This is a genomic window from Bradyrhizobium manausense, from assembly GCF_018130615.1.
Taxonomy (GTDB): domain Bacteria; phylum Pseudomonadota; class Alphaproteobacteria; order Rhizobiales; family Xanthobacteraceae; genus Bradyrhizobium; species Bradyrhizobium manausense_A.
Genome location: NZ_JAFCKB010000025.1, coordinates 1 through 114220 on the forward strand (window position 1 = coordinate 1; position 114220 = coordinate 114220).

At 64.5% G+C, this 114220-nt stretch carries 101 protein-coding genes; 37 read left to right on the forward strand and 64 right to left on the reverse strand.

Annotation, left to right across the window (positions count from 1 at the left end):
* Nucleotides 1-1692: 1692 nt before the first annotated feature.
* Nucleotides 1693-3375, reverse strand: coding sequence for a cytochrome b5 domain-containing protein (locus JQ587_RS32190; protein WP_212428021.1), 1683 nt, complete (start codon nt 3373-3375; stop codon nt 1693-1695).
* 220 nt (nt 3376-3595) lie between these two features.
* Entirely contained in the window at nt 3596-4453 is an 858-nt protein-coding gene (locus tag JQ587_RS32195; protein ID WP_212428022.1) for a tetratricopeptide repeat protein, read from the reverse strand.
* A gap of 152 nt (nt 4454-4605) precedes the next feature.
* Here JQ587_RS32195 and JQ587_RS32200 point away from each other — a divergent pair, with 152 nt between their 5' ends.
* Both JQ587_RS32200 and JQ587_RS32205 read left to right on the forward strand, forming a co-directional pair.
* Nucleotides 4606-5292: a helix-turn-helix transcriptional regulator gene (locus tag JQ587_RS32200; protein ID WP_212298042.1), complete on the forward strand. Its 687-nt coding sequence runs from the start codon at nt 4606-4608 to the stop codon at nt 5290-5292.
* A 70-nt stretch (nt 5293-5362) separates the two neighbouring features.
* Complete coding sequence (locus tag JQ587_RS32205; RefSeq protein ID WP_212428023.1) at nt 5363-5731, forward strand: VOC family protein; 369 nt, start codon at nt 5363-5365, stop codon at nt 5729-5731.
* 92 nt (nt 5732-5823) lie between these two features.
* On the opposite strand, the gene JQ587_RS32210 is transcribed toward JQ587_RS32205, so the two are convergent.
* From JQ587_RS32210 to JQ587_RS32230, 5 genes are read right to left on the reverse strand one after another with little or no spacing between them, the layout of a single operon-like run.
* Nucleotides 5824-6594: a sulfite exporter TauE/SafE family protein gene (locus tag JQ587_RS32210; RefSeq protein ID WP_212428024.1), complete on the reverse strand. Its 771-nt coding sequence runs from the start codon at nt 6592-6594 to the stop codon at nt 5824-5826.
* Complete coding sequence (locus tag JQ587_RS32215; RefSeq protein ID WP_212428025.1) at nt 6591-7856, reverse strand: CCA tRNA nucleotidyltransferase; 1266 nt, start codon at nt 7854-7856, stop codon at nt 6591-6593. The genes JQ587_RS32210 and JQ587_RS32215 overlap by 4 nt, the downstream gene beginning before the upstream one ends.
* Before the next feature lie 22 nt (nt 7857-7878).
* Nucleotides 7879-8142 carry a DUF6111 family protein gene (locus tag JQ587_RS32220; RefSeq protein ID WP_212297533.1) on the reverse strand — a complete coding sequence of 88 codons (264 nt, stop codon included), beginning with the start codon at nt 8140-8142 and terminating at the stop codon, nt 7879-7881.
* On the reverse strand, nt 8139-8825 hold the full coding sequence (locus JQ587_RS32225; protein ID WP_212297532.1) for a CoA pyrophosphatase: 687 nt from the start codon (nt 8823-8825) through the stop codon (nt 8139-8141). The genes JQ587_RS32220 and JQ587_RS32225 overlap by 4 nt, the downstream gene beginning before the upstream one ends.
* Complete coding sequence (locus tag JQ587_RS32230; protein ID WP_212297531.1) at nt 8822-9433, reverse strand: DUF1285 domain-containing protein; 612 nt, start codon at nt 9431-9433, stop codon at nt 8822-8824. The genes JQ587_RS32225 and JQ587_RS32230 overlap by 4 nt, the downstream gene beginning before the upstream one ends.
* Before the next feature lie 273 nt (nt 9434-9706).
* Between JQ587_RS32230 and JQ587_RS32235 the strand changes: the two genes are divergently transcribed.
* From JQ587_RS32235 to JQ587_RS32260, 6 genes are all read left to right on the forward strand, one after another.
* Nucleotides 9707-10705, forward strand: a complete 999-nt coding sequence (locus JQ587_RS32235) for an AAA family ATPase (protein WP_212297530.1) — start codon at nt 9707-9709, stop codon at nt 10703-10705.
* Nucleotides 10705-11649 carry a DUF58 domain-containing protein gene (locus JQ587_RS32240; RefSeq protein WP_212428026.1) on the forward strand — a complete coding sequence of 315 codons (945 nt, stop codon included), beginning with the start codon at nt 10705-10707 and terminating at the stop codon, nt 11647-11649. The genes JQ587_RS32235 and JQ587_RS32240 overlap by 1 nt, the downstream gene beginning before the upstream one ends.
* On the forward strand, nt 11646-14459 hold the full coding sequence (locus JQ587_RS32245; RefSeq protein WP_212428027.1) for a DUF4159 domain-containing protein: 2814 nt from the start codon (nt 11646-11648) through the stop codon (nt 14457-14459). The genes JQ587_RS32240 and JQ587_RS32245 overlap by 4 nt, the downstream gene beginning before the upstream one ends.
* Before the next feature lie 141 nt (nt 14460-14600).
* Nucleotides 14601-16664, forward strand: a complete 2064-nt coding sequence (locus tag JQ587_RS32250) for a hypothetical protein (protein WP_212428028.1) — start codon at nt 14601-14603, stop codon at nt 16662-16664.
* Between the two features lie 222 nt (nt 16665-16886).
* Entirely contained in the window at nt 16887-17282 is a 396-nt protein-coding gene (locus tag JQ587_RS32255; protein ID WP_212297526.1) for a DUF2946 domain-containing protein, read from the forward strand.
* A gap of 150 nt (nt 17283-17432) precedes the next feature.
* The gene (locus JQ587_RS32260; protein ID WP_212428029.1) at nt 17433-19700 is read left to right on the forward strand and encodes a TonB-dependent receptor; all 2268 of its coding nucleotides are present in this window, start codon (nt 17433-17435) and stop codon (nt 19698-19700) included.
* Between the two features lie 165 nt (nt 19701-19865).
* Here the strand turns inward: JQ587_RS32260 and JQ587_RS32265 are convergent, their stop codons facing one another.
* The 4 genes from JQ587_RS32265 to JQ587_RS32280 all read right to left on the reverse strand — a co-directional run bounded on the left by JQ587_RS32265 (nt 19866) and on the right by JQ587_RS32280 (nt 24272).
* Nucleotides 19866-20249, reverse strand: a complete 384-nt coding sequence (locus JQ587_RS32265; RefSeq protein ID WP_212428030.1) for a RidA family protein — start codon at nt 20247-20249, stop codon at nt 19866-19868.
* Nucleotides 20250-20291: 42 nt separating this feature from the next.
* Nucleotides 20292-21929, reverse strand: a complete 1638-nt coding sequence (locus tag JQ587_RS32270; RefSeq protein ID WP_212428031.1) for an N-acyl-D-amino-acid deacylase family protein — start codon at nt 21927-21929, stop codon at nt 20292-20294.
* A gap of 10 nt (nt 21930-21939) precedes the next feature.
* Nucleotides 21940-23259 (reverse strand): MFS transporter, encoded by a 1320-nt coding sequence (locus JQ587_RS32275; RefSeq protein ID WP_212428032.1) that lies wholly within the window; start codon nt 23257-23259, stop codon nt 21940-21942.
* A gap of 245 nt (nt 23260-23504) precedes the next feature.
* A complete protein-coding gene (locus tag JQ587_RS32280) occupies nt 23505-24272 on the reverse strand; it encodes an IclR family transcriptional regulator (RefSeq protein WP_212297521.1) in 768 nt (255 codons plus the stop codon).
* 436 nt (nt 24273-24708) lie between these two features.
* Here JQ587_RS32280 and JQ587_RS32285 point away from each other — a divergent pair, with 436 nt between their 5' ends.
* Nucleotides 24709-27864, forward strand: coding sequence for a hypothetical protein (locus JQ587_RS32285; protein ID WP_212428033.1), 3156 nt, complete (start codon nt 24709-24711; stop codon nt 27862-27864).
* Nucleotides 27865-27931: 67 nt separating this feature from the next.
* Here JQ587_RS32285 and JQ587_RS32290 read toward each other — a convergent pair whose 3' ends face one another.
* The 6 genes from JQ587_RS32290 to JQ587_RS32315 all read right to left on the reverse strand — a co-directional run bounded on the left by JQ587_RS32290 (nt 27932) and on the right by JQ587_RS32315 (nt 32775).
* Nucleotides 27932-28684 carry a haloacid dehalogenase type II gene (locus JQ587_RS32290; RefSeq protein ID WP_212297519.1) on the reverse strand — a complete coding sequence of 251 codons (753 nt, stop codon included), beginning with the start codon at nt 28682-28684 and terminating at the stop codon, nt 27932-27934.
* A gap of 133 nt (nt 28685-28817) precedes the next feature.
* Complete coding sequence (locus tag JQ587_RS32295; RefSeq protein WP_212428034.1) at nt 28818-29285, reverse strand: hypothetical protein; 468 nt, start codon at nt 29283-29285, stop codon at nt 28818-28820.
* Between the two features lie 26 nt (nt 29286-29311).
* Entirely contained in the window at nt 29312-29827 is a 516-nt protein-coding gene (locus JQ587_RS32300) for a GNAT family N-acetyltransferase (protein WP_212297517.1), read from the reverse strand.
* A gap of 115 nt (nt 29828-29942) precedes the next feature.
* Nucleotides 29943-30878, reverse strand: coding sequence for a glycosyltransferase family 2 protein (locus JQ587_RS32305; protein WP_212297516.1), 936 nt, complete (start codon nt 30876-30878; stop codon nt 29943-29945).
* The gene (locus JQ587_RS32310) at nt 30875-32026 is read right to left on the reverse strand and encodes a hypothetical protein (protein ID WP_212428035.1); all 1152 of its coding nucleotides are present in this window, start codon (nt 32024-32026) and stop codon (nt 30875-30877) included. The genes JQ587_RS32305 and JQ587_RS32310 overlap by 4 nt, the downstream gene beginning before the upstream one ends.
* Before the next feature lie 257 nt (nt 32027-32283).
* Entirely contained in the window at nt 32284-32775 is a 492-nt protein-coding gene (locus tag JQ587_RS32315) for an NUDIX domain-containing protein (protein WP_212297514.1), read from the reverse strand.
* Between the two features lie 104 nt (nt 32776-32879).
* Here JQ587_RS32315 and JQ587_RS32320 point away from each other — a divergent pair, with 104 nt between their 5' ends.
* A complete protein-coding gene (locus JQ587_RS32320) occupies nt 32880-33761 on the forward strand; it encodes a metallophosphoesterase family protein (protein ID WP_212428036.1) in 882 nt (293 codons plus the stop codon).
* Between the two features lie 119 nt (nt 33762-33880).
* Here JQ587_RS32320 and JQ587_RS32325 read toward each other — a convergent pair whose 3' ends face one another.
* From JQ587_RS32325 to JQ587_RS32335, 3 genes are all read right to left on the reverse strand, one after another.
* A complete protein-coding gene (locus JQ587_RS32325; protein ID WP_212428037.1) occupies nt 33881-34438 on the reverse strand; it encodes a hypothetical protein in 558 nt (185 codons plus the stop codon).
* 190 nt (nt 34439-34628) lie between these two features.
* Nucleotides 34629-34838, reverse strand: a complete 210-nt coding sequence (locus JQ587_RS32330) for a DUF4170 domain-containing protein (RefSeq protein ID WP_008137787.1) — start codon at nt 34836-34838, stop codon at nt 34629-34631.
* A 30-nt stretch (nt 34839-34868) separates the two neighbouring features.
* The gene (locus JQ587_RS32335; protein ID WP_212428038.1) at nt 34869-36503 is read right to left on the reverse strand and encodes an isocitrate lyase; all 1635 of its coding nucleotides are present in this window, start codon (nt 36501-36503) and stop codon (nt 34869-34871) included.
* 229 nt (nt 36504-36732) lie between these two features.
* On the opposite strand from JQ587_RS32335, the gene JQ587_RS32340 reads away from it, so the two are divergent.
* A complete protein-coding gene (locus JQ587_RS32340) occupies nt 36733-38178 on the forward strand; it encodes a helix-turn-helix domain-containing protein (protein ID WP_212428039.1) in 1446 nt (481 codons plus the stop codon).
* 177 nt (nt 38179-38355) lie between these two features.
* Here JQ587_RS32340 and JQ587_RS32345 read toward each other — a convergent pair whose 3' ends face one another.
* The gene (locus tag JQ587_RS32345) at nt 38356-38649 is read right to left on the reverse strand and encodes an antibiotic biosynthesis monooxygenase (protein ID WP_027575542.1); all 294 of its coding nucleotides are present in this window, start codon (nt 38647-38649) and stop codon (nt 38356-38358) included.
* A 227-nt stretch (nt 38650-38876) separates the two neighbouring features.
* Here JQ587_RS32345 and JQ587_RS32350 point away from each other — a divergent pair, with 227 nt between their 5' ends.
* On the forward strand, nt 38877-39686 hold the full coding sequence (locus JQ587_RS32350; protein WP_212428040.1) for a hypothetical protein: 810 nt from the start codon (nt 38877-38879) through the stop codon (nt 39684-39686).
* A 176-nt stretch (nt 39687-39862) separates the two neighbouring features.
* Entirely contained in the window at nt 39863-40222 is a 360-nt protein-coding gene (locus JQ587_RS32355; protein WP_212428041.1) for a hypothetical protein, read from the forward strand.
* Between the two features lie 164 nt (nt 40223-40386).
* Here JQ587_RS32355 and JQ587_RS32360 read toward each other — a convergent pair whose 3' ends face one another.
* Both JQ587_RS32360 and htpX read right to left on the reverse strand, forming a co-directional pair.
* Entirely contained in the window at nt 40387-41028 is a 642-nt protein-coding gene (locus JQ587_RS32360) for a tetratricopeptide repeat protein (RefSeq protein ID WP_212428042.1), read from the reverse strand.
* A gap of 134 nt (nt 41029-41162) precedes the next feature.
* Entirely contained in the window at nt 41163-42116 is a 954-nt protein-coding gene (gene htpX, locus JQ587_RS32365) for a zinc metalloprotease HtpX (RefSeq protein WP_212428043.1), read from the reverse strand.
* A gap of 365 nt (nt 42117-42481) precedes the next feature.
* Between htpX and JQ587_RS32370 the strand changes: the two genes are divergently transcribed.
* From JQ587_RS32370 to JQ587_RS32390, 5 genes are all read left to right on the forward strand, one after another.
* Entirely contained in the window at nt 42482-43747 is a 1266-nt protein-coding gene (locus tag JQ587_RS32370) for an HlyD family secretion protein (RefSeq protein ID WP_249154631.1), read from the forward strand.
* A complete protein-coding gene (locus JQ587_RS32375) occupies nt 43744-45684 on the forward strand; it encodes a glycosyltransferase (protein WP_212428045.1) in 1941 nt (646 codons plus the stop codon). Before JQ587_RS32370 ends, JQ587_RS32375 begins: the two co-directional genes overlap by 4 nt.
* 100 nt (nt 45685-45784) lie before the next feature.
* Nucleotides 45785-47089 carry a lytic murein transglycosylase gene (locus JQ587_RS32380; protein ID WP_212428046.1) on the forward strand — a complete coding sequence of 435 codons (1305 nt, stop codon included), beginning with the start codon at nt 45785-45787 and terminating at the stop codon, nt 47087-47089.
* 124 nt (nt 47090-47213) lie between these two features.
* Complete coding sequence (locus JQ587_RS32385) at nt 47214-47717, forward strand: DUF1993 domain-containing protein (protein WP_212297502.1); 504 nt, start codon at nt 47214-47216, stop codon at nt 47715-47717.
* 180 nt (nt 47718-47897) lie between these two features.
* The gene (locus JQ587_RS32390; protein ID WP_212428047.1) at nt 47898-48998 is read left to right on the forward strand and encodes an alkene reductase; all 1101 of its coding nucleotides are present in this window, start codon (nt 47898-47900) and stop codon (nt 48996-48998) included.
* An 88-nt stretch (nt 48999-49086) separates the two neighbouring features.
* On the opposite strand, the gene JQ587_RS32395 is transcribed toward JQ587_RS32390, so the two are convergent.
* The 7 genes from JQ587_RS32395 to glpD all read right to left on the reverse strand — a co-directional run bounded on the left by JQ587_RS32395 (nt 49087) and on the right by glpD (nt 56786).
* A complete protein-coding gene (locus JQ587_RS32395) occupies nt 49087-50883 on the reverse strand; it encodes an ABC transporter substrate-binding protein (RefSeq protein WP_212297500.1) in 1797 nt (598 codons plus the stop codon).
* 76 nt (nt 50884-50959) lie between these two features.
* Nucleotides 50960-51289 (reverse strand): DUF2160 domain-containing protein, encoded by a 330-nt coding sequence (locus tag JQ587_RS32400; RefSeq protein ID WP_212297499.1) that lies wholly within the window; start codon nt 51287-51289, stop codon nt 50960-50962.
* A gap of 67 nt (nt 51290-51356) precedes the next feature.
* Nucleotides 51357-52163: a carbohydrate ABC transporter permease gene (locus JQ587_RS32405; protein WP_212297498.1), complete on the reverse strand. Its 807-nt coding sequence runs from the start codon at nt 52161-52163 to the stop codon at nt 51357-51359.
* Nucleotides 52163-53065, reverse strand: a complete 903-nt coding sequence (locus JQ587_RS32410) for a carbohydrate ABC transporter permease (RefSeq protein WP_212297497.1) — start codon at nt 53063-53065, stop codon at nt 52163-52165. Before JQ587_RS32410 ends, JQ587_RS32405 begins: the two co-directional genes overlap by 1 nt.
* Nucleotides 53065-54150 carry an ABC transporter ATP-binding protein gene (locus JQ587_RS32415; RefSeq protein WP_212428048.1) on the reverse strand — a complete coding sequence of 362 codons (1086 nt, stop codon included), beginning with the start codon at nt 54148-54150 and terminating at the stop codon, nt 53065-53067. Before JQ587_RS32415 ends, JQ587_RS32410 begins: the two co-directional genes overlap by 1 nt.
* Before the next feature lie 12 nt (nt 54151-54162).
* Entirely contained in the window at nt 54163-55239 is a 1077-nt protein-coding gene (locus JQ587_RS32420; protein ID WP_212297495.1) for an ABC transporter ATP-binding protein, read from the reverse strand.
* Complete coding sequence (gene glpD, locus JQ587_RS32425; RefSeq protein ID WP_212297494.1) at nt 55236-56786, reverse strand: glycerol-3-phosphate dehydrogenase; 1551 nt, start codon at nt 56784-56786, stop codon at nt 55236-55238. Before glpD ends, JQ587_RS32420 begins: the two co-directional genes overlap by 4 nt.
* A 231-nt stretch (nt 56787-57017) precedes the next feature.
* On the opposite strand from glpD, the gene JQ587_RS32430 reads away from it, so the two are divergent.
* Both JQ587_RS32430 and JQ587_RS32435 read left to right on the forward strand, forming a co-directional pair.
* Nucleotides 57018-57299 carry a type II toxin-antitoxin system Phd/YefM family antitoxin gene (locus JQ587_RS32430; RefSeq protein ID WP_212297493.1) on the forward strand — a complete coding sequence of 94 codons (282 nt, stop codon included), beginning with the start codon at nt 57018-57020 and terminating at the stop codon, nt 57297-57299.
* Nucleotides 57296-57721: a type II toxin-antitoxin system VapC family toxin gene (locus tag JQ587_RS32435; protein WP_212428049.1), complete on the forward strand. Its 426-nt coding sequence runs from the start codon at nt 57296-57298 to the stop codon at nt 57719-57721. The genes JQ587_RS32430 and JQ587_RS32435 overlap by 4 nt, the downstream gene beginning before the upstream one ends.
* Nucleotides 57722-57725: 4 nt before the next feature.
* On the opposite strand, the gene JQ587_RS32440 is transcribed toward JQ587_RS32435, so the two are convergent.
* Complete coding sequence (locus JQ587_RS32440) at nt 57726-58574, reverse strand: DeoR/GlpR family DNA-binding transcription regulator (RefSeq protein ID WP_212297491.1); 849 nt, start codon at nt 58572-58574, stop codon at nt 57726-57728.
* Between the two features lie 90 nt (nt 58575-58664).
* A complete protein-coding gene (locus JQ587_RS32445) occupies nt 58665-59339 on the reverse strand; it encodes an HAD family hydrolase (protein WP_212428050.1) in 675 nt (224 codons plus the stop codon).
* 154 nt (nt 59340-59493) lie between these two features.
* Between JQ587_RS32445 and JQ587_RS32450 the strand changes: the two genes are divergently transcribed.
* The gene (locus JQ587_RS32450) at nt 59494-59946 is read left to right on the forward strand and encodes a nuclear transport factor 2 family protein (protein WP_212428051.1); all 453 of its coding nucleotides are present in this window, start codon (nt 59494-59496) and stop codon (nt 59944-59946) included.
* Nucleotides 59947-60174: 228 nt separating this feature from the next.
* Here the strand turns inward: JQ587_RS32450 and JQ587_RS32455 are convergent, their stop codons facing one another.
* The 10 genes from JQ587_RS32455 to JQ587_RS32500 all read right to left on the reverse strand — a co-directional run bounded on the left by JQ587_RS32455 (nt 60175) and on the right by JQ587_RS32500 (nt 74467).
* On the reverse strand, nt 60175-60366 hold the full coding sequence (locus JQ587_RS32455; protein ID WP_212297489.1) for a hypothetical protein: 192 nt from the start codon (nt 60364-60366) through the stop codon (nt 60175-60177).
* 221 nt (nt 60367-60587) lie between these two features.
* Entirely contained in the window at nt 60588-60998 is a 411-nt protein-coding gene (locus JQ587_RS32460; RefSeq protein WP_212297488.1) for an acyl-CoA thioesterase, read from the reverse strand.
* A gap of 7 nt (nt 60999-61005) precedes the next feature.
* Nucleotides 61006-63102 carry a 3-hydroxyacyl-CoA dehydrogenase NAD-binding domain-containing protein gene (locus tag JQ587_RS32465; protein ID WP_212428052.1) on the reverse strand — a complete coding sequence of 699 codons (2097 nt, stop codon included), beginning with the start codon at nt 63100-63102 and terminating at the stop codon, nt 61006-61008.
* A gap of 2 nt (nt 63103-63104) precedes the next feature.
* Entirely contained in the window at nt 63105-64388 is a 1284-nt protein-coding gene (locus JQ587_RS32470; protein WP_212428053.1) for an acetyl-CoA C-acetyltransferase, read from the reverse strand.
* Nucleotides 64388-66655 carry an acyl-CoA dehydrogenase gene (locus tag JQ587_RS32475; RefSeq protein ID WP_212428054.1) on the reverse strand — a complete coding sequence of 756 codons (2268 nt, stop codon included), beginning with the start codon at nt 66653-66655 and terminating at the stop codon, nt 64388-64390. Before JQ587_RS32475 ends, JQ587_RS32470 begins: the two co-directional genes overlap by 1 nt.
* A 304-nt stretch (nt 66656-66959) precedes the next feature.
* Nucleotides 66960-67583 carry a flavin reductase family protein gene (locus JQ587_RS32480; protein ID WP_212297484.1) on the reverse strand — a complete coding sequence of 208 codons (624 nt, stop codon included), beginning with the start codon at nt 67581-67583 and terminating at the stop codon, nt 66960-66962.
* Nucleotides 67584-67760: 177 nt separating this feature from the next.
* Nucleotides 67761-68360 (reverse strand): TetR/AcrR family transcriptional regulator, encoded by a 600-nt coding sequence (locus JQ587_RS32485; protein ID WP_212428055.1) that lies wholly within the window; start codon nt 68358-68360, stop codon nt 67761-67763.
* Nucleotides 68361-68393: 33 nt separating this feature from the next.
* Nucleotides 68394-71531 carry an efflux RND transporter permease subunit gene (locus JQ587_RS32490; RefSeq protein WP_212428056.1) on the reverse strand — a complete coding sequence of 1046 codons (3138 nt, stop codon included), beginning with the start codon at nt 71529-71531 and terminating at the stop codon, nt 68394-68396.
* A gap of 225 nt (nt 71532-71756) precedes the next feature.
* On the reverse strand, nt 71757-72863 hold the full coding sequence (locus JQ587_RS32495) for an efflux RND transporter periplasmic adaptor subunit (RefSeq protein ID WP_212297481.1): 1107 nt from the start codon (nt 72861-72863) through the stop codon (nt 71757-71759).
* Between the two features lie 275 nt (nt 72864-73138).
* Entirely contained in the window at nt 73139-74467 is a 1329-nt protein-coding gene (locus JQ587_RS32500) for an MFS transporter (RefSeq protein ID WP_212428057.1), read from the reverse strand.
* A 76-nt stretch (nt 74468-74543) separates the two neighbouring features.
* On the opposite strand from JQ587_RS32500, the gene JQ587_RS32505 reads away from it, so the two are divergent.
* Entirely contained in the window at nt 74544-74975 is a 432-nt protein-coding gene (locus JQ587_RS32505) for a ribosomal maturation YjgA family protein (protein WP_212428090.1), read from the forward strand.
* 142 nt (nt 74976-75117) lie between these two features.
* Here JQ587_RS32505 and JQ587_RS32510 read toward each other — a convergent pair whose 3' ends face one another.
* Both JQ587_RS32510 and JQ587_RS32515 read right to left on the reverse strand, forming a co-directional pair.
* Nucleotides 75118-76278, reverse strand: coding sequence for a winged helix-turn-helix domain-containing protein (locus JQ587_RS32510; protein ID WP_212428058.1), 1161 nt, complete (start codon nt 76276-76278; stop codon nt 75118-75120).
* Nucleotides 76279-76388: 110 nt separating this feature from the next.
* Nucleotides 76389-76643 (reverse strand): hypothetical protein, encoded by a 255-nt coding sequence (locus JQ587_RS32515; RefSeq protein ID WP_212297478.1) that lies wholly within the window; start codon nt 76641-76643, stop codon nt 76389-76391.
* 245 nt (nt 76644-76888) lie between these two features.
* Here JQ587_RS32515 and JQ587_RS32520 point away from each other — a divergent pair, with 245 nt between their 5' ends.
* The 5 genes from JQ587_RS32520 to mdlC all read left to right on the forward strand — a co-directional run bounded on the left by JQ587_RS32520 (nt 76889) and on the right by mdlC (nt 83640).
* Nucleotides 76889-77356, forward strand: a complete 468-nt coding sequence (locus tag JQ587_RS32520) for a MarR family winged helix-turn-helix transcriptional regulator (protein WP_212428059.1) — start codon at nt 76889-76891, stop codon at nt 77354-77356.
* A gap of 46 nt (nt 77357-77402) precedes the next feature.
* Complete coding sequence (locus JQ587_RS32525) at nt 77403-79112, forward strand: FAD-dependent oxidoreductase (RefSeq protein WP_212297476.1); 1710 nt, start codon at nt 77403-77405, stop codon at nt 79110-79112.
* Between the two features lie 72 nt (nt 79113-79184).
* A complete protein-coding gene (locus tag JQ587_RS32530; RefSeq protein ID WP_212428060.1) occupies nt 79185-80507 on the forward strand; it encodes an MFS transporter in 1323 nt (440 codons plus the stop codon).
* Nucleotides 80508-80534: 27 nt separating this feature from the next.
* Nucleotides 80535-81983, forward strand: a complete 1449-nt coding sequence (locus JQ587_RS32535) for an aldehyde dehydrogenase (RefSeq protein ID WP_212428061.1) — start codon at nt 80535-80537, stop codon at nt 81981-81983.
* A gap of 34 nt (nt 81984-82017) precedes the next feature.
* Nucleotides 82018-83640, forward strand: a complete 1623-nt coding sequence (gene mdlC, locus JQ587_RS32540; protein ID WP_212428062.1) for a benzoylformate decarboxylase — start codon at nt 82018-82020, stop codon at nt 83638-83640.
* Nucleotides 83641-83682: 42 nt separating this feature from the next.
* Here mdlC and JQ587_RS32545 read toward each other — a convergent pair whose 3' ends face one another.
* Nucleotides 83683-83928, reverse strand: coding sequence for a hypothetical protein (locus JQ587_RS32545; RefSeq protein WP_212428091.1), 246 nt, complete (start codon nt 83926-83928; stop codon nt 83683-83685).
* A gap of 249 nt (nt 83929-84177) precedes the next feature.
* Nucleotides 84178-85590, reverse strand: a complete 1413-nt coding sequence (locus tag JQ587_RS32550; RefSeq protein ID WP_212428063.1) for a caspase family protein — start codon at nt 85588-85590, stop codon at nt 84178-84180.
* 513 nt (nt 85591-86103) lie between these two features.
* Here JQ587_RS32550 and JQ587_RS32555 point away from each other — a divergent pair.
* Entirely contained in the window at nt 86104-86745 is a 642-nt protein-coding gene (locus JQ587_RS32555) for an OmpA family protein (protein ID WP_212428064.1), read from the forward strand.
* A 53-nt stretch (nt 86746-86798) separates the two neighbouring features.
* On the opposite strand, the gene JQ587_RS32560 is transcribed toward JQ587_RS32555, so the two are convergent.
* Nucleotides 86799-88061 (reverse strand): phospholipid carrier-dependent glycosyltransferase, encoded by a 1263-nt coding sequence (locus tag JQ587_RS32560; protein WP_349629547.1) that lies wholly within the window; start codon nt 88059-88061, stop codon nt 86799-86801.
* A gap of 205 nt (nt 88062-88266) precedes the next feature.
* Here JQ587_RS32560 and JQ587_RS32565 point away from each other — a divergent pair, with 205 nt between their 5' ends.
* Complete coding sequence (locus JQ587_RS32565; RefSeq protein ID WP_212428065.1) at nt 88267-88968, forward strand: FecR family protein; 702 nt, start codon at nt 88267-88269, stop codon at nt 88966-88968.
* 2 nt (nt 88969-88970) lie between these two features.
* Nucleotides 88971-90098: a hypothetical protein gene (locus JQ587_RS32570; RefSeq protein WP_212428066.1), complete on the forward strand. Its 1128-nt coding sequence runs from the start codon at nt 88971-88973 to the stop codon at nt 90096-90098.
* Nucleotides 90099-90214: 116 nt separating this feature from the next.
* Here JQ587_RS32570 and JQ587_RS32575 read toward each other — a convergent pair whose 3' ends face one another.
* From JQ587_RS32575 to JQ587_RS32585, 3 genes are all read right to left on the reverse strand, one after another.
* Nucleotides 90215-90703 carry a VOC family protein gene (locus JQ587_RS32575; protein ID WP_212298038.1) on the reverse strand — a complete coding sequence of 163 codons (489 nt, stop codon included), beginning with the start codon at nt 90701-90703 and terminating at the stop codon, nt 90215-90217.
* A gap of 26 nt (nt 90704-90729) precedes the next feature.
* Nucleotides 90730-91158, reverse strand: coding sequence for a VOC family protein (locus tag JQ587_RS32580; RefSeq protein ID WP_212428067.1), 429 nt, complete (start codon nt 91156-91158; stop codon nt 90730-90732).
* Nucleotides 91159-91287: 129 nt separating this feature from the next.
* Nucleotides 91288-91800: a cupin domain-containing protein gene (locus JQ587_RS32585; RefSeq protein WP_080137629.1), complete on the reverse strand. Its 513-nt coding sequence runs from the start codon at nt 91798-91800 to the stop codon at nt 91288-91290.
* Between the two features lie 128 nt (nt 91801-91928).
* Between JQ587_RS32585 and JQ587_RS32590 the strand changes: the two genes are divergently transcribed.
* Complete coding sequence (locus JQ587_RS32590) at nt 91929-92147, forward strand: CsbD family protein (RefSeq protein ID WP_212297467.1); 219 nt, start codon at nt 91929-91931, stop codon at nt 92145-92147.
* A gap of 157 nt (nt 92148-92304) precedes the next feature.
* On the opposite strand, the gene JQ587_RS32595 is transcribed toward JQ587_RS32590, so the two are convergent.
* The 5 genes from JQ587_RS32595 to ggt form a co-directional block, all read right to left on the reverse strand.
* Nucleotides 92305-92769, reverse strand: a complete 465-nt coding sequence (locus tag JQ587_RS32595; protein WP_212297466.1) for an FKBP-type peptidyl-prolyl cis-trans isomerase — start codon at nt 92767-92769, stop codon at nt 92305-92307.
* A 60-nt stretch (nt 92770-92829) separates the two neighbouring features.
* Entirely contained in the window at nt 92830-95121 is a 2292-nt protein-coding gene (locus JQ587_RS32600) for a xanthine dehydrogenase family protein molybdopterin-binding subunit (RefSeq protein ID WP_212428068.1), read from the reverse strand.
* A 2-nt stretch (nt 95122-95123) separates the two neighbouring features.
* Nucleotides 95124-96140, reverse strand: coding sequence for an FAD binding domain-containing protein (locus tag JQ587_RS32605; protein WP_212428069.1), 1017 nt, complete (start codon nt 96138-96140; stop codon nt 95124-95126).
* Between the two features lie 4 nt (nt 96141-96144).
* Complete coding sequence (locus JQ587_RS32610) at nt 96145-96759, reverse strand: (2Fe-2S)-binding protein (protein ID WP_212428070.1); 615 nt, start codon at nt 96757-96759, stop codon at nt 96145-96147.
* Nucleotides 96760-96929: 170 nt separating this feature from the next.
* Nucleotides 96930-98516, reverse strand: a complete 1587-nt coding sequence (ggt, locus tag JQ587_RS32615) for a gamma-glutamyltransferase (protein WP_212297462.1) — start codon at nt 98514-98516, stop codon at nt 96930-96932.
* 184 nt (nt 98517-98700) lie between these two features.
* Between ggt and trhO the strand changes: the two genes are divergently transcribed.
* Together trhO and JQ587_RS32625 are read left to right on the forward strand one after the other, a co-directional pair.
* On the forward strand, nt 98701-99453 hold the full coding sequence (trhO, locus tag JQ587_RS32620; protein ID WP_212428071.1) for an oxygen-dependent tRNA uridine(34) hydroxylase TrhO: 753 nt from the start codon (nt 98701-98703) through the stop codon (nt 99451-99453).
* Nucleotides 99443-99661, forward strand: a complete 219-nt coding sequence (locus tag JQ587_RS32625; RefSeq protein ID WP_212428072.1) for a SlyX family protein — start codon at nt 99443-99445, stop codon at nt 99659-99661. The genes trhO and JQ587_RS32625 overlap by 11 nt, the downstream gene beginning before the upstream one ends.
* Before the next feature lie 6 nt (nt 99662-99667).
* Here the strand turns inward: JQ587_RS32625 and JQ587_RS32630 are convergent, their stop codons facing one another.
* Nucleotides 99668-101572: a diguanylate cyclase domain-containing protein gene (locus JQ587_RS32630; protein ID WP_212428073.1), complete on the reverse strand. Its 1905-nt coding sequence runs from the start codon at nt 101570-101572 to the stop codon at nt 99668-99670.
* A 171-nt stretch (nt 101573-101743) separates the two neighbouring features.
* Entirely contained in the window at nt 101744-101959 is a 216-nt protein-coding gene (locus tag JQ587_RS32635; RefSeq protein ID WP_212428074.1) for a hypothetical protein, read from the reverse strand.
* Nucleotides 101960-102070: 111 nt separating this feature from the next.
* On the opposite strand from JQ587_RS32635, the gene hemE reads away from it, so the two are divergent.
* The gene (gene hemE / locus JQ587_RS32640) at nt 102071-103105 is read left to right on the forward strand and encodes a uroporphyrinogen decarboxylase (protein ID WP_212428075.1); all 1035 of its coding nucleotides are present in this window, start codon (nt 102071-102073) and stop codon (nt 103103-103105) included.
* 180 nt (nt 103106-103285) lie between these two features.
* On the opposite strand, the gene hemC is transcribed toward hemE, so the two are convergent.
* Both hemC and JQ587_RS32650 read right to left on the reverse strand, forming a co-directional pair.
* A complete protein-coding gene (gene hemC, locus JQ587_RS32645; RefSeq protein WP_212428076.1) occupies nt 103286-104266 on the reverse strand; it encodes a hydroxymethylbilane synthase in 981 nt (326 codons plus the stop codon).
* Nucleotides 104267-104375: 109 nt separating this feature from the next.
* Nucleotides 104376-104966: a TetR/AcrR family transcriptional regulator gene (locus JQ587_RS32650; protein ID WP_212428077.1), complete on the reverse strand. Its 591-nt coding sequence runs from the start codon at nt 104964-104966 to the stop codon at nt 104376-104378.
* Between the two features lie 350 nt (nt 104967-105316).
* Here JQ587_RS32650 and JQ587_RS32655 point away from each other — a divergent pair, with 350 nt between their 5' ends.
* From JQ587_RS32655 to JQ587_RS32665, 3 genes are all read left to right on the forward strand, one after another.
* Nucleotides 105317-105682 carry a nuclear transport factor 2 family protein gene (locus JQ587_RS32655; protein WP_212428078.1) on the forward strand — a complete coding sequence of 122 codons (366 nt, stop codon included), beginning with the start codon at nt 105317-105319 and terminating at the stop codon, nt 105680-105682.
* Nucleotides 105683-106009: 327 nt separating this feature from the next.
* A complete protein-coding gene (locus JQ587_RS32660; RefSeq protein ID WP_212428079.1) occupies nt 106010-107971 on the forward strand; it encodes a putative bifunctional diguanylate cyclase/phosphodiesterase in 1962 nt (653 codons plus the stop codon).
* A 105-nt stretch (nt 107972-108076) separates the two neighbouring features.
* Entirely contained in the window at nt 108077-108322 is a 246-nt protein-coding gene (locus tag JQ587_RS32665) for a hypothetical protein (RefSeq protein ID WP_212428080.1), read from the forward strand.
* Nucleotides 108323-108711: 389 nt separating this feature from the next.
* Here JQ587_RS32665 and JQ587_RS32670 read toward each other — a convergent pair whose 3' ends face one another.
* The 5 genes from JQ587_RS32670 to pgm form a co-directional block, all read right to left on the reverse strand.
* Entirely contained in the window at nt 108712-109086 is a 375-nt protein-coding gene (locus tag JQ587_RS32670) for a hypothetical protein (protein ID WP_212428081.1), read from the reverse strand.
* Nucleotides 109087-109321: 235 nt separating this feature from the next.
* Nucleotides 109322-110302: a PDR/VanB family oxidoreductase gene (locus tag JQ587_RS32675; protein ID WP_212428082.1), complete on the reverse strand. Its 981-nt coding sequence runs from the start codon at nt 110300-110302 to the stop codon at nt 109322-109324.
* On the reverse strand, nt 110253-111074 hold the full coding sequence (locus JQ587_RS32680; RefSeq protein WP_212428083.1) for a GntR family transcriptional regulator: 822 nt from the start codon (nt 111072-111074) through the stop codon (nt 110253-110255). Before JQ587_RS32680 ends, JQ587_RS32675 begins: the two co-directional genes overlap by 50 nt.
* 5 nt (nt 111075-111079) lie before the next feature.
* Nucleotides 111080-112129, reverse strand: a complete 1050-nt coding sequence (locus JQ587_RS32685; protein WP_212428084.1) for an aromatic ring-hydroxylating dioxygenase subunit alpha — start codon at nt 112127-112129, stop codon at nt 111080-111082.
* Between the two features lie 311 nt (nt 112130-112440).
* The gene (gene pgm / locus JQ587_RS32690) at nt 112441-114087 is read right to left on the reverse strand and encodes a phosphoglucomutase (alpha-D-glucose-1,6-bisphosphate-dependent) (protein WP_212428085.1); all 1647 of its coding nucleotides are present in this window, start codon (nt 114085-114087) and stop codon (nt 112441-112443) included.
* Nucleotides 114088-114220: the final 133 nt, after the last annotated feature.

Sequence of the window (114220 nt, forward strand, 5' to 3'; positions counted from 1 at the left end):
CGCAGATGGTCCTGCGTTCACCGAATTGCCGGTATCGGAATATTGTGATACAACCACTGGCTGTCGGGACGGCTGTTCCGTCCCGGATTTGGGGAGGTACCTTATGCGATCGTCATTTGGCTTCGCCGTGCCGTCCGTCATCGTTGCCTTGTCTACCGTCTTGCTGTGCAGCACCACGGCAATGTCGCAACCCACACCAAGCTCTTTGCTTCCCGCCGTCTCAGTCGAAGCACCGAAGGCAAGACCAAACGTTGTGCCGAGGCAGGGGCCTACGACCGCGACGTCCCACCGGACATCAGGCTCATCATCGGCTCAAACGCCGTCATACGCGCCGAATACAGTCATGGGGAGGCTCGCCAAGCTGGAGAGAGAAGCCCGCAGCTGCAACGGTGGTTGCGAAACAAGTTTCAGGGTCGGCAACGCGCCGTGGGTCGGATGTAGCTTTAGTGCCGGAGGGTATGACAACAGTCTTTTCTCGCCGACGTGCACAGACACGCTCAGCTACAAGACTTACGCGCAGTGCGTAGAGACCAAGGCCTTCCTTGGTGCACAACCCAGGGAATCCCGGTGGATTTGCACCAGCCTGCTGGCCGGGGGCAAGCTGCCCGGCGAAAAGCAGGTCGCTGAAATCAAGCAATGGGGCCGCCGCTAGTTCAGGTCGCCAGGCGGCTGCTTCAGAGACACAAGATCGCATGGCTCAGGAATTCTGAGCCATGCGAAATGCCTGCTTCGGCAGCGTAGCCGCAAACTCCGTGCGCAGTCATCGCAACACAGCCGATGTCCGCTTCTCTGCCAATCACGAGGCACGAGCGGACATCACTGTCATAGAAGTGTCGCAATGACGACAGGGATCAGCGCTCTCTCGGTCATCATGTCGATGGCGTCTTATCGCAGATGGTCCTGCGTTCACCGAATTGCCGGTATCGGAATATTGTGATACAACCACTGGCTGTCGGGACGGCTGTTCCGTCCCGGATTTGGGGAGGTACCTTATGCGATCGTCATTAGGCTTCGCCGTGCCGTCCGTCATCGTTGCCTTGTCTACCGTCTTGCTGTGCAGCACCACGGCAATGTCGCAACCCACACCAAGCTCCTCGCTTCCCGCCGTCTCAGTCGAAGCACCGAAGGCAAGACCAAATGTCGTGCCGAGGCAGGGGCCAACGACCGCGACATCCCACCGGACATCAGGCTCATCAACCGCTCAAAATCCGGTATTCGCGCCGAATACGGTGTTGGGTAAGCTTGCCAGGCTGGAGCGATCCGCCAGCACCTGCAACGGAGGTTGCGAAACGAGTTACAGGGTCGGCAATGCTCCCTGGGTTGGATGTAGTCAGAGTACGGATTCCTGGGTCGGAAATTTCTCGTCGACGTGCCGGGACACGCTCAGCTACAACACCTACGCACAGTGCATAGACACCAAAACTTTCGTGGGCGCGACAAGCAGAGAGGCTCGGTGGATTTGCAGCAGCCTGATGGCCGCAGGCAAGTTGCCCGGCGAAAAGCAGGTCGCTGAAATCAAGCAATCGGGCCGCCGCTAGTCCACGCCATCTCCCGGCCAGGCCGGAGACACGGGATCGCATGGCTCGAGGATTTCGAGCCATGCGGAATGCTTGCTTTGGGTCGAGAAGCAGGCGTCGGACAGAGGGCCGTGACGTCGGACAAGCATCTCTTGCAGACTGCGCTTCTCCGGCATCACGGCGAGGTGGTTGCAGCCTCGACGAGATCGCCGATGCAGAAATGAGCCATGTGCGCGACGGCTTGTGCGCTGTGGTAGTCACCAAATTCGGCAGTGGCTTCCTTGCCCGCGTACATTCGCGCGATTCCAGCGCCACCGGGATGATGGGGTGCCCACTCGGTGATGTCGTAGACTTTTCCCCGGATGATGACCCAGCAATCGTCTCGCCTGTTGTGTTGGGCGACCTCCTCGCGGGTGACGGGGCGCGGATCCCTGGCGGGACCGGCCGGCTTCCAGAGCTCGCGGGTGATCGCGGCGTAATTGGCCTTGGCAGCGCGGCGGAAGTCCCACGGCCCCAATCTCTTCGGAGGCAATTCGGCGCCGATCTTGCGGGCATCGTAGGCATAGATCCAGGAATCGTCCTCGCCGCCGCGCTTGTCGTGAGCAAAGGCCGGGCTCACCCGCTCGTCGAGTGACTCGAGCAGCGCCTTCTGCTCGGCGGTGTCCCTGGCCCGCAAATGATCGAAGGCGAATTTTGAGCCGAGCTGGAAGCGGGTCGCGCGGTAATGCCGCACGCGTTCGTAATGCAACAATGCCGTAGCCACATCGCGCTTGTGCAGGGTGAAGGCGCTGCCGAGCGCGGCGGCGTCCTCGAACGACTGCGCCGCGCCCTGGCCAAACGTGGGAAGCATCGGATGCGCCGCGTCCCCGAGCAGGCAGACGCGGCCTTGCACCCAGGTTTCGAGCGCGTCGCGATCGTAGAGGCCCCATTTCGTCGGACGAACGATCGCGCCCGCCAGCGCCAGCAGGTCGTCCCGGCTTGGGCTGCCCTCGAACGCCTCGCCCACCTCGCGAAGGATTTCCTCACGACTGACGGGAAACCAGTCGCCCTCCTCCTGCTCGAACGCGGCGGAATCGGGCTCATAGCGGGCGATCCATACGTTCAATAGCTCGCCGCCGCGCACCCAGTACGTCGTCGCCCCGCTCTTGTCGTTGCGATGGCGATCCATGCTGAAGGAGTCGATGGGATTGTGATCCAGCGGGCTGCCGTCCGCCTTGCGGAGCGAGGCGACCACATTCCGGGGCATGAGTCCGCGAAAGCAGGTGACCTCGGTCCAGCGCTTGGGACGTGGGTTCGGCCATGCCAGCTGCAGCGTGGCTGAGTTGATCCCGTCGGCACCTACGAGCACCTCTCCGGTGGCGGTTCGGCCATTGGCAAAGGTTGCCGTCACCCCGCCTTCGGTCTGACGCAACTCGGTCAGCCTGCAGTCCATGTGCACGGTGATCGGGCATGGCTCGCCACTGCCCGGACCGAACTCGAACACCCGCTTGTACAGGCACATCAACAGGTCCAGCCTGTGCATGTGATGAAACCCGGCGCCGTCGCCCGCGGCGGTGACATGATCGAACGGCCGCTTCGTCACGCTCCCATCCGCGTTGAATTGCCGTGTCGATTCCAGAATGGCGGCCCGGCCGCCGTCGATCGCCGCATCGGGGCCTTTGGGATCCCCGCCATCGAGGTCGACACCCAGCCACCGACAAAGCCGCGCCCCGTTGGGCGGAATGTTCAACCCGGCGCCCGCAGTGCTGGGCACCTTCGTCTGCTCGTAGACATCGACCGATGCGAAGACGCCGGACTGCCGCAGCGCCAGCGCCGTCATCAACCCGCCCATTCCCGCACCGATGATCACTGCCCGCATCCTGCCGTCCTTCGGGATTAAGCGAACACACCGCGTCCCGCCGCGCGGCGGGAGTCAAGGTGGATGTCGTCTGAACAGATGTGCCGAGACTAGAGCCTTTCCCGTTCCGATGGAATCGGAAGCCGCAGCCGAACCGGCAACAAAGCGACTTCTCGCGGACGGTACGGTCTGCGGGCAGCGCAGCAGGGTCAGCTATGATCCAATTCCGCGCAGCAAGCCGTCAGCGCCGCCCCGTCATCGCGCTCAATTCTGCCTTGACGCGCGCCACGGACTTTGGACCGTCCGGGTCAGTCGGAACGAGTTGCGCGTAGGCTTCGAAGTCGGGCAATGCCTCGGCGAGATCGCGCTTCTTCTCCCGCGCCACGCCGCGGTTGTAATAGGATTTGGCAAATTTCGGATTGAGCCGGATTGCCTCGTTGTAGTCCGCGATGGCGCTGTCGAGGTCGCCCTTGGCAAGAAATGCGTCCCCGCGATTGTCGTAGGCCGGGACATATTTCGGATTGAGGCGGAGCGCAGAATCGTAGTCGGCGATGGCGCGATCGCGGTCGCCCTTGGTTATCCAGGCATTGCCGCGGTTGTTGTAGGCTTCGGCGTAGTTCGGATCGACCCTGATGGCCTCATTGTAATCGGCGATGGCGCGATCGGGCGCCCCTTTCTCCGACCAGGTGACGCCGCGGTTGTTGTAGGCCTTGGCGTAGCCGGGATCGAGCCGGATGGCCTCGCTGTAGTCAGCGGCGGCGCGATCGAAGTCGCTCTTGGCCTGCCAGGCATTGCCGCGGTTGAAGTAGGCCCCGACGCGCTTGGGATCGGCCCGGATCGCCTCACCGTAATCGGCGATGGCGCCGTCGAGGTCGCTCTTGTTCTTATGCTCAATGCCGCGGTTCAGGTAGAGCTTCGCAAGCTCCTCGCCCCTGAAGTCGCCCGACGCAATGGCGCGAGAGCACGCCACGATGGCAGGCTCGCCCGATTGCCTTGCGCAGGTGTCCGCGTCGTCAGCGCCAGCCACCGCGGGCGATGTGGCGAGGCCCGCCAGGGTCAGCCATGGAAACAACCAGTGTGCCGACGAGCGCATCCGCATCGCATGTGGTCTCCGCAATCGACGGGAGGAGCCGGGTTAGCGCTGATCCCGCCCCCTTGGTCGGAGACGCAACGCGATTGGTTCATCCGCAGCACGCGTTGCCGAAAGCCGATGCTGACAGAATCTGGCAGCAGGGCGTGATATCAGGCGTCATGTCGCGCGCTCAACGCCTTCTTGATGTGATCCAGCTCTTGCGCAGGCATCGTCGGCCCGTCGCGGCGTGCCGGCTGGCCGAGGAGCTCCGCGTCTCCCTCCGGACGATCTACCGGGACATCGAGACGCTGAAGGGCCAAGGGGCCCACATCGATGGCGAGCCCGGCATCGGCTATATCCTGCGGCCGGGATTCATGTTGCCACCCCTGATGTTCTCGGAAGAGGAGATCGAAGCGCTGGTGCTGGGCGGCCGATGGGTTACCGCACAGCCGGATGAGCCGCTCGGAAAGGCGGCCCGCAACGCGCTTGCAAAGATCGCGGCCGTGCTACCGGACGATCTCCAGCGGACCCTGGAAACGTCGAGCCTGATGGTCGCTCGCCGCCACCCGGCGGCAGGCGACGCCGAATTGCCGATGATTCGGACCGCCATCCGCACGGAGCGCAAATTGCGCATCACCTACAGCGACGAAAACGCCAATCGCACCAATCGCACGATCTGGCCGATCGCGCTCGGCTTCTTCGATCGGCTGCGCATGGTGGCGGCCTGGTGCGAGACCCGCGGTGACTACCGCCATTTCCGCACCGACCGGATCCTGTCGATCACGCTCACGGAGCGCGGCTACCCGCGACGCCGCACCGACTTGCTGCGGGAGTGGCGGCAACGGGAATGCATCACCGAACGCTGACCATGCTGACAGAAACTGGCAGCACCTTCCTGTAAGCCTCAGCCATCGCCAAGCTGAACAGGAGATGCAAATGGCTGACTTCAACCTCGTGGTGCTCTATGTCGACGATGCGCAGGCGAGCTCCGCTTTCTATCAGACCCTGCTGGAGCGCCCTGTCGCGCAATCGTCTCCCAAATTCGTCGTTCTTCCGCTCGGGAACGGCACCATGCTGGGCCTGTGGCAGCGGGACGCCGTCGTACCTCCGTCTGCTTCGGAGACCGGCAGCAGCGAGATCTCATGGGCGGCCGCGAACGCTGAGGCCGTGCACGCGACCTACGAAACATGGATGACCCGCGGCGTCCGGATTGCGCAGCCTCCGACCGCCATGCCGTTCGGACACACCTTTGTTGCGCTCGATCCCGACGGTCATCGCCTGCGCGTCCTGGCGCCCGCCGCGTAAAGCGTTGACGCGTCGGCATTGATCAGAGCGGAGCGTCATGCCGCTATAGCGCGGAATGTCGCTGCGCTCATCCAAGCCGCGGCCGCCGTCATCTACCCGATGAGCTGCCGCGCCGCGGCCGAGATCATCACCATCCCGCCGGTGATCACGGCGGCGTCGAGGATCCCGGTGTGGATATGCACCGGCATCCGCTCGACGAACGCTTTTGCCAGGAACGCACCGGGGATGGCGATGCCGCCGATCAGGAGCGCGAAGGCGAGCACCTGCGCGGTCACCGCGCCGGCGAGGCCGAACACCGAGATCTTGATCAGGCCGGTGCCGAGCGAGATCATCGCGTCGGTTGCGATCACGGCGGCCCCTTCGAGGCCCGCGGCCATCAGCAGCGAGAGCAGGATCACGCCCGAGCCCGAGGTGCCGCCGACCAGCACGCCGTAACCGACGGATCCCGCCGCAAGGCCGGTGTCGCCGATCTTGACCTGGCGGCGCCGCAGCACGCGGCGGAGCGGCACGCTCAGGATCAGCATGGCGCCGATGACGAGCGCCGCGCCTGCATTGGTGAGGCGCGTATAGCCGTAGGCACCGAGCGCGGTGGTCAACGCCGCGCAGGCCAGCACGATCAACGCGCGGCGCCGGTCGGCATAGCGGAGATAGGCAATTGCGCGGCTGGAATTGGTGAAGAGCGCGGAGATCGCGATGATCGGCACCACCGGCTCGGCGCCGACCAGCGGCACCAGCACCAGCGGCATCAGCGCGCCGGTGCCGTAGCCGGCGAGACCACCGATGATCGAGGCAAACAACGCCATCAACGCGACCAGCAGCAGCTGGAAAATCGAGATGTCGGCGAAGCCTGAGACGATGGTCAATGTTTCTCGCGAGTGGCGCGTGCTGTTGCTTGATCGGCGATGGAAGCGAGTGCGGCTTCCTCTAGTGGAAAATCCGCCGCGAGCCAAGCGTCCTCGGCAAGTGTCAACACATGTCCGAGCACAGGCCCTTCCGCCAGACCGCGCGCGATGAAGTCGGCGGCGCGAAGCGGAAATTTCGGCGCAGTCCAGCGCTGGGGCAGTTCGGCCAGCGCACGCCAGCGCGACGATGCGACGTCGTCGCCGCTGCGCGCCCAGGCCAGCAACACGCGATCGTGATAGCGCTCGGCGCCCAGCCGGTAGACGAGCCGCCGCGCATTGGCCTCGTCCCTGGTGGGAAGGCGCCACCAGCGATGCCCCATCGAATCCAGTGCCTTGGCTTCCGCATTGGAGAGCCTCAGGCGAGTGGCAACACGCTTGGCGTCTTCGGTCACGGCCACGGTCAGCGCGGCGAGACGGCGCGTGCTGCTGGCCGGCAGGCCGAGCGCTTGCTCGATCGCGATCATCGCCGTCAACGGCCCGGTATAGGCAACGCCGCCGATCAGCGCTTGCAGCAAGCCGGCATCGGCCATCGCAAGCACGGCCGCGGAGGCGCCTGATGCCACCAGCAATTTCAGCATCTCCATGCGCACGCGCTCGGCCGAGAGCGTCGCAAGGCCCGCGCGTCCGCGAATGCAGGCGAGAGTGCCGCCGCGGTCGGGCTCGCCGACGCCGAACGCGGCATGGATGCGGAAGAAGCGCAGGATGCGCAAATAATCCTCAGCGATGCGCTGGTCGGGCGCGCCGATGAAGCGCACACGCCGCGCCCTGGCATCCGCGATGCCGCCGACATAATCGTAGACCACGCCGGCCGCATCGACCGACAGGCCGTTCATGGTGAAGTCACGCCGCTCGGCGTCCTTCACCCAGTCGCGGCCGAAGGCGACCTTGGCCTTGCGGCCGAACGTTTCGGTGTCCTCGCGCAGCGTCGTGACTTCGTAAGGTGCGCCATCGATGACCAGCGTGATGGTGCCGTGGTCGATGCCGGTCGGCACGCTCTTGATGCCGGCAGCCTTGGCGCGCCGCACCACCTCCTCCGGCAGCGCCGTGGTGGCGATGTCCATGTCGCCCGGCGGCTGGCCGAGCAGCGCGTTGCGGACGGTGCCGCCGACCACGCGCGCTTCCTCGCCATCCGCGTTGAGCAGTTGCAGGACGCGCGCCGTCCCGCCTGCGGTCAGCCAGGGCGCGCCGGCAAGAATCGGGGCAAGTATCGGCTCCGCGCTCATCGTCCGGCCCTTATCTTTCCAATCAGCTGTCCCTGCCCGGCACGAGCTTGCCGTTCTCGATATGGGCGGGAATGTAGGTCGAGTTCGGCGCGGCGCCGGAGAAATGTGCCAAGCCAATCAGGCCGGCGATGACGAGCACGAGCGCCACCAGGATAAGGCGCGCGACGACGGTGATCGGCCAGGACGATTGCACGAACAGGCCGGATCTTGTCGCGGCCAGGAACAGCGCATAGACGGCAAAAGGAATGAGGAAAATTCCGATCTCGGTCAGAACCGGCCGGATCATGACGAATAGATCCGCTCATACAGCACACGCAGCATTCCGGCCGTTGCGCCCCAGATGTAACGTTCCGCAAACGGCATCGCATAGTAAAACCGCTCCATGCCGCGGAATTCCTTGCTGTGCATCTGGTGATTCACCGGATTCATCAGGAAGGATAGCGGCACTTCGAACGCGTCATCAACCTCGGAATGGTTGATGGTGAGCTGAAAGCCCGGCCGGACCCTTGCGACCGTCGGTAGGATGCGGAAGCCGAACGCGGTGCCATAGAGATCGAGATAGCCGATCGGCTCGACGAAATCTCTGGACAGCCCGACCTCCTCCTCGGCCTCGCGCAACGCAGCGTCGAGCGGCGAGGAATCGGTCGCGTCGATCTTGCCGCCGGGAAAGGCGATCTGGCCGGCGTGATCGTTCAGATGCGCCGAGCGCTGCGTCAGCAAAATGGTCGGCTCGGGGCGATCGACCACCGCGATCAGGACCGCTGCGGGACGCACCGGCTGCTCGCGCGCGACGATCTCGAGCATCTTGTCGGTGCCGGGATCACCTGAGGCCGGAATGATGTTCGGATCGAACAGCCCGGGCGGAATGTCGAAGCCGAGCTTCGTCCTGGAGCGGGCGAAGAAATCCGCTGCGCGGAACGCGACGGGCTCGTGCTCGCTCTTGTCGCTCCTGGGAATAGGCTTGTTCAAAGCGCGGCCCTCACCTGTTCCGCATCCGCCATGGCGAAGAATTCGCCGGCCGATTCGACGCCGAACATCGGCTGGCCATCGACCATCCGCTCCTCGCCCATGTCAACCAGATCGTAATAGAGCGCGCGGGTGACCTTGGCCCAGAGATCGGAACGGACGTGCAAATAGGGCGTCAGGCCGCCGTCCGCCGCCTGCTCGAAACGCAGCCGGTGCGCGGCGTCGCAGGTGACCCAATCGTCGACATTGGTACGGAAGCTCAGCACGCGCTGGCTGCCCTCGCCGTGCTTCAGCATCTCGACCGCCATGAACGGCGCGTCGTCGACGCGGATGCCGACCTTCTCGACGGGCGTGACCAGGAAATGCTTGTCGCCCTCGCGCTTGAGGATGGTCGAGAACAGGCGGACCAGCGCGTGGCGCCCGATTGGCGTGCCCATATAGAACCAAGTACCATCGGCCGCGATTCGGATATCGAGATCGCCGCAAAACGGCGGATTCCACAGATGCACCGGGGGCAGGCCCTTTTTGGCGCCCTCGGCACCGGCAGCACTTTTGGCGGCGGCAGTCAGCCCCTCTAGACCGCGATCGGCGCTCTGCCCTTGGTTCGCCATGGTTTGCCCTGACTTTGTCCGTTGGCACGATTGGTGCAGGTTTACGTTGTACGTAAGTCTACGGTTCCACCCCGGGTAAGTCCGGTGTGGAGGTCTCCACTTCGTGATGCCGTACATAACCCGAAGCCGATAAGGTGGGGATAGGTTAATTCAACGAATACATGGCCTTCCTGCAAGTTTAGCATAGGGCCCATGACGCAAGTTGATGACGCAATTTGATGCGATCATTTGACGACGCAGGAAAGCCGCGTGACAGGCTTAAGGAGCTGACGGATGGCGGAAAGTGTCGAGAAGCTCGAAGACGGCATCGTCCGTTCGGCCGAGCAGGTGTCGGGCCAGGTGCGTGCGGCAAAGGACGCGATCGCGTCGGTGATTTTCGGTCAGGATCGCGTGATCGAGAATACGCTGGTCACCATCCTCTCCGGCGGCCACGCGCTCCTGATCGGCGTGCCCGGCCTTGCCAAGACCAAGCTGGTCGAGACGCTCGGCGTCACGCTCGGTCTCGATGCCAAGCGCATCCAGTTCACGCCCGATCTGATGCCGTCGGACATTCTCGGCGCCGAAGTGCTGGACGAGAGCACGGCCGGAAAACGCTCGTTCCGCTTCATCGCCGGCCCGGTGTTCGCACAGCTGCTGATGGCCGACGAAATCAACCGCGCGAGCCCCCGCACACAATCGGCGCTGCTGCAGGCGATGCAGGAGCAGCACATTACCGTGGCCGGCGCGCGCCACGATCTGCCAAAACCGTTCCATGTGCTGGCGACGCAGAACCCGTTGGAGCAGGAAGGCACCTATCCGCTCCCCGAGGCGCAGCTCGACCGCTTCCTGATGGAGATCGACGTCGACTATCCCGATCGCGACGCCGAGCGCCGCATCCTGTTCGAGACCACCGGCGCCGAGGAGACGCTCGCCAAGGGCTCGATGACCGCGGATGCGCTGATCGCCGCGCAGCGATTGGTGCGCCGCCTGCCCGTCGGCGATTCCGTGGTTGAAGCCATCTTGTCGCTGGTACGCTCGGCGCGTCCGGGTGAGGAGAGCGGCGAGGCCGGCAAGTTCATCGCCTGGGGCCCGGGCCCGCGCGCCAGCCAATCCTTGATGCTGGCCGTGCGCGCACGCGCACTGATCGACGGACGTCTCGCCCCCTCGATCGACGACGTGCTCGACCTCGCCGAGCCCATTTTGAAGCACCGCATGGCGTTGACGTTCCAGGCACGCGCCGAGGGACGCACGATTCCGGACGTGATCAAGCAATTGAAGACGCGGATCGGTTGATGGCAGCAGAGAACGGGCACACAGGCAAGGAGATCATCGCGATCCGACGTGCCGATGGCGAAAGCCGTACGCTCGCCGCTTCGCTGCCGCGCCTGGTGCTCGAGGCCCGCCGCATCGCCGCCAACGTCATCCACGGCCTGCACGGAAGGCGCCGCGCCGGTTCCGGCGAGAATTTCTGGCAATACCGCCGCTTCGTCTCGGGCGAGCCGTCGCAGAATGTCGACTGGCGCCGCTCGGCGCGCGACGACCATCTCTATGTCCGCGAGCTCGAATGGGAAGCGTCCCACACGGTCTGGATCTGGCCCGACCGCTCGCCGTCGATGGCGTTCGCCTCGAAGACCGCGCGCGAGTCCAAGCTGGAGCGCACGCTGATCGTCGCCTTCGCGCTGGCCGAGTTGCTGGTCGCGGGCGGCGAGCGCGTCGGCATTCCCGGGCTGATGGCGCCGACCGCGAGCCGCAGCGTCATCGACAAGATGGCGCAGGCGATGCTGCACGATGATGCCGACCGGCTGAGCCTGCCGCCCTCCTTCGTGCCTGCGGCGCTGGCCGAAACGATCGTGCTGTCGGACTTCTGGTCGCCGATCGCGGAGATCCAGGCGACGCTCGCCGGTCTCTCCGGCTCCGGCGCGCATGGCACGCTGGTGCAGATCGTCGATCCCGCCGAGGAATCGTTTCCCTATTCGGGCCGCATCGAGTTCGTCGAGCCGGAAGGCTTTGGCGTGATCACCGCCGGCCGCGCCGAAAGCTGGGCGGAGGACTACACCACAAGGCTTGCGCTGCACCGCGACCAGATCCGCGCCGAGACGAACAAGCTCGACTGGCTGTTCACGACCCATGCGACCGACCGCTCGGCGGCCGAGCTCTTGCTGTTCCTCCATGCCGGCATGCAGGTGAGCAAGTCGGGTGCCCGTAGCTCCTCGATCAAGGTGGGGCCGGCCGCATGATGGGATTGCCGCTCGCCTTCACCGAACCGCTGCTGCTGATCGGCCTCGTCAGCCTTCCGGTGCTATGGTGGCTGCTCCGCGTGATGCCGCCACGGCCGCGCCGCATCGAGTTTCCGCCGACGCGGCTGCTGTTCGACATCGCGCCACGCGAGGAGACGCCGTCGCGGACACCATGGTGGCTGACCGCGCTGCGTCTGCTCGCCGCAGCGCTGGTGATCTTCGCCGCAGCCGGCCCGATCTGGAATCCGCAAACGGGCCTTGCCGCCAGCAAGGCGCCGCTGATGATCATGTTCGACGACGGCTGGAGCGCCGCTTCGAACTGGGATACGCGGATCAAGGCCGCCGACGAGCTGATCGCCAACGCCGACAACGATCGCCGCGCCATCGCGCTGGTGCCGCTGTCCGAGCCGAACCGCGACATCACGCTGATGCCGGCGGGCGCGGCGCGCGTTGCGCTGCGACAGATCGTGCCAAAGCCCTATTCGATCGAGCGCGTTGAAACCCTGACCGCGATCGATCGTTTCCTGAAGGCGACCGGCGACTGCGAGATCGCCTGGCTGTCGGACGGCGTCGACACCGGCCGCGGCGAGGAGTTCGTGGCCGGCCTCGGCAAGACCTTGGGGGATCGCAGCTTGACGGTGTTCGAAGGCGGCAGCTCCTCCCCGCTGGCACTGGTCGCGGCGGAAAACGCGGCGGCGAAGATGACGGTGAAGGTGCTGCGCACCGACAGCGGCATTGCCGCCGGCACCGTGCGGGCGCTGGACCAGAAGGCCTCGCCGATCGGCGAGGCGCGCTTCACCTTTGGACCGCAGGACAAGGAAGTCGAAGCGGCGTTCGACCTGCCGGTCGAGCTGCGCAACGACATCTCGCGGCTCGAAATCTCCGGCGAGCGTTCGGCCGGCGCGGTGCAGCTGCTCGACAAGCGCTGGCGGCGGCGCGCCATCGGCATCGTCTCGGGCGCAACCAGCGAGACCGCGCAGCCGCTGTTGGCGCCGACCTTCTATCTCACGCGCGCGCTGGCGCCGTTCGCGGACGTGCGGCTCGCCGACAAGGGCTCACCGCAGCAGGGCATCACGCAGTTCCTCGACCAGAAGCTGCCGATGATCATCCTGGCCGATATCGGTACGGTCGCGCCGGAATTGCGCGAGCGTCTCAACGCCTGGATCGCCCAGGGCGGCGTGCTGGTACGGTTTGCAGGACCCCGCCTCGCGCAGGCCGAGGACGATCTCGTCCCGGTCAAGCTGCGCAAGGGCGGCCGCACGCTGGGCGGCAGCCTGACCTGGGAGAAGCCACAGCACCTCGCCGCCTTCGCCGCCGACGGTCCGTTTGCCGGCGTCGCCGTTCCCAAGGACGTCACCGTGAGCCGACAGGTGCTGGCCGAGCCAGATGCGGTGCTCGCCACCAAGAGCTGGGCCTCGCTCGAAGACGGCACGCCGCTCGTGACCGGCGAGCATCGCGGCAAGGGCATCGTCAGCCTGTTCCATGTCAGCGCCGACATGCGCTGGTCGGATTTGCCGATGTCCGGCACCTTCGTCGAAATGCTCCGGCGCGTCGTCGACATGTCCGGCTACACCGCCAAGCCCGGCCCCGGCGTTGCCGCTGAGGCGAGCGCCGAGACACTGGCGCCGCTGCACATGCTCGACGGTTTCGGCGCCTTCGGGCCGCCGCCCGCCACCGCCAAGCCGCTGACCGCCGATTATCGCGACCGCGCCACGCCGGACCATCCGCCCGGCTTCTACGGTCCGGCAGAAGGACCGCTCGCCGTGAACACGCTCGCCAACGCCGACCGCATCGCAGCCCTCAACACCGCGAGCCTGCGCGCCCGGCACGCCACCTACACCAATGCCGAGCCGCGCGACCTGCGTGGCTGGCTGCTGTCGACCTCGCTCGCGCTGTTCTTGGTCGACGCCATCATCGTCGCGCTGCTCGGCGGCGGTCTCGCGGCGCTGCTGCGCCGCCGCGCCGCGCCCGCGGTAATCCTGCTCGGGCTGATGCTTGCAGGCATCGCGGTGCTGTCGCCGACACCGTCGCGCGCTGACAGTGCATCGGACGAGTTCGCGATGAAGTCGACGTCGCAGACCCGCCTCGCCTATGTCGTCACCGGCAATGCCGACGTCGATTCCATCGTCAAAGCCGGCATGTCCGGCCTGACGCTGTTCCTGGCGCAGCGCACCGCGCTCGAGGCCGGCGACCCCGTCGGTGTCGATCCCGCGCGCGACGAGCTCGCCTTCTTCCCCCTGATCTACTGGCCGATCGTGCCGGGCACACCGAAGCCGCCGCAGGACGCCATCAACAAGATCGACGCCTATATGAAGCAGGGCGGCACCGTGATCTTCGACACCCGCGATGCGGTCGAAGCGCCGCCCGGCGAGAACGGCGCTTCGCAGACCCCGGGCATGCAGGCGCTGCGCGAGATCCTGTCCTCGCTCGACGTACCCGAGCTCGAGCCGGTGCCGCGCGAGCACGTGCTGACCAAGACCTTCTATCTCCTGCGCGACTTCCCCGGCCGCTTCAACTCGGGCCAGACCTGGGTCGAGGCGCTGCCGCGCGAGGATGACGACGAGAGCGCACAGCGACCCGCACGCGGCGGCGACGGCGTCTCGCCGATCATCATCACCTCCAACGACCTCGCCGGCGCCTGGGCGCTCCGTCCCGACGGCCAGCCGATGCTGCCGCTCACGCCTGGCGAGCCGCGCCAGCGCGAATTCGCCTACCGCGCCGGCGTCAACATCGTGATGTACACGCTGACCGGCAACTACAAGGCCGACCAGGTGCACGCGCCCGCCCTGATCGAACGGCTGGGGCAATGATGCGGGTATTGAAGATCGGTGCTCGTCAAACTGAAGCCGTCATCCCGGCGTTGTGCCGGGCATCCACGTTCTTCGTGTCGCACGGCCAGACGTGGATGGCCGGGACGAGCCCGGCCATGACGATGCCGAGAGAGTGACCTGATGAATTACGGCATCGCGTTTACACCGCTGGTCCCCGCGATCGTCCTGTGGATCGCGCTCGCTGCGATCCTGGTCATGGCGGTCGTGCTGCTGCTTGCGCGGGCGCGCGGCGCGGCGGTGCGCGTGGCCGCGCTGGCGCTGTTCTTGCTGGCGCTGGCCAATCCCTCCTTCACCCGCGAGGACCGCGATCCCCTCACCTCGGTTGCCGCCGTCGTCGTCGACAAGAGCCCGAGCCAGAATTTCGGCAAGCGCAACCAGGAAGCCGCGAAGGCGCAGGAGGCGCTGGTCGACACCCTGAAGAAGATCAAGGGACTTGAGGTGCGCGTCGTCGAAGCCGGGCAGGCCGACGGCGAGACCGATGGCACGAAGTTGTTCGGCGCGCTGGCCTCGGCGCTATCGGACGTGCCGGTCGACCGCGTTGCAGGCGCATTCCTGATCACCGACGGCCGCGTTCACGACATCCCGGCCAACGCCGCTGCGCTCGGCTTCCAGGCCCCGGTGCAGGCCCTGATCACCGGACAAAAGGACGAGCGCGATCGCCGCATCGCGATCACGGCGGCGCCGCGCTTCGGCATCGTCGGCCAGAACCAGACCATCACCTACAAGCTCGACGACCAGGGCGTCACCGGCGAGCGCGCCAAGGTCACGGTGCGCCGCGACGGCGAGGTCATCAACGAGCGCCAGCTGTCGAGCGGCCAGAGCGCCAGCGTCGACGTCGAGATCAAGCATGCCGGCCCGAACATCGTCGAGATCGAGGCCTCGCCGCTCGAGCGCGAGCTGACGCCGGTGAACAACCGCGCCGTCGTCGCCATCGACGGCGTGCGCGACAAGCTGCGCGTGCTGCTGGTCTCCGGCGAACCGCATTCCGGCGAGCGCACCTGGCGCAACCTGTTGAAGTCAGACGCCAGCGTCGACCTCGTGCATTTCACCATCCTGCGTCCGCCGGAGAAGCAGGACGGCACGCCGATCAACGAATTGTCGCTGATCGCGTTTCCGACCCGCGAGCTGTTCCAGCAGCACATCAACGAATTCCAGCTGATCATCTTCGACCGCTACGCCCGCCAGGGCGTGCTGCCGATCCCCTATTTCGAGAACATGGCACGCTATGTGCGCGCGGGCGGCGCGGTGCTGGTCTCGGCCGGCCCCGACTACGCCTCGACCAGCAGCATCTGGCGCACGCCGCTCGACACGGTGCTGCCGGCCGAGCCGGTCGGCGTCACCGAGAAGCCGTTCTATGCGCATCTTTCGGACATCGGCAAACGCCATCCGGTCACGCGCGGGCTGGAAGGCTCGGCGTTCGAGCCGCCGCACTGGAGCCGCTTCTTCCGCACCGTCGAAACCCGCAATGCGGTCAACCCGCCGGTGATGACGGGCGCGGACGGCAAGCCGCTGCTGTTCCTGTCGCGCTTCGGCGAAGGCCGCGTCGCACTGCTGCTGTCCGACCACATCTGGCTGTGGGCGCGCGGCTATGAGGGCGGCGGTCCGCATCTCGATCTGCTCAGGCGGATGTCGCACTGGCTGATGAAGCAGCCGGACCTCGACGAGGAAGCGCTGCGCCTGCAGGTGCAGGGCAAGGATCTCGTCGTGGTGCGCCAGACCATGGCCGACAGCGTGCAGCCGGTGAGCGTGACCTCGCCCTCCGGTGTCTCGCGGGACCTGACGCTCTCCCCCGGTGAGCCCGGCGAGTGGCGCGCCAGCCTGCCGGCCAGCGAGCTCGGCCTGTGGCAGGCGACCGACGGCTCGCTGAAGGCGCTGATCAATGTCGGCCCGACCAATCCGAAGGAGTTCTCGGAAGTCACCTCCACCACCGAGACATTGAAGCCGCTGACGCAGGCGACCGGCGGCAGCGCCGTGCGGATCGCGGATGGCGGCAGCGTCGAGCTGCCGCGCATCGTCCCGGTGCGCTCGACCAGCGTCTTCGCCGGCGACGGCTGGATGGGCGTGCGTATGCGCGACGCCAGCGTCGTCAAGGGCGTCGGCGTGCTGCCGATCTTCGCCGGCCTGATCGGCCTCTTGCTGCTGCTCGGCGCATTTGCCGCGACCTGGGTGCGCGAGGGGCGCTGAATTGTTCGTGGTTCACCTCTCCCCAGCGGGGAGAGGTGTTTCGAGCTCTGGGCGCGCACCGATTCAACCAAAACCTACCTAGTTGCCCGAACGACACATCGGGCGCCCTGCCCGCGCGATGTGGCTCCCCTTCGGTTGACATCCGCTGACAGATGCTGCGATGTTACATTATAACATCGCGACGCCCGGTCGGCGCCTTGCGATGCGAGGTGCGTTTTCCAGATGAAGTGGTTCCGGTCGAATATCAGGCACGGCGCCCGGCTCGCATTGTTTGCGATGCTGGTGCAGTTCGCGCTGACCTTCGGCCACAGCCACTGGTTCGCGCAAGCCGCGCCGCTTGCGCAGTCGCAACTGGCCGACAGCGCCAAGAGCCTCGCGCCGACCGGCGCGGCGGTCCAGAAGCAGTCGCCGGCAAACCCCGATCGCGAACAACCGGGCGAGGACAATTGCGCGATCTGCGCACTTGTCGCGATGGCGGGCACGGTCGTGTTCGCAACACCGCCTCTGCTGCATTTGCCGCAAGCGATCGAGCTGCTCTACCGCACCACCGATGCCGAATTCATCCATCTGAAGTCGGCTGGCTCGGCATTCCAGCCGCGCGCCCCTCCCGCCTCCTGATCCCCATCGATTGAGCTGCCTTCGGAATCGGCCATCCGCTTGAGCCGATCCCGCAAGGCTATCGAAAATTGATCCGTCGCGTGTCGACGGCGCGTGCCGCCTGCAGGTGCTCCGAATGAGCATGCCGGTGCGCGATCGGAAATCAGGACAATGCAATCTTCAAAATCAATATTGGCGGGCGCGAGCCTCGCCGCACTCACGCTGTGTCATTCCGGCGGAGGCGCAATCGCGCAGACGACGGCCCCCGTCACGACGCTGCCCACCGTCGAAGTCGATGCACCCAAGCAGACGCAGGCGCCGCGCCGCCCAAAAGTTCGCGTCGCAGTCGACCGGCGACGTTCGACCTCGCAGGCACGACCGCAGACCGAGGCGCCCGCCGCCGTCGAGGGCCAGAGCGAACGGTTGGATGCCGCACGCCAATCCGTGCTGCCGCCCGGCGGCGCCACCACCCACACGCTCACACGCCAGGCGATCGAGGCGCTGCCGCAGGGCAGCAATGCCTCGCTCGACAAGGTGCTGCTGCAATTCCCCGGCGTCACGCAAGATTCGGCGGCGAGCGGCGACCTGCATGTCCGCAACGAGCACGCCAATCTGCAATATCGCATCAACGGCGTCATGCTTCCCGACGGCGTCGGCGCATTCGGGCAGATCCTCGACACCGGCATCGTCGGCAGTCTCAGCCTGCTCACAGGCGCACTGCCCGCGCAGTACGGCCAGCGCACGGCCGGCGTGCTCGACATCCAGACCAAGGCCGACGCCTTCAACAATTCCGGCGTCGTCGGCGTCTATGGCGGCAGCAACGGGACCAGCTCGACCAATGTGGAATATGGCGGGACCGCCGGCCAGACCCAGTACTTCCTGTCGGGACGCTTCCTCCAGAACAACCTCGGCATCGAGAACCCGACCCCGTCGGTGAATGCGATCCACGACCGGACCAACCAGGAGAAGGGATTTCTCTATCTCTCGACGATGATCGATCCGACCAGCCGCCTCACCTTCATGAGCGGCGTGTCGAATGCGACATTCCAGATTCCAAACAATCCCGGCCAGACGCCTGCTTACACGGCGTTCGGCGTCTCGAATTTCGACTCGTCGCGGCTCAATGAGCACCAGAACGAGTTCAACCAGTTCAATGTCGTCTCCTACCAAACCTCGAACGGCGCGTTCGACACGCAGACCTCCTATTTCAATCGCACCAGCCTGCTGCACTTCTATCCTGATCCGATCGGCGATCTCGTCTTCAACGGCGTCTCCTCGGATGTCTACCGCCAGAGCGTCGTCAATGGCCTCCAGCAGGACACCGCCTGGCGCATCGGCTATGCGCACACGCTGCGCTTCGGCCTGTCGGTCAGTGCGGAGCGGACGCTGGTCAACAGCGGGACGACGGTGCTGCCGCTGTTGGATCCCGCGGACCCGACCGCGGGGACGATCGACGCGCCGTTCTCGGTGTTCGATTCCAGCGCCAAGACCGGCTGGCTGATCGGGACCTACGTTCAGGACGAATGGAAGATCACCAACAACCTGACCCTGAACGCCGGCCTACGCTTCGACCAGATGTATCAATATGTCGATGCGAACCAGCTCAGCCCGCGCGTCAGCCTGACCTGGAAGCCGTTCGAGGGCACCACGTTCCACGCCGGCTATGCGCGCAACTTCACCCCGCCCTCGCAGGTGATCGCCGCACCGGTCAATCTCGCGCTGGTGACCCCGCCCGGCGCGCCCGCCAACACGCAGACGCCGGAGGTCGGGCAGAACAGCCCGGTGCTGCCGGAGCGCGCGCACGTGTTCGACGTCGGCGTGACGCAGAAGGTCTATCCGATCCCCGGCCTCGAGGTCGGCGCCGATGCCTATTACAAGAAGGCGCGCGACCTGCTCGACGATGGCCAGTTCGACGCGGCCTATGTGCTGAGCGGCTTCAACTACGATCGCGGCGAGAATGTCGGCGTCGAGCTGAAGTCGACCTATCGCAACGGCAATTTCAGCGCCTACGCCAACCTCGCCTGGGCCAAGCAGATCGCGTCCAACGTCATCTCGAACCAATATCTGTTCGGCGCGGACGAGCTCGCCTATATCGCGGGCCATTACATCTACACCGACCACGCGCAGATGCTGTCAGGCTCGGCCGGCGCGTCCTATCTCTGGGAGGGCACGCGCTACAGCGTGTCGATGGTCTATGGCAGCGGCCTGCGTTCGGGCTTTGCCAATACCGATCATCTGCCCGGCTACACGCAGGTGAATCTCGGCCTGTCGCACGATTTCAACATCGTCGCGCCGAACAAGCCGACGACGCTGCGCTTCGATGTGGTCAACGTGTTCGACACCATCTACCAGATCCGCGACGGCTCCGGCATCGGCGTGTTCGCCCCGCAATACGGCCCGCGGCGCGGCGTCTATGTCGGCATGTCGCAACGGTTCTAAAGCGGGATGGAGTCAGGTTCGATCGACGTACGGGAACACCTCTCCCCGACGGGGAGAGGTGTTCGGAGTTCGCGGATTGCACCGATCCAACCAAGACACATTCCGCTTGAGCTGCACGGCATGTTCACGTCCGGGCCTGCGGGCTCCGGCACAGCAGCCAGCGGCTCACTTGCGATAGGCGACGCAGTCGATTTCGACCTTGCAATCCACCACCATGCTCGACACCACGCAGGCCCGCGCCGGCGGATTGGCACCGAAATATTCGGCAAAGACCTTGTTGAAGCTTTGAAAGTCTCTGGGATCGTCGAGCCAGACGCCGCAACGCACGACATCCTTGGGCTCAAAGCCGGCTTCAGTCAGGATCGCGAGCATGTTGCGGATCGCCTTGTGCGATTGCGGAATGATGCCGCCCTCGATCACCTCGCCGTTCTCCATCGGCGTCTGGCCGGAAACGTAGAGCCAGCCGTCGGCTTCGACCGCGCGGGCAAAGGGAAGGTGCTGGCCGCCGGTACCGGTGCCGCCGGCCGCGCCATATCGTTTCAGCGTCATTTGCGAATCGTCCTGTGTGTGATGACTGAGATTGCGGGGTCGTCATCCCCCGATCAAGGCCCGGCCGGGCCGCGCGAAGGTGCTGCGTCCACCCGCGACCACAGCCTCGCCCGCGACGAAGACCGAACGGATGCCCGCGGGCATTTCCGTCGGCGTCTCGAACGTCGCCTTGTCCATGATGGTGTCGTCGAACAGCGTGAGATCCGCGATCATGCCAGGCCGCAGGATGCCGCGGTCGGACAGGCCGAAGCGTTGCGCGGGCAACGCCGTCATCCGCCGTACGGCATCTTCAAGCGTGAACCAGCCTTGCTCCCGCGTCAGCCGGCCGGCAACGCGCGGGAAACTGCCATAGGCGCGCGGATGCGGCTTGGTGCCTGGGCGCGGAATGCCGTCGGAGCCGACCATGTGCAGACGATGGGTGAAGGCCGCGCGCAGATCGGCCTCATCGAGCTGGAACATGATGATGCCGGTCTGGCCCTGGTCTTCCTCGATGCAGCGAACCATGAGATCGAACGGCGAGATGCCGAGTTCGCGCGCGGCATCGACCATCGACTTGCCCTCGAGCGGCTTCAGCGAAGGATTGCCGGTGCCGGAGATGCGCACATTGTGCCAGCCGATCAGCACGATCTTGGACTGCGCGGCATGCGGATCGGGATCGCCCTCCTCCACCAGCGCGCGCAGCGCCTCGCGCCTGGCAGGATCACGCAGCCGTTCGCGCAACGCATCGATGCCGCCTTCCAGCGCGGCCGGCGGCAGCAATTGCAACATGTAGGAGCTGCCGGCCGGATACGGATACATGTCGAAGGAGATATCGATTCCCTCCGCACGCGCGGCCTCCAGCCGGTCGAGCGCCTTGGGAATCGCACCCCAGTTCGGCTTGCCCGCCGACTGCAGATGCGACAGCAGCCCCGCCGCGCCGGAAGCGCGCAGGATCGCGATGAACTCGTCGATGGATTGCAGCAGGCCCGCTTCATAGCTGCGGATATGCGCCGTGAGCAGCTTGCCCTGCGCCCGCACCGTCTCTGCCAGCGCGTTCAGTTCGTTGGTGTCGGCATAGGCGCTCGGCGGATAGACGAGACCAAGCGACAGGCCGGCAGCGCCCTGGGCGAGCTGCTGCGCGAGCAGCGCCTGCATCGCCGCGATCTCCTGCTCCGTCGCCGCACGGCGCTCATAACCGAGCACGGCGAGCCGGATCGCGGCGTGCCCGACCAGCGAGACCAGGTTGAGGGCCACGCCCGGCCCTTCCAGGGCGTGGCGATAGCCGTCGAAACTGTCGAAGACTTCATCGGCTCGGGTTTCGCCGGCGAGCCCCGAGAAGTGCAGGCGCAGCATCTCGGCGGAGCCTGCGGTCGCCGGGTAGAGCGAGAAGCAGCAATTGCCGACCACGAGCGTGGTCACGCCCTGCAAGACCTTCTCGGGCCGGTCAGGCTCGCGCAGGCAAATCAGGTCGTCGTGGCAATGCGCGTCGATGAAGCCCGGCGCGAGATAGCAGCCGCGCGCATCGATGATCTCGGCGTCCTGCGCAGACAAGGAAGCACCGATCGCCGCGATGCGGCTGCCGCTGATGCGCAGGTCGGCCTCGAACCACGGCGCGCCGGTGCCGTCGATCAGCCTGGCATTGCGGATGAGCGTATCCTTGCTCGCGCCCTGGTTCGGACTCTGGCCTGTCGCTTGGGGCATGCTCCCCTCCTTAGTGCACCGGCACGGCGCCGTGCGGCGCCTCTTCGGCGAAATCGGGAATCGACTCGATCCGTCCGAGCACCACGACATAGAAGAAGATGCCGATCAGCAGGACGATTCCGGCGATCATGAAAGCGCCGGCAAAGGATTGTGTCCAGTCGACCACGATGCCGGTCACGATCGGCGCGAGAACGCCCATCATGTTGTTGGTGAAATTCAGGATGCCGCCGACCGTTCCCGCGCCGCCCTTCGGCGCGATCAGCGACACGATCGAGGATCCCACGGGCGCCGCGGCCGACAATCCCGAGATCGCGATCGACAGCCACAGCAGCGCCCAGCCCGGCTTCACGGTGAAGGCGGCGCCGATCACGGCGAGCCCCATCAGCATGCCGACGATGATCACCGACTGGCGCACCCGGGTCGAGTCGTAGCCGCGCGCGATCAGATGATCCACCAGGAACCCGCCGATCAGGAGATCCGACAGCGTCGCGAAGATCCAGGGAATCGTCGAATAGCCCGCGGCCGACATCAGGTTCATGTGCATGGTCTGCGCGAGATAGCCGGGCAGCCAGGTGAGGAAGAGATAGAAAGTGTAGCCATAGGCCGAGAAGCCGATGGTCAGCCCCCAGACCTTGCGGTTGCGCAGGAGGTAGCCGAGCATACGGCTCTGCCCCGCCGTGGCCGGGCCTTCCGGCGTGCCGCCGCCGGCGATGATGTAATCATGCTCCGCCTTCGAGAGCTTCGGATCCTCGCTCGGATTGCGGTAGATGAGATAGTAGGCGACGAAATAGAGGAAGCTCAAAAGTGCGGTGACGCCAAAGCCCCAGCGCCAGCCGTAGAGAAAGATCACATAGGCGACCAGCGGCACGCCGATCACGTTGGAGAACTTGGCGGCGGAATCGAAGATCGCGGTCGACCGCGCGCGCTCATCGAGCGGAAACCAGTGGCCGGTCGCCTTCTGGCTGGCCGGAAAGGCCGGTGCTTCCGCAACACCGAGCAGCAGGCGAGCGCTGGCGATGCCCCAGAGACCGCTGGCGAGCGCGGTGATTGTCGCCGCGACCGCCCAGAGAAAGGTGCTGGCGCGGCCGACCATGGTGACGCCGAAGCGGTCGAGCACCATGCCGCCGGGAACCTGCAGCAGCGAATAGGTCCAGAAGAACGCGCTGCCGAGCAGACCGATGTCGGTGGCGGTGAGGCCGAGCTCCTTGGTGAGCTCGGGCGTCGCGGCGGAGAGCCCGACGCGATCGATGTAGTTGATGAGAATTCCGACGCCGAGAAGACAACCGATCAGCCAGCGTCGTCCGGGTACCTGTTGGCCTGCATTCGCCATTTTGAATCCTCGCTTGGAACGCAGGATCGCGTCTCTCGCCCGGAACGGAACGGGAGCGCGCCTGCAACTGCATTGTCTCTTATAGTGGACAATATTATCTTATAGCGTCACGTTAGTTATTACGGCGGCGTGATGTCAAGAGCAGACATGCAAGGCCTGCCCGTCTCAACGCGCATTCGGACGTGCGATGACAGCGTGATGGCCGGTGCGGATGCATCGGCCGTCACGCTGCTACTCGACTGAGTTCAGTTGCGATCCGAGAGTTCGTTTGCGGTGGCGACGAGGTCGTCGAGCAGCGCAGTCCTGCGCTCCTTCACCGAGTCCGCTGGAACGACGAAGCAAAGCGTCGCGACTGCGACGCCCCTCTTGTCACGGATGGGCGCGGCAAGACACGAGGTGAACCGGTCGGACAGCGCCGTGGTCACGCATTTGCCCTCACGCCTCGCGCGGGCGACGTCCTTGATGAAATCGTCGACATCGAGCACGCGGCCGTCCGGAAGGCGAAAATCCTCTTTCGGAACGAACGCACGGATTTCCGCCGGGCTCATATGATCCAGCAGCAACCGGCCGGATGCCGTCCACGGCAGCGGCACCTCGATGCCGACATCCGTCGTGATCCGAAACAGGCCCGACCCGTCCCGTGTATCGACCACCACATATTTGCGGCCGCGTAGCGCGCAGAGCTGCGCAGTGGCGCTGTGCTGGGTCGCCAGCCGGTCGAGCGCTTCGCGGCACCGGCGATGCAGCGGATTGGCCTCCGCATAGGCGCGCCCGTAGAGATGCACCGCCTTGCCGAAATAGACCTGCCCCTCGCCGACGCTTTCCAGCAGATCCGCCTCGATCAGGCGGTTGGCGATGGCATAGACCGTCGATCGCGGCGCGCCCATTTGCTTGGCGAGGTCGCTGAGCTTGGAGGGTTCGCGCAAATGCAGCAGCGCTTCCAGGAGATCGATGGTCCGATCAATCCCGTTCTGGCGTTCCGCGGGCGAGGTGCCCTTCTTGGATGCGGCCAAACTTCACATGTCCTTCGTCAGCTTCGCTTTGCGGTTTTGGCACAAACCGCGCCGACGGTATAGCGTGTCTAGCTTTCCGATTTTAGCTTCAATGTAATCGAGTTCACAAAGTTGCTGCCGTTGGCCGAGAGTCTTGCCGCAAGCGTGATCAACGCTCCTTCCAAACCTGTGGTAGTATCTCCTCGTGAAGCTCTATTAGCGTGTAATTGCTTTGAGCACCATGGCAGGTTGTGATTGCAGCGCTGCCTGTATCGAAATCGGCCAGCAACGATCGCATTGCTTGCGAACAACGCGCCGGACAACTGACCAGATTTATTTGCGCGCGGGCGAGGCCAAGCGTCTGCAAGCCATAGCACCTTGAACTGCGGAATTTCTCGAAGCCGCGCCTGCGCAAATCAGGACCGATCGCGAGACATCCAGTTTTAGGAGAGGCGACATGGCTCTCAGCAGCAACAATTTGACTGATATTGGACAAGGTGCCGGCAAGACCACCAACTTCTGGATCCGGTACGAGAACTCGCTCCCCGACCAGACCAACGTCGTCAACAACGCCAACTCCCTGCTCAGCGTCGTCGAGAACGAGTTCGCCGTCACCACCGGCTGGTTCGGCACGCCCTCCAACCAGTTCGGCACCAGCCACCGGCAGGAGGTTCGGCTCGATGAGGCCGACACCGACAATGGGGGCGGCAGCTTCAGCTTTCCCGGTGCCAACAACAGCGGCTTCGGCAATCCGATCAGCCTCGATTCGCAAAACCTGATGAGCGATGCGCCGTTGCCGGCGCAGCGCGTCGAGATGGTGTTCATGGCCGAGTGGGTCGAGGTGCTGATGGGCATCCGCGGCAACTGGAACGCCGGCGACAGCAGCGGCGAAGGGTTGTCGCATTGGTCGGCCATCACCCGCTTCCAGCAGGGGCATGACCACTATTACGGCTCGTTCGTCGCGAACTGGCTGAACGGGGACGGCAGCCCCAATCAGGGCACGATCCTGCCGAACCCGGCGCGCGGCGATTGGGTCAACACGACCTATACCGGCTCGACCGTCAGCGACGGCACCTTCGTCCACGGTGACGGCGATCCCGTCAGCTACGGCTGCGCATTGGCCTTCATCTACTATCTCAACGTCCAGCTCGGCTTCAGCATCAACCAGATCATCTCGAGCTACAATTCCAACCTCGCCAGCGCCTACCATACGCTGACCTCCGACAATTCGGACCCGTTCGCGATCTTCCTCGGCCTCGTCCAGAGCGTCTATCCGCCCGGCGTGACGGCGTCGATTTCCGGTCCGAACAGGAACAACCCCTTCCCGATTGCCCGCATCTCCTTCGGCGCCGGCAAGAACACCTTTGGCAAGGACGAAACGCAGGACATCATCAACACGCAGGGCGGCTACGTCCCCAACGCCTTCACGATCTTCATCGAAGGATTCAGCAAGAGTTCGTTCCAGTCGCTCGGCATCACGGTGGGAAGCTTCGCGGGCTCGTTCTTCGGCCTGACCGGCGTGGCGATCACGCCCAATCCCGTCGGTGTGCAGTTCGAGAGCGGCATCAACGACCTCACGCCGCAACGCATCGAGATCGCCTACGATCTGCACCTCGACAACGCCCTGCTGGCGCACTTCCCCGCAAGCGGCGAGAACCAGTTCGATCTGTCGGTGTCGCTGAACGCCTCCGCGACCGGAGAGGTCAGCGGCTCGCAAGCCTCGATGCAGTTCGAGTTGATCGCCGGCGCCGATCCGTATTTCACCAATCTGAACGCCGATCACAGCAATTTGCCTTATCTCAGCCAGGATCTGCGCGTGTTCACGGTCACCCCGGCGCTCAACGCCACGCCGATCCCCGGTGTACCCGCGCTGGCCGACAACGCTTCCGGCGCCTACGCTTATATCCAGAATGTGCTGTCGCGCTGGAACTCATCGACCAACGGCTTCACCAATCCGAACGGCCCTGATCCGTTCACGACGATCCTTCCCGATCAAGGCGATGCCAACCAGGGCGACTCGTCGGTGACGCCATTCACCGTGCAGTTCACCGGCTCGCCGTTCCCGACCAACATCACGATCAGCAACAATTACAGCTTCGCCGTCGCACGTGTGCGGCTGCGCGGCTCTGCGGCATCGCAGGCCAGCAATGTACGTGTCTTCTTCCGGCTTTGGACGACGCAGACCAACGACACCGACTACGACGTCAACGGCGCCTATCTCTCCGACAACGATGCCGCCGGCAAGCCGGGGTCGCCGCGGATGGGTGCCGGCAACACGACGATCCCGTTCTTCGCGACCAACAATTTCTCCGGCCAAACCGACTACGCGGGCGGCCCCAACATCCAGACGCTGACGATCCCCGATCATCAGGACCAGCTCTGGGCCTATTTCGGCTGCTTCCTCAATCTCTACGATACCGGAAACGTCATCAACGGCGCGCAGGTGCAGACCTATCTGAATGGCACGCACCATTGCATCGTCGCGCAGATCGCGTTCGACGACGCGCCGATCCCGCAAAGCGTATCGCCGCTGTCCTGGGACCAGCTCGCGCAGCGCAATCTCCAGGTCACGCGCTCCGACAATCCGGGTCCCGCGGCGGCGCATCGGATTCCGCAGACCTTCGACACGAGGCCCGGCCGGACCGTCCGTCCGCCGCACGGACCGAACACGATCTATCCGGACGAGTTGATGATCGAATGGGGCAGTGTGCCGACCGGCTCGGTCGCCTCGCTCTATTGGCCGCAGGTGCACGCAAGCGACGTGCTGGCGCTCGCCAAGACGTTCTACGGCGTCTCGCCGCTCGGCATGAGCGACGCCAACACGATCCGGATTCCGATCACGCGGGGCGTCAGCTATGTGCCGATTCCGCCCGGCTCCGGCGATAATTTCGCCGGCCTCATCACCATCGATCTTCCACTGGGCGTCCGCAGCGGCCAGGTCTTCGACGTGACCGTCAAGCGGTTGGGCACGCGCATCGGCAAGCCATTGCCGCCACCGCCTCCACCGCCACCGAGGCTGCAGACCGCTCCTGGCATGATCTACCCGGACGGGAAGGCGATACAGGTGCGGACCGCGAAGGGCGGCTCCAAGCAACACAGGACGCCGCCGACCGAGGTGGAGCGGCTCACCCAATGGCGCTACGTCGTCGGCACATTCCAGATCCGCATCCCCGTGACCACCGGCGACAAGATCCTTCCCACTGAGGAGACCACGCTCGCGATCTTGAAATGGCGGCTGGAGCAGATGTCACCGTCCAACCGCTGGCATCCGGTGCTGGTGCGCTACATCAAATACCTCTCCGATCGTGTCGACGGGCTCGGCGGCAATTCAGCTGCCGTGCCGCCTTCGCTGACATTCGTGCCGCCACTGCCGCTGCGTCCGCACGAACCCGAGCGGGAACGTTGCGGCAAGGTCTGCGAGGTCCTGTTCGACTGTCACGGCGAGTTCACCGGCTTCGTCCTCGAGGATTGCTGCGAGCGGCATGTGTTCCACAGCCGCGCCAGAAACGTCGGCAATCTCGCGATGAAAGCCTGCCGGTATGGACTGACGCTGTGTGTCTGGGTCGATGGCAAGGATGGAGGGAAGATCCGCAAGCTCGGCGTCAAGGCGTAGTGGAGCAGGTGGCATCGCCTTATTGGCACGGTCTTCCAGTTCGGCACGACGATTTCGCGGCCGCACGCTAGCCCGAAAGAAAATGCACCAGATCGGCCATGCCCCGCCCCTCGCCGTCCGGGGTGGCGTCCAGTTGTTCGCGCGGCTGCTTCTGCCTGTTGACCCAGAATGTGGGATAGCCGAACAGCTTTGCGCCGGAGGCGTCCCAGCCGGCGAAGGCGGCAAACAGAATCTCCTCGCGCTTCAACCCGAAGGCATCGATGCCCATCTGGTAAGCGCGCGGATCAGGCTTGTAGGCACGAACCGCATCCGTGCTCAGCCGAAATTCGAAAGTGCCGTCGAGCTCCGTCCCGCGAATGTTGCCGTCGAACATGGCCGGCGAGAAATTGCTCAGGAATGCCAGCCGGAAGCCGCTTTCCTTCAACATCGACAAAGCGGGCAGGACGTCGGGCCAGATCGTCATCTTGAGATAGCTCTCGACGAGCGCACTTCTCTTGATACCGGTCAGCTCAATCTCGAGCGACTTGCAGGCGAACACCAGGGCCTCATCGATGACGTCGAGAAAGTCGCGATAATGGCCTGTCATGGTGCGGAGCCATGTGTACTCGAACTGCTTCCTCCGCCAGACCTCTGACAGTTCAGCGCCGCGTCCAGGAAACAATTGTTCCGCCAGGGCGAAGATCGGACGCGGATCGAAAATCGGAAAGCCATCGAACGCGATCGCCTTGATCGAGGTGCCTGCTCCCAGGGAATCGCTGGCAATCGAGGATGCGACCGTCAACGACGCGATCGCGAGGAGTTGACGACGGCTGAGGGGCATCGGGGCATCTCATGCAGTGGACGAAATTCCACCGATGATGATGCTCCGATCGCTCGGAATATTCCCGACGACATCGGGTCGGGACCGCGTGCCGTGCATACGAGGGGTCGCGCTTGGGTGCAGCGCCGGCAGATCAGGATCCCTGCATGTAGCGAACGGGATTCTCGGGATCAGCTTTGAAGATGTGGGCAACCTCCGCAAACAGCGTCGACACCGCACCCTGCTCGAGATCGTCGAACCGCTCGAAGCTGAAGTTGTTGCCTCCCATCCTGAGTTCACCGAGCTGTCCGGCATAATGGGAGACGACCGGCGCGCCTCGCCTGGTCACTGCCACATACACGCTGATGTAGTTCTTCTGGAGCGCGACACCGATCACCGGCCACTCCGCGCTCTTTCCCGATTTGATGGCGTAGCGAAACTTGCCGTAGCCGATCATCTTCATGCGCATTCCCGCCTCCCCCGCGGGCGTTCCGCGATGGAAATAGCGCTTGAGGGCTGGCGCGGCCGAGACGACCAGCTTGTGCAATTCGGTCAGATCGCGCTTTCGCTCGGGATCGAAGTCGAGATAGGCCTGCAATGTGTCGGCTGTGACGCGGAACATGTGACCCTCGACCGGTGCCTGGTGCGCTAGCCCCGCGCCTTGCTCCAGTCGGGAGCCACCGCGCCCGAGACGCCTTCGAACGCGCCGTCGACGAGTTCGAATACCAGGACACGCGCGGCATCGACCGGGCCCGGCATGGTGACGCGTCCCTTGGGGACAAGCTTGAACCCGACGCGGCTGTAATAGGGCTCGTCGCCGACCAGCAGCACGAGGCGATGGCCCTTCTCCTTGGCGTCCTTCAGGGCGCGCTCCATCAGCATGCGGCCGATGCCGCGGCTGCGGAACGGCGGCTCGACCGTGAGCGGCCCGAGCAGCAGTGCCGGCGTCTCACCAATCATGACCGGCAATTGCCTGACGGAGCCGACCAGCAGCGTGCCGATGCGGGCCGTGAAGGAGACATCGAGCACATGGTCGACATGCTCGCGGATACGGTAGGCGCTGAGCACGAAACGGCCGGGGCCGAAGGTGCGCTCGTGCAGCCGCTCGATCGCCTGGGCGTCGCCTGGCGCTTCGGGACGGATGGTGATTGAGAGATCGTTCATATGACCAAGGCGTTTTCGGGCGACGCGGATCCCGGTTCGCGTTCGGAAAGCGCGTCAGTAGAGGAATCGGAGTAGCATCTGCGTCTATCGAGGTCCATGGGCGTTACGCCGGACCTCAGCCCCTTTTCGGCGCCGGCTGGGACAGATAGGCCAGCATCTTCATCTCCCGCCGCCCCCGCGTCACAGTATCGAGCACGAGGCCCGATGAGACCGACAGCATCGCCACGATGGTCAATCCCATCGACAGCACGGCGGTCGGCAGCCGCGGCACGAGGCCGGTTTCGATGAATGTGACGACGATCGGGATGGCAAGGATGATCGCGGCCAGCGCCAGCAGGATGCCGATGACGGTGAAGAAGCGCAGCGGCCGCTCCGATCGGTACAGCTTCAGCATGGTGCCGAGAATGCGAAAGCCGTCGCTCCAGGTGTTGAGCTTCGAGAACGAGCCTTCCGGCCGCGCGTAATAGGGCGTCTCGACCTCGGCAACCGGCAGCGACAGCTCGAGCGCATAGACCGCGAGCTCGGTCTCGATCTCGAAGCCATCGGACAGCACGGGGAACGATTTGACGAAGCGCCGCGAGAACACGCGGTAGCCGGACAGGATGTCCTTGAAGGCATGGCCGAAGGTCGAGGACAGGAAGCCGGTCAGCATACGGTTACCGGTGCGATGGCCGAGACGGTAGGCGGCCTGCGATTGATCGATGCGGAGCCCGACCACCATGTCGAGATGTTCGTCGAGCAGCTTGTCGATCATGCCCGGAGCGCTCGGCGCATCGTAGGTGGCGTCGCCGTCGACCAGCACGTAGATGTCGGCCTCGATGTCGGCGAACATGCGGCGCACGACGTGGCCCTTGCCCTGCCGCCGCTCGCTGCGCACGATCGCACCGGCCTCATGCGCGACCGCAGCGGTGCGGTCGCGCGAGTTGTTGTCATAGACATAGATCTCCGCCGCAGGCAGCGCCTTGCGGAAGTCGGCGACGACGGCCGCGACCGCGGCCTCCTCGTTGTAACAGGGCACCAGCACAGCGATGCGGGGTTGCGCAGATATCATCGCGGCAGCGCTCCTAGAGTTGCCGGCTCGTGCCGGACCGATGCAATCTCACACGCCTCGGCCGGCTGCAACAGCCGAGCAAACGACAGCGTCCACAACGACAGCATCGCGATCGGCACGACGTAGTACGGTGTGAAGATCGGATGGCTCAGAAAGAAACCGAGATTGACGACGAGGTTGCCGGCGACGACGAAGGCAGCCTGCCGCACATGCCTCACGCCGGACCACAACAACGAGAGCGTCGCGCCAATCGCAAGCACGATCAGCACGATCTGCATGTCGCGCAAATACTGGCCGAGAATCGCAAGATCGAATGCCGGCGCAATCAAATCGGCACTGCCATAGGTCGTCGCCAGCGCGCTGCCGGCGTTGACGGCCTGGGCGGCGAGCGTCGGCGCTATCCCCACGAGCACACCGGCACCGAAGGCAAGGCCCTGCACAAAGGTCGCGAGCGAGCGCGTCCACAGGAAGGGAATACCGAGGAACAGGAAATAGCCGGCCGCGAGCAAGGCGTTCGGCAATCTCAGATTGACGGACGCACCGAGCAGAAGGCCGATCAGCGCAATCAGCAGGACGCCGCGCTTGTCCCTGGTCAGCCACAACGCCGTGAGGAAACCGGCAACGGCGCACAGCGCCATGGTCGGCGCGACCGAATAGCTCGCTTTCGCCGGGTTGATCATGAGATAGACCGCGAGCGCGCCGAACACGCCTGCACCAACGACCGACGGCACTGTCCGCGCCATGGCGATGCCCGATAGCGCGAGGCCGCAGACGATCAGGCTCGCGGCAATGTAGAGCGGCACCACCTGATGGCCTTCCGGAAACAAGGCGAGCAGAGAGCCGGTGCCCGGCGGATATTGCAGCACGACCTTGCCGCCCGGCATCGGATTGTGACACGGCCAGCGGATCGGATCCTTCCGCTCGGCGAAGCCGATCTCCTTCAACTTGCCTTCGAAGTAGCGATCGTCGTCCCGGACAGCGTTGGTATCAAGCCCACCCGCGCCGAAACGCTGGAACAGATGCGCCTGCCGGAGATAGCAGATGTCGTCATAGACCCCGCGCGCCTCGCTCCAGCGCGACATTGTCAAAATGTTGCTGGCAAGGATCGCGAGGCAGATCAGGCCGAAGGCGAGTTTGGCAATCTTCATCCAGTATCCGAAAGCCTTTTGGGCGCGTTGCTTGAACCGGGGGCTCAGTCCACCTCTCCCCAGCGGGGAAAGGCCGGATTGCTTTGGCGCGCAATTGCGCGCCTCAGCAAACCGGGTGAGGGGCCGCAGCATACAGAGAGACTGTAACCCCTCACCCGGATCGCATAAGTGCGATCCGACCTCTCCCTACGGGAGAGGTGCCCCGAATTCCTGGCTCGCATCGGGTGAACCAAATCCCCCTTTAGCATAGCCCGCCCTCACCGCCACGTCGCAATCAGGGGCTTGCCGTGAAGCACTTCCGCGATCCGCAGCCGCGTGCCGGGCGTCGCCCCCTCCGGCAGCGCGGCGGGATCGAAGAACCCGCATTCGATGATCTCGCGGTTGGGCGCAGGCAGGCCGTCCTGCCGGAAATGCCTGACCACGTACACCGCGACATGGTCGCGGCGGGAGACGTGGCTGTTGAGGAAGATGCCGTGCAGCACGGCCTCCGAGGTCAGGTCGATATCACCCTCCTCCTTGAGCTCGCGGCGCATCGCCTGTTCCATGGTCTCGCCGAAGTCGACGCCGCCGCCGGGCAGGTACCAGCCCGAGACGTAGCTGTGCTTGACCAGGAATACCCTGTTGTCGGCGTCGAGCACCACGGCACGGACACCGAGCGTCATGCCGCGGACCAGCAGGAAATAGGTATGGAAGAATCGCCGCAGCAGCGGCTCGAATCTCCGTCGGATCTCGTCCAGGCGCTTCGTCATTAGCCTCTCGTGATGCGCGCCCCTTCAGGCCATTGCAAGCGTCCCTTGCGCGCTGCCCGCGACCTTGCCATTACAGCGGCGGAATAGCGAGGCAATGGCCCACCATGGCACCCTTCACGCTCGCCCATCTGTCCGACCCGCATTTGCCGCCGTTGCCGAAGCCGCGGCTGATCGAGCTCGCCGGCAAGCGCGCGCTCGGCTACGTCAACTGGACGCGCAACCGCCACAAATACCAGCGCCGCGAGGTACTCGATGTGCTGGTCGCCGATGTCCAGGCGCAGGCGCCCGACCACATCGCGGTCACAGGCGATCTCGTCAATTTGGCGATGGAGGCGGAGTTCGCGCCGGCGCGTGCCTGGCTCGACGAGGTCGGCCCGCCCGACCGCGTCACCACGATTCCCGGCAATCACGACGCCTATGTCCGTGCGACCTTCCACCGCTTCGGCGAGACGTTTGCGCCCTATCTTGCGGGCGACGATGGCAGCGTCGGCTTTCCCAGCGTGCGCCGCCGCGGGCCGGCCGCGCTGATCAGCCTGTCCAGCGCGGTGCCGACGGCCCCCCTGATGGCGACGGGCACGCTCGGGCGCCATCAGATCGCCGCGCTCGAACAGATGCTCGACCAGCTCGCGACTGAGGACGTCTTCCGCGTGCTGCTGGTGCATCATCCCCTGAAATCCGGCGCGCGCCAGAAGCGGCTGACGGATTCGGCAAGCCTGCTGGCGCTGCTCAAGCGCCGCGGCGTCGAGCTGATCCTGCACGGGCACGACCACATTCACTCGACGATGTGGTTCGAAGGCCCGAACGGCAACATTCCCGCGATCGGCGTGCCGTCGGCCTCCGCGCTCGCGCACGGGCGCTATCCGGCAGCGGCCTACAATCTGTTCGCAATCGAGAAGGACAATGCCGGCTGGCGCTGCGAGCAGATCGTGCGCAGTCTCGATCATGGCTTGCAGATCCGGGAGATCAAGCGCACGCGGCTGGTTTGATTCACCGTCATTGCGGACCAATGCATCCGCATCGAACTCCGGTGCGCAATTGCGCACCTGAGAATCTCGAGATTCCGGGTTCATGCTTCGCATGCCCCGGAATGACGGCAGAAGGAAATTCACCAGCTCCGCAGCGCCGCGAGCACGGCGACGCCGAACAGCGCGGCGGCACCGAGAACGAAGCCGAACACGAACGGCCAGACGCGCGAACGGCGCGGCGGCTGTTCCGCGACCTCCTCCTTCGGCTCGGGCAGCACCACCATCGCGCGCTCGCGCTCGATCATGCGACGGGCGACGTAGTCGGTCACGGCCTCGACGATCACCGAAGTGTCGTGCGATTCGGCGAGCACGATGCGGCCGAAGCGGGTGTCCTGGACGAAGCGGTATTGCCGCTTGTCGCGCCCCATCAGGATGTGCGCGACGACATCGATCCAGAGTCTCGGCGTATCGCCCTGGCTGATGCCGCGGTCGAACAGATCGATCCGATCAGGCACCTGGGCAAACAATGGATCGAGAGCGTCGTTGAGGATCTCCAGCCGCGCCACCTCGGCATCCCTGAGATCGACCACCACACCGGTCCGGTCGGCGGCCTCGATCCGCGCGCGCAACAGCGCATCGCGCAGCCGCACCGGGCGCGGCTGGCTGGGGTGGGTCCCGCTGGTCTCGGGCTCTGACATTGTCGGCCTCGTCCTCAACTCTCCTCCATTAACCTATCAGCAACCACGGCGCCCGCAAAGGCCCCATAATTCCAGACACTTACGGTGCCCACAGGCCATTGATGTGTGCCAAAAACAGACGATCCCACCCGGCTTGCGCCGGATGGGACCCTCCGTCCTTGGACGTCTTCTTAAGTTTGTCAGCTGGCCGTCAGGCCGAGACCCGCGACGGCTCTTCCACGATCGAGAAGCGGACGCCGGCCTTGTGGCGGTTCTCTTCCGAAACCGAACGCCAGGCATCTTCGGCTTCCTTGCGGGTCTTGAACGGACCCTGCACCTGGGCCGAGCCTTCGACGAGCTTGTGGAAGTTCATCGAGCCGAACTCGCCGCCGATCACCCAGAAATTGCTGCCTTTGGTCATTGTCAGTCTCCTGTCGAGGTGCGTGATTCGTTAGCCGAACTGGTTCATCGTGTTGTGCGCGCCGCCCGCCTTGAGGGCCGCTTCACCCGCGAAGTATTCCTTGTGGTCGTCGCCGATGTCGGAGCCGGCCATGTTCTGGTGCTTGGCGCAGGCGATGCCCTGACGGATCTCCTGGCGCTGCACGTTCTTGACGTAGCCGAGCATGCCCTGCTCGCCGAAATACTCCTTGGCGAGGTTGTCGGTGGACAGCGCAGCCGTGTGGTAGGTCGGCAGCGTGATCAGGTGGTGGAAGATGCCGGCACGCTTGGCCGAATCCGCCTGGAAGGTGCGGATCCGCTCGTCGGCTTCAAGCGCCAGCGGCGTATCGTCATATTCCGGCTTCATCAGATCGGCGCGGTTGTACTTCGAGACGTCCTTGCCGGCTTCCTTCATCGCGTCGTAGACCTGCCAACGGAAGTTGATGGTCCAGTTGAACGAGGGCGAGTTGTTGTAGGCGAGCTTGGCGTTCGGGATGACCTCGCGAATGCGGTCGACCATCTTGGCGATCTGCTCGATATGCGGCTTCTCGGTCTCGATCCACAGGAGGTCAGCGCCGTTCTGCAGCGAGGTGATGCTGTCGAGCACGCAGCGGTCTTCGCCCGTGCCCGGACGGAACTGATAGAGGTTCGAGGGCAGCCGCTTCGGGCGCATCATCTTGCCGTTGCGGTTGATGATGACGTCGCCGTTGCGGGCGTTCTCTGCGGTGACTTCCTCGCAATCGAGGAAGCTGTTGTACTGGTCGCCGATGTCGCCCGGCTTGTGGCTGACGGCGATCTGCTGCGTCAGGCCGGCGCCGAGCGAATCGGTGCGGGTGACGATGACGCCGTCTTCAACGCCGAGCTCAAGGAAGGCGTGGCGGCAGGCGCGGATCTTCGCGATGAACACCTCGTGCGGCACGGTGACCTTGCCGTCCTGGTGACCGCACTGCTTCTCGTCGGAGACCTGGTTCTCGATCTGCAGCGCGCAGGCGCCCGCCTCGATCATCTTCTTGGCGAGCAGATAGGTCGCCTCGGCGTTGCCGAAGCCGGCGTCGATGTCGGCGATGACGGGCACGACGTGGGTCTGGAAGTTGTCGATCTTCGCGATCAACTCCTTCTCGCGGGTCGCGTCGCCTTCCTTGCGCGCCTTGTCGAGGAGACGGAAGATGTCGTTGAGCTCGCGGGAGTCCGCCTGGCGGAGGAAGGTGTAGAGCTCCTCGATCAGCGCCGGCACCGAGGTCTTCTCGTGCATCGACTGGTCGGGCAGCGGTCCGAACTGGGAGCGCAGCGCCGCGATCATCCAGCCCGAGAGGTAGAGATAGGTGCGATCGGTCTTGCCGCCGAAATGCTTCTTGACCGAGATCAGCTTCTGCTGGGCGATGAAGCCGTGCCAGCAACCCAGCGACTGGGTGTACTTGGTCGGGTCCTTGTCATAGGCGGCCATGTCGGCCCGCATCAGCGCCGCGGTGTAGCGGGCCACGTCGAGGCCGGTCTTGAAACGGTTCTGCAGGCGCATGCGTGCGACGGCCTCGGCCGACACTCCGTTCCAGGTCGGCTGTGACTTGAGGAGCGCCTGGGCCGCGTCGATCTCGCTCTGATACGAGGCCGGGCCCTGGAGGGTGCTGATGCCGCGGGGCTGGTAGTTCATCTGCCTGATCCTTTTCGCTGACGATGGCGATGGCGAGCCATCGACATTCTTGACACTGCATTGCGGAATGCGTGTCAGAGCTAAACGCGAAAACAGAAACTTCGTATAGATGGCTTGTTTCTTATTGGTGATGTCATGTAACATCAGAACATGTAACAGATGTTATTTTGTAAAAAATGTAAAAATATAGGTCAACCAAACTGTCCTTGATGCATATGGAGATCTGAAAATGGCCGCTGAGTCCGGGAAAAAGCTGTTCGTCGGCCCGCGCTTCCGGCGGATCCGGCAGCAATTGGGACTGTCGCAGACCCAGATCGCCGAGGGGCTCGGGATCTCGCCGAGCTATGTCAATCTGATCGAGCGGAACCAGCGGCCGGTGACCGCGCAGATCCTGCTGCGGCTGGCCGAGACCTACGACCTCGATCTGCGCGATCTCGCAACCGCCGACGAGGACCGTTTCTTCGCCGAGCTGAACGAGATCTTCTCCGATCCGCTGTTCCGGCAGATCGACGTTCCCAAGCAGGAGCTGCGCGACCTCGCCGAGCTCTGTCCCGGCGTCACCCATGCGCTGCAACGGCTCTATGCCGCCTACACCGAGGCCCGTCAGGGCGAGACGCTGGCGGCCGCGCAGATGGCCGACCGCGATGTCGGCACGCGCTACGAGACCAATCCGGTCGAGCGCGTGCGCGAGCTGATCGAGGCCAATCGCAATTATTTTCCGGAGCTCGAACAGGCCGCAGAAGCCCTGCGCGACGAGCTGAACGTGCCGGCCGAAGGCCTCTATGCCGCCCTCGCTGCGCGTCTGCGCGAGAAGCATTCGGTCCAGACCCGCATCATGCCGGTGGACGTGATGCGCGAGACGCTCAGACGCTTCGACCGCCACCGCCGCCAGCTGCTGATCTCCGAGCTGGTCGACCCGCCGGGCCGCGCCTTTCAGCTCGCCTTCCAGCTCGGGCTTGGCGAATGCGCGCCAGCCCTGGAGACCATCATCGGCCGCGCCGGGCCGCTTGACGATGCGCCGCGCCGGCTGTTCCGCATCACGCTCGGCAACTACTTTGCCGCTGCGGTGATGATGCCCTATCCGGCCTTCCTCGCCGCCGCCGAGGCGCTCAATTACGACATTCACGTGCTGGCGCAGCGCTTCAATTCCGGCTTCGAGCAGGTCTGCCACCGCCTCACCACGCTGCAACGGCCGAACGCTCGCGGCATTCCGTTCTTCCTCTTGCGCGTCGATAATGCCGGCAACGTCTCGAAGCGGTTTTCGTCCGGCACCTTCCCGTTCTCGAAATTCGGCGGCACCTGCCCGCTGTGGAACGTGCACTCGACTTTCGACACGCCGGATCGCCTGCTCAAGCAGGTGATCGAGCTCTCCGACGGCACGCGCTATTTCTCGATCGCGCAGATGGTGCGCCGCCCGGTCGCGCCGCATCCGCTGCCGCAGCCGCGCTTCGCCATCGGCCTCGGCTGCGAGATCCGCCACGCCGCGCGCCTGACTTATGCCGCCGGCATGGACATCGAGAAGACGGAAGGCACGCCGATCGGCGTCAACTGCCGGCTCTGCGAACGCGAAAACTGCGCCCAGCGCGCCGAGCCGCCGATCACGCGCACGCTGATCCTGGACGAGACGACGCGGCGGGTGAGCTCGTTCGCGTTCTCGAACGCGAGGGAGTTGTGAGCGGGCGCGCGTCTGCGCATCGGCGGAAGGCCCCGCTCCGCACACAACTGTCATTCCCCGCGAAGGCGGGGAATGCAGTACGCCGCAGCCCGTCGGCTCCATCACCGCTGTCACGGAGTATTGGATCGCCCGCCTTCGCGGGCGATGACAGCGGAGAATGAGGCGTGACTGACCTGCTCACGCCAGCGTATGCACGATCACCGGTCCCGCTGCCGCGCTTGCGTGGCCTGCGAGCAGCGGCCCCAGATCCTTCTCGATCCAGGCGATGGCGCGCTTGTTCGCCTCCTCGGCCTGCTCGAACTTGTCGAAGATGGAGATCGCGGTCACCGTATCGTCGCCGGCATAGACAACGTAATAGGCCCTGAAGCCGTCGACATCGCTGATGATCGGAACGGCGCCGTCCTTGATGCGGCGCGCCAGTTCTTCGGCGCTCCCGCTCTTCGCCTTGGCCTGACGGATGGCGGCATACATGGCATCCTCCCTTCCGGCTCCTGATGTAGGGCTTTGTGCCCGGTGGCATGTTACGCCGAAGCGGCCGGCCGATCTACGGCTTGGTTAACCCTGCCCTAATCCGCCTCCGCGATCTGCAACCAGGGATTAAGCACGCTTCAACATCGGCGCCTTAGTCTCGCCTCACTCACTTTTCGCAAACAAGGGCAGCCTATCCTGCCGCGTGAAGTGACATCAGGGGGTTCATCATGCGCATTGCGTTGCTGCTGACCGCGACCATTGTCGGGGCGCTGTTCGCCAATCCGTCCAACGCCGGCCCGCTCGACGCTGCGTCCGCCGAGGCGGCAAAGCTGCCGCCGGGCTTCCAGAGCTACCGCGGCTACATGTTCGACGTGTCGGAAAATTCCGATCGCAAGGACGTCGACAAGCTCACCGACAATCTGAAACAGCAGATCGACGTCGTCGAAGGCGCCGGATTCTCCCCGCGCGTGCTCCGCTTCTTCCATACCGTGCCGATCATCGCGAGCGAGCTTGCCTGCCTCGACGAGGGCGCCGCGACCGCGTGCTACGGCCGGGTCACGCCGGACATCCAGCGCAGCACGCCCCGCACGCTGACGGTGTGGGACCACGACAAGCAGCGCTGGACCAACCCGAACGCCGTCGACCTCGCGGTCGATTCCGGGCTTGGCGTGATCATGGTCCGGCCGGACATGATGCGCTACGAGAAAGAGGCCGTGCTGCTCCACGAGATGCTGCACGCCTATCACGCGCGGCTGCTGCCGGACGGCTACGCCAACAAGGGCGTGATCGGCTATTACGCTTATGCCAAGTCCAAGGACTTCTTGCCCAAGGAAGCCTACGCCCTGAAGAACCACATGGAGTTCTTTGCCGTGACCGCCAGCATCTTCCTGTCCGGCAAGAGCGAATTCCACGATCCCAAGACCCGCGAAGCGCTCAAGGAAAAGATGCCGGACTATTACAAATATCTCGTCGGCGTGTTCGGCTTCGACCCCGATCCGGCAGCCGCGTCGAGCGGACCCGTCGCCTCGCTGAAATAAGGCACACGCAGCGCTGCTGCGCCAAGCCAACGCCGAAAGCCGCGCGAAATGCGCGGCTTTTTCTGTTTTGGCAAGCGGAAGCTGCGGATGACGGCCCGGCGGGAATTGCCAAGGCAGGGGCTGATCTGCATAGTCCCGCCGCATCGATTGGGACTGTTTCGAAGAGGATAGAAGACATGGCGGACGCCGACCTGGATGTCGTGATCCGGCAACTGGCCAGACAGCTGCAGACGGGCCTGATGTCCCGCGCCAAGGAGCGGCGGGATCGCTTCAACGGCCTTGCGGTCAAGGCCAAGGGCAAGGAAACCGGCACCCGCTTCAAGATGATGGCCAAGGCCACCATGGAGCAGGCCACCGCCGCCGCAAGGCGCCTGCAGATGTCCGCCGACAACGTCGCCGACAGCTACGCCCGCGCCATGCGGCTCGCCGCCAGCACACCGATCGAGGTGAAGGCTGAGAAGCCGGTGAAGGAGAAGCCGGTGAAGGACAAGCCGGCGAAGAAGGCCAAGAAGGCCAAAGCCAAGAAAGCGAAGTAGCAGCGCTTGCGCCCTTCACCTCGCCCCGCTTGCGGGGAGAGGTCGGATTGCATCGCAGATGCAATCCGGGTGAGGGGGTACAGGTCCCACTACGACCTCACGCGCGGATCGAGCCCCTCACCCCGACCCTCTCCCCGCAAGAACGGGGCGAGGGAGAACACCTCTCACCGCCGCGGTGTTGAGACCTGGGTCGGCTCGGCGTGGGAGAGCTCGGCGAGTTTTGCGCGCGCGGCATCACGCGTCCGCCCATCCTTGCCGGGAGGCAATGCCAGCGCCGCTTCGAAATCGGCGCGGGCATCGTCGGCTTGGCCGCGGGCGAGGAAAGCGAGGCCGCGATCGAGGCGGGCCTGCGCATTCGTGGGATCGAGGCGGACCGCCGTGCTGTAGCTCAGAATCGCGCGGTCGAAATCACCCTTGGCCGCGAGCGCAAGGCCACGCTCGTGATAAGGCATGGCAGGCTTAGGATCGAGCGCGATCGCTTCGTCGTAATCGGCAATCGCAAGCTCCAGCTCGCTGTTCCGCCGGTACGCCTGCGCGCGATCGCGATAGAGCGAGGCACGGTTGGGATTAAGGTGGATGGCTTCGTTGAAATCAGCGATCGCCCGGCGGTTATCACCGTGGCGCAGCGCGATCCGTCCGCGCCCCTCATAGGCGAAGGCAATCAGGGAGCCGCGAAACGGCGAGAAGCCGATCACGGCCGAGCAGATATCGGGCTCGTCCTCGTCGCCGCAATTCACGACCGTATGCGTGGACAGGCCAATGGCCACGCCCAGGACGATCAACAATGGCACGGCAGCTCTGGTCATCTTCGACGGCGACCGGCGAGAGCCGGCCACGCATCCCCTTTCGAAGGAATACTCTCGGTCGGCTATTAGCACCGGCCGAGCTGCCCCTCTGTGCGCCAGGTCACAAAGCCGGGCAAAATCGAATAGGCTCCTTATCAGCCCCAAGGACCAGGTGCAGGACCTGAAGGACCGCGCGAGGATGAGCGGCCCCACGGGCCCTGCGGCGGATAATTCTCGTTGGCGCCGACCGACGGCGCAGCCTGCGTGCCGAGCTCGGCCGCGAGCTGGTGGAGCGCCGCGATGCGGTTCTGCGTCGAGGGATGGGTGGCGAAGAGATTGTCGACACCGTGGCCCGACAGCGGATTGATGATGAACATATGCGCGGTCGCGGGATTTCGCTCGGCCTCGGCGTTCGGCACCTGATGCGCAGCGCTCTCGATCTTCAGCAGCGCCGAGGCGAGCCACATCGGCTGACCGGCAATACGCGCGCCGAGATTGTCGGCGGCGTATTCGCGGGTGCGGCTGATCGCCATCTGCACCAGCATCGCGCCGAGCGGCGCCAGGATCATCATCAGGATCGAGCCGACGATGCCGGGACCGTTATTGTCGCGGTTGCCGCCGAAGAACATGCCGAACTGCGCCAGCATGGAGATGGCGCCCGCGATGGTCGCGGTAACGGTCATGAGCAGCGTGTCGTGATTCTTGATGTGCGCGAACTCGTGCGCGATCACGCCGGCGAGCTCCTCGCGGCTGAGCTGACGCATCAAACCGGTGGTGACGGCGACGGCGGCGTTCTCGGGATTGCGGCCCGTCGCGAACGCGTTCGGCTGCGGCTCGTCCATCAGGAACACGCGCGGCATCGGCAGATCCGCGCGGCCCGCAAGCTCGGCAACGAGCCCGACCAGCTCCGGCGCGCTTTGACGGTCGACCTCATGGGCGCCGTACATCGAGAGCACCGCGCGATCGGAGTTCCAGTAAGTGAAGAGGTTGGTCGCGGCCGCAATGACGAGCGCGATCATGGCGCCGCTTGCTCCGCCGATCAGATAGCCCACGCCCATGAACAGGGCGGTGAGGCCTGCGAGAAGCATTGCGGTACGCAGATAATTCATGACCGTCTCCTGGGCGACCGCTGGCGAACCTCTGGCCGGCGCACCTGAAAGTATGAAGGCAGCGGGCGGCTGCAAGCCTCGTGCGTCGCCGGGCCGCAGAAGCACCGTTTACCGCCAGCCTTTCGCTGGTCATTAAATCTCGATTGGAATTTGCGCAAAAGCGCGCATGGGCGCTTAGCAACCTGGAAAGTGCAGTTTCGGCTTAATGCGCGGTAGCCGGGCACGCTGCGCGGCCCTTGCGCATTGACCGGTTCCGTTGGCCTTCCGTCCGCAAGGTGACTGCCATGGTAGACCGCTCGCGCGCCGCATCCGTCGACCCCGGATCCGCTCCCTCATCTCAAGACACGAAGACAGACGCGAAAGGCTTGCAGGAGGCGCTGCATGAGCAGCTGTTCGCCAATGACGACTCCGGCCATGCGCCCGATGCGCAGACCTCGCCGGAATCGACGCACCGCTGGCCGCATCTGCGGCGCGGCGCCAAGATCGCCATCGGACTGGGCATCATTGCCGTGTTCGGCTGGCTGCCGCTGCGCGCGATCTGGGAATATTCGAGCGTCGAGGCGGTGCTGAATTCCCGCCTCGTCACCCTGCGCACGCCGATCGGAGGACGCGTGTCGGCGGCCCAGCACGTCACCGACCAGGCGAGGCTGGACGCCGGAACCGTGCTCCTGCGCGTCGTCAATTCGCGCGGCGATCGCACCCGGCTCGACGATTTGCGCCGGCAGAAATCACGCCTGGAGAACGAGCGGCCGAGCCTCGCTGCCAAGCTTGCCTCGGCCCAATCGGCGCAAAAGGATCTGGCGCGGCAGGCCTCGCAATTCCGCGATGGGCGCGTGCTCCAGCTCGAAGCCCGCATCGCCGAGATCCAGACCTCGATCGAGGCGGCGGCCGCGCGGCGGGATGAGGCCAGCGCCGCGGTCGACCGCGCGTCATCGCTGGCGAAATCCGGCAATGTCTCGACTGTCGAGCTGGCGCGGCTGACGCGCGAGCTGTCGGTGTCGCAGCAGACCGAGCTCGGTGCGCGCAAGCGGCTGGACGCCGCAAAGGTCGAGCTTGCCGCCGCCCAGAACGGCTCGTTCCTCGGCGACAGCTATAACGACCGGCCAAGCTCCGTGCAGCGCGAGGAGGAGATGCGCCAACGTGCCAGCGACCTGGAGGCCGACCTTGCGCGCACCGACACCGAGATCACTTGGCTCGCCAACGAGATCATCGTCGAGGAGGTCCGCTTCGCCGATCTCTCCGCGGCCAACATCACGACACCCGTCGCTGGCCGCGTCTGGGAGATGATGACCTCGCCCGGTGAAGACGTGCAGGCCGGACAGCCCCTGCTCAAGGTGCTCGATTGCAGCGGCGCCGTCATCACCGCCAATGTCACCGAGAGCGTCTACAACCGCCTGCAACTCGGCGATCGCGCCACCTTCGAGCCGAACGATGACGGCGCGCCGATCTCGGGAACCGTGGTCAATCTGACCGGCGCCGCCGGCGCCCCCGCCAACCTTGCCATCAATCCGGATGCGCTGAGCAAGGAGCCCTATCGCGTGACCGTGGCGCCGCGCGACGCCGCCTCGCACGACTGCGCGGTGGGGCGCACCGGCCGCGTCGTGTTCGCCCGGCGTGAGAGCGCCTCGTGATCGCGGCATTGACGCCCGGCCTGCTGACGCTCGGCGCCTTCATGGCGATCGGTCCGCTGCTCCAGCTCGATAGCACGAAAGCGCGCGCGTTCCTTGCAATCGTGTCGCTGGCCTTGCTGCTCCGCTATCTCCACTGGCGTATCACGGCGACGCTGCCGCCGCCGCACCTGACGGCGGATGCCGTGATCGGCTATCCCTTCATGCTGCTGGAGGCGGCCTCGCTGGTCGCCGTCACCCTCTCGCTCCTGTTCCTGAGCCGGACGATCGACCGTTCCAAGGCGGCCAGGATCGACGGCCGCGCCACCGATCCGCAGGCGCCGCTGATCGACGTCTTCATCTGCACCTACAATGAGGAGCGATCGATCCTCGAGCGCACCATCATCGGCGCGACCGGCATGGAGTACGGCAACTACCGCGTCTGGGTGCTCGACGACGGCCGCCGGCCGTGGCTGCGACGTCTGTCGGGCGAGCTCAACTGTCAGTATCTCACGCGACCCGACAACCGTCACGCCAAGGCCGGCAACATCAACCATGCACTCAGGCATGTCGGCGCGTTGCCGGAGCGGCCGGATTTCGTCGCCATTCTCGATGCGGACTTCGTGCCGCGGCCCGATTTTCTCGCGCGCACAATCTCGCTGATGGACGATGCCTCGGTCGGCGTGGTGCAGACGCCACAGCACTTCATCAATCCCGATCCGATCCAGACCAACCTCGCCGCGACCGACGTCTGGCCCGACGAGCAGCGCTTCTTCTTCGACATCCTGATGCCGGCGAAGGACGCCTGGGGTGTCGCTTTCTGCTGCGGCACGTCGTCCCTCATCCGCTATGCCGGGCTGGTGCAGATCGGCGGCTTTCCGACCGACTCGGTCACGGAAGATTATCTCGTCACGCTGCGCCTGAAGGAAATCGGCCTCACCACGATCTATCTCAACGAGCGCCTGACCATCGGCCTCGCGCCGGAGGGGCTGAAGGAATACATCACCCAGCGCGCCCGCTGGTGCCTCGGCTTCATGCAGATCATCCGCGGCCGCAGCGGGCCGCTGTCGCAAACCTCAAAACTCGCCTTCATCGACCGGCTCTCGCTGGTCGATGCCTTCATGAGCTGGGCCGCGGTCTATACGTCGAAGGTGGCCGGCCTCGTCGTGCCCTGGCTGTTCCTGCTGTTCGGCATCAAGGCCGTGCAGGCCGACCTCAGCGAGCTCTTGCGCTTCTTCCTGCCGTTCTATGTCTGGCACGGGCTCACCATGGCCTGGCTGTCGCGCGGCCGGTCGCTCGCCTTGATGACGGATGTCTCGCAGCTCATCGCAGCGCCCGCCGTGCTCAAGGCGGTGGCGGCCGGCCTGTTGAAGCCGAAGGGGCACAAATTCAAGGTCACGGCGAAAGGCGGCGACCGCGACAGGCGATTTGTCGAATGGCCGCTGCTGCGGCTCTATGGCAGCGCTCTCGCGATCACGCTGGCGGCCATCGCCTATGCCTTCATCCTGCATCTGCGCGGCGAGAACATCGCCTATGGGGGACTGGCACTCGGCTGGAGCCTCTACAACGCGGTCATCCTCGCGGTGGTCTGCTTCGTCTGCATCGAGCAGCCGCGCAAGCGCAAGGCGGAACGCTTCGATCGCAACGAGGCTGTTCTGCTGCGCCAGGACGGCAGGTCGCACCTGGCACGGCTCGCCGACATCTCGATTACCGGCGCGCGGCTGATCGATCCCGATCCGCCGCTCCCCGGCAGCACCGTCGAATGCCGCATCTACGGCCGATCGATCGCGGCGATCGTGGTCCGACACACCACGGACGGATTCGCGGTGCGTTTCGAAGATGGCATGGATACGCGCGTGCATGCGATCCGGGCGTTCTATGCCGGCGAATATGTGCGCGCCTATCGGGGCGTCCGGGCGCTCCCGGTGGGGAAGGCGCTGCTGATGCGGCTGTTTGGCTAACTCGCATACGCGCCTGCGCGGCATGGAAAGGATGGCCTGAGGCCGTCACTTCACCTAAACTTCGGCCGAATCCACGCATGCCCTCCCCGCCGGAACCCCTATGCTCCAGACCCGATTCGCGATCGCGGCCGTCGCGCTCCTCGCCTGTACCGCCTCCGCTGCCGCCCAGCTTGCGCCGCCGCCCGCAAGGCCGGCAGCGCCGAAAGCCGTGGCCGCCCCTTCGCCGCGCGCCGCATCGTGCCACAACGGCGCGAGCTTTGATCGTTTCCTGGCGGAGCTGAAACAGCAGGCGGTTGCGGAAGGCGTCTCGCAGCGCACGATCGCGGAAGCCTCGCCCTACCTCGTCTACGACCAGGGCATCGTCAACCGCGACCGCGGCCAGCGGGTGTTCGGCCAGCTCTTCACCGAATTCGCGGGACGCATGGCGGCGCCCTATCGCATGCAGAACGGCCAGCAGCACATCAAGCAGCACGCCGCGGCGTTTGCGCGGGCCGAGAAGGAATACGGCGTACCGCCGGCGGTGATCGCGGCGTTCTGGGGACTCGAGAGCGACTTTGGCGTCAACATGGGCAATCTGCCGACGCTAAAATCGCTGGTCTCGCTCGCCTATGACTGCCGCCGCTCGGAAATGTTCGTGAACGAGACCATCGCCGCGCTGAAGGTGATCGACCGCGGCGATCTCAGCCCTGATGAGATGATCGGCTCCTGGGCCGGCGAGCTCGGCCAGACACAATTCCTGCCGACGCATTACGTCAACTACGCCGTCGACTATGACGGCGACGGGCGGCGCGACCTCTTGCGCAGCGAGGACGACGTGATCGGCTCGACCGCGAACTACATCGCCAACGGCTTGAAGTGGCGGCGCGGCGAGCCGTGGCTGGAAGAGATCAAGGTGCCGCAGAACCTGCCATGGGATCAGACCGATCTCAGCGTGCAGCTGCCGCGCTCGAAATGGGCGCAGTTCGGCGTCACCTATGCCGATGGCCGCCCGCTGCCGAACGACAATCTCCCGGCATCCGTGCTGCTGCCGATGGGACGCTTTGGGCCGGCCTTCATGGCCTACGCCAATTTCGCGGCCTACACGGAATGGAACAACTCGCTGATCTATTCGACCACCGCGGGCTATCTCGCCTCCCGGATCGCGGGCGCAGCGCCGATGCGCAGGCCTGCCGGACAGATCGCGCAACTGCCGTTCAACGAGCTCAAGCAATTGCAGCAGCTTCTGGTCCAGGCCGGCTTCAATGTCGGCAAGGTCGATGGCGTGCTGGGCCAGCAGAGCCGCGCGGCCGTGAAGGCGATGCAGATCAAATACGGCCTGCCGGCGGATTCCTGGCCAACCGCGGAGCTTCTGGCCCGGATGCGCGGCGGGACGGCGCAGGCGCAGCCAGCGAGCGCTGTCCGCTAACGCCTCCACCAATAGAATTTTCGCACCGCACAAGCCACTTTGGCGATTGTATTATTCCATGAGGCTCCCATGTGAGTGGCTCAGGTTTTCTCCTGAGATTTCCCACCATTGAAGCGAGCATCACATGTCCTTCTACGACGCCGTCGTCCCCGCGTACTTGCAAATGCTGAACAGCCTGACGGGCCTGCTCACGAAAGCCGAGGCGCATTGCGCGGCCAAAAAGGTCGACCCGAGCGTGATGCTCGGCTCCCGCCTCTTCCCGGACATGCTGCCGCTGTCGAAGCAGATCCAGCTCGCCAGCGATTTCGCCGCCAAGGGCTGCGCCAGGCTGACCCATAGCGAGTTGCCCTCGATGCCCGACACCGAAAAGACGTTTGAGGAGCTGAAGCAGCGGCTCGCCAGGACGATCGACTACGTCAAATCATACAAGCCGGAGCAGTTCGAGGGCGCCGACACCAAGGACGTGACCTTCCCGGCGGGCCCGGACCGGACCATGACGCTCAAGGGCCAGCAGTTCTTCAGCGCCGTCTCGCTGCCGAACTTCTATTTCCACGCCACGACCGCTCACGGGATCATGCGCCACAACGGCGTCGAGATCGGCAAGCGCGATTTCCTCGGCGCGAACTGATTTGCGCAATCGCACGGCCACGACAGCGAAATTGCGCTGTCGTGGCGAGAAATGCGCATGAATCATGCTGCGCGGGGCCTGCCGCGCAGCTCCGCTGCACTTTCCGTATGGCTCATCCCTTGCGCCTGATGTCGCAATGCACAAGTGTTCGGGATCTCTCACCGCCTGGAAGCATTTCCCATGAGCCGTCCGACCAAATTGTTTGAGACCTACAAGCTCGGCCCGATCACGCTGGCCAATCGCCTCGTGATGGCGCCGCTGACGCGCAACCGCGCCGCGCCCGGCAGCTTCGTCCCCTCGCCGCTCGCCGCGGACTATTACGCTCAGCGCGCTTCAGCCGGCCTGCTGATCACCGAAGCGAGCCAGGTCTCGCAGCAGGGCCAAGGCTACCAGGACACACCCGGCATCTACTCGAAGGAACAGGTCGCCGGCTGGCGCAAGGTCACCGACAAGGTGCATGAGCGCGGCGGCAAGATCTTCATCCAACTCTGGCATGTCGGCCGCATCTCGCATGTCGACCTCCAGGCGGGTGGTGCAGCCCCAGTGGCGCCAAGCGCGATCCGCGCCAAGGGCAAGACCTTCGTCAACGGCGGCTTCGCCGACGTCTCCGAGCCGCGTGCGCTCGAGCTCTCCGAAATTCCCGGGATCATCGACGACTTCAAGCGCGCGACGAAGAACGCGCTGGAAGCCGGTTTCGACGGCGTCGAGATCCACGGTGCCAACGGCTATCTGCTCGACCAGTTCGCCAAGGACGGCGCCAACAAGCGCACTGATGCCTATGGCGGCGGAATCGAGAACCGCGCAAAGCTGATGCTGGAAGTCTCCAAGGCCGTCGTGGCCGAAGCCGGCGCCGAGCGCACCGGCATCCGCATCTCGCCGGTGACGCCCGCCAACGACATCGCGGATTCCAATCCGCAGGCGCTGTTCGATCACATCACCGACGGCCTCAACGCCTTGAAGCTCGTCTATCTCCACGTCGTCGAAGGCGCCACCGGCGGCCCGCGCGACTTCGCGCCGTTCGACTATGCGAGCCTGCGCAAGCGCTTCTCCGGCGCCTACATCGCCAACAACGGCTACGATTTCGACCTCGCGACCAAGGTGCTGGATGCAAACGCGGCCGATCTGATCGCCTTCGGCAAGCCGTTCATCTCCAACCCCGACCTCGTCGAGCGGCTGAAGAAGGGCGCGGCCCTGAACGATTGGGACAAGAACACGTTCTACGGCGGCGGCGCCAAGGGCTACACGGATTACCCGACGCTGGCGGCCGAGCCGGCGGAGTAAGCTTCTTCTCCCTCTCCCCGCAAGCGGGGAGAGGCGAAGAAAAAAAGGCCGGGATTGCTCCCGGCCTTTCGTCGTTATGAGGCGTCGCTTACTGCAGCGAGGCGCGCTTGGGCGGGGTGGCCGGCCACGACTTGATCAGCGTGTCGTAGTCGATCGTTTCGCCCTTCGGCTTCTCGTTGGCGAGCTTGCGCTGCGGCGCGATGGTGCCGTCCTTCTGGGCCTTGGCGAACCAGAATTCAGCCGACTCCTTCTTGTGCAGCTTCGGACCGCAGGCGCCCTGCACGCCCGACTTCTCGATACGCTCCATGACGGAGTCTTGCGCGGCGGCAAGAGCATCCATCGCGGCTTGCGGCGTCTTCGCACCGGACGACGCGTCGCCGATGTTCTGCCACCAGAGCTGAGCAAGCTTCGGATAGTCAGGCACGTTGTTGCCGGTCGGGGTCCACTGCACGCGCGCGGGCGAGCGGTAGAACTCGATCAGGCCGCCGAGCTTCGGCGCACGCTCGGTGAACGATTTGTCCCAGATGTCGGATTCACGAATGAAGGTGAGACCGACATGGCTCTTCTTCAGCGACACCGTCTTGGAGACGATGAACTGGAGATACAGCCAGGCTGCCTTGCGGCGATCCGCCGGGGTCGACTTCAGAAGCGTGAGCGAACCCGCGTCCTGGTAGCCGAGCTTCATGCCTTCCTTCCAGTACGAACCGTGCGGCGACGGAGCCATACGCCATTTCGGCGTACCGTCCGCGTTCATCACGGCGATGCCCGGCTTCACCATGTCGGCGGTGAAGGCGGTGTACCAGAACATCTGCTGGGCGATGTTGCCCTGCGCCGGAACCGGACCCGACTCAGAGAACGTCATGCCCTGCGCCTGCGGCGGAGCGTACTTCTTCATCCACTCCAGGTACTTGGTGATCGAGTAGACGGCAGCCGGACCGTTGGTGTCGCCACCACGCTCGATCGACGAACCGACCGGGCGGCAGCCTTCCATGCGGATGCCCCACTCGTCGACCGGTAGACCGTTCGGAATGCCCTTGTCGCCGTTACCCGCCATCGAGAGCCAGGCGTCGGTGAAACGCCAGCCGAGCGACGGGTCCTTCTTGCCATAGTCCATATGGCCGTAGACCTTGACGCCGTTGATCTCCTTGATGTCGTTGGTGAAGAACTCGGCGATGTCTTCATACGCCGACCAGTTCACGGGCACGCCGAGATCGTAGCCATACTTGGCCTTGAACTTGGCCTTGTAGTCGGGGTTGGTGAACCAGTCGTAGCGGAACCAATAGAGGTTCGCGAACTGCTGGTCGGGCAGCTGATAGAGCTTGCCGTCCGGCGCGGTACCGAACGACTTGCCGATGAAGTCGTTGACGTCGAGCATGGGATCGGTGACGTCCTTGCCCTCGCCGGTCATGTAGTCCGACAGCGCGATGGTCTGGCCGTAGCGGAAGTGTGTGCCGATCAGGTCGGAGTCATTGATCCAGCCGTCATAGACGTTCTTGCCCGACTGCATCTGGGTCTGAAGCTTCTCGACGACGTCACCTTCCTGGATGATGTCGTGCTTGAGCTTGATGCCGGTCAGCTCGGAGAACGCCTTGGCGAGCGTCTGCGACTCGTATTCGTGGGTCGCGATGGTCTCGGAGACGACGTTGATCTCCATGCCCTTGAAAGGCTCAGCTGCCTTCGCGAACCACTCCAGTTCCTTCTTCTGGTCGTCCTTCGAAATCGTCGAAGGCTGGAATTCCGCAATCCACTTCTGGATGGCGGCATCGTCGGCGGCGCGAACCGGCGCCGAGGCAGCGAACGCGGTGGCGAGAATGGCCGCGGCGCTCGATACGGTCAGAAAGCTAATCTTGGTCAATGGACCTTTCCTTCTCCTAAACTGTCGCATGTTGTTCCTCCGTTGCAGCGACAAACTTTTATACAGGCCCGGGTTGCCCCCGGATCTGGCCGTCCCTTCGCGAGCTTCAGACCGTGCGAAAAATGAGCACGGCCGTCACCAGCGAAATTCCACTTGCGAGCCACAGGCTCGAAATCTCGATCCCCTCCTCACCGATTGGCAGCGAGGTGATCGGGTCGGTGCCGACCAAGCCGATCCACACCAGGTGAATGACGGCAGCCGCGATCAGCGAGATGAACAGGCGATCGCCGCGCGTAGTCGGAATGCTGAGCACACCGACGCGTTCGGCTTCGGGATAGACGGACGCGAGCCACGTCATCACGAGAAGCGTGCAGGCGAGCGCGGCGAAGAAGATCGCCGTCGGCAGCGTCCAGGCCATCCATGCGATGGATTCCATATGCTCTTACTCCTTTCGCATGATCTGGTCCGAAAACCGGTTTCCACTTTTCGGGATCATGCGAGCCTCAGACCCGGCCGAGCGCGAAGCCGCGCGCGATGTAGTTGCGGACGAACCAGATCACCAGCGCGCCCGGAATGATGGTGAGCACGCCGGCCGCTGCCAGTAGGCCCCAATCCATGCCGGCCGCCGACACCGTGCGCGTCATGATCGCCGCGATCGGCTTGGTCTGCACCGAGGTCAGCGTCCGCGCCAGCAGCAGCTCGACCCAGGAGAACATGAAGCAGAAGAAGGCGGCCACGCCGATGCCGCTCGCGATCAGCGGCACCAAGATCCGGACGAAGAAGCGCGGGAAGGAATAGCCGTCGAGGAAGGCGGTCTCGTCGATCTCGCGCGGCACGCCGGAGACGAAGCCCTCGAGGATCCACACCGCCAGCGGCACGTTGAAGATGCAGTGCGCGAGCGCGACCGCCCACGGCGTATCGAACAGGCCGATCGCCGAATAGAGGTTGAAGAACGGCAGCGCATAGACCGCCGCCGGCGCCATGCGGTTCGACAGCAGCCAGAAGAACAGGTGCTTGTCGCCGAGGAAGCGGTAGCGCGAGAACGCGTAGGCCGCGGGCAACGCCACCGAGATCGAGATGATGGTGTTGAGGATGACGTATTCGAGCGAGTTGATGTAGCCGGAGTACCAGCTCTCGTCGGTGAAGATGCGCTTGTAGTGCTGCAGCGTCGGCGCATGCGGCCACAAGGTCATCGTCGAGACGATCTCGGCGTTGGTCTTGAAGCTCATGTTGACGAGCCAGTAGATCGGCAACAGCAGGAAGATCAGGAACAGCCCCATGATGAGGCGGCGGCCGGGGATCGAATGCATCACGCGGCTCCTTCCTGGGGTTTCCGATCGCTGCCGGCATTGGTCATGACGGTGTAGAAGATCCAGCAGACGATCAGGATGATCAGATTGTAGACCAGCGAGAGCGCGGCGGCCTTGCCGAGATCGAACTGGCCGAGCGCGATCTTGACGAGCTCGATCGACACGAAGGTGGTCGAATTGCCGGGCCCGCCGCCGGTGACGACGAACGGCTCGGTGTAGATCATGAAGCTGTCCATGAAGCGCAGCAGCACGGCGATCAGGAGCACGCGGTTCATCTTCGGAAGCTGGATCGCCTTGAACACGGCCCAGCGCGAGGCGCCGTCGATCTGGGCAGCCTGATAATAGGCCTCGGGGATCGACTTCAGCCCGGCGTAGCAAAGCAGCGCAACCAGGCTGGTCCAGTGCCAGACGTCCATCACGATGACCGTGACCCAGGCGTCGACGTCGTTGGAGACGTAGTTATAGTCGATGCCGACGGCATTCAGAACGTAGCCGAGCAGGCCGATGTCGGGACGGCCGAAGATCTGCCAGATCGTGCCGACCACGTTCCACGGAATCAACAGCGGCAGCGCGAGGATCACGAGGCAGGCTGCGACCGTCCAGCCCTGCCGCGGCATCGACAGCGCGACGACGATGCCGAGCGGCACCTCGATCGCGAGGATCACCAGCGAGAAGAACAGATTGCGGCCGAGCGAGGCCAGGAAGCGGCCGCCGAGATCGGTCGAGGGGTCGAGCAATTCCTTGAACCAGCCGACGCCGTTCCAGAAGAACTGGTTGTTGCCGAAGGTATCCTGCATCGAATAGTTCACCACCGTCATCAGCGGCAGCACGGCCGAGAAGGCGACGACCAGGAACACCGGCAGCACCAGGAACCAGGCTTTTTGGTTGATGGTCTTGTCCATCAGGCGGCTCCTTCCACCAGAAGGCTGTCGGCGTAGACGTGGATGTGCGCCGGATCGAATTTCAGCCCGGCGTTACCGTCCGGGCTGGTGAAGCCCGCAGGTGCCCGCGCCGCGAGCTTGGCGTCACCGAGACGCGCTCGCGCAAAGCGGATGCGGCCGAGATCGTCGATGCGCTCGATCCTGGCGGTGAGCAGGCCGGGTGTGGGCGCGACGGCCTCGACGAATTCCGGGCGCACGCCGATTTCGATCTTGGCGCCAGCCGGCAGATTGTCGTAAGCGCGGTTGAGCGCGATGACGTGGCCGCCGATCCGCGCTTCGCGCCCCTTCACCTCGGCCGGCAGGATGTTCATGCCGGGCGAGCCGATGAAGTAGCCTACAAAAGTGTGAGCGGGCTTGTCGAACAGCTCGGCCGGCGTGCCGCTCTGCACCACGCGGCCGTCATGCATGACGACGACGGTGTCGGCGAAGGTCAGCGCCTCGGTCTGGTCGTGGGTGACGTAGATCATCGTGAGGTCGAGCTCGCGATGCAGCGCCTTCAGCTTGGAGCGGAGCTGCCATTTCAGCTCAGGATCGATCACCGTCAGCGGCTCGTCGAACAACACGGCGGCGACATCGGAACGGACGAGGCCGCGGCCGAGCGATATCTTCTGCTTGGCGTCGGCGGTCAGCCGCGTCGCCTTGCGGTTCAGATAAGGCTCGAGATCAAGCAGCCGGCCGATCTCGGCGACGCGCTTGTCGATCTCGGCCTTCGGTACGCCGCGGTTCTTCAGCGGAAACGCCAGGTTCTGCCCCACCGTCATGGTGTCGTAGATCACCGGAAACTGGAACACCTGGGCGATGTTGCGCTTCTGGGTTGACAGCAGTGTGATGTCCTGTTCGTCGAACAGGATTTTCCCCCGCGACGGCGTGATGATGCCGGAGATGACGTTGAGCAGCGTGGTCTTGCCGCAGCCGGACGGCCCTAGCAGCGCGTAGGCGCCGCCCTGCCGCCAGGTCATGGTGACCGGCTTCAGCGCAAAGGTCTCCTGCGGCGCATCGTTGCCGCCGTAGGAATGGGCGAGATCGACGAGGTCAATGCGGGCCATGTCGCATCCCTCCTACGATCCAGGCGCAGCGACCAGGCGGTCGGCCGCGTCGAAGACAAAGACATCGTTGGGATCGAGCACGGCATCGATGGTCTGGCCGGGCTCGAACTCGTGCACGCCGTGCAGCACCGCAACCCAGTTCGATCCGTCGCGGGTCAAATGCACGAAACTCTCCGAACCGGTGATCTCGGTCACCGTCACCGTGGCATGGAAGGCGTGGCGATCAGCCTCGCCATTGGCAAGTCCAAGTTGATGAGCGCGGAAACCGACGCGATAGGCGCCGTCGGCCAGCGACGAATAGAGGCCCGAGGCCGGCGACGCCGTGCCGCCGGCGTAAGCAACTCGCCCGTTCTTCTTCTCGATGCCGACGAGGTTGAGCGGCGGATCGGAGAACACCTGGGCGACGCGCAGCGTCTGCGGCCGGCGATAGACATTGGAGGTCTCGCCGATCTGCAGCGCCTGGCCTTCCCACATGCAAACCGTGTTGCCGCCAAGCAGCAGCGCCTCGGTCGGCTCGGTGGTTGCATAGACGAAGATCGCGCCGGAAGCCTCGAAGATGCGCGGCAGCTCGGCGCGCAGTTCCTCGCGCAGCTTGTAGTCGAGGTTGGCGAGCGGCTCGTCGAGCAGCACGAGATCGGCGTCCTTGACCAGTGCGCGCGCGATCGCGGCGCGCTGCTGCTGGCCGCCGGAGAGCTGGAGCGGCGTGCGCTTCAGGAACGGCTCGAGCCGCAGCAGCTTGGCGGCTTCCGCCACCCGCGTCTCGATCTCCTCGCGCGGCTTGCCTTGCACGCGCAGGGGCGATGCGATGTTCTCGTACACCGTGAGCGAGGGGTAATTGATGAACTGCTGATAGACCATCGCGACCGAACGCTGGCGCACGTCGGCGCCGGTGACGTCCTTGCCGTTGACGAGCACCTTGCCCGTGGTCGGCTTGTCGAGGCCGGCAAGCAGCCGCATGATCGAGGTCTTGCCGGACAGCGTCGGCCCCAGCAGCACGTTCAGCGTGCCGCTCTCGAGCGTCAGCGAGACGTCGCGGATGTGCTGGACCCCATCGACGGTCCGGGTCACATGATCGAGTGTCACGCTCATGAGCGTCCTCCTGCTTCCAGCAGCGGACTTTGCGACATGGCGTGGGTCCTGATCCAGTCGTCCAGGGCGGCAATTTCGTCGGCGGATAGCCGCAGACCGAGCTTGGAGCGGCGCCAGACAATATCCTCGGCGGTCACCGCCCATTCATTGGTCATCAGGTAGCGAACCTCGCGTTCGGTCAGTGTTGCGCCAAAGGCCTGGCCGAGATCGGCCGCCGACTTGGCGTCGCCGAGCAATTTGATGGCGCGGGTGCCATAGGCGCGCGCGAGGCGTCGCGCATGCTCATGGCTCAGGAAGGGATAGCCGCGCTGGAGCTCGGCGATCAGGCCGTCGACGGCCGACACGTCCATGTCGCCACCGGGCAGCGGCCATTTGCCGGTCCAGCCTTCGCGCGCTTTCGCACTGCGAAGGTAGGGCGCGAGCCGCTCCAGCGCCTCTTCGGCGAGGCGGCGATAGGTCGTGATCTTGCCGCCATAGATCGAGAGCAGAGGCACGCCGCCCGGCGTGTCGAGCTCGAACACATAATCGCGGGTCGCAGCCTTGGCCTCGCTGGCGCCGTCGTCATAGAGCGGCCGCACGCCGGAATAGGTCCAGACCACGTCCTCCGGCGTCACCGGCTTGGCGAGATATTCGCTTGCGGCTGCGCAGAGATATTGGATCTCCTCCGCCGTCGCCTTCACCTTGGCGGGATCGCCGTCATAGTCGCGGTCGGTGGTGCCGATCAGGGTGAAGTCGTCCTGATAGGGGATGACGAAGATGATGCGGCCGTCGGCGTTCTGGAACATGTAGGCGCGATCGTGGTCGTAGAGCTTCTTGACCACGATGTGCGAGCCTTGCACCAGGCGCACTTTCGCTTTCGCGTTGACGCCGGCACCGCGCCCGAGCACGTCCTCGACCCAGGGACCGCCGGCATTGACCAGCGCGCGGGCCTGGATCTGCGAGCGCGCGCCGGTCAGCGTGTCGACCATGCCGACGGTCCAGACGCCGTCGGACTGCTTGATATCCGTCGCGCGGGTGCGGGTGCGGATCTCGGCGCCCTTGTCCGCGGCATCGCGCGCATTGAGCACGACCAGGCGGGCGTCATCGACGAAGCAGTCGGAATATTCGAATGCGCGGGCGTAGCGATTCGGGATCAGCGGCCGGCCGACCTCGTCGCGCCGGAGATCAAGGGAACGCGTCGCCGGCAACAAGTGACGGCCGCCGATGTGATCGTAAAGGAACAGGCCGAGGCGCAGCAGCCAGGCCGGGCGCAGGCCCGCGTGATGCGGCAAGACGAAACGCAGGGGACGGATGATGTGGGGCGCGATGCCCCAGAGAATCTCGCGCTCGATCAGCGCTTCGCGGACCAGCCGGAACTCGTAATATTCGAGATAGCGCAGGCCGCCGTGCACCAGCTTGGTCGACCAGGACGACGTCCCGCTCGCCAGATCGTTCATTTCGCACAGGAAAACAGTGTTGCCGCGGCCCACCGCGTCACGCGCGATGCCGCAACCGTTAACACCGCCTCCAATGATGGCGAGGTCGAAAATACGCTCCAACAGACGCATCCCCCGTGCGACCGCTCGTTCAATCGAGCGGCTACTTTCGTTTTTGATTAGATCACACCGAAAAACGAAAGCAAGACGAAAGAGAGGGGAAGAGAAGTGAAAATGGAACTTTTTGTTGGGCAGTTCGCCCTCGAAATGGGCGTCTGAAATGATGATCTGGGGCGCAGCGGCACGCTTGAATAGTCACCTTCACTATATATAGTCACAATAGTCATATTGGTTCTATTCGGCATGACAGACCGTAGCAGTGCTCCCGATTCGCCACCGACCGACACTTGGACACTCGCCAAGGCCAAGGCACGCCTGTCCGAGGTGGTCGACCGCGCCCAAACCGGTCCACAGATCATCACCCGTCACGGCAGGCCCAACGCCGTGGTCATTTCCGCCGAAGAATGGGCGCGAAAGACCACGCGCAAAGGGACGCTCGCCGAATTCCTGCTGGCTTCACCGCTGCGCGGTGCGGACCTCGAGCTTGAGCGCGTGCAAGACGAACCGCGCGACGAGACGCCGTGAACCTGCTCCTTGACACCAATGTGCTGTCGGAGGTTCGGCGGCCAGCGCCTTCTCCAAAAATCATGGCCTGGCTTGACACGGTCGATGAGGATCGCGCGTTCATTAGCGTTGCCTCAATTGCCGAACTTCGCCGCGGCATCGCACTACTAGATGATAGCCGCCGGCGCGCGGCGCTGACCGCCTGGCTCGCCCATGATTTGCCGGCTCGGTTTGCAGGGCGCATCCTGCCGATCGACCATGCGGTCGCCGAGCGCTGGGGCGATCTGATGGCGCAGAGCCGCCGCAGCGGCGTTGCATTGTCCGTGATGGACGGCTTCTTCGCGGCGACCGCTCTCGTCCAAAATCTCACGCTCGTGACGCGCAACATGAAGGATTTTGCGGCCTTTGGCGTTCCCCTGCTCAACCCATGGAACGCCACCTGAGACGCTAGCGCAGCCGCACCACCGGCGCTGCTTCTGGCGCGGCATCCTGCGCATCGGCCTGGGTTTCGTCGATATCCCCCGCCCCCTTCGGCATCGCCGCCATCACCTCGATGCCCTTGCTATGGCAGATGGTGGCGAGGCGCTCGGGCAGTTCCTGATCGGTGACGAAGGTCTGGATCTGGCTGATATGGGCGATGCGAACCGGCGCGCTGCGGCGAAGTTTCGTGGAATCGGCCACCAGCATGACGCTGCGGGCATTGGCGATGATGGCCTGCGCCACCTGCACCTCGCGATAGTCGAAGTCGAGCAGCGCGCCCTCCTCGTCGATCGCGGAGGCGCCGATGATGGCGTAGTCGACCTTGAACTGGCCAATCAGCTGCGTTGCGGTCGAGCCGACCACGGCGCCGTCGGCGCGCCGCACCGTGCCGCCGGCGACCACCACCTCGATCCGGGGATGGCGGTAGAGCAGCATGGCGACGTTGAGATTGTTGGTGATGACGAGCAGGTCCTCATGCGAAGTCAGCGCGCTCGCCACCTCCTCCGTCGTCGTGCCGATGTTGATGAAAAGCGAGCAGCCGTTCGGGATCAACGAGGCTGCGGCCGCGCCAATCGCCTTCTTCTCGTCGGCGGCGACGAAGCGGCGCGCCTCGTAGGCGAGATTTTCGACGCCGGAAGCGATGATGGCGCCGCCATGGACGCGGGTCAGCGACCGGCGCTCGCAGAGATCATTGAGGTCCTTGCGGATGGTCTGCGCCGAGACTTCGAAGCGGCGCGCCAGCTCCTCGACCATGACGCGGCCGGAGGCGCGGGCGATGTTGAGAATTTCGGCTTGGCGATGGGTCAATCCGGTCACGGCAATGGCCTCAAATCAGAATGGTGCATGGTGCGGCGGTTCGGGCGCGCGGTCAATGCGCGCGCCGATCACGGTTAATGGATCAAACCTTCACCACGCCATCGCGCACGCGAGCCGCGCGAGCAGCGCGGGATCGTCGAAAGCGCTCGCGGAGGCGACCGCGCCTGATCCAATAAGGTCAGCGTCGCTGAGGCTGGTCCGGATGCCGATGGTCGGAATACCGGCAGCGGTGGCCGACTGCACCCCGGAGCGTGAATCCTCGAACGCGATCGAGGCGGCCGCGCTGGCGCCGACGAAGCGCAAGCCCTCCTGGTATGGCAGCGGATGCGGCTTGCCATGCGGCAGTTCGTCGCCGATGACAAGGGCCTTGAAGCGATGCGTGATGCCGAGGCCGGACAACAGCAGCTCGGCGTTGAGACGCGGCGCGTTGGTGACGGCGACCATGGGAATGCCGACGCCATCCGCCCGGTCGAGCAGTGCCATCAGGCCAGGCAGCGGCTCGATCTGCCCCGAGACCAGCGTCCGGAACACTTCTTCTTTCTCGCCAAGAATCGCAGCGCGCCGCTCCAGCGTTTCGTCGGGCAGAAAGCGCTCGCCGATCGACACATTGGCAAAACCCTGCAGGTCCCTTGAGAAGCGCGCGTGGTCGAAGACATGGCCGCGGGGACCGAGCACCTGGTTGAACGCTTTCAGATGCAACGGGTCGGTATTGGCAAGCGTGCCGTCGATATCGAACAGCAATGCCCTGCCGAGAGTCTCGATCATGTCCGTACTTTCCCAAATGCGCGATGCATCGATGCGGAAGACGTATCAATACAGCCCCGCGCGCGCAATGACGCACGCACATGACGGCTACGCGCCACTCGACAAAGTCGCGCGCGGCTGCAACACTCCGTACAAGATCAAAAAGGAGGAAACGATGACGATCAATCGACGCGATCTGGCTCTCTCAACCTTCGCTATTTCCGCGCTTGCGCTCGCAACACCGGCGCTTGCCGTTTCGGCGGAGGAAGACACCGTGGCGAAGAAGGTCGAAGCCTTCCGCCTCGCCCAGATCGCGGCCGATCCCAAGGCGCTCGGCGCGCTGTGCTGGGACGACCTGAGCTACAGTCATTCCAGCGGCAAGGTCGAGGACAAGGCGACCTTCGTCACCAACGCCACCGACGGCAAATCAAAATTCCTGTCGATCGAATACAAGGATCCGACCATCAAGGTCGTCGGCCCGGCCGCGATCGTACGCTTCCACTGGATCGCGGAACAGGAGATGGCGGCCGATGGGAAAAAAGTGCCGACCAACCTTCACATCCTGATGAACTGGCAGAAGCAGGGCGACGAGTGGAAGCTGTTGTCGCGGGCCGCAACGAAGTTGTGATGACGACGCTTACCCTCTCTCCTTGTGGGAGAGGGTGGCTCGCCGCGCAGCGGCGAGACGGGTGAGGGATATCTATCCTCGCGAACGATCTGCAGTTGGAGAGATACCCCTCACCCGGCGCTTCGCGCCACCTTCTCCCACAAGGGGAGAAGAGAAAGTGCAGCGGGATCAAGGGCTGCAAAATTTTCCGACCGCGCGTTGCGCACCCCGGAACGACGCGAGCGGCGCTTACGCCGCCTCCCTCACGTCGCCATTCACCAGCTTGCGCGCAGCGCGCTCGGCTTCGCGGGCGTTGCGGAAGAGTTGGCCTTCGAGGCGATTGAATTGGTGAGACGAGGCGAAGAAGCAGTAGCCGCCATGACCGCGAACGACGATGCCCGCGGTCTCCGAGTTCACTTCGATAATGTAGCTGTCCGGCATGACCCGTGGATTCCTCAGTGCGGGCAAATAACGGCATGTCTGCCCAAAGGTTCCAAGGGCAAATCAACCGGTTTCCACCCCGAATCGACGGGGTATTCAGTACGATGAGACCTCATCCGTTTTATGACTGGTTGTTGGCGAAGGCGCGACGCGTTGACTCAGTCGCGCCGCGTTTGGCGCGCTGCAACTCTTCGTGAGATGGGACAGAGCGCCGCGCGCGACTACGTCGCGATGGGTGTTTCGGTCGAGCGCACTTCCTGCGGGCGGCCGTGCTCGTCGATCGAGACGTAGGTAAAATTGCCATCGGTGACGAGGAACGGATGCTCCTCTCCGCGCCGCAGCGCCCAGGCTTCCAGATGCACCGTCATCGAGGTGCGGCCGACGCGAACGAGATTGGCGTACACGGAGACGAGATCGCCGACATAGACCGCCTTGCGAAAATTCATCGCCTCGATCGCAACCGTGACCGTGCGTGATTTCGCGACCTTCGAGGCGAACACGCCGCCGCCGACGTCCATCTGGCTGAGCAGCCAACCGCCAAAGATGTCGCCATTTGCGTTGGTGTCGGCGGGCATCGCCAGCGTGCGGATGCAGAGATCGCCGCGCGGCGCGGAGTCGGACTTCTCGGTCATGTGGCTCTCACTTGAAATTGTCCCAGCCCGGGTCGGGCGCGAAGCGTTCGCCGAATCGCTCGGCCAGCGCCCGCAAGGTGGATACGACATTCTCCACGCCGCGTGTGCGCGCATAGTTCAGCGGACCCCCGCGGAACGGTGCATAGCCCGTGCCAAAGATCATGGCGCCGTCGACCGCATCGGGATCCTCAACGATGCCTTCGCGCAGGCACGCGACGCAGACATTGGACATCGGCAGCACCAGGCGATCGATCATCTGGTCGGTGACGCGCGGCCCGGTCTCGGGAAGTTGTGCCTTCTCCGCCTTGCCGTCCTTCCAGGCATAGAAACCCTTGCCGGTCTTGCGGCCAAGCTCGCCCTTGGCGACCTTCTCGCGCAGCCAGGCCGGCGTCGGCGGCAGCAGATCGCCGAATTTGGTGCGCAGCATGTCGCCGACATCGAGACAGATGTCGAGCCCGACCTGGTCGGCCAGCTCGATCGGCCCCATCGGCATGCCGAATTGTTCGGCCGCGGCGTCGATCAGACGCTGGTCGGTCTTCTCGTCCAGCATCACCATTGCTTCCAGCATGTAGGGCGTCAGCACGCGGTTGACGAGGAAGCCGGGCGAGCTTTTCACGGACAATGGCAAACGGTCGATTGCGCCGACAAAGGCGAGGGCCTCTTTCAGTACCTGCGCATCATTGCCGTCATGGCTGACGACCTCGACCAGCTGAAGCCGCGATACCGGATTGAAGAAATGCAGGCTGACCAGCCGCTCCGGCCGCGCCAGCGTGGTGCGCAGATCCTGCAGCGGAATGCTCGACGTGTTGGTCGCAAGGATCGCGCCCGGCTTCATCCTGGGCTCGAGGCCAGCATAGACCTTCTGCTTGAGCTCAAGCTTTTCCGGCACCGCCTCGATGATGAGATCGGCGTTGCGGACCCCCTCGCCGTCCAGGTCCGGGATCAGGCGATCGAGCGCGTCGCGCACCTCGGTCGGCTTGCGGATGATTTTTCCATAGAGCTCGGCCGCGCGCTTCACCGCGCCTGCGATCGGCTCCGCCTTCATGTCGGCAAGCGAGACGCGCAGCCCCTGCCCGGCTACCCAAGCCGCGATGTCGCCGCCCATGGCGCCGGCGCCGATGACATGCACCTGCTTGACGTTGTTGCCGGCGCCTGCCGCCTTCTTCATCTGCTCGCGCAGGAAGAACACGCGGATCAGATTCTGCGCGGTCGGCGTCACCATCAATCTTGCGAACGAGGCCTGCTCCGCCTTGAGCATCGCCGCCTTGCTGCCGCCATGCGCCTCCCAGAGATCGATCAGCGCGTAGGGGGCGGGATAATGCTCGCGGGGCGCAGCCTTCGCCGCCTCTGAGCGCATGCGCTTGGCAAGCAACCCGCGTACCGGGCCGAGATTGGCCGCGCGCGTCAGGAAGCCTGGACGTGCTCGCTTCAGCCGGCCGAACAGCGCGTCCTTGACGGCGGCCTGGACGTGGCGCTCCTGCGTCACGCTATCGACGAGGCCGAGCGCTTTGGCGCGGCGCGCATCGATGGTGCGCCCGGTCAGCATCAGCGCCATCGACTGGGTCGGATTGACCAGCGCGGTGAAGCGTGCAGTGCCGCCGAGGCCGGGATGCAGACCCAGCATCACCTCCGGAAAGCCGAAGCGCGTGCCGTCGATGGCGATGCGCGACTGGCAGGCGAGCGCAACCTCGAGCCCGCCGCCGAGGCAGAAGCCGTGGATGACCGCGACCGTCGGCAGCTTCAGCGCTTCCAGATGATCGACCACCGCATGCGCGGCTCGGATGCGGGTTTCCACCATCTCGGGATCGCTGGCGCCGCGGAATTCGTTGACGTCGGCGCCGGCAATGAAGCCGGACAATTTTGCCGAGCGGATCACGAGGCCGGCCGGGCGCTCGGTCTCGATCGCCGCGAGCACGGCGTCGAACTCCTCCATCACGTCGGAGGACAGCGTGTTGGCGCTCACGTCCGCGCGGTCGAACAGCAGCCAGGCAACGCCGTCGGCATCACGCGTCAACTTGAAGTGCTTGTAAGGGCTGTCGGTTGCGGGCTGCGGCCCCAGCGTGAGGACGCGGTCGCCGAGCGCGGTCATGATCTTCGAGTCCATGGTCACACCGCCTCGATCAGCATGGCACCGCCGAGTCCGCCGCCGATGCATTCGGTGGCGATTCCACGTCGTGTGCCGAGCCGCTTCATCGCATTGACGAGATGCAGCACGATGCGGTTGCCTGATGTGCCGACGGGATGGCCGAGCGAGATGGCGCCGCCATCGACATTGAGCTTGTCGCGATCGATCTCGCCGGCAGCGCCATCGAGTCCAAGTATCTCGCGGCAGAACCTTTCGTCGTTCCAGGCAGCGAGGCAACCAAGCACTTGCGTTGCGAAGGCCTCGTTCAGCTCCCAGGTCTCGACGTCCTGGAGCGTGAGATTGTTGCGGGTCAGGAGCGGCGTCGCCGACATCACCGGACCAAGGCCCATGACGCTGGGATCGAGCGCAGCCCAGTTGCTGTCGACGATTGCGGCCTTCGGCGTGAGCTTGTGCTTGGCCACCGCCGCGTCGGAAGCCAAAATCACCCAGGACGCGCCGTCGGTGATCTGCGAGGAATTGCCGGCGGTGACCTGCCCCCAGGGACGCTCGAACACCGGCCGGAGCTTTGCCAGTGTCTCGGCGGTGGAGTCCGGCCGCACGCCATCGTCATGATCGAAGAATTTTCCGTCGCGGGAGAACGCGGTCTCGACCTCGCCTTTCAAGAAACCTTCCGCTTGCGCATGCGCGAGTCGCCGATGGCTCTCGGCAGCATAAGCATCGGACTGGGCGCGGGTGATGCCGAAGAGATGGCCGACGACCTCGGCGGTCTGTCCCATGTTGAGTTCGGTGATGGGATCGGTCAGTCCGCGCTCCAGCCCAATGATCGGCTTGAGATAGCGCGGCCGCAGCTTGAACGCGGCGGCGAGCTTCGCGGCCAGGCCTTTGGCCGCGGCAAGGCCGGCGAACCAGCGCACGCCTGAATTCGGCCAGACCAGCGGCGCGTGGCTGAGCGCCTCGGTGCCGCCGGCCAAGATCATGTCGGCATGGCCTTCGCGGATGTAGCGATAGGCTGTGTCGATCGACTGCATGCCCGAGCCGCAATTGATCTGCACGGTGAAGGCGACCATGTCCTCGCCCATGCCAAGCCGGAGCGCGGCGACGCGGGCCGGGTTCATCTCGTCGGCGATGACGTTGACGCAGCCGAGGATGACCTGGTCGAAATCAGCCGGAGAGAACGGCTGGCGCGCCAGCAGCGGCCGTCCGCACTGCACGGCGAGATCAACCGGCGTGAACGGCCCCGGCCCCGAACGCGCCTTCAGAAACGGCGTCCGGCTGCCGTCGACGATGAATACCGGTCGTGCCATCAGCTCGCCGCCCTCTGTTCACCGAGTTCCTGAAAGAACTGATGCACGTCGCGGGTTTTCTTGTAAATCGGCGACAGCGCCTCCGGCGCAAAATCATCGACCTCGATGACTTTTGCGACTGCTTCATGAGCGGTCGCAATCTGTTCGCCCTCGGCCTGCGTGATCACGCCCTTGGTGACGGCGTCCTTCCAGTCGCGGACATGCGCGGCGCGCATGCGCTTGACAATGGCGTCGGTCGCCGTGACCAGCTTGAACGCGCGCTCCAACCGGGCGAAGCCGCTGTCGTCATCGACATGCGCGAGATCGGGCGTCAGGCGCTCGCGCGCGGCCGACGGCTCCAGCACCAGGCTTGCACATTGATGCACGATGCGGTCGGACGGGCCGAGCACACGCGCGCCGAAGGGCTGGACCACGAGCTTGAGGATCACAGCGACGAAGCGGTTCGGCAGGTTGGCGAGGATTTCGGCCAGCCGGTTCTCGATCGTCTTGAAGCCGGTCGCCATGCACCATTCCAGCGCGGCAAAATCCTCCTGCTGCCGCCCCTCGTCCTGCCAGCGCTTTAGTGCGGCCGAGAGCAGATACAGTTCGGAAAGGATGTCGCCAAAGCGCGCCGACAGCATCTCCTTGCGTTTCAGCGCGCCGCCGAGCGTCAGCAGCGCCATGTCGGCGCAAAGCGCAAACGCCGCCGAGTAACGCGAGAGCTGGCGATAGAATGGCGTGGCGTCGCCTGCATCGGGCGCGAGCGCGAACACGCCAAAGGTCCAGCTCCGGCCGAAGGCGCGGACCAGCGTCCGGAAACTATGGCCGACATGCTTCCAGAAGGCCTTGTCGAACGCGGTCAGGCCACGCTCGCGATCAGCGTCGGCGAGCGCATTCATCTCGTCGAGCAGATAGGGATGCGCGCGGATCGCGCCCTGCCCGAACACGATGAGATTGCGTGTCAGGATGTTGGCACCCTCGACCGTGATGCCCACGGGCACGGCGCGATGCAGATTGCCGATATAGTTCTGCGGACCGTCGATCACGGCCTTGCCGCCATGGATGTCCATGGCGTCGTCGATCGCGATGCGCATCCGCTCGGTCGCGTGCAGCTTCATGATGCCGGAGATCACGGCGGGATGAACGCCGGCATTCAGAGCCGCGCACGTCAGACGGCGCGCGGCATCGAGCTGATAGGTCGTCGCGACGATGCGCGCCAGCGGCTCCTCGACGCCCTCGAATTTGGAGATGGAGATGCCGAACTGCTCGCGGATCCGGGCATAGGCGCCGGTGGTGCGGGCCGCATAGGCGGCACCGGCCGCGGAGAGCGAGGGCAGCGAGATGCCGCGGCCGGCGGCGAGCGCCGTCATCAGCATCTTCCAGCCCTGCCCGAGCCGTGCCTTGCCGCCAATGACATAGTCGAGCGGGATGAAGACGTCGCGGCCCCAGTTCGGGCCGTTCTGAAACACCTGCATTGACGGCAGATGGCGATGGCCGATCTCGACGCCGGGCAGATTTGTCGGGATCAGTGCCACGGTGATGCCGAGCTCTTCCTGATCGCCAACCAGATGATCGGGATCGTAAGCCTTGAAAGCGAGGCCCAGCAGCGTCGCAACGGGGCCGAGCGTGATATAGCGCTTGTGCCAGTTGAGCCGGAGACCGGTGACCTCGCGGCCCTCGAAATTGCCCTTGCAGATGATGCCGCTGTCGACCATCGAGGCGGCATCGGAGCCGGCCTCCGGACTGGTGAGACCAAAGCAGGGAATGTCGCGGCCATCGGCGAGGCGTGGCAGCCAGCGCTCCTGCTGCTCCCTGGTGCCGAAGCGCATCAGGAGCTCACCGGGCCCGAGCGAGTTCGGCACCATCACGGTGACGGCGGCCGCGATCGATCGGGTCGAGATTTTTCGAACCACTTCGGAATGCGCATAGGGCGAGAAGCCGAGGCCGCCGAACTCCTTGGGAATGATCATGCCGAAGAATTTTTCGCGCTTGATGAAGGCCCAGACCTCCTGCGGCAGGTCGCGCCATTCCCAAAAGATCTTCCACTCGTCGAGCATCGCGCAGAGCGCGTCAACGGGACCGCTGAGGAAGGCCTGCTCCTCGGCCGCCAACGTTGCCTGCGGGATCTTCAGCAGCTTCGACCAATCGGGATTGCCGGTGAAGAGATCGGCGTCCCACCAGACATCACCGGCCTCCAGCGCCTCCCGCTCGGTGTCGGACATCGCCGGCAGCACACCACGCGCCCAGGAGAAGATCGGCTTTGTGATTTTGTCGCGGCGGAAGCTCATGGCGGACCTCATGCAACGGCGCGGTTATCTGGCATTTTAGCGGAAAGTGGCCGGGCTGAGTGAACATCTCGGCGGCAAAATGATGCGAATTGACGCGGCCGGGCGGCCGCCCCGGGGCATAACGGCCGGGGCGTGCGGGCAGTTCCGGGAGGTGATGGGGCGCAATGTCTCCCCACCTCATTCCGGGGCACGCGAAGCGTGAACCCGGAATCCATCGTGCGGCAACGTAGATCGATGGATGAATTCCGGGCTCGCGCCTGACGGCGCGCCCCGGAATGACGGTGTGGAGGGAGTGCGGCCGGACCTAATCCGGCCGGGCCATCTCGAACATGTTTTCCGGCTTGATCTCGAAGTAGTCGCCGCGGCGGCCGGCGCGCACGATCGGGCGGGCGGCGGCGGTCTGGTAGACGCCGTCCTTGATCATGGCCTTGTCGATGTGGACGGCAACGACCTCGCCGAGCGTCAGCCAGGCATCGGCCGCCTTGCCATCGGCGCCCTTGAGGCGAACGATATCGGAGACCTTGCACTCGAAGGCGACCGGGCTCTCGCCGACGCGCGGCACGTTGACGAGCCTGCCCGGCACGGCGGTCAGGCCTGCGATCTCGAACTCGTCGACCTCGGGCGCAACGTGTGCGGCGGTCGCGTTCATGTGCTTGGCCAGGTCCATCGTGGCGAGATTCCAGACGAATTCGCCGGTCTGCTGGATGTTCGCGACCGTGTCTTTCCAGTTGGTGGAGGAGAAGCCGATGATCGGCGGCACATAGGCGAACGCATTGAAGAAGCTGTAGGGCGCCAGATTGACGTGGCCCTTGGTGTCACGCGAGGAGATCCAGCCGATCGGCCGCGGCGCGATGATGGCGTTGAAGGGATCATGCTTGAGGCCGTGGCCCTTGGAGGGCTCGTAGAAATGCAGGTCTTTGTCGGTCACGCGCTGCTTCCTTTTCGTCGTTGCGAGCGCAGCGAAGCAATCCGGAGTCCCCGGGCGGAGACAGTCTGGATTGCTTCGCTACGCTCGCAATGACGGAATTTGTTGATCCGTCCTGGGCCGCCGCGAGCCGGTCAGCCCGGGCGGTCGGCCTGTTATATGGGGAAACCCGCCGGACCGTCAGTGGCGCGGGGACAGAGCCGCGATGACGAAATCGATCATCTGGTCGATGGTCGGGCCCGGCTTGGTGGCGCACTGAGCGATCATCTGGGGGTGGAAGAAGCGCATCATGGCGGTGCAGGAGCAGAGCGAAGCCATTTGCAGGTCCGGCGCCTCGAACTCACCGGTCGCGATACCCTGCGCGATCATCTGCCCGACAAAGCCGGCAATGCACTCCATATGATTCAAGCAGACGTCCCAGTCCTCCTGCATCGCGATCTCGACCATCTCGTGCAGCTTGTTGTCGCCGACATAGCGCTCGGTGTTCATGCGGTTGATCGTGGTGAGCAACTCGCGGAAGCGCGGGATCACCGGACCGGACCGCGCCACGATTCGTTGCGCCTCGAGCTCAACCTCGCCCATCAGCGAACGCGCCACCGCCTGATGGATCGCCTTCTTCGATTCGAAGAAGCGATAGACGTTGGCGGGACTCATCCGCAGCTCTTTGGCGATATCCCCGACCGTGGTCTTCTGATAGCCGATCTGGCGGAACAGCCGCTCGGCCACCTCGAGAATACGATCCCGGGTGTCGCCTTCGATATGCTCCGCAACCAGTGTCATGTGTCAGGACTCGTTCGTCGGTAGTCTTCTCATTTATTCAGCCGCTTCAGCAAGCGGAATTGCGTGCTCGTCATCGCTCCCATGCTGCGGCGCGGCAGGCTGTTCCGGCGTACCCGCCTCGTCCAGGCTCTTCCTGAACCACAGGGCATAGAGGCCGGGCAGGTACAGCAGCGTCAGGAAGGTCGCGACGAACAGTCCGCCCATGATGGTGATCGCCATCGGGCCCCAGAAGGCCGAACGCGACAGCGGTATCATGGCGAGGATGGCAGCAAGCGCCGTCAGCACCACCGGCCGGGCGCGGCGGACAGTCGCCTCCACGATCGCCTCGCGCCGGGTCAGGCCATGGGAGACGTCGGTCTCGATCTGGTCGACCAGGATGACCGTGTTGCGCATGATCATGCCGGCGAGCGCAATCAGGCCAAGCAGCGCCACGAAGCCGAACGGAGCATTGGCGACGTTGAGACCGAAGGAGGCGCCGACGATGCCGAGCGGCGCGGTCAGGAACACCAGGATCAGGCGCGAGAAGCTCTGCAGCTGGATCATCAGCAGCGTCAGCATCACCATGACCATCACCGGGAAGAGGATGAAGATCGAGGCGTTGCCCTTGGCAGACTCTTCGAACGCGCCGCCCGGCTCGATGCGGTAGGCCGGCTCGAGGTAATCCTTGATGGCCTGCAGCTTCGGCGTGATCTGGTTGGTGACGTCGGGCGCCTGCACGCCGTCGACGACGTCGGACCGCACGGTGATCGCCATGTCGCGGTTGCGCCGCCACATGATCGGCTCCTCGTGGGCATATTCGATCTTGGCGATCTGCTGCAGCGGCACGGCGACGCCGTTCTTCGAGGTGATGGTGAGATCACCGACGTCGCCGAGATCGAGGCGCTCGGAGGGGATCGCGCGGGCGACCACAGCGACCTTCTCGATGCCGTCACGCACGGTCGTGACCTGCGCGCCGGAGATCAGCATGGACAGCGCCTGGGAGACGTCCTGCGGGGTGAGACCCATGGCGCGGGCACGATCCTGGTCGACGACGAGCTTGAGGTAGGGCGACTGCTCGTTCCAGTCGAGCTGGACGTCCTTGACGCTCTTGTTCTGCCGCATGACGTCGCGAACCTGGTAGGCGATCTCGCGCACCTTGTTGGCATCGGGGCCGATCACGCGAAACTGCACGGGGAAGCCGACCGGCGGACCGAAATTGAAGCGGTCGACGCGCACGCGCGCCTCGGTCAGCATGCCGTCGGCAACGGCGCCCTCGATCTTGGCCTTGACCCGCTCGCGCGCCTCGACGCCCTTGGCGACGATGACGATCTCGGCAAAGGCCTCGTTCGGAAGCTGCGGGTTGAGACCGAGCCAGAAGCGCGGCGAGCCCTGACCGACATAGGAAGTATAGGTCTCGATGTCCTTGTCGTCCTTGAGCAGCGTCTCGGCCTTCTTCACCGCCTTCTCGGTGACGTTGAAGGCGGTACCTTCGGGCAGGCGCAGCTGGAGGAACAGCTCGGGCCGTTCCGACAGCGGGAAGAACTGCTGCTGGACATGGCCGAAGCCGACGATGGATGCGATGAAGACGCCGACGGTCGCGACCACGACGGTGATACGGTGATTGACGCACCATTGCACGATGGCGCGCAGGCCACGATACATGCGGGTCTCGTAGACCGCGTGCGGATCGTGGTTGTGATGCGCCTTCATCTCGGGCAGCAGCTTGACGCCGATATAGGGCGTGAAGATCACCGCCACGAACCACGAGGCAACCAGCGCGATCGCCACGATCCAGAAGATGCTGCCGGCATATTCGCCGACCGCGGAATTGGCAAAGCCGATGGGGAGGAAGCCAGCGGCCGTGACCAGCGTTCCCGTGAGCATCGGAAACGCAGTTGATTCCCAGGCAAAGGATGCCGCACGCATGCGGTCCCAGCCCTGCTCCATCTTCACCACCATCATCTCGACCGCGATGATGGCATCATCCACCAGTAGGCCGAGCGCGATGATCAGCGCACCGAGTGTGATGCGATGCAGGTCGAGCGACATTGTGTTCATGACGACGAAGACGATGCCCAGCACCAGCGGCACCGACAGCGCGACCACGATGCCGGTGCGCCAGCCGAGTGCCAGGAACGAGACGAACAGCACGATGACGAGCGCTTCCATGAAGGAGTGCACGAACTCGCCGACGGCGTGCTCGACCACCTTGGGCTGGTCCGCGATCAGACTGACGTCGATGCCCTGCGGCACGGCCTTCATGAATTCCGCGGTCGCCTTCTCGACCTCCTTGCCGAGCTCGAGAATATTGGCGCCCTTGGCGGTGACGACGCCGATGCCGATCGCGGCCTTGCCTTCCTGGCGGACGACGAAGCTGGGCGGATCGACATAGCCATGGGTGACGGTGGCGATGTCGCCGAGGCGGAACACGCGGCCGTTGCTCTCGACCGGGGTCTCGGCCACGGCCTTGGCGCCGTCGAGCGCGCCGGTCACGCGCAGCGGCACACGCTGCGACGAGGTCTCGACCGTGCCGGCGGGCGTCACGTTGTTCTGCTTGGCAAGCGAATCGAACAACGCCTGCGGCGTGATGCCGAGGGTGGCGAGCTTGGCATGCGAGAACTCGACGAAGATGCGCTCATCCTGGTTGCCGTAGACGTCGACCTTGGTCACGCCCGGCACCTTCAGGAGGCGCTGACGGAATCCTTCGGAGACCTTCTTGAGCTGGGCGTAATCGGCGCCGTCGCCGGTCATCATGTAGAGGATGGAATCGACGTCGGAGAACTCGTCGTTGACGACCGGTCCCAGAATGCCCGAGGGCAACTGGCCCTGCACATCGACCAGCTTCTTGCGGAGCAGATAGAAGAGATAGGGCACGTCCTTCGGCGGCGTGGAGTCGCGGAAGGTGACCTGAAGCGCGGTGAAGCCAGGCTTCGAATAGGTCTGCACCTTCTCGAAATACGGCAGCTCCTGGATCTTCTTCTCGATGGGATCGGCGACCTGCGCCTGCATCTCCTGCGCGGTCGCGCCCGGCCACAGCACGGAGACGTTGACCACCTTCACCGTGAAGAACGGGTCTTCGGCGCGGCCGAGCTTCTGATACGAGAAGAAGCCGGCGACGCCGAGCACGAGCATCAGGAACAGGACCAGCGTCGGATGGCTGACGGCCCAGGCCGAGAGGTTGAAGCGCTTCATCGCACTCTCCGAAAAAATCGATCCAATTGCCAAAAACGACAGCCGCTCTGTTCAAACCGTCGTCGCGAGGCAGCGAAGCAATCCAGGGGGCTGGGCAGGTTCTGGATCGCTTCGCCGCTTCAGCCTTTGCGTAGGGGCAAAGGCCGAAACTCACCTCACACGACGTAACTCAACTTCTTTTGTCATTCCGGGGCGCGCAAAGCGCGAACCCGGAATGACCGAAACCTAGAAAGACAGTGACGACACGACCCGCACCTTCTGGCCGGGATCGAGCTTCTGCACGCCAAGCGTGACGATCTTGGCGCCCTCGTCGACACCGCTGGTGATGACGACGTCGTTGCTGTCGTAGGACTTCACCGCCACCGGCTTCAGCGTGACCGCACCATTATCGTCGACGACGTAGAAGGACGGCTTGCCGCCTTCGTTGAACAGCGCCGACAGCGGCAGCCGCGCGACGCGCTCGGTGGCGGCGTCCGACAGCGTCAGCGTCGCGGTCATGCCGAGCGAGACCTTGTCGTCGGCCTCGGGCAGCGAGAACTTTGCGAGATAGGTGCGCGTCGCGGAATCCGCGGTTGGCGCGATCTCGCGCAGCTTCGCCGTATATTTCTTGTCCGGCTCGGACCAAAGAGTGACGCTGGCGGCGCCCGACTTGGCACGTCCGACCAGCGTCTCAGGGATCGCGACGACCGCTTCCTTTTCGGCAAAGCGGGCGACACGGATCGAAGCCTGGCCTGCGGCAACCACCTGGCCGGGCTCGATCAGCGTTGCGGTGACAACGCCACGGGCGTCGGCGTTGAGCGTCGCGTAGGAAAGGGAATTCTTGGTCAGCTCGACCGAGCGGACGGCGCGGTCGAGGCGCGCGCGGGCCTCGTCGGCAGCGGCCCGGCTCGAATCCATCGCCGCATCGGTGGTCCAGCCCTTCGCCTTCAAATCCTTGGCGCGCTGCTCGGCGGCGGCGGCCTGGGCCAGCACGCCGGTGGCGGCGGTCTGCTCGGCGACGGCCTGCTCGGCCTGGAGCTTCAGATCGACCTCATCGAGGGTGGCAAGCGGCTGGCCGACTTCCACGGTCTGGCCGACTTCCACGAGGCGCTTGGCGACCTTGCCGGCGACGCGAAAGCCGAGATCGCTCTCGATCCGGGGCTTGATGATGCCGACGAAGCTGCGCTCCGGGGTTTCGGCATCATAGTGCGCAGTCGCTACCAGAACGGGCCGCGGCGGCTCGGCCTTTTGCGCCACGGTATCGTTGCACCCAGCCAGCGCGGCCGCCATCAGAGCCAGCGACACACCCGCCAAGAGCCTGGAATAGCTGGACAAAACGGTCCGAACGAACATCGGAGGACACTCCTGCGTCTGCAATGAGAGGAATGTCGACTAATCACTGATAAAAGTCAATAATCGTCAGTCATCAGGAAAGCGTGATCGTTAAGAGATGAGGGGTCGGCGGTCGATTACCAAAAAGGTACTACCGTAGGGCAAGCAGAGCGACTTATCCGCCGTAGCCCGAAGAGCGAAGGCGGAAGCGTGCCCACCACTTTGGCCGATAACGGGAAACGGTGGGCACGGCGCAGAACGCCCTTGCCCACCGGTACGGGACCGTTTGCTCGGCTCTATCGCCCCTGATCCACGAACTCGTGCTTGGTCTCGTGGCCACCGATGAAGACCAAAATGCCGGCGAGCAGCGGCAGCACGGCGAGAACCAGCAAGCCGGTCGAGGTCTGTCCCGTTGCTTCCTTGACCCAGCCGATCAGATACGGGCCGCCGAAGCCGGCGAGATTGCCGATCGAATTGATCAGCGCGATGCCGCCGGCGGCCGCCGTGCCTGACAACCAGGAGGTCGGCAAGGTCCAGAACACGCCGAAGACGCAGAACACGCCGATCGCGGCGAAGGTCAGCGCCACCATCGTCATGGAGGGATCGGTGAGGTAGCTGGAGACGGCGAGCGCGACCGCGATCAGGATCATGGGCGCACCGACATGCATCACGCGCTCGCGCGTGGCGTCCGAATGCCGTGCCCAGAGGATCATGGCAATCGTGCCGAACACATAGGGGATCGCGGTGACGAAGCCGGTCTGGACATTGGTGAGCCCGAACGCCTTGACGATCTGCGGCAGCCAGAACTGCATGCCATAGAGGGCACCGACAAAGCCGAAATAGATCAGGCTGAGTGCGATCACCTTCGGCGAGGACAGGGCTTCACCGAGCGACAGATGCTTCACCGCCCGCTTGGCCGCGATTTCCGCGTCGAGCCTGGACTTGAGCCAGGCTTTCTGCTCGGCCGAGAGCCAGTCCGCCTTCTCCGGCTTGTCGGTGAGATAGAACCAGGTGACGATGCCGAGCAGCACCGAGGGAATGCCCTCGAGAATGAACAGCCACTGCCAGCCCTTCAGGCCCATCGCACCGTCGAGCCCGAGCAACAGGCCCGAGATCGGCGCACCGATCACGGTCGAGACCGGCACGGCGATGGCGAAGGCTGCGAGGAAGCGGCCGCGGTACTCGGCCGGATACCAATAGGTGAGATAGAGGATGATGCCGGGAAAAAAGCCGGCTTCGGCGACGCCGAGCAGGAAGCGCAGGACGTAGAAGCTGGTGACGCCATTCACCAGCGCCATCAGCGCCGAGATAATGCCCCAGGTCACCATGATGCGGGCGATCCAGCGGCTGGCGCCGAATTTCTCTAGCGCCAGATTGCTCGGCACCTCGAAGATGAAATAGCCGATGAAGAAGATGCCGGCGCCCCAGGAGAAGATCAGCGGCGTGAATTTCAGCTCCGCGTTCATGGTGAGCGCGGCGAAGCCGAGATTGACGCGGTCGAGATAGGAGAAGAAGTAGGCCAGCATCAGGAACGGGATCAGGCGCCAGGAAATGGCGCGAATGGTAGAGGTCTCGATGGCGCTTCTCGCGCCGGCGGAACCGGTATAGGTCGTGGTCTGGCTCATGCTTCCCCCCGGGGTTGTTGCTTTTGTGGGCTGGGAAGCGGTTTTCAGCATCGTGGACAAAGAGTCAATGCAAGCCATGCACGGAGCGCAACTGGTCAACACCATTGCGCCGCGATGGAGCATGTTGATCCGCGCGGCCTTGGCGCTGGTGGTGATCGCCTGCGGACTGTCCTTGCGCTGGTACGGCTTTCCGCTCGGCCTCCCCGCCTTTGTGGTGAAGTATGGCGGCTCGCTGCTGTGGGCGACGATGGTGTTTCTGCTGATCGGGGTTTTGCTGCCGCGGCTGACGCGGAGCCAGCTCGTGATGATCGCGATGGCGATCGCGGTGGTGGTCGAATTTTCCCGATTGGTGCACACGCCGGGGCTCGATGCGTTCCGGCTCAGCACGGCCGGCGCATTGTTGCTGGGGCGCATCTTTTCGCTGTGGAATTTGGTGGCGTATGCGGCGGGCATTGGGTTCGGCGTTTGGATCGATCGGCTCGCCACAACGCGTGCTCTCGCAGGGTAGGCAAAAAAAGCGACTTGTCCGCCTTAGCTCGAAGAGCGAAGGCGGAAGCGTGCCCACCATCAACGTTCCGTGACGCAAATGGTGGGCACGGCGCTACGCGCCTTTGCCCACTCTACGGGACCGACACCGTGGCAAACAGCCTTCACTCCGCCAGCTGAAACCGCTCAAACCGATCGAGCTCATCCTCGATCTTCTGCTTCAGCTCCTTGCGCCCTGCCGTCTTCTTCCCCTGCCCGAGCCAGGTCCATTTCTGCATCAAGAGCTTCTTCGCCTGCCGGTCGGTCTTGAGGTCCAGCGCGGCGACGATCTCGTCGCCGACGAGCACGGGAAGCGCGAAATAACCCAGCTTGCGCTTGGCCTTCGGCACATAGGCCTCGAACAGGTGGTTGTAGCCGAAGATGAGATTGGTGCGCTTGCGCTGGATGATCAGCGGATCGAACGGCGAGAGGATGTGGGCGAGATCCGGCAGCACCTCGGCAGGCTCGAGCGCCCCAGGCCTGGCCCAGTGCTCCTGCTTGCCGGCGCCATCGATTGCGACAGGCAGGAGCTCGCCGCGGCGGACGCGCGAAGCGATCAGACTTGCCACCGCCTTCTTGCTCGGCGCATCGAGATGGCAGATCGAGTCGAGACTGACGACGCCTTGCGAGCGCAGCGCGCGGTCGAGCAGATAGGCCGTAATCTCTTTGGCTGACGCCGGCTTCGGCAGCTTGTCCCAGCCGAAATGCCGCGCCATCAGGTCATAGGTCTTGAGCATGCCCTGGCGCGCGCTGATGGTCGCGACACCCGTATAGAAGGCAAGCTGAAGCGCCCGCTTCGAGGGCTTGCGGCTCTGCCACAGATGTTCCTTCTCGGTGAGCACATCGTCCTCGATGTCGCGGATCGTCAGCGGGCCGGCACGCAACAGCCGCATCACCTTACGTGTGTCGGCCGGCATCACCGAGGCATACCATCGATGCCCCTCGCGCTTGTGCTCGCGCATCGCCGGCAGAAAGAAGCGAAAATCATCCGAGGGCACGTAGGACAGCGCGTGGGTCCAGTATTCGAACACGCTTTTGTCGACGCTTTGGGCATGACGCAGATCGGCACGGCGATAGGACGGGATGCGGCTGAAGAGGATGTGGTGATGGCAGCGCTCGATCACGTTGATGGTGTCGATCTGCACATAGCCGAGATGGGCGATTGCTTCGGCGACGGCTTGCGCGCCCTCCCCGAACGGCGTGCGCGTGTCGAGCCGCTGAGCACGCAGCCAGATCTGCCGGGCCTGTATCGTCGGAAGCGGAAGGGGTTTGGGTGCGCGGGACATTGCGAAAGGCAATGTAGCGGGATTCGCAGCCGGCGAAAGGCCGGGACAGCAAAAGAAAAGACCGCGCTGTCAGCTGCTGACAGCGCGGCCGGATGATGCGCGCGTTGCGCCTATTTCATCATCATCGCCTTCTGCGACTTCATGTAGTGCATGCAGGCCCCCTTCATCTTGCCATTGCTCATGTCGGTGTTGGCCATGGCCATTTCCTTGTTCGCCGCCATCTTGGCCGGCGTATCCGGGGTGCCGCCCATCATGGCGGCGGACTTCATCATGTTGTCCTTGGAGCACGCCATCATGGCGGCGGATGCGGGGGACAGCGAACAGGCGAACGCGATAAAGGCTGCGGCAGTGAGCAAGGTCTTCATCGAGAAGTCTCCTTAAGTAAAACGAAACCGGCGTCATGCCGGCATTCGCAATTACGTATTCTCTGGCAACAACGTTTCGCGGAGAAGAGATTTTTTTGCGGCCCGCTCGAGATTGGGCCCGTCGACCGCTTGACCGTCTGGCACGGCCGCGCCCGTCCCGCCACGGCCGGGCATTTGGATGGACACCACGATGTCGGCGACGCACACTGCGGCGACTGTCCAAGCTCGATTCGAAGGCACATCATTTGAGTAGCAAGAAGGCCGGAACGGCGTGGCGGCATGCCAATATCGGTCGCCTGCTCAACAACGCAGTGCGACGCTTCGAAGCGCGCGTCCTCGAGCTGATGAGCGACAGAGGACATGATGAAACGCGCATCGCGCATGTCAGCCTGACCCGCAATCTCGATGTGGAGGGGACCAGGCTGACGGAGCTCGCTCGGCGCGCCTCGATGAGCAAGCAGGCGATGGGCGAGCTGGTCGATCAATGCGCCGAGCTCGGGCTCGTGGACCGCATCGCCGACCCCACCGACAAGCGCGCGCGCATCGTGATGTTCACCCCCGCCGGGCTCGAATGGCTCGATGCGTTCCGCGAAGCCGTCGACATCGCCGAACAGGAAATGCGCCGCGAGCTCGGCAAGACAGCGATGGACACGATCCTGAAGGGGCTTGCGGTCTACGGCGCGAAATTCGATACGCTCGACGACGAGATTTAGTCAGGTTACTTGACGAAATCGTCAGGCTTCCTTACCATGCAAGATAATGCTGGTAGGGAGAAGCGTCTTGGAGACACGTCTGACGGCCTCGGTGCTCATCGTGGGCGGGGGACCATGTGGGCTGATGCTGGCCAACGAGCTGGGCCGGCGCGGCGTATCCGCGATCCTGGTCGATGAGAAGCCGGGCACGGCGTTCAACCCGCAGGCCAATGCGACGCAGGCGCGCTCGATGGAGCACTATCGGCGGCTGGGCTTTGCCGACGAGATCAGGCGCGAAGGTCTGCCCGCGGATTACCCGACCGACGTTGCGTATTTCACCCGCTACACCGGTTACGAGCTCGCGCGGTTTCAGTTGCCGTCATCGTCACGCGCGGGAGAGCTGATCAAGGCCATGTCGGGCTCCTGGAGCGCAGCGGAACTGCCCCATCGGGTCTCGCAGAAATATGTCGAGGCGGTGCTGCGCCGTCATGCCGAGGCCCTCCCCGGCATTCATCTCAACTATGGGCATCGGCTGGTCGGTTATGTCGAGAGCGACGACGGCATCGTCGGCGAGATCGAATGTCTCGATGATGGCAGCCGCTTTCAGGTGCAGGCCAGCTTCCTGGTCGGGGCCGATGGGCCGCGCTCAACAGTTCGGCAATCGCTCGGGATCGTCTACGGCGGCGAAACCGGAACGCAGCGTGATTTCATGGGCGGCCGCATGCTGGCCGTGTATCTCCGTTCGCCGGAATTCTATGCGAGCATCCCCCACGCCAAGGCGTGGATGTACAATTGCTTCAACGGCGACCGCCGCGCCTTCATGGCCTCGGTGAATGGGCGCGACGAATTTGCATTTCACACGCAACTTCGGCCGGGTGAAGACGAGAGTGCGATCACTGTCAACGAGGCCAAGGCTGCGTTCCAGCGCGCCTGTGGCGCACCGATCGAATGCGAGGTGCTGTCCTTCCTGACCTGGACTGCGGGTCATGCGCTGGTCGCCAACGGAATGCAGCGCGGCAGGATCTTCCTTGGCGGCGACGCGGCGCATCTGTTCACACCGACCGGTGGGCTCGGCTACAACACCGCGATCGAGGACGCGGTCAATCTCGGCTGGAAGCTCGCAAGCGTCATCAAGGGCGTGAGCCCGGCGACGCTGCTCGACAGCTACGAGGTCGAGCGTCGTCCGGTGGCGCTCCGCAACACCGACTATGCGCGGCGCTTTGCCGACTCCCTCGGCCTGTTCGCGCCCGCGCCGGAGATCGAGCACGATACCGACGAAGGCGGCGAGGCGCGGCGGATTGCCGGCGTGTACCTCGAGCAGCACGCCCGTGCCGAATTCAACATTCCCGGCGTCACCTTCGGTGGACGCTATGACGGTTCGCCCATCATCGTTTCCGACGGAAGCCAGCCACCGCCCGATGCAGCAAACGTCTACGTGCCGACCGCCTGCCCCGGCGGCCGCGCACCGCATGCGTGGCTGGAAGACGGTGTGTCCTTGTACGATTTGTTCGGGTTCGAGTGGACGCTGCTGCAATTCGGCGAGATCGCCTCGGCTCGAGCTGCAGTCGCTGAGGCCATCCGCACGCTTGGCGTCGACCTGAAGCTGGTCACGCTGCCGGGCACCTTGCGCGAACTCTATGACGCAGATCTCGCCCTGATACGCCCCGACCAGATCGTGGCCTGGCGCGGTGCCGCGCCGCAAGCCGGAACGATCGGGCGCGTCCTTGCCCGCGCGCTCGGACGCGACGCGAATGATGCGACCCGACTGGCAAGCTGATCGAGCCCCGGCGCATCCAATGTGCGCCCCAAGCCAATAACAAGACGAAAAATGACATGGGAGGAGGACAACATGACGACAAACGCGCTCGATGACTATGACGATCGTGCCGCCACCGGTGGCGTCGGGCAGACGGCGAGCAGCCGCCGGCGCATTCTGATCGCCGGCACGATCGGCACCGCGATCGAATGGTACGACTTCTTCATCTACGGCCTGATCGCGCCGCTGGTGTTTGACCAGCTGTTCTTTCCGAAGTTCGACCAGCTTACGGCGACCATTGCGGTGTTCGCGACCTTTGCCGTCGGATTTCTGGCGCGCCCGCTCGGCGGGTTGGTGTTCGGTCATTTCGGTGACCGTCTGGGTCGCAAATCCGTCCTGCTGTGCACGTTGCTCATGATGGGCCTTGCGACCATGTCGATCGGACTGTTGCCGACTTACGCCAACGCGGGCGTGGTCGCGACCGTCGCGCTCGTCGCGCTGCGCTTCCTCCAGGGCTTTGCGCTCGGCGGCGAGTCCACCGCGGCGATCCTCATGGCCATCGAGACGGCGCCCGGCCATCGGCGCGGCTTCTCGGCCGCCGTCATTCAGGCTGCGGGGCCCGTCGGCGTCGTGCTCGCCTCGTTCGCAGCGCTGGCGATTTCGCGGCTGCCGGAGGCGGATTTGCTGTCATGGGGCTGGCGCGTTCCGTTCCTGATCAGCGCGGTGCTGGTCGCGCTCGGCGTCTACATGCGCCTGCGCATCGAGGAGAGCGCGACGTTCCGCGAGGCGGGAGAATCCGAGGCCGTGCCGGCGGTCGAGGCGATCAGAGGGCACTGGCGGCCGATCCTCATCGTGTTCTTCGCCGAGATGGCACAGACCTCCTATTTCTACCTGACCGCCATCTTCACCATCTCCTTCGCAACGCGTCAGCTCGGCGTCCAGAAGGACGTCATCACACAGGCCGTGCTGTTCGCCAATCTCGTCGGGCTTGTGGCCATGCCGCTGATCGGCGCATGGTCCGACCGGATCGGCCGCAAGCGCCTGTTCCTGGCGGGTGTCGTGCTCGCGGCGATCTCGATGTTTGCGTTCTACGGTGTGGTCGCAAGCCGCGACACGCTTCTGATCACAGGCGTGGTGATCCTGGCCGCGGGCATCATCCATCCGCTGATGTTCGGCACCGAGGGGAGCTATTTCCCGGAGCTGTTTCCGACCCGCATCCGCTTCACCGGCGTGTCCATCGGCAAGCAGCTCGGGACCGTGCTCGGCGGCGGCATCGCGCCGCTCGTCGCCACCAGCCTGTTTGCGCAGACCGGCTCCACCTACGCCATCACCGGCTACTACGTCGCGCTCGCATGCGCGGCCATGATCGCGCTCGGCTTCGCGCACGAAACCAGCAAATCGCGGCTGCTCGGCTGAGTTGGCCAACACATCAGGGAGGTTCTCATGGACGTCAGTCTTCTCATCAATGGCCAGGATCAGGCCGCTTCGACCGGCAAGGTGTTCGAGCGTCGCAATCCGCTGTCGCAGGAGGTCGCAAGCCGTGCGGCCGCCGCGACGGCGTCCGACGCCGACGCCGCGGTGGCGGCAGCCTCCGCCGCGCTTGCCTCGTGGTCGGCGCTCGGCCCGAATGCGAGACGTAGCCTTCTGCTGAAGGCTGCCGATGCATTGGATGCCAAGCGCGACGCCTTCATCAAGATCATGATGGCGGAGATCGGCACGACCGAGGTCTGGTCGGCCTTCAACGTCAAGCTTGCCACCGGCATGCTGCGGGAAGCAGCCTCGCTGACCACGCAGATCGCGGGCGAAGTGATCCCATCCGACAAGCCTGGATGCATTGCCATGTCCGTTCGCCAGCCGGCCGGCGTGTGTCTCGGCATCGCGCCGTGGAATGCGCCGATCATTCTCGGCGTCCGCGCCGTGGCGACGCCGCTCGCCTGCGGCAACACGGTCGTGCTCAAGGCCTCCGAGATCTGCCCGGGAACCCACCGGCTGATCGGCGAGGTCTTCAAGGATGCCGGCTTTCCGCCCGGTGTCGTCAACGTCGTGACCAATGCACCGGCCGATGCGCCGGCGTTGGTCGAGCGTCTTATCGCCAATCCCGCCGTGCGGCGGATCAACTTCACAGGCTCGACCCGCGTCGGCCGCGTCATCGCCGAGCTTGCCGGACACCACCTCAAGCCGGTGCTGCTCGAGCTCGGCGGCAAGGCGCCGCTGGTCGTGCTCGACGATGCCGATCTCGATGCGGCCGTCGCGGCCGTGGCGTTCGGTGCCTTCATCAACCAGGGCCAGGTCTGCATGTCGACCGAGCGCGTGATCGTGGACGAGGCGGTGGCGGCGTCCTTTGTCGAGAAGCTCGCGAAGAAAGCGAGCGCGCTGCCGGCCGGTGACCCGCGCTCCGGCCCGGTGGTGGTCGGCTCGATGATCGACGAAGCCCCGGCCAAGCATGTCGTTGGGCTGATCGACGACGCGATCGGCAAGGGCGCCGTCAAGCTCGCGGGCGGCGAGCGCGCCGGCACGGTCGTGCCGGCAACCGTGCTCGACCGCGTCGTGCCCGGCATGCGCATCTACACCGAGGAGAGTTTTGGCCCGGTCGTCTCGGTGATCCGCGCGAGCGGCGTGGACGATGCCGTGCGGCTGGCCAACGATACCGAATACGGCCTCTCGGCCGCCGTGTTCGGCCGCGATGTGGCGCGGGCGCTGACGGTGGCGCAGCGGATCGAAAGCGGCATTTGCCACGTCAACGGCCCGACCGTGCATGACGAAGCACAGATGCCGTTCGGCGGCGTGAAGGGATCTGGCTACGGCCGTTTCGGCGGACAGGCCGGAATCGCCGAATTCACTGATCTGCGCTGGATCACCATCGAGACGCAGGCTCAGCACTATCCGTTTTGATTGCGTTGGACGAAGCACCCAGGGAAAGCGGCCAATGAACTCAAAAATCCTGACGGTTCGGGAAGCGACCCTCGGTGTGCTTCGTTCCTTCGGCGTCGATCGCGTCTTCGGCAATCCGGGTTCGACAGAGCTCGCTTTTCTCGGCGACTGGCCCGATGACATCGACTATGTGCTCGGCCTGCAGGAAGGCTGCGTGGTCGGCATGGCCGATGGCTACGCGCAGGCGACGGGGCGCCCCGCCTTCGTCAACCTGCACTCGGCGGCCGGGCTCGGTCACGCACTCGGCAACCTCTTCACGGCATTTCGCAACAAGACGCCGATGGTCGTCACGGCGGGGCAGCAGGCACGCAACCTGCTGCGGATGCGACCTTATCTCTTTGCCGAGGACGCCGAACAGTTTCCAAAGCCCTATGTGAAATGGAGCGCGGAACCTGCGCGCGCCGAGGATGTGCCCGCGGCGATTGCGCAGGCCTTCCTGACCGCCACGCAGCATCCGCGCGGCCCGACATTCGTGTCGGTGCCGTCGGATGATTGGGCCCGACCCGCATCGCGCCCGCCCGCCAGGCGCATCGCGACGGAGTTTGCGCCTGACTCGGCGGCGATCGTTCGGCTTGGCACGGCGATCGCCGCTGCGAAGAGGCCGGCCTTTGTGGTTGGTCCCGAAGTCGATCGCAACGGTTGTGTCGATGCGATGGTCGCCGTGGCCGAGCGGGCGAAGGCGGCCGTATGGGCAAGCCCGATGTCGAGCCGGTCGAGCTTTCCGGAACTGCACCCACAATTTTCCGGCTTCCTGCCCGCCTCGCCCGGAGGCCTCGCCCACGCCTTGCGCGACGCCGATTTGATCGTCGTGTTCGGTGCGCCGGTGTTCACCTTCCATGTCGAGGGACAATGCGACCTGCTCGACGATGGAACGCCCGTTTGGCAGGTCACGGATGACCCGACCGAGGCGGCGTCCGCGGCGACCGGCGACACCATCATCAGCACACTTCCCAAGGCGGTCGAAGCATTGCTGTCGGCGTTGCCTCACACCATCGCGCGAGAGGCAGCTGCCGGCCGCCCGCGACCCGTCGTTCCCGCCGCGACGAATCCGATTCCGTCTGCCTATGCCTTGAGCCGGCTGGCAGCGCTGATGCCGGCGGACGCGATCGTGGTGGAGGAAGCACCGTCGCACCGTCCCGCCATTCAAACCTTCCTGCCGCGGCCGGGCGCGGACAGCTTTTACACCATGGCAAGCGGCGGGCTTGGCTATAGCGTGCCGGCATCAGTTGGTGTAGCGCTGGCGCGCCCTGGCCGCCGCACTGTGTGCCTGGTTGGCGATGGATCGGCGATGTACTGCATTCAGGCGATCTGGACCGCTGCACAACGCAAGCTGCCCATCACTTTCGTGGTCCTGAACAATTCCGGCTATGGCGCGATGCGTGCCTTCAGCCGGCTCATGCAGGCCCATCGCCCGCCCGGGATCGATCTTCCCGAGATCGATTTCGTGGCCCTGGCCAACGGGCTTGGTTGCCCCGGCAAGCGCGTCACCGATGTAGCGGACCTTGACCACATGCTCGATGAGGCCTTGGCGTCACATGGGCCCGCCCTGGTCGACATCACGGTCGATCCGACAATCTCAGACCTTTTTGCGTCTGCCCCATCTCATGGAGTTGAGTGAAGACAGCCCGCAGGCGACATTGCGTTGCAAGGGCAGGAGCGCTCAGCGGCTGTCCCGCGGCGCTTTGGGCCGGTCACTGAGGCTGCCGGTGGCGATGTCGGGCTCGCAACTGGCTTTGCCGCGTCCCTCCGCCTGGCAGCGATAGACGCTGCCAGTGAGACGATCCACCAGCCACATGTTCTCGTCGGTTGGAGCTTCGAGGCCGACATAGCGGCTGGTGAGCCCCGTGATCAACGTCGAGAGCAGGATCGCCACCGCAATCATCGCCGCACCGATATAGATGGGCATGGCGTTCAGAGACACGGTCCGGTCCGGCGGGCCATTACGATAGAACTGATAATCACTCGGCCTCGGCACTGGATGGAACTCGGCTCCCCCGTCTGCGGTGTCTGATGAAGGGTGTCTGCTAGGCGCGCATCTGGCCGATTTCTTGTTCGTGAGCAGGCCGTGCGGCGACGGCTTTGCGACGAACGGTGTGCAAGGGTTTCCCTAACGAAAAGGCGGCCCGAACCGGGGCGCCTTTCGCTTGCCTGCCGCTCAGCGGCGGCCGAACAACCCGCCCATCATACCGCCGAACAAACCGCCGGGGCCGCCCATCGGACCGCTACCACCGCCGCTATAGTGGCGCCGGCCGCCACCACCGGAGGACCGACGACGCGCCGGCTCATCGTCTGCCTGTTCGGATGAAGCCGCGCGGGTCGAGACGATCTCCGACAACAGCGCCTTGTGCTGGAGCTTGTTCAGATAACCGGTTGCGGGATAGCCGCGTGCCGCCTGCCACCGCTTCATCACGGAACGGGTCTCCTCGTCGAACGCGCCCGTCGTCTTGACGTCGAAGCCGAGCCCGGTGAGGCGGCGCTGCACGTCGCGGCGCTGGCTCTTGTCCAAACCGATCTGGTCTTCGGACACCTGATTGGCTTCGTCGGTAAACGTCGCGGGATCGATCCCGGCCGAGAGGTTGCGGGTGGTGTTGGACGGTCCATCCTGCAACGCCGCGATACGGGCGAGCGCGATCGATTTGAAGGTGCCGTTCGGATAGTTCGTGAGATAAGCGTTGAGCTCCTCGACCTTGTTGGAATCCTTGATCGAGCGCCAGAACTCGAGCTCGACATCGGAGCCTTGCCTGGTCGCGGACGACACCGGCGCGTTCGATGTATCGACCGTGGCCACAGCGGGCGTGCCAACCGGATTGAGGTAGACGTTGCCGGTGAGGTTGGTGTGCCCCCAGGGCAATTGTCCCTTGTTGGTCTCGTCACTGACCTGGGCGCGGACCTTGGTCATCGCTTGCTGGATCTCGATCCCGGGCTGGGCAATGTTGGCGACCAGCGCACGGGTGAACGGGCTGTTGGTGCCAGCCTCGCCGTCGAGCGCGGTCTGGCCGGGGCCGGTGGCAAAGGCAATCAGCGTGCCTTCGCCCGACTTCATCTCGGCAAGCCCGGTCTGCACGTTGACCGAACGCGTCGCCTTGGCCGACCGGATCTTTGCCGCGAACGGGTTATCACGACAGGCGTCCAGGAACACGAGCTTCACCTTCGCATCCGACATGGTCTGGTCCAGCGTGAGATCGACATTGATCGCCGCGCCGAGCTTGACATCCATCTCCGACTTCAGGTCCGCGTCGATCGGCAACAGATAGTTGACGCCGTTCACGGCAATGCCGTGGCCGGCATAGAAGAACACGGCGACATCCGCACCCTCGCTCTTCTTGCCGAACTCCAGGAGCTTTGCGGTCATGGCATCGCGGCTGAGGTTCGCACCCTCGACGACATCGAAACCGACGTTGCGCAGCACTCTCGCCATCGCCTTGGAATCGATCGCGGGATTAGGGAGCTGCGGGACATTCTTGTAGGCGGCGTTGCCGACCACGAAGGCGACGCGCTTGTCCGCGAGAGCCGCATCGCCGCTGACGATGAATGCTGCGATTGAAATTGCTGCGATCAAGAAGCGCATGATCAATCTCCCCTGATCCAAACTTCTTCGCTGCTCTCGGATCAGCTCGAGCCGATCCGATGAGAGCAACCTGATCCAGTTCACGACAACGTACTGTGATCTGGATCACCCGGGGATTTCTGCTGCTCGAACCGAGCTGAGAGTCGCTGCGACGGTTGCTTTTCGGGCTGCTGACGCAGCGGGCAATAACGGCTGGTGACGAGCAATAGCGGGAGATTGTACCCACGTCGGCCGTGAGTCCAGCAGTTCGCTGGAAACGATGTCGAAAGACGTGCAGGCTTTGCACGCTGCTTTCGAGGATCGGATGAGACAGCGTTACTTCCTGACGCGGGCATCGTGCGGCACCGGGCGGTAGGCCGCTGCCGCTGGCTGGATGCCGACCGGCACCGGCGCTAAGATACGTGTGGAATTGTGGCCAGTCCTGAATGTGACACGCATCACATCTGGCCATTTGAACCTTCCCTATGCTCGCAGCATCAAATCGCCATCAGGCGTCACAGCGAGGATACGACAATGACCCATTTCAATAGGTTTTTTGGATTGCAGGCGATCACGCTCACCGCCGCGCTGTCGCTGACGGCCGGCCTGGCTTTCGCCGGCGACACGAATGTTTCCACCAACCAGATCCTGGATGCGTTGAAGCCCAAGCCGATCACCCGCGGCCTGTCCGCCGGTCCGCAGGCCGATCCGACGGCGCAGGCCAAGGAGACGACTTTCCTGAACACGGTGCGCAACCGTCAGACCCGCTCGCTCTCGATGGGCGAGCGCGAGCAGATCGCCGAACTCGCGGCGACCAAGCCGAACATCGATCTGGAGATCCAGTTCGACTACAACTCGGCTGACATTGCCAAGACCTCGGTGCCGTCGGTGCAGGCGCTCGGCAAGGCGCTGTCCGATCCGTCGCTGAAGGGCTCGACCTTCGTCGTCGCCGGCCATACCGATGCGATCGGCACGGAAGCCTACAACCAGGGCCTCTCGGAACGTCGCGCCGACACGATCAAGAAGTACCTGGTGCAGAACTACGGCCTCAGCGGCAACGATCTCGTCACCGTCGGCTATGGCAAGACCAAGCTGAAGGACACCGCCAACGGCGCCGACCCGATCAACCGTCGCGTTCAGGTCGTGAACATGGACACCAAGACCGCTTCGAAGTAATTGCAGCAACCGACAGGCCGCCTGCCGCGACAACGGCGGGCGGCCTTCTTTGGTCAGATCCAGCTCTGAAACAACATCAGCCGGTTGAAGGTTTGCATCGACGTGCCGATGAAGGCCGCAGAGATCGGCAGCATCACCGCAAAGCCGATCGCGGCGACGCCGACATAGGCCCACAACAGCCAGCGCGGCTGATCCTCCTTGTGCAGCACATAGACCAGCGCGAGCGAGGCCGCCGTTGCGGCCGGCAGGTAATAGTAGATGAAGCCCAGCGTCCGCGGCAGCAGCGCCCAGGCGAGCCAGGGGCCGAAATAGAACGCCGCGATCAAGAACGCATCCCAGCGCCGCGCGAGGATGAAGTCGCGCAGCACGACGACGAGCGCGAGCAGCGCCGGCCACAGCACCAGCGGATTGCCGAGGAAAACGACCGCCGCGACGTTGTCGTCCGTGGTCTTGTCGAACAGGAACCAGACAGGCCGCGCGAGCAACGGCCAGGACGGCCACGAGCTCATATAGGTGTGGCCGGCGATCGCAGTGGTGGTGTTGTCGGCAAATATCCGGCGCTGTGCCTCGATCAGATCCGGCAACGACAAGGCGTAGAGCGGCACGAAGGCGGCGAGATACGTCACGGCGGGCAGCAGCACGAAGCAGAGCACGGCATGATGCGCGCCGAGGTCGGGCCAGAGATCGGGGCGATACCAGTCGTTCGGCTTGGGATCGGCAAACAACGTCCGCCAACCCTGCATCACGCGAACCATCGCAACGATGACGATGCAGACGCCGAGCGGAAACAGGCCGCTCCATTTGCAGGCAGCGGCGAGACCGAACAGGCTGCCCGCAAGCGCGAACAGGGCCTGCGGCCGCTGCCGTCGAAAACCATGCATGAAGGCGGCAATTGCGAGCAGGCCGAAGCCGAGCGCAAAGATGTCGAGCATCGCGACGCGCGCCTGCACATAAAGCATCTGGTTGAACGCCGCGATCAGCGCCGCCGCAATCGCGGGCCCCTGTGCGGAGAACAGCGCGAGGCCGCAGAGATAAATCGCAACGACCGCGAGCGCACCGAACAGTGTCGCCGGATAGCGCCAACCCAGCGCATTGTCGCCGAATGTCGCGATCGACGCCGCGATCAGCTCTTTAGCCAGTGGCGGATGCATCGGATTGAGCATCGGCTGCGATGGTTCGGAGCCCAGCATCTGCCGCGCCGCCGGCACGTAATGCACCTCGTCGAAGACGAACTTTTCCGGCGTCGCCAGACCGATCAGCAGCGCAAGATGCGCAGCTAGGAAAATCGCGACAGCGATCACTGTGCTTCGCGACACCTTCGGAACCACGTGTGCTTCAAGCGACTGCTGTGGGACTATTTTGCGTGGCAAATCTGCGTCACCGCGAATAAAAAATAACTCGGCCGATCCATTGAACGCATTCTGCCGCAACTGTCACTAAGCTAACGCTCGTCTCGCGCCGCTTGTGATAATTCTGCCACAACACAAGCGTTCGCGATCAGGGACCTCGATCGGTTGCGAAATGGGTTTACGTTTTCTGCTTTTCCCCGCTCTGCTGTCGACCGCACTGTGCGCTGCGCCTTGTGCGCAGGCCCAGACGCGCGTCGGCGAAGCCGTCCTGGTCCAAAACGAGGTGGTCCGCGTCGCCGCGAGCTCGACGCCGATCAATGTCGGCGACAGCATGCTGCGCGACGAAACCGTACGCACAGGTGCCGACAGCGCAGCGCGCTTCGTCATGGCCGACAGCACCAACCTGTCGCTCGGCCCGAGTGCGACGCTGAAGCTCGACCGCACCGTCTTCAACGACGAGCACAGCTATCGCGACGTCGCGATCCGCATGACCACCGGCGCCTTCCGCTTCGTCACCGGACATTCGGAGAAGACCGCCTACAAGATCACGACACCGCTCGCGACCATCGGCGTCCGCGGCACCACGCTCGACATCCTGTCCCAGCGCGGCCGCTCGGTCGTGGTGCTTCAGGAGGGCGCAGCCAGCGTCTGCACGCTGAACTTCCAGTGCATTCAGTTCACCCAGCCGGGCGATACTGCGGTCATCACGTCGGCCGGCGGCAAGGTCTCCATCACCAAGACCAACACACCGCCCTGGACCTTCGCCGCCAACTGCGCCGCGAATGCCGGGCTTTGCGCCGTCAATCAATATGCTGACGCCTCACCGACCATCACTCCCGCCGTCCATGACGACGGCATGCTGTGCGGGCGCTGACGATGACGCAGGTCGTCATCAAAGGGCTTGCCCTGGCCGGCGCATTGGCCGCAGTTGCGGCGCTTGCGCTGTTCACGTTCAACACCCGTCCGGCCGCCGCCGCTTCCTGCGAGACCGAATGCGTCGAGCCGAACCCCTATCCGTCACCGAGCCCCTCTCCCTCCCCCAGCCCGTCTCCTTCGCCAAGCCCGGCCCCAACGCCGAGTCCGGTCCCATCGCCGAGCCAGGCGCCGACCGGCTCCGATTCCAGTGGCAACTCGGTGGGCGGCCTCGCCAACCAGCGCTTCAACCAGATGATCACCAACCGCGTGCTCGGTACGGTGCTGCTTGGCGTCAACGAACAGGTCAATTGCAGTGACTGCATCAGCGCGTTCGGCTCTGCCGGCTCGTTCTCGGCCGGCGTCCACGGCCGCAAGGAGCTGACGCCCAATCTGTCGCTGCTCGCCGGCCTCGCCTACACACAATACAGCGAGGGTGGCTACAACATCACCAGCGCGCCGATCGGCGCCTTCGCGCTGCGTTATGACTTCACCGATTGGGGCTCGTCGCGTCCATTCTTCGACGTCGGCACGATCCTGACACCGTGGGAGAAGGCACGCTACACCCGCAGCTACAACACCAGCCTCGGCCCGGTGAGCGTAACGAGCTCGACCAACGCGGCAAACTACGCGGTCTACGGTCGCGCCGGCTGGATGAGCCGCCTGTCACCGCGCGACGAGGTCGCAGCTTCGATCGAGGTCTGGCAGCTCTGGCAGCGCGTGTCGGGTTACGCGGACAACACGGTCGCGTTCAATCCGTTCGACGCCAGCATTGCGACCGGCACCGACCGCACCAGCCTAGTCAAGATCGGGGGCCAGTGGACCCATCTCTTCGCCGGCAATATCGAGACCAACATCAATGGCGGCTGGGTGCAGTCGTTCGCCAGCCACAGCGGCATCGTCGCCGCCGTGACCGGCGACGGCATGGTGGTGCCAACGATGGGCAACCAGGGCTGGTTCGAATATGGTGGCCGCCTCGGCTTCCGCGTGCAGAAGGGCTGGATCGTGGATCTCTTCGCCAACGGCACGCTCGGCCCGCAGCCGGTGGGCAACACCATTCACGGCGGCGTGGGGCTACGGATCAATTATTAGCCGACAGGCACGGTCTCGCAGGGTGGGCAAAGCGGAAGCGTGCCTACCGCCTCTCTCAATATCGGAAAGACCGTGGGCACGGCGCTACGCGCCTTTGCCCGAGTACGTGGCGTAGGTCACGCCGCCGACTTGCCCTCGAACGCCCGCCGCAACACCTCAACATCCAGCTTCACCATCTTCATCATGGCCTGCATCGCGCGTGCGGCCGCGGCCCTGTCAGGGCTCGATAGAAACTCGAACATCACTTTCGGCACGACCTGCCAGGCCACACCCCAGCGATCCCTGAGCCAGCCGCACTGCTCTGCCTTGCCGCCATTGGCCAGGAACGCACTCCAAACGCTGTCGACCTGGGCCTGATCGTCGCAATGGATCATCAGCGAGATCGCGTGCGTGTACTCCATCTTCATGCCGCCGTTGAGCGCAACCAGGGGCTGCCCCGCCACCGTGAACTCGACGACGAGCACGGAGCCTTCCTTACCGGACGGGTTGTCCGCAACGTTGCGCTGGACGTGCGTGATCTCTGAATCAGGAACGAGGGAGACGTAGAACTTCGCGGCTTCCTCGGCATCGCCGTTGAACCACATGCAGGGCACGAGCTTGGACATCATGAATGCTCCTCTTCAGATTTCGATCAGGCGTTCGCCATAGCGGGCTTCGCGGGGACGGCTGCCATGTCCAGCCAGTTCACACCCCACATATGGCCATCCGGATCCTCGAAGCTGCGGCCATACATGAAGCTGTATTCGTCCTTCGGGCTGGGATCGGCCACCCCGCCCGCAGCCGCAGCCTTGCCGACGATCTCGTCGACCTCGTTCCGGCTATCGGCGGACAGGCAGAACAGCACCTGGTTCGAGGTCTTTGCATCCGCGATCGGCTTTGGCGTGAACTGACGGAATTTGTCGTGGGTCGTCAGCATCGCGTAGATGGCCTCGGAAAAGACCATGCAGCTCCCCGTGTCGTCACTGAATTGCGGGTTCCTGGTCGCGCCGATCGCCTCGTAGAAGGCGGTCGCGCGCTTGAGGTCAGTCACCGGCAGATTGAGGAAAATCATCCTGGGCATCAGAAGCTCCTTGGGCGGGTTCTGCCCAAGGACGGATGATGAAGCCGCTATCCGACACGGCTTCCGAACTATTTTTCTGACCGCCAGCTGCGGGATTCCGTCGCACCGCCGGGCGCGCGGTCTTCCGCCTTACTTCTTCTCGTTCGGATCCCGGTGGACGGGATCGATCCACAGCACAGTCTCGGGCTTCTCGACCGGCTCGATATCGAGATTGATCGCGACCGCCTCGCCGTCGCTGCGCACCAGCACGCATTCCAGCACCTCGTCGGGGCTGGCGTTGATTTCCTGGTGCGGCACATAGGGCGGCACGAATATGAAATCGCCGGGGCCGGCCTCGGCGGTGAATTGCAGGCTCTCGCCCCAACGCATCCGCGCCTTGCCCTTCACGACGTAAATCACGCTTTCGAGATGGCCATGGTGATGCGCGCCGGTCTTGGCATCGGGCTTGATGCTGACGGTGCCCGCCCATAATTTCTGCGCGCCGACGCGAGCGAAATTGATCGCAGCCGCCCGATCCATGCCTGCTGTCGACGGCACGTTGGTATCGAGCTGGTTGCCGGGAATGACGCGCACGCCGTCATGCTTCCAGCGATCATCGTGATCGTGGTCATGGTGAGAATGCGAATGGTCATGGCCGGTCATGGGGACTTGCTTTCTGTTGGTTCCGTGCACGCGAAACTAACCAAAGGCGCGACCTCAAGCCATACCAAAATCGGAACCCTCATAGCCGCCAGATGTTGTCTTTGCGAGCAATCTGGAAGGAGACTTTCATGGGTAGCACGAGCGACAAGATCAAGGGCAACGCCAATGAGGCGATCGGCAAGGCCAAGCAGGGTATCGGCGAAGCCACCGGTTCCGAGCGTCTGCAAGGCGAAGGCGCGGTCCAGGAAGTGAAAGGCAAGGGCCAGAAGGCCATGGGCGACGCCAAGGACGCCGCGAAGGAAGCAATCGATCGCGCCGCAGCGTCGGCCCGCCGCGCGACGGAATAACGCGCGAGACAAAAATGAAAAGACCGGCCGAAAGGCCGGTCTCTTGTTTGTACTGATCTCTATCCGTCATGGCCGGGCTTGACCTGGTCATCCACGTCTTGGCCACACGAGGGAAGAACGTGGATGCCCGGGACAAGCCCGCGCATGACGAGAAGGGTCACTTCACGCCAAGCAATTCCACGTCGAACATCAGCGTCGCGTTCGGCGGGATCACACCGCCGGCGCCGCGCGCGCCGTAGCCGAGCTGCGGCGGGATGATCAGGGTGCGCTTGCCGCCGACCTTCATCGTAGCAACGCCCTCGTCCCAACCGGCGATGACGCGACCCTTGCCGATGGGGAATTCGAACGGCTCGTTGCGGTCGACCGACGAGTCGAATTTCTTGCCCTTCTGGCCGTTCTCATAGAGCCAGCCGGTGTAGTGCATCACGCAGATCTGGCCGGGCTTGGGCGAAGCGCCGGTGCCGACAACGCTGTCGATAGTCTGCAAGCCTGAAGCTGTGGTCATGGTCTTTCCTGCGGTCTGGGCCGAGGCCGTGGTGGAAACACATGTCGACACGCCGCCGATCAAGGTGATCGCGAGCGCCGACGTGAGGGCGAGGAGCATGCGCTGGAAACGCCGCATAAAGCACCTTCCGTTTGAGGCGAAAGGTGTCTAGCGCAACGAGCACACGGTTTCCACCCCTCAGACCTCGATATTTTCCAGCCGCACCGGCAACTTGCGGATGCGTTGGCCGGTGGCATGGTAAATCGCATTGCAGATTGCGGCGTTGGTGCCGACATTGGCGAGCTCGCCGAGCCCCTTCGCACCGGTCGGATTGATATGATCGTCCTGCTCGGAGAGCAGGATCACCTCGACACCGCCCACATCGGCATTCACGGGCACGAGATAGTCGGCAAAATTATCGTTGACGTAGCGCGCGGTGCGTTCGTCGATCTCGGTCGCCTCCAGCAGTGCCGAGGACATGCCCCAGATCAGGCCGCCCATGAGCTGGCTCCGCGCCGTGCGCGGGTTCATGATGCGGCCGGCCGCGAACGCGCCCACCAGGCGCGGCGCACGGATCTCATGAGTGAAGCGATTGACCCGGACCTCGACGAACTCCGCACCGAAGGCGTAGGCAATCTTGTCCTTCATTTGATGGCCGCCGACCAGCCGCGCGTGCCCGCTATGCATGGCCTTGAAGGAATCCAGCGGCGCGCCATCCGGCTTCCACTCGCCATATTCCTCGACCACGCCGGCACCGAGCGCGTCGAATGCCTTCTCCAGATCAAGCGGGCGGTCACTCTTTGCTGCCTGGGTCGTCGGCGCCTGGCCGAGCCCGACCGTCTCCTTCGCCTTGTCCGTGAGGCTTTCGTTCGGCATCACCGCCTTGAACAATTTTTGGCGGATCTGGTCACATACCATCATCACCGCCGAACAGGTGCTTGCCGTGGAATTGGAGCCGCCTGCGACCGGCGCCGGAGGAAGATCACTGTCGCCGATGAAGACTGCGACTTTCTCAAGAGGCACACCGAGCCGCTCGGAAGCGGTCTGGGCGATCACGGTGTAAGCGCCGGTTCCGATCTCGTGGCCCGCGATCTCGACACGGGTACGGCCGTCGCGCTGCAGGCGCACGCGCGCCGCCGACGGCGCCATCTGCGTCGGATAGCAGGTCGCCGCGCAGCCATAGCCGATCAGCCAGTCGCCATCGGACATCGATTTTGGCGCCGCTGAGCGCTCCGACCAGCCGAAAGCCTTGGCAGCTTCGTCGAAACACGCCATCAGCGAGCGCGAGGTATAGGGTTTGCCACCGATCGGTTCATTGGTCGTATCGTTGATACGGCGCAGCTCGACCGGATCCATGTTGAGCTTGACCGCAAGCTCGTCCATCGCACTCTCCAACGCGAACAGATACGGCACCTCCGGCGGCGAGCGCATGAAGCCCGGCGTGTTGCGGTCGGCCCGCACGATCGACACGAGGCTATCGACATTCGGGCAGGCGTAAAGCCGCGTCGTGGTCTTGGTACCACCAACGCAATAGGCGTCGGCACGCGAAGATACCTCGGCACCCTCGTGCCTGAGCGCGACCAGCCTGCCGTCACGACTCGCGCCAAGCTTGATCTCGTGACGCGTCTCGGCGCGATAGGTCGCAATGGTAAACCCCTGATCCCGGGTTGGGACCAGCTTGATCGGCCGGTTCAGCCGCCTGGCGATGCCTGCGATGATCGCGGTGCGCGGCGTCATCGAGCCGCGTGAGCCAAAACCGCCGCCGACATACGGGTTGACCACCCTCACCTTGTCAGCATCGATGCCGAGCTGTTCGGCAACGCCGTTCTTCAGGCCATAGACGTACTGACTGGGCTCATAGATGACGAGATCGTCGCCCATCCAGACGCAGCTCGTCGAGAACAGCTCCATCGGATTATGGTGCTGCGTCGGCGTATCGTACGACGCGGTGAGCTTCACCTCGGCCTCGTCGAACGCCTTGGCGAAATCGCCGACCTGCGGATCTTCCTTGAATTGCGCGTTCTGGCCTTTCGCGGCGGCTTTCGTCGTTCCCGGCGAGTCAAAGCTCGCGCTTGGCGCCACGGCCGTGTAACTGACCTTGACTCGGTTGGCAGCCTCGCGCGCGGCCTCGTAGCTCTCCGCAACGACTACCGCGATGATCTCGCCCTCATGGGCGATGTCAGTCGACTTTAGCGGCTGAATCGTGGTGCCGGCATAGCCGCCATTGCTGAAGAGTTTTGCCTCTTTCAGCTTCGGCGCATTCTCATACGTGACGATGTCGATCACGCCGCGGACACGTCTGGCATCGTCGAGATCAAAGCCGTTGATGCGGCCCCGCGCGATCGCGCTGGTGACCAGAAACGCATAGGCCGGATTGTCCATCGGCATATCGGACCCATACGTCGCTCGCCCTGTGACCTTTGCCGCCGCGTCATAGCGCGGCACCGGCTGGCCCATATTCGCCTTCGGCTCGGGAGCAGCTGCATTCATAGTCAAATCTCCATCGTTACGGCCTGCTGGAGCGCGCGAGCCACCACGCGCTTGCCGAGGGCGATCTTGAAACTGTTGTGCTGGCGCCCCCGGGCGTCTGCGAAGGCAGCATCGGCCGCGCGCTCCGCCAAGCCGTCATCGAACTTCTGTCCCTTCAGCAAGGCTTCCGCCTCGCGCGCCCGCCACGGCACTGTGGCGACGCCGCCGAGCGCGACACGCGCATCCTTGATCGTGCCGTCCTGCACATCGAGCGCGACCGCGGCGGACGAGAGTGCGAATTCGTAGGACTGTCGGTCACGGGCCTTCAGATAAACCGAGCGCGGCCAGCGGCCGGGAACGACGAACGCAGAAATCAGCTCACCGGGCTGAAGAATAGTCTCGATATCTGGCGTGTTGCCGGGCGCCTTGTGCAGTTCGCTAAACGGCATGCTGCGAGTCCCGGACCTGCCGGTCAACTCGACTGTGGCGTCCAGCGCGATCAGCGCCTGAGCGAAATCGCCGGGATAGGTCGCGATGCACTGGTCGGATGTGCCCAGCACGGCATGCATGCGGTTGACACCATCCATCGCGGCACAGCCGGAGCCCGGATTGCGCTTGTTGCAATTCTCGTAGGAGACATCGCGGAAATAGCTGCAGCGGGTCCGCTGCATCACGTTGCCGCCGAGCGTCGCCATGTTGCGCAGCTGGGCACTAGCCGCGAGCTTCAGGGAATTGGCGATGACCGGATAGCTGCGCTGGATCTCCTCATGCGCGGCGACATCCGACATTTTCGCGAGCGCGCCGAGCCGCAGGTTCTCGCCGCCCGGATCGATTGCCGACCAGCCTTGCGCGAGCGGATTGATATCGACGATCGCTGCAGGCCGCATCACGTCGAGCTTCATCAGGTCGATCAGCGTGGTGCCACCGGCCAGCGGCTGCGCCGTGGCCTGCGTCAACGAATTGTTGACGGCCGCAGCGGCGCTGAGCGCCTGCACGGCCATGTCGGGGGCGGTCGCCCTCTGATAGGAGAAGGGTCGCATGGGCCTAGCCTTTCATGATGTCGGGCGCAGCCTGTTTCACGGCGGCGACGATGTTCGGATAGGCGGCGCAGCGGCAGATGTTGCCGCTCATGTACTCGCGGATATCCGCATCGGTGCCGGCATGTCCTTCCTTCACACAGGCAATCGCCGACATGATCTGGCCGGGCGTGCAATAGCCACATTGGAAGGCATCGTTGTCGACAAAGGCCTGCTGCATCGGGTGCAGGCGGTCGCTGGTCGCGAGTCCTTCGATGGTCGTGATCTCCTGCCCTTCGGCCGCAAGCGCCAGCGTCAGGCACGACACCACGCGGCGGTCGCCGATCAGCACCGTGCAGGCACCGCACTGGCCGTGATCGCAACCCTTCTTGCTGCCAGTCAGCTTGAGATGCTCGCGCAGGGCGTCCAGCACGGTCGTGCGCGCGTCGAGACTGAGGCGCTTGTCCTGGCCATTCACACGCAACGTGACGTCGACGGGCAGCGCCGGATCCTGGGCCAGTGGCGCTCGCGCATCCTGCGTTCCCGCACGCGCCGCAAGGGGAACAAGCGCGCTACCTGCGGCGCCAGCCATGAAGGCGCGCCGATCGAATCCGGATGGTCGGGAACTTGACTGGTCGGACATGGACGGCCTCCGCCGCTTCAAAAACAAAGCAGCGCACGCCTGCACCGCTCATCGCCCACCAACTTGGGGCCATGAGCTCCGTTCCGAACGGGAAAGGGCGACGCAGCCGATGCCGCGTCGCCCTTCGTCAACTTTTCCTGATCCCTTTGCGAGGAACCTGGCGCGGGGGATCAATAGCCCAGTGCGCAACCGTCCTTGCGCGGATCGGAACCGCCGGTCAGCGTGCCCTTGTCCCAGTCGATCCAGATCGCCTGGGCGCCGCCGAGCGGGCCAACCACGCTGGTGGTCTTGTGGCCGAGCTTCTTCAGGCCCTCAACGATGTCAGACGGCACGCTGTCCTCGAGTTGATATTGTCCCTCGTAATGCAGACCGCGCGGCATATCGATCGCTTCCTGCACGTCGCAGCCATAGTCGAGGATGTTGGTCAAGAGATGAGTCTGCCCCGTCGGCTGGTACTGTCCGCCCATCACTGCGAACGACATCGTGGAGCGGCCACCCTTGGTGAGCAGCCCCGGCATGATCGTGTGCAGCGGGCGCTTGCCGCCTTCGATGCAGTTGGGATGACCCGGCTGGATGCGGAAGCCGCCGGCGCGATTCTGGAACAGCACGCCGGTCTTGTTGGAGACGATGGCCGAGCCGAAAGAATGCGCGACCGAGTTGATGAACGAGCAGACGTTGCGGTCCTTGTCCACCACCGTGATGTAAATGGTCGAGGGATTCATCGGTGGCGCGACGTTCGGCAGGTCGAGCATGCCATCCAGGCGGATCTTGCTGATAAACTCGTCGGCAAAGCTCTTTTCGAGCATCTCGGCGACGTTGATCTTCATATGCTCGGGAGAGGCGACATGCATCTCTCGGTTCATGTAGGCGATGCGCGCGGCTTCGGCCTCGAGATGGAAGCGCTCGACGCTGACCGGCGCGTACTTGGTCAGGTCGAAGCGCGACAGGATGTTGAGCATCAAGAGCGCGGTGACGCCGGGGCCGTTCGGCGGGCACTGCCAGACATCGTAGCCCTTGTACATGGTGCCGATCGGCGTCGTCGTTTCGGTCGTATGCGCGGCGAAATCGTCGAGCGTGTGCAGGCCGCCGATGCCGCGAAGGGTCTCGACCATGTCCTCTGCGATCGGGCCCTTGTAGAAGGCGTCGCGGCCGTCCTTGGCGATCGCGCGCAGCGTCTTGCCGAGCTCAGTCTGGCGGATGACGTCGCCGGCCACCGGCGGCTTGCCGCCCGGCAGCAGGTAACGCACGGTGTTGGTGCCACCCTTCAGCTTCTCGAACTGGTTCTTCCAGTCGAAGGCGATGCGGGGCGCGACGACGTAGCCTTCTTCCGCCGCCTTGATCGCGGGCTGCAGCAGGCGGTCGAAGCCGAACTTGCCGTGGTCGCGCAGCACTGTCGCGAACGCGTCGATCACGCCGGGGATCGAGACCGCATGCGCCGAGGTCAACGGCACGGAATTGATCTTGCGCTCGAGATACCAGTCGGCATTGGCCGCCTTGGGGGCGCGGCCGGAGCCGTTATAGGCGATGATCTTGCCTTCGCCGCGCGGCTGGATCAGCGCGAAGCAGTCGCCGCCGATGCCGGTCGATTGTGGCTCGATCACGCCGAGTATCGCAGACCCCGCCACCGCCGCGTCCACCGCCGTGCCGCCCTCGCGCAGCACCTCGATCGCGGCGAGCGAGGCCTGCGGGTGCGACGTCGCTACCATCGCGTTGGTGGCGTGGACCGTGGACCTGCCGGGGAAATGGAAGTTTCTCATCTTATTCTTGCTCTCTCAGACCGTGGCGCGGATGGCGCGCCATCCCGGAAAAACCGGGCTTTCATGACACATTCCGGCCCGTCCGGGCAATGCTGGCATGCCAGGGAAATGGCTGCCATCCGCTGGGAATAGAGTTGTCGGTTGCGGGTTTTCTGGGCGCCGCCCGCCTGCTAAACGAGCCACCGTGACTTACAAGGTCTGCGCCTTCTACCAATTCGCTGCCCTGCCCGATTACCGCGAGCTGCGCGAGCCGCTGCGCGCGTTTTGTGCCGGCCTGTCCCTGAAGGGCAGCGTGCTCTTGGCCCAGGAGGGCATCAACGGCACGATCGCCGGCGCCCCCGAGGCGATCGACGCTTTCGCCCTCGAGCTCATGCAGGGGGCGATGTTCGGCGGCCGGCTGAACAATCTCGAACTGAAGCGCTCGACTGCGGAAGCGATGCCGTTCGGCCGGCTCAAGGTACGGCTGAAGAGGGAAATCGTCACGCTTGGCGATGCGGCAGCGGATCCGACCCGACAGGTCGGTACCTATGTCGACGCTGCCGAGTGGAACGAGCTGATCTCCTCGCCCGACACACTGGTGCTCGACACCCGCAATGCCTTCGAGGTCGCTATGGGGACGTTCGAGGGTGCGGTCGACCCCGACATCAGGAACTTTGGTCAGTTCAAGGATTTTGCCGCCGCGAAGCTCGATCCCTTGAAGCACCGGCGCATCGCGATGTTCTGTACCGGTGGCATCCGCTGCGAGAAGGCGAGCGCGCATCTGCTGGCGCGCGGCTTTGCCGAGGTCTACCACCTCAAGGGCGGCATCCTGAAATATCTGGAAGAGGTGCCGGAGGAGCAGAGCCGCTGGCGCGGTGAATGTTTTGTCTTTGACGAGCGCGTTGCGCTCGGCCACGGATTGCGCGAACGCGATAAGGGGCACGGCCGTGACGAATGAGATCAAGGCGCTCGCCGAACGTGTCGATACGCTGGAGACCCGCCTTGCGTATCAGGACGACACCATCGAGACGCTGAACCAGACCATCACCGCGCAATGGAAGCAGATCGACATTCTGACGCGGCAACTCGCGCAGCTTGGCGAACGGCTGCAAGAGGCCGAGGCGAATGCGCCGGGGCCCGCCAACGAACGTCCGCCGCATTATTGAGCGCAATTACTCGCCGACCGCCTTGGGCAGCAGGTTCGCGACTTGCACCGACATCATCAGGCGGTCACGGCCGCCCTCCTTGGCCGCATAGAGCGCCTGATCGGCAGCCTCGACGAGGGTGCCAACGCCCGCCGTGCGCTCCAGCGCAGGCCTGCAGGCCGCGCCACCCAGCGAGGCGGTGACGCAGCCCGCCGCGCGATTGCTGCTGTGAACGAGGCCGGCCTCGCGGATGGCTTTGCGGATCCGCTCGCCGATCCGGGCGCAGCCGGCGGCATCGGTGTTCGGCAGCAGCATGGCGAATTCCTCGCCGCCATACCGGGCCGCGAGATCGCCGACCCGCTGCATCTCGGCCGCGATGACCTTCGCCACCACGCGCAGGCAGGCGTCGCCCGCAGGGTGGCCATATTCGTCGTTGTAGGACTTGAAGTGATCGACGTCGATCATCAGGAGGCCGAGGCTGGAACGGTCGCGGTAGGCGCGCGCCCATTCTTCCTTCAGCCGCTCATCGAAACGGCGGCGGTTGGCAAGCCCGGTGAGGCTGTCCTCGATCGCGAGCGTCTCGAGCCTGGTCTCCAGTTGCTTCTGCGCGGTGATGTCGCGCGTGATCGCGACCACGCCGTCGACGTTGCCGTTGTCCTTGCGCGTCACCCGCATGGTCGATTCCAGCCAGACCTCGGACTTCTCCCGGTGCACGTTACGGTAGGTAAGGCGCGCTTCGTCCCTGTCGCCGCGCTTCATGGCATCGACGATCGCCTGCACCTGCGGCCGGTCCTCGGGATGGATTCCAGCGAGCGCGTCGGTGCCGATCAGCTGATTGGCGCGCCAGCCGACGACACGATTGCAGGACGGCGAGACATAGCGCAGCCGCTCGTCGAGCCCGATGCGGGTGACCATGTCGCTGGAGCCTTCGGCGAGCAGACGGAAATGCGCCTCTTTCTCGACCAGTGCCGCCGCCATGCGATGGCCGCGCTGCAACTGCCGTACCAGCACCGCGCCGATGATCGCAATCAGCATCACCAGCGCGACCACGTACAGCATGCGGGAGATTGCCGCAGCCCGCCACGGCGAGAGCAACTCATCCTTGTCGACGGTTGCGAGCAGCACGAGCGGGTACCGACCGCTGCGCTTGAAGAAGCTGACGCGCTCGGCGCCGTCCAGCGGCGACTTGAACTGATAGGCACCGCTCGGCAGCTGCAGGCTGGCATCGCGGAACAGCGGCGTGTCGGCGACGCTGCGGCCGACGAACTTCTCGTTGTTCGGATTGCGCGCAATGATCAGCCCCTCGCCGTACATCAGCGTCACGGAGCTGTTACGGCCGATCTCGAACTGCTCGTAGAAATGCGACAGATATCGGGAACCGATGGCGGCGAGCACCACGCCGCCAAAGCTGCCGTCGGGCTTGTTGAAGCGGCGCGACAGGGTGACGACCCATTCGCCGTCCACGAGGCTCTTCACGGGGCGGCCGACATAGGCCTCGCGCTTGAGCGAGAGCCGGTGGTGGCGGAAGAACGTGTCGTCGCTGAGCGTCGAGGCGATCGTGCCGGGCGAGGTCAGCCAGTTGCCCTGGTCGTCGATGATGGCGAGGCTATGGACGCGCTCCATCGCCTTCTTGCGCGCTTCCAGGAGGTTGCGAAGCTTCGCGATGGTGACGGGATCGGCGCCATCCATCTCCAGCCGGCTGACGACGCCGACGACGCCGGAATCCAAGAGATCGAGGCTGTCCTCGGCATGCTGCGTCAACGAGCGCGCGACGTTCGCCATCTCTGTTTCGGCGCCCTTGAGCACCGCATCGCGCGCGGCCCATTCGCGCCAGCCGCTGACACCGAGGATCGCCACGCAAGTGAGCACGACGAAAGCTGCCGCGCGCAACGACAAGCGGCTCCATCCGGCTCTGTAAGAGGCGACGTTCATGCGGCAGAAATCTCCAATGGCTGGAAACTCTGCTGCTTCTCTTATTGAACCCTGAAGCGCCCGCAAAAATTCGCATTCATCTACGGGTTTTTCCGTACTCCTACGGACCGGGCCCTCCGCAGATCACTAACAAGGTCTTATCAAGACTATCGGAATCCGGCGGCACGGCCGCTAGCTGAAGATGGACTTAACCTTGTCCCAGAGCGAGGGATGGTCGGCCTCCGCGTCGGCCTTGGACGGTGTCGGCTGTGCGGCACTCACGGGATCGGATGCGGGGAAGGTATCTTCCAACCCGGTGTCGAGCTTGGCGTGACGATCGGCCGCGAGCGCTTCGCGCAGATCCTCGGCATGCTTGTCATGCGGCGCGGGATTGAATGTCTGAGCCATGGAATTCCTCCTCCATTGCCTGGTCAACGCTGCGGATTTGCGCTGGTTCCCCTGTTCCGATTCCGCTCGCGGCGGTGTATCAGGAACCCCAACTCTGGATCAGGATGTCTCGTGCCCCAGTCTGCGACAAAGCCCTTCATCGACGTGCTCTCCGGCCAGCGGCAATCCATCCCGCCCATGTGGATGATGCGGCAGGCCGGCCGCTATTTGCCGGAATATCGCGAGGTCCGCGCCAAGGCCGGCGGCTTCCTCGATCTCTGCTTCAATCCGGAGCTTGCCGCCGAAGTCACGCTGCAACCGATCCGCCGGTTCGGGTTCGACGCGGCGATCATCTTCTCCGACATCCTGGTGGTCCCCTACGCGCTCGGCCGCTCCGTGCGTTTCGAGGTCGGCGAGGGTCCCCGGCTCGAGCCGCTGGATGATCCGGCCAAGGTCGGAACGCTCGCCGCCCGTGCCGACTTCGGCCTGCTCGCGCCGGTGTGCGAGGCGCTCAAGATCGTGCGCGGGGCACTCGATCCGAAAATCGCGCTGATCGGCTTCTGCGGGGCGCCATGGACGGTTGCGACCTACATGGTCGCGGGCCAGAGCACGCCCGATCAGGCGCCGGCGCGGATGATGGCCTACCGGCATCCCGAGGCATTTTCGAAGATCATCGACGTGCTGGTCGAGAACTCGATTCAGTATCTGCTGGCGCAACTCGAGGCAGGCGCCAATGCCCTGCAGATCTTCGACACCTGGGCCGGCGTGCTGCCGCCGGCCGAGTTCGCGCGCTGGTCGACCGAGCCGACCCGGCGCATCGTCGAAGGCGTGCGCGCAAAAGTGCCGGATGCGAAGATCATCGGTTTCCCGCGCGGCGCCGGCGCGCAATTGCCTGGTTACGTCGAGGCCACCGGCGTCAACGCCGTCAGCATCGACTGGACCGCGGAACCCGCCTTCATCCGCGAGCGCGTGCAGAGCAAAGTCGCCGTGCAGGGCAATCTGGATCCGCTCGCGCTGATCACGGGCGGCGCGGCGCTCGACCGCGCGGTCGACGACGTGCTGGCGAATTTTTCGCAAGGGCGCTTCATCTTCAATCTCGGCCACGGCATCCAGCCGGAGACGCCGATCGCCCATGTCGAGCAGATGCTGAAGCGGGTGCGCGGCTGAAAAATTCCGGCTCCTCAGGAGGCGGAAACCAAAACCGCGAAAACAACCCCATGCACAGTAGAAATCGTTGAAGGATTTCGCGCCGCACGGATTGAGCGCCGTTCACAGCGACGTTTGACACGTCGGGCAAAACAGGCGCACGATGGCATGATCCCGACGACCGCGACTTCGCAAGGATGCCTAGCGCGGCCGGCTGCGCTCGATGATCTCGGCGGCGCCCTTGCCCAGCAGATCCAGTCCCACGGCACGGCCGAGCTCGCGCGGGCGATTGGCCGGACCGGCACGCGAGGCTTCGATGATGGTGTTGCCGGAGAGATCGAGCACGGACGCGGTCAGCGACATCTGATCGCCTGAGATCGTGGAGAAACCCGCGACCGGCGAATTGCAGTGACCGTTGAGCACCCACAGCACCTCGCGCTCGGCGTCGGCACAGGCATGCGCGGCGGGATCGTCGATCGACGACAGGATTTGTCGCGTCTGCCAGTCCTGCGCAGCGCATTCGACGGCGACGATACCCTGCCCTGCCGCGGGCAGCATCTCCGCCGCCGTGAACTCATAGGCGATGCGGCTTGCAAGGCCAACGCGATCGAGGCCCGAACGCGCCATGATCAGCGCGTCCGCAGGTCCGACGGCGCCGCCATCCGGCAGGCGCTGCATCTCGCCGTTGTCGAGCTTTCGCACGCGCGTGTCGGCGGCGCCGCGGAAGTGGATCACTTCGACATCGGGAAACAGCCTGTGCGCATAGGCCGCGCGGCGCACCGCATTGGTGCCAATTTTAAAGCCCTTGCCGCGCGACTGGCGCAGCGCCGCCAGCGTGACGCCTTCGCGCATCACCAGCGCATCGCTGGGCGGATCGCGTGACAGCGTGGCGCCGATGACGAGGCCGGGCGTGTCCTCGTTGCCAGGCATGTCCTTGAGCGAATGCATCGCCGCCTGGAGCTCGCCCGCAAGCACGGCGGCGCGGATCTGCGCAACGAAGGCGCCGCCCTTGCCGCCATGGGGCAGGAGCTTGCTGGTCTGGTCGAGATCGCCCGTGGTGTCGAACTTGACGATCTCGACATCGAGGCCGGGCACGGCGGCGGTCAGGCGGCGCGCAATCTCTTCCGTCTGGGCCAGCGCCATCGCGCTCTTGCGGGTGCCGATCTTCAGTCGCGTAGCCAAGCCGTTCTCCATCCAGGATGTGTGCCGCGCGCGGGGCGCATCCTGCCCATACGACAGGTCGAGGCCGGATGGTAGATGGCTGCCGCGCGCGGGGCTGAAATTAGCACAATCATGCCGCGACGCGCAGCGCCTCGACCAGCGACTTGAAGGCACGGGCATATTCCGCACCCGCCCTTGCGATATCGGCACGTCCGGCGCAGGCGACCGCGGCCTCCGTCACGGCACCGAGCAGCAGCCGCGCCAGCGGCTCGACCGGCTGCTTTGCGATCAGGCCGGCCTCCATCGCCATCGCGAGCGCGCGCGGCATCTTGCCACCGAAATGCTTGGCGTCGATCTCGCGCCAGCGCTCCCAGCCGAGCACGGCCGGGCCGTCGCGCAAGATGATCTGGCCGGTCGGGCCCTTGGCAGTCGCGGCAAAATAATGCTGGGTGCCGGCGACCATCGCGGCCAGCACGTCCTTCTCGGTGCGCGCCGCACCGTCGATCTCGGCGACGAGATCGCGCGAGACGGAATCGAACACCGCTTCGAACACCGCCTCCTTGGTCTTGAAATGATGATAGACCGCGCCCTTGGCGATGCGGGCAGCTTCGGCGATCTCGTCCATGGTGGTGGCGGCAAAGCCGTGCGTCCCGAACAGCCGGCGCGCCGCCGTCAGGATCGCCTCTGTCGTCGCCGCTCGCCGTTCCGCCTGTTTCGCCATGGGTCCTCGTTGGTAGCGCGATGAGGTGATGTCGAAGCAAAATTCGGCCACCAGCAACACTGTTTCTGTTCCCTCCCCCCTTGTGGGGGAGGGTGAGGGAGGGGGGTGTCACGCCGGGATTCTATCGATCGCGCACCACCCTCATGCATCATCAACAACTGGCACTCTTTGCTGGGCTACCCCTCTCCCTAGCCCTCCCCCACAAGGGGGGAGGGAACGCACCTCCGTCGGAGTACCAGCTGTGCTTCACCCATCTGGCTGTAATCGAATTCGCCGCAGGCCACCAGTTGACTTTTCGACTATCAGTCGGTATTTACCGACCAATAGTCGGTTTTACTAAGAGGTGCCACATGCCGAGCCGTGAGATCGTGGAAGCCTTTGCGCGGCGTCTGGAGACCGGGGATTTCGTCGGCGCGATCGAGCAATTCTACACGCTCGATGCCGCAACTTACGAAAACAACGCCGCGCCGATGGTCGGACGGGAGAAGCTGGCAGCAAAGGAGCGCGGCGTGCTCGCCGCCTTCCGAGAGGTCAAGGCCGTTCGCGTCGGCCCAAGCATGATCGAGGGCAATCACGTCGCGACGCGCTGGATCTTCAGCTTCACGAATGCCGAAGGCGTCACCCGAACGCTTGACGAGATCGCTTGGCAAACCTGGCGGGGTGACGAGCTGATCGAGGAACGGTTCTTCTACGATCCGAAGCAGCTCGGGCGGTGATGCGCCCGAACACCGCTGTCATCGCCCGCGAAAGCGGGCGATCCAGTACTCCGAGACAGTGGTGATTGAACCGACAGGCCGCGGCGTGCGGGATGCCCCGCCTTCGCGGGGCACGACAGCGGAGATGTTGGCGAACATGCCCCATCGTTACAGCCGTAACGCCGGCCTCCGCATTTGTATCGATTTGTTATCGATACTCTCGATCGAACACGCAGAAGTGGTCACGGCGACCGCGGCAAACGGCGATAATTCATAGTTCGTCAAAGGTTTGCGGCGAATTTTCCGGATCGGACCGGACGAACGGCGCATGCTCCTGCAGGCTGTGGAATGCGGACTCAACTGACCAACCATGTCGCGCGGCTGTTCGCCGGCGATCTGTCGGCCTTTGGCGGTCCCGCAACCGACGAAACCGTTGCCGGCCATATCCGTGCCGAGCAGATGTCGCTGGTGCTCGGCTATTCGGTCGGCATCATGCTGGCCAATGCCTGCAATGCCACCGTGCTCGCGATTGCGCTGTGGCAATCGCCGAACCGGACCTTCGCGTTGATCTGGGCGGTCGTCGTGGCAGCCGCGGCGATTGCGTTCGGCCTGCAATCCCACGCTTCGCGGCGGATCACGAAGCCGCAATTCGTCTCCCGCCGCGCCATCCACCGGCTGGTGCGCAACGCCTTCGTTCTCGGCGTCGCCTGGGGCATCGTCCCCGTCGCCTTCTTCACGGACGCCTCCACCGGCGGCCAGCTCGTCATCACCTGCCTGTGCTCGGGCATGCTGGCCGGCGGCGCACTCGCCTTTGCCACCATCCCGATCGCGGCCATCGCGTTCACGGCGCCCATCTTCGTCGGCATCGCCATCTGTCTCAGCCGAAACGGCGACCTCGCCTTCCTGCTGATCGCCTTCCTCGTCGTGGTCTATGGCAGCGTGCTGCTGCGCGGCGTGTTCGTCAATTCGTTCTCTTTCGCGCGGCGGGTGATGCGGCAGATCGAGGCGGAGCGTACGGTCCGGCGAGACCCGCTGACCCAGCTGCCGAACCGCGTCGCCTTCAACGAGACGCTCGACGGCGCGTTGAAGCGCCTTGCTCTGTCCGGCGAAGAATTCGCGGTGCTGCTGCTCGATCTCGATCGCTTCAAGGAGGTCAACGACCGCTTCGGCCATCCCGCCGGTGACGAATTTCTGGTCCAGGTCGCCGGCCGCCTGCAACGATGCACCCGCGCGGCCGAGCACGTCGCGCGCATCGGCGGCGACGAGTTCGCGCTGGTGATGGCCAATCTGGTCCGGCCCGAGGAAGCACTCGAGATCGCCGAGCGCTTCGTCGCGGCCTTCACCGAACCGTTCCTGATCGAGGGCTGCGAGATCCTTGGCGCCACCAGCGTCGGCATCGTGCTGGCGCCGCGAGACGGCAACACCCCGCTCGACATCATGAAGAATGCGGATGCCGCGCTCTATCGCGCCAAGAAGGCGGGGCCTGGCACAATCCGCTTCTTCGAGGAAGCCGACGACAGGGTCTCGCGCGATCGCAAGGCGCTGCAAGCGGATCTCGCCGGCGCCGTCGCGCGCGACGAGTTGTTTCTGGTGTTCCAGCCGTTCCTCGATCTCGGCAACAATCGCATCACCGGCTTCGAGGCGCTGCTGCGCTGGCAGCATCCCTCGCGCGGCCTGGTGCCGCCGAGCGAGTTCATCCCGATCGCCGAGGAGACCGGGCTGATCCACGAGATCGGCGAATGGGTCATTCGCCGCGCCTGTGCCACGCTCAAGGACTGGCCGGAGGACATCCGGGTCGCCGTCAACTTCTCGGCGGCGCAGTTTCACAACACCGGCATCCTGCAAACCATCGTGCAGGCACTGGCGGACGCCAAGGTCGCACCTGACAGGCTCGAGATCGAGATCACGGAATCGATGCTGCTGTCGAAATACGGCTCGGCCGCCTCGATCTTGAACGCGCTGCTGGAGTTAGGTGCCACGGTTGCGCTGGACGATTTCGGCACCGGATTCTCGTCGCTGACGTACTTGCGCAAGCTGCCGTTCAGCCGCATCAAGATCGACCAGTCCTTCATCCGCGACATGCTGGTGCAGCCGGACTGCGCCGCGATCGTGAAATCCGTGATCTCATTGGCGCGCGACCTCGACATCGACGTGGTGGCCGAAGGCGTCGAGACCGCGGATCAGCTCGAATACCTGCGCCAGATCCGTTGCGACGAAGTGCAGGGCTATCTGATCGGGCGGCCGGTGTCGGCGGATGGCGTGCAGACGCTGCTCAACTCGAAGAAGCTGAGAGCGATTTTCGCGGCGTAGGTCCAACTCGATCGGTCGGAAACGAAAGTGACCCGTTACGGGCCTTCATTGAGTCCGCTAAAACATGGGGCGCGGCCCAACATGGGGACATGATGGAGACATCACTTGCAAGGTGACGTCCGATATTGGTTTCCCGCCAAGCGCTACGGCTGGGGTTGGGGGCCGCCAATAACCTGGCAAGGTTGGGCGACCCTGGTAGCCTTTCTGATCCTGATTGCCATTGGCGCAGCCTTGATACCCACGCACACATTGGTGGGGTTCATTGCCTATGCTGTTGTGCTGACCGTTCTCTTTGCCGGAGTGTGCTGGTGGAAAGGCGAGCCGCCGCGATGGCAGTGGGGCGGTGAATAGCTTTTCGTCCGGGCGACCAGCAAGGGAAGATCGTTGCTGGGCCCTTGGCTGACTTCTCCGCGCGTTCCCGCGATGGCCGCAAGTGACCCAACTGCGACATTGATCGTCGCTTGTTCTCCCATTGTCGGCAGCGTATCGGGATGGAAATTTCGTGCACCCCGGACGGAAGCAAGAGCTGGGTCGATTGGCCTACTGTCTTACACTGATCGCGCCACAGCGGCCCGGGCCGTGGTAGGTCCGGGCCAGCCTCTAGGCGGGCCGCGCTGCTGATGTTTACGGCGTCTGCGGCGGCAGTTCACCAAAACTGCTATAGGCCGTTATGGCGCACCAACGGTGTGCCCCGTTGCAGACAGCAGCGCGAGTTACGGGACGCAAGGTTTGGGGGCGCGCTATTTCACGGTAATCGAAAGGTTCAATGAGCCGTTGACGGTGTAACCGTCCTGCTGCTGTTGCCGACCGAACTCGCGTCCGATGGTGCTCGAAACCTGCTCGATACGGCAATCCTTGGCCAGAACCTCGCGAAGCACTTCGCATTCGCGTGCAGCGATCTCGTAGATCGAGCGCCGAGCATTTTCGCTCGACTTTCGTGCCTCGTTGCTGTCCCCAGTTGGTCCCGGCACAAAGAAGTTGAAATTCGTTTGCACGCGAACCCAGGTTTCCTGGCGCTGTCCGGCTGCTTGCCCGACCGTTTGAGCCATCACTGGTGCCGTCAAAAACAACGGCAAGGTGAGACTTGGCAAGAAGGCAAAACGAAACAACGGCATTCGGGACACTCCAGATTGACGCGATACTGAGGGTCTATCAATCCCAGATTGCCGAAACACGAACCAACTACCGGACAAACGCGATCGCCATTTCATACCTCATTAAGGAAAGCGAAGTCTCGCTCCTAACGTCGGCTTGTGGCCCCAAAAGCGAAGATGGCGACGACGCCCAGCTCAGTGGCGATTGAGGCAAAACCGGACCTCACAGGGACACAGCCAAACCGACGCGATTCAGTCAGACCGCATCCGCCCGCAGTAGCGTGTCCACCGTGATGGTCCCTCGCGCGCGGGAGACGCAGGCGCAGATCTTTTCGTTGCTTTGCTTCTGGTGATCGCTGAAGAAGACGTCGCGATGGTCGATCTCGCCGTCGACAGCGACGACGTCGATGGCGCAGAGGCCGCATTCGCCGCGCTTGCAGTCGGATATCACCTCAAAGCCGCTGGCGTTGAGCACGTCCAGCATCGAGCGCTCGCGGGGGATTTCGAGCTCGACATCGGAGCCCTTCAGGCGCACGCGAAACGCTTCGGTCGGCAGCGTGCCGCTGGAGCCAAACGTCTCGTAGCGGAGATCGGCGAGCGGATGGCCGGCGCCGACCCAGGCGTGGCGCGCGGCATCGAGCATTCGCATCGGGCCGCAGAACAGCGTCAGCGTGCCCTTCGGCAGCGACGCGAACAGGGCGTCGAGATCGAGCCGCCTGTCTTCATCGCTGGCATGGACGACCAGCCGGTCGCCGAGCACCTCGGCGAGATCGTCGAGATAGGCGGCATCGCCACGTGAGCGCACGGCATAGTGCAGCGAGACATTGGCGCCGCGACGAGTCAGCGCCTGTGCGGCGCCGAGGATCGGGGTGATGCCGATGCCGCCCGCGATCAGGCAATAGCTTTCGCGCGCCCAGTCGACTGCGACCAGCGAAGCGGGCTGCGTGATGTCGAGCCGCGCGCCCGGCTGCAACGACCACATATAGCGCGAGCCGCCACGGGAATCCTCGGCGCGGCGCACCGCAATCCTGAAGCCGTGCGGCGAGGCCTCGCCGACCAGCGAATAGGACCGCGTCTCCGGCAGGCCGCCGATGGTGACGCTGACATTGATGTGGCTGCCGACCGGATAGGTCGCGCCGTCGTGCTGGTCGGGCCGGATCAGGAATTCGCGGATGCCGGGCGAAAGGTCACGGGTCGACACCAGCGTCGCCGGAATCCAGGTCTCGATGAAGCGCATGGCATTGCCCTCGATCGGTTGCGGTCTTGATCAGCGCGAGCGCCGGCAGGAGGTCGAGATGGGTTCTGTTGCGCAGCGCCAGCCGCAGGTTTCGCACCGCGAGCCGGGCGTGCTCGCGCATCACGGCCTCCGCCCGCGCCCCCTCGCGGTTCTCGATGGCGTCGATCACGACGCGGTGGTGCTCCTGCCCGATGATCAGGATCTGCTGCGCTTCGGGCAGCGCGGATTGCGCCATCACGAAGCCGCTGGGCGAGGCGAATGGCAGCGCCGAGGCGCGATCGATCTGGCGGATCAAGGGCGGGCTGCGCGACAATTCGGTGAGCAGCGCGTGGAAGCGCGCGTTCAGCGCGACATAGGACGAGAAGGCCTCGATCGAGATCGGGATCTGGCGCAGCAGCTCGTCGATTGCAGCCAGGCATTCCTTGAGCGGCTCGAGCTCGCGTGCGGAGACGCCGCGCTCGGCTGCGAAACGTGCGGCGAGGCCTTCCAGCGTGCCGCGCAGCTCGATGGAATCGGAGATGTCGCGCTCCGAAAACGCCTTGACCATGAAGCCGCCGGAGGGGATCGCCTCCAGCAGCCCCTCCTCCTCGAGCCGCACCAATGCCATGCGCACCGGCGTGCGCGAGGCGCCGGTGGTCTCCACCGCCTGAAGCTCGGAGATGCGCTCGCCCGGCCGCAAGGAGCCCGACAATATCTGGTCACGCAGCGCGAGCTGCGCCTTCACGGTCTGCGAGACGGAGCGGTCGACCTCACGCTCGGGCGCTGCTTTCACCTGGATTACTCCGCGGCCTGAAGGTGCGTCGGCGGGTTTTCTTTCGCCACCATCCTGTCGATCAGCTTGCGCGTCCACATCGCGCCGGCATCGATGTTGAGATTGTAGAAGATGCGATCGGGATTTTCGTCCATGGCGCGCTGCTGCGCTTCGAGGATCAGCTCGTCTTCGTGAAAAATGCCGGAGACGCCCTCGCGAATCTCGGTGGTGATGCGCTGCTCACCGATCTGGTAGCTGCGGACGAAGGCCCAGAAGTAATGGCAGGTCTTCTCGGTCTCGGGCGTGATGGTGTTGAGCACGAAGCCGTTGACGCCCTGCGAGCGGTCACCCTCGGGTGCACCGGTGCCGGTCGGCGCCACGCCGACATCGATGGCGATGGTGCACGGGGCTTCGAAGCGGATGATCTGCCAGCGATCGACCAGACCGGGCTTGCCGAGCTGCTTGGCCCAGAACGGCGGCGCCTCGATGCCGCGCATCCAGCGCGTCACCGTGACCGTCTTCTCGCCATGGGTGACGTCGAACGGCGCTTCGGCGACCGCGTCGTTCCCGATCGAGGAGCCATGCACGAAGGTCTCGTGGGTGAGGTCCATGAGATTGTCGAGCACGAGGCGGTAGTCGCAATTGACGTGGATGGTCTTGCCGTCGCCGGCCCAGGCCGGATCGTGATTCCAGTGCATGTCGGGGACGAGCGCGGGATCGGCCAGCGCAGGATCGCCCATCCAGAGCCAGATGTAGCGGTGGCGCTCGACCACGGGATAGGCGCGCACGCAGGCAGACGGATTGATGGTCTCCTGCGAGGGCATGAAGGTGCAGCGCCCTTGCGAATTGTACTTCAGGCCGTGATAGCCGCAGACCACCGTGTCGCCTTCGAGCCGGCCCTTGGACAGCGGCACCAGGCGGTGCCAGCAGGCATCCTCCAGCGCAGCCACCGAACCGTCGGCCTTCCGATACATCACGATGTGCTTGCCGCAGATCGTGCGCGGCAACAGCGCCGGCTTCACATCCGCGTCCCAGGCGGCGGCGTACCAGGCGTTCATGGGGAAGGGCTTTGTCATGGGCGATCTCCCAAGGCTTATGTATGCGATATGTATACAATAGCTGGGAGGTGGAATAGTTCAAGTGCGAAAATCCCGTATTAAATTACCTATTCTTGATGCTATGTATACATTCTTTAAAAGCCGAGCTCTCGCCGCGAGCTCGGTCACCTCTCCCGCCTGCGGGGGAGGTCGGCGCGTAGCGCCGGGTGGGGGCTCTATCCACTCAGGGATGCTCTCCGTAGACCTCGAAGAGTCCCAGCGCGGAGAGACCCCCACCCCAGCCCTCCCCCGCAAGCGGGAGAGGGAGCGCACTGTCGCCTGAGCGAGAGCTACGCCCCAAACACCTTCGCGAGCCCGGCCTGCGCTTCCTGCTGAATCCGCTTCAGATGATCGGTGCTGCGGAAACTTTCCGCATAGATCTTGTACACATCCTCCGTCCCCGACGGCCGTGCCGCGAACCAGCCGAAATCGGTTTCGACCTTGATGCCGCCGAACGGCTGGCCGTTGCCGGGCGCTTTGCTCAGCGTTGAGCGGACGGGGTCGCCGGCGAGATCCTTGAGGCCGAGCTGTTCGGGCGTCACGGATTTCAGGATGTTCTTCTGCGGTCCGGTCGCGGCGACGTCGATGCGCGCGTAATGCGGCACGCCGAACTCGGCGGTGAGATCGCCGAACAACTGGCTCGGATCACGGCCGGTCTTCGCCATGATCTCGGCGGCGAGCAGGCCGAGGATGACGCCGTCCTTGTCGGTGGTCCACACCGAGCCGTCGCGGCGCAGGAACGAGGCCCCTGCACTCTCCTCGCCGCCGAAGCCGAAGCTGCCGGTGAGGAGCCCGTCGACGAACCATTTGAAGCCGACCGGCGTCTCGACCAGCTTGCGGCCGAGCTTCTTGGCGACGCGATCGATGATCGAGCTCGACACCACGGTCTTGCCGATCGCAGCATCTCTGCCCCAGTTCGGGCGGTGCGCGAACAGATAGGAGATCGCGGTCGCCAGATAATGGTTCGGATTCATCAGGCCGCCGGTGCGCGTGACGATGCCATGGCGGTCGGCGTCGGTGTCGTTGGCAAAGGCGACGTCGAAGCGGTCGCGCATCGCGATCAGGCTCGCCATCGCGTAAGGCGAGGAGCAATCCATGCGGATCTTGCCGTCCCAGTCCACCGTCATGAAGCGGAAGGTCGGGTCGATCGCCTCGTTGACGACGGTGGCCTTCAGGCCATAGCGCTCAATGATCGGATGCCAGTAGTGCACGGCCGCGCCGCCGAGCGGATCGATGCCGATATTGATGCCGGCGGATTTGACCAGCTCGAGATCGACGACATTGCCGAGATCGGCGACGTAAGGCGTGATGTAATCGTAGGCGTGGACGGTCGACGATTTCAGCGCCCTGGCATAGTCGATGCGCTTCACGCCCTTGAGGCCGTCGGCGAGATAGGCGTTGGCGCGCTTCTCGACCACGGAGGTCGCGTCGGTGTCGGCCGGGCCACCATGCGGCGGATTGTATTTGTAGCCGCCGTCCTCGGGGGGATTGTGCGAGGGCGTGACGACCACGCCGTCGGCGAGGCCGCCAGTGCGGCCCTTGTTGTAGGTGAGGATCGCGTGCGAGATGACGGGCGTCGGCGTGTAGCCGTGGTCCTTGTCGATCATGATTTCGACGCCGTTCGCCGCGAACACCTCGACCGCGCTCGCCAGCGCCGGCTCGGCCAGCGCGTGGGTGTCGATGCCGATGAAGAGCGGGCCGGTCAGTCCCTTCTCTTTCCTGTAGTCGCAGATGGCCTGCGTGGTCGCGAGGATGTGCCCCTCGTTGAAGGTGTTCTTGAACGAGGTGCCGCGATGGCCTGATGTCCCGAACGCCACCCGTTGCACCGGATCCGATGCGTCCGGCTTGTTGGCGAAATAGGCCGTCACCAGCCTTGGAACATTGGCAAGCGCGCTCGGCGCAACCGGCTTACCCGCCGCGGGATCGACTTCTGCCACTTCAACTCTCCGTACCTTCAAACGACAGCCTAGAACACCATACCATCGGCCGGCGCATCGCCAAGCCGCTTACCGGACCGGCCGACGTCGTCCTCCGGTCAACGATCGACCGACAACGCCGACCGGGCACCGG

Excerpts from the sequence above, each read along its gene's own strand:
- JQ587_RS32190 (WP_212428021.1), bottom strand. The coding sequence starts at position 3,375 with ATGCGGGCAGTGATCATCGGTGCGGGAATGGGCGGGTTGATGACGGCG.
- JQ587_RS32195 (WP_212428022.1), bottom strand. The coding sequence starts at position 4,453 with ATGCGGATGCGCTCGTCGGCACACTGGTTGTTTCCATGGCTGACCCTG.
- JQ587_RS32200 (WP_212298042.1), top strand. The coding sequence starts at position 4,606 with ATGTCGCGCGCTCAACGCCTTCTTGATGTGATCCAGCTCTTGCGCAGG.
- JQ587_RS32205 (WP_212428023.1), top strand. The coding sequence starts at position 5,363 with ATGGCTGACTTCAACCTCGTGGTGCTCTATGTCGACGATGCGCAGGCG.
- JQ587_RS32215 (WP_212428025.1), bottom strand. The coding sequence starts at position 7,856 with ATGAGCGCGGAGCCGATACTTGCCCCGATTCTTGCCGGCGCGCCCTGG.
- JQ587_RS32220 (WP_212297533.1), bottom strand. The coding sequence starts at position 8,142 with ATGATCCGGCCGGTTCTGACCGAGATCGGAATTTTCCTCATTCCTTTT.
- JQ587_RS32230 (WP_212297531.1), bottom strand. The coding sequence starts at position 9,433 with ATGGCGAACCAAGGGCAGAGCGCCGATCGCGGTCTAGAGGGGCTGACT.
- JQ587_RS32235 (WP_212297530.1), top strand. The coding sequence starts at position 9,707 with ATGGCGGAAAGTGTCGAGAAGCTCGAAGACGGCATCGTCCGTTCGGCC.
- JQ587_RS32240 (WP_212428026.1), top strand. The coding sequence starts at position 10,705 with ATGGCAGCAGAGAACGGGCACACAGGCAAGGAGATCATCGCGATCCGA.
- JQ587_RS32245 (WP_212428027.1), top strand. The coding sequence starts at position 11,646 with ATGATGGGATTGCCGCTCGCCTTCACCGAACCGCTGCTGCTGATCGGC.
- JQ587_RS32250 (WP_212428028.1), top strand. The coding sequence starts at position 14,601 with ATGAATTACGGCATCGCGTTTACACCGCTGGTCCCCGCGATCGTCCTG.
- JQ587_RS32255 (WP_212297526.1), top strand. The coding sequence starts at position 16,887 with ATGAAGTGGTTCCGGTCGAATATCAGGCACGGCGCCCGGCTCGCATTG.
- JQ587_RS32260 (WP_212428029.1), top strand. The coding sequence starts at position 17,433 with ATGCAATCTTCAAAATCAATATTGGCGGGCGCGAGCCTCGCCGCACTC.
- JQ587_RS32265 (WP_212428030.1), bottom strand. The coding sequence starts at position 20,249 with ATGACGCTGAAACGATATGGCGCGGCCGGCGGCACCGGTACCGGCGGC.
- JQ587_RS32270 (WP_212428031.1), bottom strand. The coding sequence starts at position 21,929 with ATGCCCCAAGCGACAGGCCAGAGTCCGAACCAGGGCGCGAGCAAGGAT.
- JQ587_RS32275 (WP_212428032.1), bottom strand. The coding sequence starts at position 23,259 with ATGGCGAATGCAGGCCAACAGGTACCCGGACGACGCTGGCTGATCGGT.
- JQ587_RS32285 (WP_212428033.1), top strand. The coding sequence starts at position 24,709 with ATGGCTCTCAGCAGCAACAATTTGACTGATATTGGACAAGGTGCCGGC.
- JQ587_RS32290 (WP_212297519.1), bottom strand. The coding sequence starts at position 28,684 with ATGCCCCTCAGCCGTCGTCAACTCCTCGCGATCGCGTCGTTGACGGTC.
- JQ587_RS32295 (WP_212428034.1), bottom strand. The coding sequence starts at position 29,285 with ATGTTCCGCGTCACAGCCGACACATTGCAGGCCTATCTCGACTTCGAT.
- JQ587_RS32300 (WP_212297517.1), bottom strand. The coding sequence starts at position 29,827 with ATGAACGATCTCTCAATCACCATCCGTCCCGAAGCGCCAGGCGACGCC.
- JQ587_RS32305 (WP_212297516.1), bottom strand. The coding sequence starts at position 30,878 with ATGATATCTGCGCAACCCCGCATCGCTGTGCTGGTGCCCTGTTACAAC.
- JQ587_RS32310 (WP_212428035.1), bottom strand. The coding sequence starts at position 32,026 with ATGAAGATTGCCAAACTCGCCTTCGGCCTGATCTGCCTCGCGATCCTT.
- JQ587_RS32315 (WP_212297514.1), bottom strand. The coding sequence starts at position 32,775 with ATGACGAAGCGCCTGGACGAGATCCGACGGAGATTCGAGCCGCTGCTG.
- JQ587_RS32320 (WP_212428036.1), top strand. The coding sequence starts at position 32,880 with ATGGCACCCTTCACGCTCGCCCATCTGTCCGACCCGCATTTGCCGCCG.
- JQ587_RS32325 (WP_212428037.1), bottom strand. The coding sequence starts at position 34,438 with ATGTCAGAGCCCGAGACCAGCGGGACCCACCCCAGCCAGCCGCGCCCG.
- JQ587_RS32330 (WP_008137787.1), bottom strand. The coding sequence starts at position 34,838 with ATGACCAAAGGCAGCAATTTCTGGGTGATCGGCGGCGAGTTCGGCTCG.
- JQ587_RS32335 (WP_212428038.1), bottom strand. The coding sequence starts at position 36,503 with ATGAACTACCAGCCCCGCGGCATCAGCACCCTCCAGGGCCCGGCCTCG.
- JQ587_RS32340 (WP_212428039.1), top strand. The coding sequence starts at position 36,733 with ATGGCCGCTGAGTCCGGGAAAAAGCTGTTCGTCGGCCCGCGCTTCCGG.
- JQ587_RS32345 (WP_027575542.1), bottom strand. The coding sequence starts at position 38,649 with ATGTATGCCGCCATCCGTCAGGCCAAGGCGAAGAGCGGGAGCGCCGAA.
- JQ587_RS32350 (WP_212428040.1), top strand. The coding sequence starts at position 38,877 with ATGCGCATTGCGTTGCTGCTGACCGCGACCATTGTCGGGGCGCTGTTC.
- JQ587_RS32355 (WP_212428041.1), top strand. The coding sequence starts at position 39,863 with ATGGCGGACGCCGACCTGGATGTCGTGATCCGGCAACTGGCCAGACAG.
- JQ587_RS32360 (WP_212428042.1), bottom strand. The coding sequence starts at position 41,028 with ATGACCAGAGCTGCCGTGCCATTGTTGATCGTCCTGGGCGTGGCCATT.
- htpX (WP_212428043.1), bottom strand. The coding sequence starts at position 42,116 with ATGAATTATCTGCGTACCGCAATGCTTCTCGCAGGCCTCACCGCCCTG.
- JQ587_RS32380 (WP_212428046.1), top strand. The coding sequence starts at position 45,785 with ATGCTCCAGACCCGATTCGCGATCGCGGCCGTCGCGCTCCTCGCCTGT.
- JQ587_RS32385 (WP_212297502.1), top strand. The coding sequence starts at position 47,214 with ATGTCCTTCTACGACGCCGTCGTCCCCGCGTACTTGCAAATGCTGAAC.
- JQ587_RS32390 (WP_212428047.1), top strand. The coding sequence starts at position 47,898 with ATGAGCCGTCCGACCAAATTGTTTGAGACCTACAAGCTCGGCCCGATC.
- JQ587_RS32395 (WP_212297500.1), bottom strand. The coding sequence starts at position 50,883 with ATGCGACAGTTTAGGAGAAGGAAAGGTCCATTGACCAAGATTAGCTTT.
- JQ587_RS32400 (WP_212297499.1), bottom strand. The coding sequence starts at position 51,289 with ATGGAATCCATCGCATGGATGGCCTGGACGCTGCCGACGGCGATCTTC.
- JQ587_RS32405 (WP_212297498.1), bottom strand. The coding sequence starts at position 52,163 with ATGCATTCGATCCCCGGCCGCCGCCTCATCATGGGGCTGTTCCTGATC.
- JQ587_RS32410 (WP_212297497.1), bottom strand. The coding sequence starts at position 53,065 with ATGGACAAGACCATCAACCAAAAAGCCTGGTTCCTGGTGCTGCCGGTG.
- JQ587_RS32415 (WP_212428048.1), bottom strand. The coding sequence starts at position 54,150 with ATGGCCCGCATTGACCTCGTCGATCTCGCCCATTCCTACGGCGGCAAC.
- JQ587_RS32420 (WP_212297495.1), bottom strand. The coding sequence starts at position 55,239 with ATGAGCGTGACACTCGATCATGTGACCCGGACCGTCGATGGGGTCCAG.
- glpD (WP_212297494.1), bottom strand. The coding sequence starts at position 56,786 with ATGCGTCTGTTGGAGCGTATTTTCGACCTCGCCATCATTGGAGGCGGT.
- JQ587_RS32430 (WP_212297493.1), top strand. The coding sequence starts at position 57,018 with ATGACAGACCGTAGCAGTGCTCCCGATTCGCCACCGACCGACACTTGG.
- JQ587_RS32445 (WP_212428050.1), bottom strand. The coding sequence starts at position 59,339 with ATGATCGAGACTCTCGGCAGGGCATTGCTGTTCGATATCGACGGCACG.
- JQ587_RS32450 (WP_212428051.1), top strand. The coding sequence starts at position 59,494 with ATGACGATCAATCGACGCGATCTGGCTCTCTCAACCTTCGCTATTTCC.
- JQ587_RS32455 (WP_212297489.1), bottom strand. The coding sequence starts at position 60,366 with ATGCCGGACAGCTACATTATCGAAGTGAACTCGGAGACCGCGGGCATC.
- JQ587_RS32460 (WP_212297488.1), bottom strand. The coding sequence starts at position 60,998 with ATGACCGAGAAGTCCGACTCCGCGCCGCGCGGCGATCTCTGCATCCGC.
- JQ587_RS32465 (WP_212428052.1), bottom strand. The coding sequence starts at position 63,102 with ATGGACTCGAAGATCATGACCGCGCTCGGCGACCGCGTCCTCACGCTG.
- JQ587_RS32470 (WP_212428053.1), bottom strand. The coding sequence starts at position 64,388 with ATGGCACGACCGGTATTCATCGTCGACGGCAGCCGGACGCCGTTTCTG.
- JQ587_RS32475 (WP_212428054.1), bottom strand. The coding sequence starts at position 66,655 with ATGAGCTTCCGCCGCGACAAAATCACAAAGCCGATCTTCTCCTGGGCG.
- JQ587_RS32485 (WP_212428055.1), bottom strand. The coding sequence starts at position 68,360 with ATGACACTGGTTGCGGAGCATATCGAAGGCGACACCCGGGATCGTATT.
- JQ587_RS32490 (WP_212428056.1), bottom strand. The coding sequence starts at position 71,531 with ATGAAGCGCTTCAACCTCTCGGCCTGGGCCGTCAGCCATCCGACGCTG.
- JQ587_RS32495 (WP_212297481.1), bottom strand. The coding sequence starts at position 72,863 with ATGTTCGTTCGGACCGTTTTGTCCAGCTATTCCAGGCTCTTGGCGGGT.
- JQ587_RS32500 (WP_212428057.1), bottom strand. The coding sequence starts at position 74,467 with ATGAGCCAGACCACGACCTATACCGGTTCCGCCGGCGCGAGAAGCGCC.
- JQ587_RS32505 (WP_212428090.1), top strand. The coding sequence starts at position 74,544 with ATGCACGGAGCGCAACTGGTCAACACCATTGCGCCGCGATGGAGCATG.
- JQ587_RS32510 (WP_212428058.1), bottom strand. The coding sequence starts at position 76,278 with ATGTCCCGCGCACCCAAACCCCTTCCGCTTCCGACGATACAGGCCCGG.
- JQ587_RS32515 (WP_212297478.1), bottom strand. The coding sequence starts at position 76,643 with ATGAAGACCTTGCTCACTGCCGCAGCCTTTATCGCGTTCGCCTGTTCG.
- JQ587_RS32525 (WP_212297476.1), top strand. The coding sequence starts at position 77,403 with ATGCTGGTAGGGAGAAGCGTCTTGGAGACACGTCTGACGGCCTCGGTG.
- JQ587_RS32530 (WP_212428060.1), top strand. The coding sequence starts at position 79,185 with ATGACGACAAACGCGCTCGATGACTATGACGATCGTGCCGCCACCGGT.
- JQ587_RS32535 (WP_212428061.1), top strand. The coding sequence starts at position 80,535 with ATGGACGTCAGTCTTCTCATCAATGGCCAGGATCAGGCCGCTTCGACC.
- mdlC (WP_212428062.1), top strand. The coding sequence starts at position 82,018 with ATGAACTCAAAAATCCTGACGGTTCGGGAAGCGACCCTCGGTGTGCTT.
- JQ587_RS32545 (WP_212428091.1), bottom strand. The coding sequence starts at position 83,928 with ATGCCCATCTATATCGGTGCGGCGATGATTGCGGTGGCGATCCTGCTC.
- JQ587_RS32550 (WP_212428063.1), bottom strand. The coding sequence starts at position 85,590 with ATGCGCTTCTTGATCGCAGCAATTTCAATCGCAGCATTCATCGTCAGC.
- JQ587_RS32555 (WP_212428064.1), top strand. The coding sequence starts at position 86,104 with ATGACCCATTTCAATAGGTTTTTTGGATTGCAGGCGATCACGCTCACC.
- JQ587_RS32565 (WP_212428065.1), top strand. The coding sequence starts at position 88,267 with ATGGGTTTACGTTTTCTGCTTTTCCCCGCTCTGCTGTCGACCGCACTG.
- JQ587_RS32570 (WP_212428066.1), top strand. The coding sequence starts at position 88,971 with ATGACGCAGGTCGTCATCAAAGGGCTTGCCCTGGCCGGCGCATTGGCC.
- JQ587_RS32575 (WP_212298038.1), bottom strand. The coding sequence starts at position 90,703 with ATGTCCAAGCTCGTGCCCTGCATGTGGTTCAACGGCGATGCCGAGGAA.
- JQ587_RS32580 (WP_212428067.1), bottom strand. The coding sequence starts at position 91,158 with ATGCCCAGGATGATTTTCCTCAATCTGCCGGTGACTGACCTCAAGCGC.
- JQ587_RS32585 (WP_080137629.1), bottom strand. The coding sequence starts at position 91,800 with ATGACCGGCCATGACCATTCGCATTCTCACCATGACCACGATCACGAT.
- JQ587_RS32590 (WP_212297467.1), top strand. The coding sequence starts at position 91,929 with ATGGGTAGCACGAGCGACAAGATCAAGGGCAACGCCAATGAGGCGATC.
- JQ587_RS32595 (WP_212297466.1), bottom strand. The coding sequence starts at position 92,769 with ATGCGGCGTTTCCAGCGCATGCTCCTCGCCCTCACGTCGGCGCTCGCG.
- JQ587_RS32600 (WP_212428068.1), bottom strand. The coding sequence starts at position 95,121 with ATGAATGCAGCTGCTCCCGAGCCGAAGGCGAATATGGGCCAGCCGGTG.
- JQ587_RS32605 (WP_212428069.1), bottom strand. The coding sequence starts at position 96,140 with ATGCGACCCTTCTCCTATCAGAGGGCGACCGCCCCCGACATGGCCGTG.
- JQ587_RS32610 (WP_212428070.1), bottom strand. The coding sequence starts at position 96,759 with ATGTCCGACCAGTCAAGTTCCCGACCATCCGGATTCGATCGGCGCGCC.
- ggt (WP_212297462.1), bottom strand. The coding sequence starts at position 98,516 with ATGAGAAACTTCCATTTCCCCGGCAGGTCCACGGTCCACGCCACCAAC.
- JQ587_RS32630 (WP_212428073.1), bottom strand. The coding sequence starts at position 101,572 with ATGAACGTCGCCTCTTACAGAGCCGGATGGAGCCGCTTGTCGTTGCGC.
- JQ587_RS32635 (WP_212428074.1), bottom strand. The coding sequence starts at position 101,959 with ATGGCTCAGACATTCAATCCCGCGCCGCATGACAAGCATGCCGAGGAT.
- JQ587_RS32650 (WP_212428077.1), bottom strand. The coding sequence starts at position 104,966 with ATGGCGAAACAGGCGGAACGGCGAGCGGCGACGACAGAGGCGATCCTG.
- JQ587_RS32655 (WP_212428078.1), top strand. The coding sequence starts at position 105,317 with ATGCCGAGCCGTGAGATCGTGGAAGCCTTTGCGCGGCGTCTGGAGACC.
- JQ587_RS32660 (WP_212428079.1), top strand. The coding sequence starts at position 106,010 with ATGCGGACTCAACTGACCAACCATGTCGCGCGGCTGTTCGCCGGCGAT.
- JQ587_RS32670 (WP_212428081.1), bottom strand. The coding sequence starts at position 109,086 with ATGCCGTTGTTTCGTTTTGCCTTCTTGCCAAGTCTCACCTTGCCGTTG.
- JQ587_RS32675 (WP_212428082.1), bottom strand. The coding sequence starts at position 110,302 with ATGCGCTTCATCGAGACCTGGATTCCGGCGACGCTGGTGTCGACCCGT.
- JQ587_RS32685 (WP_212428084.1), bottom strand. The coding sequence starts at position 112,129 with ATGACAAAGCCCTTCCCCATGAACGCCTGGTACGCCGCCGCCTGGGAC.